The following is a 113,126-nucleotide window of genomic DNA, read 5'->3' as shown; positions in this document are numbered from 1 at the left end:
GCCGGATCTTCCAGGCTGGACTCCAGCACATAGAGACCGTCTTCCAGCGTCGCGACACCCTGGTCCTCGTATTTGAAGACGATCAGATCTTCTTCCGGGATGCCCGCATCGATCACCTGCCAGTATTCGTTATAGGTCATGGTGGAGATGCAGTCGGCCTGCTTCTGAAGCAGCGGATCGACGTTGAAGCCCTGCTTCAGCACGGTCACGCCATCATCACTGCCATCGGTGGGGATGCCGAGGTGTCCCATCCAGGACAGGAACGGATATTCGTTGCCGAAGAACCAGACTCCGAGGGTCCGGCCCTTGAAGTCTTCCGGAGACGTGATGCCGGAGTCCTTGAGGCAGGTGAGCATCATGCCGGACTTCTTGAACGGCTGGGCGATATTGACGAGCGGCACGCCCTTTTCGCGCGAGGCCAGGGCAGATGGCATCCAGTCGACGATGACATCGGCGCCGCCGCCGGCGATCACCTGCGGAGGCGCAATGTCCGGGCCGCCCGGCTTGATGGTCACATCGAGGTCTTCCTCGTCGTAGAAGCCCTTGTCCTCGGCGACGTAGTAGCCGGCGAACTGACCCTGCGTGACCCACTTGAGCTGAAGTGTCAGCTCGTCGGCGGCCTGCGCCGCGCCGGAGAGCAGACCCGCTCCAAAAACGGACGCAAGCGCCAGGTTTTTCAATACCTTCATTGTTATTCCCCTACTGTTTACAGGCGTGGCCAGGCGGCCCGCCTTCTCTGGAACTTATAAACCCCTTGCCGGTCCGGTCTTGCGGCGGTTCCCACCCGCCATGCCGACTTCGGCAATCCGACAGCGAAGAAGCGCCGGGCGTTTTGCCTCGCCGTCCCTTCCCTGACCAATTGGTCAAGAAAATCTAGGAAGCTGCCACCATGCTGGTCAAGGTTATTTTTTAATCAGCTCAATTTAGAGCATTTTGCGTCAAATTGAATGCAGGAAATCACCCGGACACATTTACGATGAAACCCCTGTCCCGGGCGCCTTCCCGCAGCCATGCCCCGCCTGAATGCAACAGGCTCCCGGCAAGACCGAGGGATCGCCTCACGCGGGCACATGCCGTGGTGCCGCCTTCACGTTGTCCCTGATTTTTTTCAGCAGATCCCTGCGGTCGTTGCTGCCGTCCGCCGCATAATTGAGGTTCCTGAACAGGGACGTCTGCTCGGTGAAGAACCGCCGGGCCGCATCCTTGCCGTCGAAGGAGAAGTCGGTCGTGGCGATTTCATAGACCAGGTCGAAGGTTTCCCGCTGGCGCGCCAGCGGCGCGGAGACATCCACATCGTCGAAGGCATCCTGCTGCAGATAGACCATGTCGAGAAACAGCGCCTTCTGCTGCAGGACAAAGTCCTCCGTCGAAACGCCTTCCTCCCCGGTCACCTGCATCATGCGGGTAATCTCGTCTCCCTTCGCCAGCAGGTCGATCATCTGCTCGACCCTGGGCACCCAGTCGGGGCCGATATTCTCCTGATACCAGTCGGCGAGCTGGGAATGGTAGCGCGACCAGGACAGCAAGGGATCCACGGCGGGATAGAAGCGCTTGTAGGCACGCTCGGAGGACAGCCCCAGGAAGGTCTTGACCGTGCCGAGCGTCGACTGGGTGACCGGCTCCTCGAAGTTGCCGCCCGCCGGCGACACGGTGCCGATCATGGTGAGGCTGCCGGTTTCCCCGCTTGCCGTCCTCAGGACCCCGGCGCGCTCGTAGACACCCTTGATGGCGGAATCGAGATAGGCGGGAAAGGCCTCCTCGCCCGGGATTTCCTCCAGGCGCCCGGAGGTCTCGCGCATCGCCTGCGCCCAGCGCGAGGTGCTGTCGGCGATCAGCAGAACGTCATAGCCCATCTGGCGATAGTATTCGCCGAGCGTGATGCCGGTATAGATCGACGCCTCGCGCGCGGCGACGGGCATGGACGACGTGTTGCAGATGATCACCGTGCGGTCCATCAGCGTGCCGTGGCCCGAGGGGTCCGGCTGCTGCGGGAATTCGGTGATGGTCTCGACCACCTCGCCGGCGCGCTCGCCGCAGGCCACGACAATGACGATATTGACCGCCGAAAACCGCGAGATCAGCGACTGGAGCACTGTCTTGCCTGCGCCGAACGGCCCCGGAATACAGCCCATGCCGCCGCGCGCGATCGGAAAGAAGGTATCGATCAGACGCAAGGTGGTGATCAGCGGTTCGCTCGGATAGAGCCGTTCGCATTGTCCTGCCCTGACCAGGGTCTCGGGGATGGCGCGACGCACGGGCCAGTGCTGCACCATGGTCAGGTCGCGGGTCTCGCCACGCTCGCCGCGCAAGGTGGCGACAACCTCGTTGACCGTGAAGGCGCCTTCGCGCACCCGTTCCACCGTCCAGCTTCCGGTAAAGGCAAAGGGCACCATGACCCTGTGCTCGAAGCGGCCCTCGGGAACCGTCCCCAGCGTGTCGCCCGCCCTGACCGTGTCGCCGGACTCGACCTTCGGCTCGAACCCCCATTTGCGGTTCTGGTCGAGGGCATTGGTGAGAACGCCGCGCGGCAGGAAAAACCCGTGTTCGGCGGCGATGTCCGCCAGCGGGTTCTGCAATCCGTCGAACACCGTGCTGAGCAGCCCCGGGCCGAGGGCCACGGAAAGCATCTCGCCGCTCTGGATCACCCGGTCACCGACACGCACGCCGGACGTGCTTTCAAAGACCTGGGCTTCCGCGGTGCTGCCGCGCACACGCAAGACTTCCGCCTTCAGGTATTCGCGCGGTTTCCCGTCCCGTTCCGGGCCATGGGGAATGATATACACCACTTCGTTCTTGATCAGCGGCGCGTCGTCGAGCGGCGCAAGTGTCACGAGGTCGTCCTGCACGGCGACGATCTGGGCGGTCGGTTCGGGAAGCTGCGCGTGGCTGGTCATGACATGGATCCCTGAGTGGCTGAGGAGCTGTCCGCGAAAAGGGGCTGGCGAGGAGGAGGCTCTGGCGGGGCGGTTTCGTCGAGAGCGGCGCTGACCAGGAGCTGCAGGCGCGCACGCGCCGCCTCTTCGCCGTAACGGGACCAGCGTTCGATGATGATCCAGCGCAGCACATAAATCACCACCGCCTCGAAATCGAATTCATGCCGCGTGCTGTAATGATCGAGCTGGAGGAAAACCTGGGTCAGACTGAGACGCTCCATGGCGATATGATCACCCGCCTGCATCAGCCCCTGCGCTTCGCCCACCCAGGGTATGAAATTGCCGAGACCGAAGCCCGGATCGCTCCAGTTGCCGGTGATCCGGGCGCACCAGCGGCCAAATCCCCAGTTTTCTATGTCCCCGGCGGTTTCCTGCCCGTCCCGGCGGCGGCGGAGGGCCGCGATCAGGGTCCGTGTCTCCATACGCGCGCCGACCAGATGCTGAAGGTCGGGGTAGTCCTTCAGGTCCGCAATCACTTCCCTGGCCCGGCCGATGACCTCACTGTCACGGTTGTAGCGGGCCACCCCCGCCCAGGCGGTCACATCCACAATGCCCCGCAGCAGGCGCAGATGATCCGGCTGAAGCAGCGACAGGCGCTGCTTCAGCCGGAATTCCGAGATCGGCACCTCTTTCCGGGTGAAGAGTTTTCCCAGATGCGGCAGGCTGGTAACCAGCATGGTGTATTGGTGCGACCGGGACATGCCTATCTCAACACCCCTTCCATGACGGCACGCAGCCGGGGCTGGAGATGCCGCTTCAGGAGAGCGGCGATCGCTTCGTCGGTCAGATCGATGGACACGTCCCGGTCCGTCAGCTTCACCTTGATGCCGTCGAAACCCGGCGCGGTGGAGAAGGTGACGCCGTCGCGCAGAACGTTTCCGGCAAGCGCGATGACAAAATGGGTCAGGGTGCCTGGCTCGACCGCTTCCGGCGACTGTTTCAGCTCGTCGAAGGAGACGATCCTCTCCGGCAGAAGGATTTCCATCGGCTCGGTGTCGCTGACGGATGCTTCCTCCCTGGCTTTGGCTGCCATGGCCAGAATAAGCTTGCGCAGGAAGGCTTCATCGGCAAGCGTCGTTGCCACCAGCCGACCCGCCTCCTGCTGGATCCGGTCGCCAAGCTCATTGCGCAGACTGAGAACCAGATCCCGGGACGCGACCTTCAGGCCGTCCTCCGTGGCCGCCTTCTCCCGTGCGGCCTCGGCGCGCGCTTCCGCCAGCAGTTTTTCCGCCCTGGCCTGCGCAGCAGAGACGATTTCCTCCGCCTTTGCCTTCGCCCGGGCAAGAATCTCCTCGCCCTCGGACTGACCGGCGGCCACCCCTTCGGCCTTGAGGCGTTCGATCAGCGCCTGAACGCCGGCACCGGCAGCATTTTCCAGGTTCTCCACCGCGTCGCGTTTGGACATTTCCGCCTCCTATGCCGGGATCGAGCCCGCCAGAACCAATGCGAACACCAGCGCGAACACCGAGAAGCCTTCCAGCACCGCGGCCGGCGCCATCGAGATCCCGAAGATCTCGGGTTTGGCCTTGGACGCGTTGATGGAGGAGGCCAGCACCTCGCCCTGGCGAAGCCCGGTCATCAGCATCGTGACACCGGAAAGAACCCCGATCCCGAACAGCGCCGCCCCGTTCGCCGCGTCGATAGCGGGCCGCTGCAGGGAGAACATGATGACGATGCCGTAGATCACCTGCGAGGACGGCATCAGGGAAACACCCACGAAACGGCCATAGCCGCCGTCGCTGTCCAGCATGGCGCCAATCGCGGCGCTGCCGGCAAGCGTACATCCCAGGGTGCTGCCGATCGCTCCCAGAGCGACAGGCGCGTAAAGCCCGAACCAGCCGAGAACCACAATGAATTCATTCACAGACGTGTCTCCTCTTTCCTGAAGGGACGGAAGGGGGTGCCTTCGTCTTTCAGACCCCAGTTGAAAAACTCGATGACGTTCAGCCGCAATCCATGCACGCAGCCGGCAATCAGTCCGAGTGCAATGTTGATCGCGTGCCCGACGGCCAGAACCAGAAGGGCGATCAGCAGGCCGACTCCGGGAACCGCATCGTTCAGATGTGCCGACAGGGAATTGATCGTCTCCCCGAGGGAGACCGCCGCCAGACCCAGCGCGAAAAGGCGCATGTAGCTGAGGACATCGGCAAACATGTTGACGAAACGGGCGAGAGACGTGAGCCCGTCGAACAGGCGCAGGAAACCCGCCTTCAGGGAGTTCACCTTGCGGTCGCTGCCGAAGCACCCCACGATCAGAAGCCCCGCGACCACAACGGCCGGGCCGGCCGTCTCCAGCCGCGTGTCCTGCCCCAGGAAGGTGGCCAGCCCGCCGAGCGCCACCAGACACCAGCCGAGCGGCTGAATCCGGCCGCTCAGGGTTGTCTCGTGCCAGGCCCGCATGAGATTGGCCAGGACCACATGGAGAACGCCGATGGCGAGGGTGATTTTCATCATCGCATCGACATTCTTCAAAGGCAGCACATCAAGGCGGGCGAGAACGCTTCCCGCGGGCGGCCCTACGCCGAAATAGCTGCCCGTCAGCACGCCGAAGACCGTGGTGGATACCGCCAGCCAGACGGACAGTCTCAACATTCGCCGGCCGAGGGCGGAGCCGGCGAAACGTCCGCGGAACAGGAACAGCAGCAGGAGCAGAAGCAGACCGTATCCGGCGTCGGTCATGATCATTCCGAAGAAGACGATGAACGAGACAAAGACGATGGGAGACGGATCCCAGTCGCGGTAGCCGGGCGTCTGGTAGAATTCGACCAGGTTCTCGCCGGCGGCGACGGACGGATCGTTTTCCAGAAGCGTCGGCGGCGTGTCCTTTTCCGTGACGTCCTCGATGAGGGCCGCCACGCCGAGCCGGTCGGCAAGATCCCGGATTTCCGCGACGCGGTCGCGCCGTGCCCAGGCCTGAAGCACGAACACACGGTCGGCGTCTGCGGTTTCCAGCGCCGCGCGCCGGCGGGCGGCGTGGTCCCGGGCCGCGGCCAAGTTCCGCGCCAGCACATAGCGCCATTTCGTCAGGACCTGCCGCTCGAGCTGAAGTTCCTCGAGCCTGATGGCCGCTTCCTCATGCGTGCGTTTCAGGACAGACAGGGTTTCGGAGCCCACATGCACCCGTGGCACCGGCATGGCGCTGACCGGCGGCTCTTCCGGCGCCAGAAGCACGACGTAGGCGCGGTAGCGGTCGCGATGGACGACCTCCAGAACCTTGTCCGACGGATCGATCCTGCCGAGCTTTTCCAGAGGAACCACATAGAACCACAGACGATTGTGGCCGATCTCCGCCAGATCGGTAAAGCTGAACTCCCCCCAGGGTTCGACATCCTGGATACGCCGTTCGAGCCTGGCGACAAGGTCCTCACAGTCCTTCATGGCGCTGCGGTTCTTCAGGGTCTGCTCGACAACGCCATCAAGATCGAAATGCTCCGGATCGGTGACCGGGCGCAGCTGAGAAGGGCAGGCCATCAGCCACCGCAGGGCTTCGACCGCCTCCCGCCCGCCGCCGGGCGGAACAACCTCCAGCTCCTTTTGCGCCGACGCGAGCGGAATGAGATGCAGTGCGCCGAATTTCTGGGCGGCTTCCAGAACCCTTTCCTTGTCGTCCAGAATGCCGATCAGACTGACCTTGACGAGGGGCACGATGCTCATAGCTCGGCCGTCCTTGCATCGGCCGCGCGCGCGGCTGTCTTGCGTTTGGAAATCTTCGCGCGCACCACCGCATCGCGTTCCGCATCGGCAAGGGCCATGCGGATTTTCCGGATATTGCGCGCTGCGCGCGGAATGAGCACCTTTTCAAACAGGTTGACCCGCCGCGAGATCACGGCTTCCGCCTCCAGCAAGCGGCTCACCCGTTCCCTGGCCACCTCGAGCTCAAGATTGAGCCGCAGCAACTCGCCGATCCCCTTCACGTAGGGATCGACCCAATGCGGGCGGGCCAGCATGGAATAGGATGCGGTTTCGAGCTCGACGTCTTCCAGGGTCGGCAGGATGGTTCCGGAAAGGTTCTGCCGGCCCCGGACCACCTTCCTGACCCGGACGAGCCCCTGGAGCGGCACAAGCTTGTTGGCGAGCATCGGCAGGGCCCCGGCGAGGTCGTCGAAGCGCTGCCGGTAGTCCTCCTCCAGCCGCTTCACCTTTTCCCGGGCCCTGGCGCGTTCGGAAACGATCTGCAGGCGCTTGAGTTCAAGGGACGGCAGAAAGCGGTTGTATTCCGCCAGCTGCGCGCTTTCCCTGGCCAGGGACGCCTTGTTGAGCGCAAGCCTCGCCATCAGGCCATCTCCCCGTCCGCCGTTTTCACCGGCGACGCGATGTCGGGAAGGTACTTGTCGATCAGCTCCTGCTTCATCAGCAGCTGATCGGGTTCGAAACATTCGGCCAGCGTCTGCCAGCACAGGTCCAGCGCTTCCTCCAGCGGCTTCGACACCTCGATGTCCATGAAGCGTTCCCGGAACAGGTTTCCGAACTTGAGCAGCTGGCGGTCATACGCCGAAAGCTCGAAGGCCATCGACTGTTTCTGTTCCGCATCCCGGGCGCCGGAATAAAACCGGATCATGGTGTTCATGATCTGGTTGTGATCCTCGCGGGTCACCTTGCCGATGACATGCTGCTTGAGGCGGGAGAGCGAACCGAACGGGTCGATGACACCGCTGTGCAGATAGAACTGACCTTCTGTGATGTAGCCGGTATTGTCGGGCACGGGATGAGTGACATCATTGCCGGGCATGGTCGTGACCGTCAGGATCGTCACGGACCCTGCCCCCTTGAAGTCACAGGCCTTTTCATATCGGCGGGCCAGCTGGGAATAGAGGTCGCCCGGATAGCCGCGGTTTGCCGGAACCCGCTCCATGGCGATGGAGACCTCCTTCAGCGCGTCGGCGAAGGCGGTCATGTCCGTCAGCAGAACCAGAACCCGCTTGCCTTCCTCGACCGCGAATTTCTCGGCGACCGCCAGCGCCATGTCCGGCACCTGCAGGCGTTCCACCACCGGGTCGGAGGCCTGGTTGATGAACATCACCGTGCGCGGAAAGACACCAGCATCCTCGAACTGTTTGCGGAAAAAGGCATAGTCGTCGAAGATCAGCCCAAGCCCCCCGAAAACAACGATATCGGCATCCGCCTGAATGCCGATGCGCGCCAGGAAGGGGTTGTAGGGCTCGCCGGAAACGGAAAAGATCGGGATCTTCTGGCTTTCCACCAGGCAGTTGAAGATGTCGATCATCGGCACGTCCGTGCGGATCATGCGTGAGGCGAGAACGCGCTTCATCGGATTGGCGGAGGGACCGCCGATCGGAACGGAGGGATCGCTCGACAGATCCGGTCCCCGGTCGATGGGATGACCGGCGCCGTCGAACACCCTGCCGAGAATGTTGCCGGAATAGGTAACCTTGGCCGGCTCGCCCAGAAACCGGACAGAGGCGTTGTTCGCCAAGCCCTTGGTGCCGGAATTCACCTGGAGGGATACCATTTCGCGGTCGATATTGATGACCTGCGCAAGAGAGGTCGTGCCGTTGCCCGCATCCACCAGCGCCAGATCGCCCAGGCAGGGCCGCCCTTCCGATCCGGGAGCGGAGGAAGACACCGCAATGCGGATGATATCGCCAACGATGTCGATAATTCGACTATGGGAAACCAGCATCGTTGCCCCCTGGGAATTGACCTCTTGAGTGCATGGAAAACCGGCGTTCGGGCACCTGAAACACCTCTGTTCGAAACGCTAGCCTGGGGTGTGAACCTGTAACGCGTGCGACACTCCACCCGATCAGGCGCTCCCGATCAGGCAAACCGTCACTGCCGCTCAGCCGGCAGCAGGTTAGCCGCAATGTCTTGCCGCGCGAATGACCTGCATCAATGCCGGAATCGTCGAAGACCACCGAAAGCAACATCGCGATGTAATCCTTGCGGGTTACAGGCACGCTCACCCGCTCCGGTCGGGTTGCGCCTTCATCGCAGGCGCAGACATGGCTTGAGAGGCAGACATACTACCCTTGCGGAAGGTTACGGCACCCGAATAACATCGTCACCTCAAATCAGATTGATTTTCCAATCCCGGGTGCGAAAACCACCCACTCGGTACTCATGGTCCGCATACCTGTTCGGAACTCAGCCAGATTTTATTCACATATTTCTCCGAAGGCTGCAGGACTATTGCCCCCTGCCATCCGGCAACAAGATTTTTATCCATTTCCATCCGAGAAATACTTAATTTTACCAATGAATTTTCCAGTCTACATCGCGACATCAGATCGCTCTCGTGCTATTCACGCATGCGCTCCAGCGCACGGATAGGTTTAAGGGTAGTTGCGCCGCATATTTATGCTTCACATTTATCTCAAAATGTTATTTTCTCGACTTAATCATTGACTTTCCCGGTAGTATATCCGCCACGATTCGCTGTTTTGACATGGGACGTGAATCAGCCGGATTAGGAGGACATGTTGACGGACCACGTGACCCACAATTCTCTCGATCTCACGGCTCCGCCACAATCGTCAGGAAAAGCCAGGTCGACGCAAGACAGCCGCGCGGCCGCCGGCAGGCCCCCGAAGGTCAAGGTGCCGATACGCAGCGATATCGGCACCATCCTGCTCCACTGGACGCTTTTCATTGCCATCCTTGTCAGCCTTCTGACCGGCCTCCGGCTGTCATCCGACGCGGAAGGTGCCTGGTTCTCCAAACTGTTCGAGCCGATCCTGCCCCAGGGCGAGATCTGGACCTGGCACTTCGTCTCCGCCGTCTTCGTGCTGGCGGTCATCTTCGCCTATGCCGCCTATATGTCGCTGGCGCGTCTGAAGCGACGGATCTCCTCGAAGAAGATCGTCGTGCTGACCCTGCCCGCGAGCAACAAGCTGCGCATCGCGGCGCTCAACGTCATCGCCTACTGGATCCTGTTCGCCGCCGTCATCGTCCTGTCGGCCACCGGCGTCCTGCTTTACCTGGGGCACGGCGACATCTGGGTCACCGTCCATTACATCGCCGCCCTGGTGGTGCTGACCTATATCGGCACGCATGTGATCCTGCATTACTGCTATGGCGGCGTGGAGCAGCTTCTGCGGCTGTTCCGTCCGCAAGCCTTGCGCCGGTTCCCGGGCATGGCGCGGCGCCCCCTCGCGGTCTCCGCCGCCCTGGGAGCGATCGTCATCGCACTCGCCCTGACGCTGGACTTCGGCACGAGGCCCGATCTCATCGTGGCCAGGGCAGACACATTGCCGACGCTTGACGGTATTCTCGACGATGCGCCCTGGCAGGCAGCAACTCCCGTATTCGTCCGGACCCAGCAGGGCTCGAACCTCGGCGGAACCGGCGAATCCACCGTCGAGCTGCGGGCCGTGCAGGTCGGAGACAAGATCGCTTTTGCTTTCCGGTGGGAGGATCCCACCCGTTCCCTGAAGCGGCACCCGCTCATCAAGACCGAAGACGGCTGGCGCATGCTGAACAACCGTGCGGATATCTCGGATGAAACGGCCTTTTACGAAGACAAGTTCTCGGTGGCCTTTTCGACCAGCGACGTGTTTGGCGGCGGCGGCGCGACCCATATGGGCCCGAGACCCCTGGGCGACAAACCGGCCCCCTTTCACGGGCGGGGACTGCACTATACCACCGACGGCAGCCTGATCGACGTGTGGCAGTGGAAAGCCACCCGGGGCGGGATGCTGGGCAAGGTCGACGACATGTGGTTCGGCACACCGATCGAGCCGACCGAAGCGCAGGCGGCCGGAAAGGCGCGCTACAGCGCCGGGTATACTTCGGACGACGGCAAGGCCTTCTATGTCTACAACTACATCGGCGACCCGGACACCCACTATCACGGCACCGTCGGCGTGAACCGTCTTCCCAGGGACCACGCCAGAACCACGGCCCTCATGGGGACAATCGACCTGTCGCCGGACGCCAGCGAGGACCAGGGGGCACAATGGTGGATGCTGGAGAACGAAAGCGTTCCCTATTCGGAAGAGAAGGATGCGGAAATTCCCGTCGGCACCGTCATCCCCGGCGTCCTGATCCAGGGCGAGTATTCGGGCAACCGGGCCGATCTGGAGGGCGCTTCGCAATGGCGGGACGGCTATTGGACCCTTGAAGTGATCCGCGATATGGATACGGGTCACGAGAAGGATCTGGCCATGAGAGACGGACTTTACATGTGGTTGTCGGTCTTCGATCACAACCAGACCCGCCACACACGGCATTCGCGTCCGGTGCGGTTGACCTTCAACTGAGCCGGATCTGCCACGCTTCACACGGACACGCCCAACATGTCAAAGAGCACATGCACCGTCACGATCAACGGGAAGAAGATCAAGGCCAATGTCGGAGACACCCTGATCGACGCGGGCCTCGGCGGACGTCTCGTCATCCCCCACGATTGCTGCTCGGGACAGTGCGAGACCTGCCGGGTGCGGGTGCTGAGCGGCGAGATCGATGACCTGGGAACGCGGGAAAAGGACACCGTTCTGGGCTGCATCTCGCTGCTCACGGGCGATGCGGAGATTTCCTATGATCCGGTACCACTGGTGAAAACGACAAGGGGCGTGGTGGAATCCATCCGCGAAGTCAGGAAAGACTACCTGGAAGTGCGCATCCGCGTGGCCCGGCCGGTCACCTGGCTTGCGGGCCAGTATCTGCGCGCCACATTCGCGGGCTACCCGCCCCGCGACTACAGCCCGACGACACCGCTCAACCTGGACGCGGAAAAGGACGTCATCGTCTTTCATATCAAGGTCTATCCGGGCAGTATCGTCTCCTCCAAACTGGGCACGGACATCCGGAAGGGACACAGCGTCAAGCTTCACGGGCCATTCGGCAACGCCTTCCTGCGCAGGCAGCCGGATCCCATCGTCCTGACCTCGACCGGCACCGGCTTTGCGCCGATCTGGTCGATTGCGGTTGCCGCAAGCATGGGTCAGCCGGGCCGGGAAATCCGGATCATCGCCGGGGCGCGGACACGGGACGGTCTTTACATGCGCGACGCGGTGCGCTGGCTGCGCAACCGCGGCATCGCCATTTCCCTGACCGCAAGCGACGGCGACGACGAGGCCGTCCTGACGGCCCGGCCGCATGAACTTGTCGGGGATCTGACGGCGAACCATGTGATCTATTCGGCCGGCGCCCCATCCCATGTGGAAGCCATGCGGGAGCTGGCCCGCGATGCCGGAGCCACCTTCTACGCCGATCCGTTTTACGTGGCCGAGGAAGACAAGGGCGTGCTGGCGCTTGCCAGTGCCCTGTTGCGCAAGGCAGCCACGCCGTTCACATCCGCAACGACGGGTTAGAACACGCAGCGCTGACTTCGGGAAACGGCCGTATGCATTTGCAATGCAGATGCTGCCCGGGACCTTTTCCCGGCCCGCTGCAAACGCAACACGCTGCCCGGGCGCTTAATTCATGTGTCCTGGCCTATTGGGCCGCCGTCGACATTTCCCGGTCAACCGAACGGATCAGCTCCCGGACGTCGGCCACGGGCATGGGGCGCCCGAGATAATAGCCCTGCGCCTCGGAGCAGCCGATATCCACCAGCATGTTCAGCAGTTCCTCGGTCTCGACGCCCTCGGCGGTGGTCGACATGTCCAGATCCCTGGCCAGCCCGATAATCGCCTTCACAATGGAAATGGAGTCGTCCGAGTAGGCCATGGACCGGACGAAGGACTGATCGATCTTGATCTTGTTGAACGGGAACCGGCGGAGATAGCTGAGCGAGGAATATCCCGTTCCGAAATCATCCATCGAGACCTTGACCCCCAGGGACTTGGCCTGATGCAGGGCGTTCAGGACGTCGTCGGAATCGGTAAGGAGAACCCCTTCCGTCACTTCCAGTTCCAGACGGTCCGCCCGAAGTCCCGACTTCATGAGGGCTTCGATCAGCACGGGACCGAATGCGTGGCCGCGCAGCTGGCGCGGCGACAGATTCACGGCCACCCGCAAATGCTGCGGCCAGTCCGCGGCGATACGGCAGGCCTCCTGCAGAACCCACTCCCCGAGCGGGTTGATCAGGCCGGTGTCCTCCGCAAGCGGGATAAAGTCCGCCGGCGACACGAGCCCGCGACCGGGATGGTTCCAGCGCACCAGGGCCTCGAACCCTGAAATCGTATCGCTCTTGAGGCAATATTGCGGCTGGAAATAGAGCTCGAGTTCGCCGTTTCCAACCGCGTTGCGAAGATCGGTGATCAGTTCACGGCGGTCCTTGACCGCCGTGCCCATATCCGCCTCGAAGAAGCGGTAGGTGTTGCGTCCGTCTTCCTTGGCCCTGTAGAGGGCGAGGTCGGCCTGTTTGAACAGTTCGTCCCCCGCCGTACCGTCTCCCGTGGCCAGCGCGATGCCGATGCTTACCCCGATGACGATCTCATGATCGGCGATCTGAAACGGCCGCGACAGCTCCCAGATGATCGTCTGGGCAAGTTCGGCGGTCTCCTGTTCCCCGGAGGGCAGTCCGGTCAGGATCGCGAATTCGTCGCCGCCGAGACGGACGACGATTTCCCTGTCGCTGACCAGCGTCTTCAGCCGCGCGGCCACCTGGCGCAGCAGTTCGTCGCCGATGGGGTGGCCGAGGGAATCGTTGATGGTCTTGAATTCATCCAGATCGAGGCAAAGGATCGCGAATTCCCCTCCCTCGACCTGCTGCCGCTTGAGAAGCGCCTGTTTCTGGTCGCGGAACTCTATCCTGTTCGGCAGTTGGGTCAGGATGTCGTGACGGGCCAGATAGGCCAACCGGTCGCGGGCCTCCTGGCGCTCGGTAATGTCTTCCGAGATGGCCACCCAGCCGCCGTCGGACAGCGGCTGGCGGGTGGTCAGCACGATCCGTCCGGACCGGATCCTGACCATCTCCGTGCTCTGCGTTTCCGAGAACGCCCGGGGCTGCGTGGAAGACATGCCCAGGGAACCGGGAACGTCCGGCTCGAGCCTCTCTGCTATCTGGAGAGCCGCCAGTTCGGCCGCCGTCATGCCGGGCCGGATGCTGTCCGGCTCCAGTTCGAAGAGTTCCGCATAGCGTTCGTTGGAGACGATCAGCTTTCCGGTCGCGTCGAACATGCACAGACCGTGAGACATGTTGCTGAGAGCGGCATCGAACAGGATGTTCTGCTCCCGCAACCGGGCTTCCTGCGATTTCAGGATGAGGTTCTTCTCGTTGACCCTGACCCGCAGCGCATCACGCTCCTTGACGGAACGCTGCAGGGAGACGACGGAGCGGGCGATATCGCCGACTTCGTCGCTGCGTTCGGTGCCGACCACCTTGTTTTCGAAATCGCCCTCGGCGATCCCGGACAGGACCCGGGTGATATTCGTCAGCGGCCGGGTCACGCGCCGGGCCAGGAGAAAGGCGACGGTCGCGAAGGCGACGAGGGTCAGCAGTCCGAACAGAAACAGCCACCGGAGCAGCTTGGCCTCTTCCTCGCTCCCGATCCGGATGAGTTCGTTCTGGGTTGCCGTAAGGGCTTCGATCGGCATCAGCGCACAGATCGTCAACGGCAGGACCGGCACGCCGCATTTTACGATCCGCCGGCCGTTGAGCGTTATGCCGGGCGAAGACGACGGGCTGCTGATATCGGATTCGTTGCCGGTGAAATTGGCCCTGGAGATAATCCGTTCATCATAGATTACCGCCAGTTCGAAGGCGTTGATTTCGGCCAATGCAGCAAGAAGCTTCTCTTCCTTCCGCAGCCAGCGCTGCGCCATCAAACCGCCGATCACATATCCGAAGTCGTCGAAGACGGGCACGAAAATGACTTGCGAAACGGCGTTGACCTTATCGTTCTCGACGAACACCTGCGTATCGGAGCTGGGCAGGATTCTGGAAATGGTGCGTTTTTCGCCGGGAAAGCTCTGTTTCAGCGACTGCACGATGCCGGGATAAAAGCTGAAGTCCTGGATCTTCGATCCCAGCTGCACGAGATCCGCCTTGTAGGACGACGCACCGATGACCCGGGCCTCTTCGTCCAGAACGACGATTCCATCAACATCCGCCAGCTCGGCGGCCGGTCCGAGCAGTTCGGACATGGCGACGACGTTCCGGGAGCCGACAGCCTTCGCGGTGTCCATGCGCTCGGCGATCGAATTCAACCGGCGGACCCGGTCCTGAAACAGAAACTCCAGGCGTGTTCCGGCGAGCTTCACATCCGCCGTGAGTTTTTCCTGCAGCCGGGACTGGGACAGTTGCTGAAGCTCGCTTTCCTGGCGAGCCATGCCGGTCTCGAGCTGATAGGCTACCAGCCCGATCAATCCGACAAACGCGCATAGCGCCGTGAAGACAGCGCCATAGGTGTAGTGCCAAAGGAGAGACGAGTGACGGATCATGTTCATTCGGGCGCTATTTCGGAACGGGAATGCCGCCAAAGCCCCGGACCAGATCGCGCGCCTGATCGGACCTGACGTACTCGATGAAGGCCTTCATCTGCGAGTCCATCGTGCCGTCCTTGTAGATGAGAGCCAGCGTCACCGCGCTCGGGTAGCCGTCTTCTGCCGGGTGATGTCCATCGATTTCAAGCACGTTGAGCCCATCTTCGAGAGGAAGGGCGTAGGGAGCGAAGGCAATGGCTCCTTCGACCTTGCGGGCACTTGCAATCGCTTCCTGCGTTGTCAGGGCCGTCTTGGAACGTGGTGAAAATTTCAGGTCTTTCCAGCCGGGCATGGTCGCACGCAGAACCTGTAGCGTGCTGTCGGCGTCTTCCCGCCGGACGAGACGCACCCGCAGATCCGCTCCTCCCAGTTCTGACCAATTCGTAATTTCACCACTATAAACTTTTACAAGATCTTCACTTGTCAGCCTTGTAATGCCGGTCGACGGATGGGTAATCACCGCACTCGGAATTCTGGCGAACGGGAGATATATCAGACCATATTCGACTTCGCTGTCCTTCAGGGGCCGGGCGACCCGGCCAAGTCGCTCGGCGCCGGAACTGACCGCGGCGATGCCGCCTCCGGATCCGATGCTCGGCGGGATGGACAAGTCGATATCGGGATGGGCGTCCGTAAAGCCCCTGCCGATCTCCTTGAGCATTTCCAGGCCATCACCGGTCCCGACAACCGTCAGTTCGGTGTCCGCCATGACGGCAGGTGCCATCTGCAGGAATGCGCCAAGAGAGAATATCAGGGCGAAGGTCGAAACTTTCATCTTTACCACCTAATCCGGTCATGCCCCGACAAACTAGTATATTCAAGTTAATCCGCCCTTAATTTAACGCTTAAATTTAATCTTAAAGCCAATTTTGCAGGAATACGTGAAATACAACCATGCCTTTTTTCCGGTTGTATCCTCTCCTCCCCGGATTGTTATTTACTTAACGGCAATAATGGCCAATATTTTTAACCTCATATGACATCTTGCAGACCATCTTATTCTTTAATTCTTGTGAAAAATAGCTAAATAGACCCGCAGATATCCGCTGTTTGTTGCAAATATTCCCGGGCGCATGAGCAGGTAATGTCGCGCTGAAGACAGTGGCTGAGCTACGGCAACATCCCGAACCCCGGAATACTTTCGATGCAACATGCTGATTTTATTGTTTTTTAGCTTTCCGGAGCCTTGGGGTGTGAGCGGTATTCGGACACGTGGCCGGCGCGCCCGCGGAGCCTCGGCAGCACAGCTTCCCGAAACGATGGCGCCGGCTTCAGTGGCCGGGTTTCGCCGCGCTTGCCCGGACAACCAGCTCGACATCGAGCATGACCGGTGCCGGCATCATGCAGGATCCGTCATTTTCGCGATCGATGCGCTCCAGCAGCAGCGTGGCCGCCTGGGCGCCCAGCGCCCGCCGATCCTGGCGGATGGTGGTCAACGCGGGGACGTAATATTCGGAAAGCTCGATATCGTCGAACCCGACGACGGACATGTCCTCCGGCACCCTGATCCCGTTCGCGGCCAGCGTGGAGATCAGACCGAAGGCCACCTGATCCGATGCGCAAAAGACAGCCGTCGGCCTTTCCTCCATCGCCAGGATCCTTTCCACGGCATGACGGCCGGAGTTCAGGGAGAAGTCGCCGCGAATGATCCACTCCTCGCGGAAAGGCAATCCGAGGCGCGCGCGTTCGGCAAGCATGCCTTCACGCCTGGCGTGGGTCAGCACGTTGTCCTCGGGACCCGTGACATGGGCAATCTTCCGGTGTCCCAGCTCATGGAGATGCCGCACGGCAAGCCGGGCGCCGCGAATGTTGTCGCTCCTGACCGAGGGAAGTTCGGAACCATGGACCCATTCGCAAGCAAAGACGATCTGCCCGGAAACGCCGTTATCCTCAAATTGCTTTAATTCGTGGGGCGAAATCGATCCGTCCAGACAGATCATCCCGTCGATCTGCGAGTCGAGAAAATAGTCGACCAGCAGCTTTCCCGTATTCGCATGATCCTTGGTGTCGACAATCAGAACGGAATAGTCCCGCTCGCCGATCGCTTCGCTGATGCCCGCCAGGATCTGCGAGAAAAACGGATTGCCGAGATTGGGGACAAGTACAAGCAGCGTGCGGGCCTGGCGGGTACGCAGGTTCCGCGCTGCCCTGTTCACACGATATCCGGTGGAGCGGATGGCCGCGAAAACGCTCTCGCGTGTCGCCTCCGTCAGGAGCTCCGGATTGCTCAGAGCACGACTGACCGTTGCAGTGGACACACCCGCCCGTCTGGCAACATCCAGAATTCTTGCGCTTTTTTGTACCAAACCCGTCTCCGGCGCTTCTTGTTTTTTCTTCGCTCACAATTTCGGGTTGACACCGGCCCGTTTCCTGAGAAAGATGAATGTAATCGATTACATAAAGAGAAACAACCAAGTGTAATCGATTTAAAATGCGGTGGAGGCCGCATCGTACGCAGACTCGAACAGGTTTGTTCGGTGGGAGGAAAATATGAGAGCATTACGCGCAGTTTTCGCCGCGACCACTGCCCTTTGCGCAGCAACCGCAGCCAATGCAACCGATCTGGAAGTCACCCACTGGTGGACATCCGGCGGTGAAGCGGCAGCCGTCGCTGAATTTGCCAAGGCCTTCAACGCCACCGGCAACAACTGGGTCGACGGCGCCATCGCCGGTTCCGGCGGTACCGCCCGCCCGATCATCATCAGCCGGATTACCGGCGGCGACCCGATGGGCGCAACGCAGTTCAACCATGGACGCCAGGCCGAAGAGCTTGTCGAAGCCGGCCTGATGCTCGATCTCACCGAGATCGCGGAAGAAGGCAAGTGGCGCGACATCATTCGTCCCAGCAGCCTGCTCGACAGCTGCACGGTGGACGGCCGGATCTACTGCGTGCCGGTCAACATCCATTCCCAGCAGTGGTTGTGGCTCAACAATTCCGTCTTCGAGAATGCCGGGGTCGCCGTCCCGACCAACTGGGACGAATTCTCCGCCGCCGCATCGAAGCTGCAGGAATCCGGCATCGTGCCCCTGGCGATGGGTCAACAGCCGTGGCAGACGACACTGGCTTTCCAGGTCATCCTGACCGCGCTTGCCGGACCTGACGCCTACACCAGGATCTTCGGCGAAAAGGACGCAGAGCTTGCCGGCGGTCCCGAGCTGGCCAAGGTCTTCCAGGCCGCCGACGCCGCCCGGAACATGGCCAGGGACTCCAACGTCCAGAACTGGAACGACGCCACCACCATGGTCATCACCGGCAAGGCCGGCGGCCAGATCATGGGCGACTGGGCCCAGGGCGAGTTTCAGGTGGCGGAAATGACCGCGGGCGAGGACTACACCTGCCTGCCGGGTCTTGGTGTCAACGAAGTGATCATGACGGGCGGGGATGCGTTCTACTTCCCGAAAGTGGACGATCCGGAGATCACCGCGGCTCAGCTCGAACTCGCCAAGGTGATGATTTCTCCCGAAACGCAGGTTGCCTTCAACCTGAAAAAGGGATCGCTGCCGGTGCGCGGCGACGTGGATCTGGCCGCGGCGAACGATTGCATGCGCAAGGGTCTGGACATTCTCGCCAAGGGCAATGTCATCCAGTCGCCGGACCAGCTCATGTCTGCCGACAGCCTGACCCAGGTGAACGACCTGTTCGTCGAGTTCTTCAACAACCCGGACATGTCTGCGGAAGACGCACAGACGCTCTTCGTCTCCATCGTCGGCAACGCCGACTGATCGACAGGCCTCCAGCCGGAACACCCGGCCGGGGGCCGGACCCTGGACCATGGCAAGGTGTCGGGGCATCCCGTCAGCGGTCAGCCGAAGGCAGGTTGATCCGGGTCCGCTACACGGCTCCGCCACCCCGGCGTCGGGGGCTTCGCCCGGGTGGCGTCCTCCAGCCCTGCGCGCATCCTGTGCGCGCAGGGACCGGACCGCATGCCCCGGACACCACCGCAGAAACGAGGAAGTGTGAAGAATGGCCGCAGCGACGGGCCCCGCAAGATGGCACCGTAATATCAGTGCCAAGATAGCCGCGATCCCCATGATCGCCACTGCTCTGGTGATCTTCATCGGAGGAACCGCCTGGACGGTCGTCTACTCCTTTACCAATTCCAAGCTTCTGCCGAGGGAGAAATTCGTCGGCCTTGCGCAATACGAGCGGCTGTGGACCAGCAACAAATGGCTGATCTCCATCGAGAACCTCGCGATCTACGGAATTCTGTCACTGATCTTCGCTCTGGTGATCGGCTTTTTCCTTGCCGCGCTTCTCGACCAGAAGATCCGTTTTGAAGACACGTTCCGGACAGTCCTCCTCTATCCTTTCGCCCTGAGCTTCATTGTCACCGGCCTTGCCTGGCAGTGGATCCTCAATCCGGATTTCGGCATTCAGCATGTGGTGCGCAGCCTCGGATTCGAGAATTTCGCCTTCGACCCGCTCTACAATCCGGACATCGTCATCTACGGGGTGCTGATCGCAGGCCTCTGGCATGAAACCGGGCTGATAATGTGCCTGATGCTGGCGGGCCTGCGCGGCATCGACGAAGACATCTGGAAGGCCTCGCGGATCGACGGCATCCCGATGTGGAAGACCTATCTCTTCATCGTCATTCCGATGATGCGCGGCATCTTCATCACCGCCATCGTTCTGGTCACCTCCGGCATCATCAAGGTCTACGACCTGATCGTCGCCCAGACCGGCGGCGGGCCCGGCATCTCCTCGGAGGTTCCGGCCAAATATGTCTATGACGCCATGTTCCTGTCGCAGAACCTCGGTCAGGGGTTTGCCGCCTCGACCATGATGCTGCTGACGGTGATCATCGTCGTCGTGCCCTGGGCCTACCTCGAATTCGGAGGCAAGCGCACATGAGCGACGCCCTTCAGATCCCGACCCCGCCGGCCGCCGGCCCGTCCGGGCGCAAACCGGGAAAGATTCTGTCCCGCCGCAACATCTTCATCTACGGGACACTGATCCTGGTTTCCCTCTACTATCTGCTGCCGCTCTACGTGATGGTCGTGACGTCGCTGAAAGGCATGCCGGAAATCCGGGTTGGCAACATCTTCGCCCCGCCCGTGGAGATCACCTTCCAGCCGTGGGTGAAAGCCTGGGCGGAGGCCTGCACCGGCCTGAACTGTGACGGTCTTTCGCGCGGGTTCTTCAATTCGGTGAAGATCCTCGTTCCCTCGGTGATCCTGTCCATCGCCATCGCGTCGGTCAACGGCTATGCCCTTGCCAACTGGCGCTTCAAGGGCTCCGAGACCTTCTTCGCCATCCTGATCGTCGGGGCGTTCATCCCCTATCAGGTGATGATCTATCCGATCGTCATCCTGCTGCGGGAAGCCGGTCTCTACGGCGGTCTCACGGGACTGGTGATCGTGCACACCATTTTCGGCATGCCGATCCTGACCCTGCTCTTCCGCAACTATTTCAGCTCGGTGCCGCAGGAACTGTTCAAGGCGGCACGGGTCGACGGCGCGGGCTTCTGGTCGATCTACTTCCGGATCATGGTTCCCATGAGCCTGCCGATCTTCGTGGTCGCGATGATCCTGCAGGTCACCGGCATCTGGAACGACTTCCTGTTCGGCGTGATCTACACCAAGCCCGACCTTTATCCGATGACGGTGCAGCTCAACAACATCGTCAACTCCACTCAGGGCGTGAAGGAATACAACGTCAACATGGCCGCAACGATCCTGACCGGCCTGGTTCCTCTCACCATCTATTTCCTCTCAGGAAAACTCTTCGTCCGCGGCATCGCCGCAGGCGCTGTGAAAGGCTGAAGACATTTCCCATGCAGGCTAGTATCTCCATCAAGAACCTTTCCCTGAGTTTCGGCGCCCTGAAGGTCCTGAAAGATCTGAACCTGGAAGTCGGACAGGGGGAGTTCCTCGTGCTTCTCGGCTCTTCCGGCTGCGGCAAGTCCACGCTGCTCAACTGCATCGCCGGTCTTCTCGACATCACCGAAGGCCAGATCTTCATCGGCGGGCGGAACGTCACCTGGGCGGAACCATCGAAACGCGGCATCGGCATGGTGTTCCAGAGCTATGCGCTCTATCCGCAGATGACCGTCGCCGGAAATCTGAGCTTCGGCCTGAAAAACGCCGGCCTGCCGAAAGCCGAAATCAAGGAACGGGTCGACCGGGCGGCCAAGGTCCTGCAGATCGAGCCGCTGCTCGACCGCAAGCCGGCCGCGCTTTCCGGCGGGCAGCGTCAACGGGCGGCGATCGGCCGAGCGCTGGTCCGCGACGCGGATGTGTTCCTGTTCGACGAACCCTTGTCCAATCTGGACGCGAAGCTGCGCGCCGATCTCAGGGTCGAGATCAAGCAGCTGCACCAGAAGCTCCGCAACACGATGATCTATGTCACCCACGACCAGATCGAGGCCATGACGCTCGCCGACCGCATTGCCATCATGCGCGGCGGCCAGATCCTGCAGCTCGACACGCCGCACGAGATCTACAACCGCCCGGCGAACAAATATGTCGCCGATTTCATCGGCTCTCCGACCATGAATTTCTTCGACGGCAAGATCGAAAGCGGCGAGGATCCCCGGTTTCACACGGAGGGGCATTCCTTTCCGCTGCATGGCTACAACTTCCGTTCCGGAGCCGCCGTGTCGGCTCCCGCATGGCTGGGCATCCGTCCCGAACACATGGTCAGCGGCGCGGAGGCGGAAAACGCCCCGATCCGGATGGATGGCGTGGTGGAACTCGTCGAACCGCTCGGCTCCGACACCTTGGCCCGCCTCACCTCGGGGAGCCACACGCTCTGGATCCGCATGGACGGCCAGGCGGAAGTTGCCAATGGCGACCGGATCACGGTCGGCTTCGATGCCGCCCGTGCGAATCTTTTCGAAAAGACCTCGGAAAACCGGCTTTGAGCCGTCCGTTCCGACGCATTCAGGACACGCAAGATGGATATCTCCTTCCAGCTCTATTCCGCACGTGAATTCACACCCTGGGGCCCCGTTCTCGAACGGCTCGCCGAACTCGGATACACGCAGGTCGAGGGCTTCGGCGGCAACTACGAGGACGCCGCCGGCTTCCGCAAGCTGCTCGACGCCAACGGCCTGACCATGCCGTCCGGGCACTTCTTTCCGATGGAGCAGTTCGAGACCGACTTCGGCAAGGTCATCGACACCGCCGGGGCGCTCGGCATGACCCGCCTGTTCGTTCCGGCCGTGCCGCCGGAACAGCGCGTGTCCGACGCCGCTCTGTGGCAATCGATCGGCGAACGCCTCGAGGCAATCGGCGCCAAGGTGCGGGACGCCGGATTGCGGTTCGGCTGGCACAATCACGATTTCGAATTTGCCGTCTGCGCGGACGGCCGCCTGCCGATGGACATTCTTCTCGAAGCGGCGCCGACCATTGAATGGGAGGCCGATATCGCCTGGATCGCGCGCGGCGGAGAAGATCCGCTGAAATGGGTCGCCAATCATGCGGACCGCATCACCACTGCCCATGTGAAGGACATCGCCCCGGAGGGCGCATGCCTGGACGAGGACGGCTGGGCGGATGTCGGCCAGGGAACGCTCGACTGGAAATCCCTCATGAGCGCGCTGCGCGGCGCCGGGGTCGACCTGTTCGTGATGGAACACGACAAGCCGTCCGATTACGACCGCTTCGCCCGCCGCTCCATCGAAGCTTTTCGCACTTTCTGAGGACAGACCATGAGCAAGACACTTGGGATCGGCATTCTGGGCTGCGGCAATATTTCCGCGGCCTATATGCGCCTTGCCCCCCTCTTCCGGGGGATCGAAGTGCGCGCCTGCGCGGATATCAACGAAGCGGCTGCAAAGGCCCGCGCCGAGGAATTCAACCTGCGCGCGGAAACCATCGCAGGGCTGCTGGCGGCCGACGATGTCGACATCGTCGTCAATCTGACCGTTCCGGCGGCGCATTTCGACGTTTCCAGGCAGGTTCTGGAGGCGGGCAAGCATGTCTATTCCGAAAAGCCCTTCGTCCTGAGCGTGGAACAGGGCAAGTCCCTGGCGGCCATCGCCGAGACAAAGGGACTTCGGGTCGGCTCCGCTCCGGATACCTTCATGGGCGGCGCCCATCAGCTCGCCCGGCACCTGATTGATGCGGATGCCATCGGCAAGGTCACTTCCGGCACCTGTTTCGTGCAGAGCCCGGGCATGGAAATGTGGCATCCGAATCCGGACTTCTTCTTCCAGGCCGGCGGCGGTCCGATCCTCGATCTCGGCCCCTACTATATCTCCAACCTGGTACAGCTTCTCGGCCCGGTGAAGCGGGTAACCGCCATGACTTCCTGCGGCTCCGATGAACGGACCATCACCTCCCAGCCGCGCTTCGGCGAAAAGATCAAGGTGGAGACGCCGACCACCATTCATGCGGTGATGGAATTCCGTTCCGGCGCGCAGATCACCTATTGCGCCTCCTGGGATGTCTGGCAGCATGGCCATTCCAACATGGAACTTTACGGTCGCGAGGGCACCCTGCATGTGCCGGATCCGAACTTCTTCGGCGGCGAGGTCCGCATGACCGAGAAGGACAGTTTCGTGAACATCGCCGAGAACTGGAAACACCCGTTCTCCCGTGCCAACGACCGCACCCATGCGAATTACCGCACGGCTGGACTCGCAGACATGGCACAGGCCATTCTGGACGACCGCCCGCACCGGTGCTCGCTGGAATTCGCCCTGCATGTGGTCGATGTGATGACATCGATCCTGGCTTCGGGGGAAAGCGGACGGTTCATCGATATCAAGACCACCTGCAGCCGGCCGGACGCTCTCGATCCGCAGGCTGCTCAGGACCTACTGGCCTGAACTGGAGCACATATGACCTGGACGGCTGCGCAAGACCGCTATGACACGATGGACTACCGCCGCTGCGGAAAATCGGGCCTGAAACTGCCCGCGATCTCGCTCGGCCTGTGGCACAATTTCGGCGACGACACGCCGCATGAACGCAAGCGGGAGATCGCGCGCACCGCGTTCGATCTGGGAATCACCCATTTCGACCTGGCCAACAATTACGGGCCGGAACCGGGCGCCGCGGAACGGGCCTTCGGCGAATTGCTGAGAACCGATTTCGCCCCTTATCGCGACGAGATGATCATTTCGTCCAAGGCCGGATACGGCATGTGGGCCGGCCCCTACGGCGAATGGGGCAGCCGCAAATATCTGATCGCCTCCTGCGACCAGTCCCTGAAGCGGATGGGGCTCGACTATGTGGACATCTTCTATTCCCACCGCTACGACCCGGACACGGCGCTGGAAGAAACCATGGGGGCGCTCGACCATATCGTGCGCTCCGGACGGGCGCTCTATGTGGGCATCTCGTCCTACAATTCCAGACGGACCCGGGAAGCGGTCGCCATCCTGAAGGACCTGGGCACGCCCTGCCTGATCCACCAGCCGAGCTATTCGATGATCAACCGCTGGGTGGAGGATGACGGCCTGCTCGACACGCTGGACGATCTGGGCATCGGTTCGATCGCCTTCTCGCCCCTCGCCCAGGGCATGCTGACGAACAAGTATCTGACCGGCATTCCGGAAGACAGCCGGGCCTCCCAGGGAAAGTCCCTCCAGACAGGCTTCCTGAGCGAGGAAAACCTGGCAACGATCCGGGCGCTGAACGACATCGCCGCAAACCGCGGCCAGACACTGGCCCAGATGGCCATTGCCTGGGTCCTGCGCAACGGGCGGGTCACCACGGCCCTGATCGGAGCCAGCCGCGCCGAGCAGGTCCGCGATTGCGTTGCCACCGTTGCCCGGCTGGACTTCACGGAGGCCGAACTCAAGGCGATCGAGGACACCACCCGCGAGGCGGATGTCAACCTGTGGGCCGCCTCCGCAGAACGCGAGGGACCCCGGCGTCAATGATCCGCAATCCCATCCTGCCGGGCTTCAACCCGGATCCGTCTATCTGCCGGGCGGGCGATGAATATTTCATCGCCACCTCGACCTTCGAATGGTATCCGGGGGTCCAGATCCACCGCTCCAGAGACCTGGTGAACTGGGATCTCGCCTGCCGCCCGCTCGACCGGGCGCGCCAGCTCGACATGCGCGGCAATCCGGACAGCGGCGGGATCTGGGCACCCTGCCTCAGCCATGCGGACGGCCGTTTCTGGCTGGTCTATACGGACGTGAAACGGCTGGACGGAAATTTCAAGGATGCGCATAACTACATCGTGACCGCGCCGTCGATCGAGGGCCCGTGGAGCGATCCGGTCCATGTGTGCTCCCACGGTTTCGATCCCTCGCTCTTCCATGACGACGACGGACGCAAGTGGTTCCTTGTCCTGCAGTGGAACCATATGTCCAACTCCATCGGCGGCCATCCGCGTCATCCGGCCTTCGACGGCATCCTGCTGCAGGAATGGTCGGAAAGCGGCGGCCTCGTGGGCACGCCGAAGAAGATCTTTTCCGGCAGCGCCCACGGGCTGACCGAGGGACCGCATCTTCACAAGCGCGAGGGCTGGCACTACCTGACCGTCGCCGAAGGCGGGACCGGTTACGGCCACGCGGTCACCATGGCCCGGTCCCGGTCCATCGACGGGCCTTACGAGATTCATCCCGATATCCATCTGATCACCGCCAAGGACGACCCCGACTGGCCCCTGCAGCGGGCAGGCCATGGCCAGATCGTGGAAACGCCGGACGGGCAGGTCTATCACACCCATCTGTGCTCCCGACCGCTTGCCGGTCGGTTTTCCCCTCTCGGGCGTGAGACGGCGATCCAGAAATGCGAATGGCGGGACGACGGCTGGCTGTATCTTTCCGGCGGCGGAACGCTGCCGCAAGTCGAGGTGCCCGGCCCGGTAGAGGCACGGCCACGGCCGCCGCGACGGATCGAGCGGGCGTTCACCGGCGATACGCTGCCGGAGGAATTCCAATGGCTGCGCACCCCCTGTCCGGAGCGGCTGTTCACCCTGACCGGGTCCGCGTTGCGCCTGACCGGCCGCGAAAGCGTCGGAAGCTGGTACGAGCAGGCGCTCGTCGCCCGGCGCCAGGAGCATCTGTCCTATCGCGCGGAAACGGTGCTGAGTGCCTTCGACCCGTCGACCTATCAGCAGGCGGCGGGCCTGACCACCTACTACAACCGGCACAAGTTCCATTTCCTCGCCGTGAGCTGGGCCGAACATCTCGGCCGCTGCCTGACCCTGCTGTCCTGCCCGGGAAACTGGCCGGACGGACAACTCGGTTTCCCTGCCGAGCCGGTCGCGATCGCCGACGGTCCGGTGGAGCTTGCCGTGGAGGTGGACAGGGCGAGCCAGCAGTTTTTCTGGAAACAGGGCGGCGACTGGCAACCCTTCGGCCCGGAACTCGATGCCAGCGTGATTTCCGACGAAGGCGGGCGTGGCGAACACGGATCCTTCACCGGTGCTTTTGTCGGCATGCTCGCCTTCGACATCACCGGTGCGGGCAAGACCGCCGATTTCAGCAGTTTCTCATATGCACCAGCGGGAACGTGACACCTGAGCATGCATCACCTTTTCCGGAGCTAACAAGGAGGCACTCATGGCTGGACTGATCAAGGGGCCTGCGATTTTCCTGGCCCAATTCGCCGGGGACGACGCCCCGTTCAACACACTGCCGGCAATCGCGAAATGGGCGGCGGACCTGGGATACAGGGGCATCCAGATCCCCACCTTCGACACCCGGCTTTTCGATCTCGACACGGCTGCGGAGAGCCGGGCCTATTGCGACGAGGTCAAGGGTATCTGCGCCGATGCGGGCGTGGAGATCACCGAGCTGTCCACCCATCTGCAGGGTCAGCTCGTGGCCGTACATCCGGCCTACGATCTCGCCTTCGATGCCTTCGCCCCTTCTCATCTTCACGGCAACCCGAAAGCCCGGCAGGAATGGGCCGTCGACCAGATGAAAAAGGCTGCCGTCGCCAGCCGGCATCTCGGCCTCGACACCTCCGTCAGCTTCACCGGCTCGCTGGCCTTCCCCTATCTCTACCCGTGGCCGCAGCGGCCGGCCGGACTTGTCGAGGAGGCCTTTTCCGAGCTGGCCAAACGCTGGAAGCCGATCCTCGATGTCTATGAGGATCATGGCGTCGATGTCGGCTACGAGATCCATCCCGGCGAGGATGTCTTCGACGGTGCCACCTTCGAGATGTTCCTGGAGGCGCTCGGCGGGCACAATCGCTGCCGGATCAACTATGACCCGTCGCATTTCCTGCTGCAGCAGATGGACTATCTGGCATTCATCGACATCTATCACGAACGCATCTGCGCCTATCACGTAAAGGATGCGGAATTCAATCCGGACGGCCGCCAGGGCGTCTATTCGGGCTATCAGAGCTGGGTCAACCGTGCCGGCCGGTTCCGCTCGCTCGGCGACGGCCACGTGGATTTTTCCGGCATTTTCTCCAAGCTGGCGCAATACGGCTATGACAGCTGGGCGGTGCTGGAATGGGAGTGCTGCCTGAAATCTCCCCAACAGGGCGCGGCGGAAGGGGCGCCCTTCATCGCGAACCACATCATCGAGGTCACGGACAAGGCCTTCGACGATTTCGCCGGCGGCGGAAGCGACCGGGAGCAGATCCGCAGCATGCTGGGGCTGTGATCGCGACCGGAGCGGTCTCCGGCCCTCAGAGCAGCAGGTGCGAAACCGAGGGAGCGTAAAGCGCATCCACTGCAGCGGCGGTTGCACCGAGCGCGACCGCCGTTGCCCCCGAGGTGCCGATCCTGATCCGCGCGTCGTCGGAACTGCGGGCATCGATACGTGACGGTAGCGGCGCGGCGCGCTCCAGCAGGGCGCGCAGAACTTCCGGCTTGACGATGCCCCCGAGGATGATCGCTTCCGGGTCGAGCATCATCTCGAGCATGTTGACGAGCTGGCGCACAAACGGGGCAACGTCGGACATCCAGTCGAGGACCTGCGGGTCGCCCCGGTCGAACAGCTCCTCTATCCGCGCAACGGAGGCGGGATCCGTCGGCTCCAGGGCAAGTCTCTCGCACAGGGCATTGAGCGACAGATATTTTTCCAGACAGCCCCTGTTGCCGCAGGCGCAGGGCGGCCCGGCCGGATCGACGATGACATGGCCGATCTCACCGGCGTTCTTCGTCGCACCGGGATAGAGCGCGCCGTTGAGCACGAAGCCCGCCCCCAGGCCCATGCCGAACTGGATGAAGGCGAAGCTGTTGAAATTCCGGCCGATGCCATAGACATGCTCTCCCAGAGCGGCGGCCGAGGCGTCGTTCTGCAGCACGAAAGGCAGCTGCAGGGCATGCTGCAGCAGGGCCAGGTTTTCCAGGGACCCGAATTCGGAAAAATTGGTCGCGTCGGTCCCCTGACCGGCGGCTCCGGCACTCCCGAACGGTCCCGGCGCGGCAAGGCCCACGCCGAACAGCCGCCGCGCCCTTGCGGGATCGTCCCGCCGGAAATCGCCGGCCAGGGACAATATCTGCTCATTGGCGGCCGCGACCGTGGCAGCGGACAGATGGCCGGCGGCCTGCCAAACGATAGTTCCGAGAAGATCGCTGACGATCGCCCGCACCGAGAGCCGGTCCACATGAAAACCCAGACTGTAGGCATGGTCCGGCCTGAGCTGCACCTTCATGCCCGGATGTCCGCGTCCGGAGGCCTTTCTGGCATGCATGACGACGATGCCGCCGCTTTCCAGCTCTGCAACGATGTTCTGCACGGTCTGCCGGGAAAGTGACGTGATTTCGGATATTTCCGTGCGTCCGATCGGGCCCCTCGTTCTGATGACCTCCAGGACGACACGGTGATTGTGGCTCTTGGCGCGCGTGAGATTCGTACCGCTCGTACGGAAGGAATTCGGAATCGGCGAGGTGTCGTTCATGGGGCCAATAGACCAGAAATTATTTTTTATATCAATTTGACAAAATAAAAATGCGTCATAGGATGATTTTGCTCAATATAAAAACCGGAGGGCATGATGAAAGCGATTAAGAAACTTGTTTTGGGGTCGGCGCTTGCCACCCTGGCCATGGCGTCAACTGCCCTGGCCGATACCACATTGAATGCACTTTTCATGAGCCAGGCGGCCTACAGCGAAGACGACATCAAGTCGATGACCGCCCAGTTCGAAGCCGCCAATCCCGGCGTCAAGGTGTCCCTGGAATTCGTTCCCTACGAGGCCCTGCACGACAAGATCATCGCCGCCGCCGGCGCCGGTGACGACGGCTATGACGTGGTCCTGTTCGACGTGATCTGGCCGGCGGAATTCGCCACGGGCGGTTTCCTGACCGATGTGAGCGACCGCATTCCCGCCGCATATACCGACGAGGTGTTCGAGGGGGCCTGGACGACGGTCGAGTATGAAGGCAAGCGTTACGGCATGCCCTGGATCCTCGATACGAAATATCTTTTCTACAACACGGAAATCCTGGCGGAAGCCGGCATCTCCGAGCCGCCGAAAACCTGGACCGAGCTCATGACCCAGGCCCGTCAGATCAAGGAAAAGGGGCTTGTCGAATATCCGCTCGTGTGGAGCTGGTCCCAGTCCGAGGCAATGATCTGCGACTTCACCACCCTGACGGCCGCAAACGACGGAAAGTTCTTCGATGCGGGCGAGCCCGCCTTCACCACCGGCGGCGCCAAGGATGCGGTCACCTTCATGAAGGCGACGCTGGACGAGGGCCTGACGAATCCGGCCTCGCGCGAATATTTCGAGGAAGATGTCCGCCGGGTTTTCTCGAACGGAGAAGCCGCCTTTGCCCTGAACTGGACCTACATGAACGCGCTGGCCAACGACCCGAAGGAAAGCAAGGTCGCCGGCAAGGTGAAGGTTGTCTCGGCACCAGGTGTCGAGGGCAAGTCCACCGCCTCCAGCGTCAACGGCTCCATGGGTCTCGGCATCCCCGCCAACAGCCCGCATGCGGACGAGGCATGGGCCTATATTTCCTTCCTGACACAGAAGGACATCCAGGACGATTATGCCAAGCTCAGCCTGCCGATCTGGAAGGCGTCCTACAGCGAGCCCAAGGTCATGGAAGGTCAGGAAGACCTGATCGCGGCGGCCAAGGAATCCATCGCCGTCATGTATCCGCGTCCGCTTGTTCCCTCCTATACTGAGGTCTCCGACATCCTTCAGAAGAACATCCACCAGGTTCTGCTTGACCAGGCCGGTGTGGATGAAGCCCTGGAAGCGGCTGCCGAGCGCGTGAAGCGCATCCGGTAAAACCCACAGGAGATCCGCCCATGCTTGGCCGACGCCAGAAACAGGAAAAATGGATGCTTCTGGCGCCGGCCATGTTCGTGCTCGCGCTGATCACGCTGGTCCCGCTGGCCAATACGCTCTGGCTGAGCTTCACCGACACCCGCATCACCGCGATTGCCACCCCGGTCCATTTCATCGGGCTGGAAAACTACGTCTATGCGCTCACGGACCCGGACTTTCAGGCCGCTCTCTACCGCACGCTCTACTTCACGATCGTGTCGGTGGGCCTTGAAGGCGTTCTGGGAATTGCCGTGGCCGTGCTTCTGAACCAGCCCTTCAGGGGACAGCTGGTGCTGCGGGCCCTCATCATCCTGCCCTGGGCCGTGCCGACAATCGTCAACGCGGTCGCCTGGCGCCTGATCTATCAGCCGGACTACGGCGCCCTGAATTCCCTGCTCTATCAGCTCGGCCTGATCAGTGATTACAGAAGCTGGATCGGCGATCCGTCGACGGCCATGAACATGGTCATCCTGGCCGATGTGTGGAAGAACTTCCCGCTGGTCGCCTATGTGGCCCTGGCCGCCCTGCAGACGGTGCCCGGCGATCTTCTCAAGGCCGCCGCCATCGAAGGCGCGGGCCCCTGGAAACGCTTTCGCTCGATCACGCTGCCGTGGATCGCCGGACCGCTGCTGGTCGTGATGGTGCTCAGAACCATCGAGGCCTTCCGGGTGTTCGACATCATCTATGTCATGACCAGCGGCGGGCCGGCGGACAGCACCAAGACGGCGAGTTTCTTCATCTATCAGGAATATTTCAACTATCTCAGAAGCGGCAGCGGCGCGTCCTACGCGGTGCTGGTGGCCGGCATCAGCGCCGTGCTGATCCTCGCCTACTACAGCGTGGCAAAACGCCAGGCCGCGGGAGGCACCGCATGAGACGATCCCTTCTCCAGTCGGCCCTTGTCTATCTGTGCGCGCTGGTGCTGGCGGTCTTCACGGCAGGTCCGCTGCTGTGGCTGGCGGTGATGAGCGTCAGCATGCCGACGGATCTCACCGAAGTGCCCCTGCACTGGATCCCCTCCGACCTGGACTTCAGCCGCTACGGCGCCCTGCTGGATGTCGCGGACGGCAGCGGCAGACGCTTTCTGAGCGCGCTCAGGAACTCGATCCTGACCGCCGGAGGCGCCACCGCCATCGCGTTGCTGGTCGCCATACCCGCCGCCTATTCCTTTTCCAGGCGCAAGGCGTCCATGGTGCTGCTCTTCGCATTTCTGGCAACAATCATGATGCCGCCGATCACCTATATCCTGCCGCTCTACTCGGCCTTCAGCAGCCTCGGGCTTCTCAACAAGACCATCACGCTGGTGATCGTCTACGCAGCCATGCTGCTGCCCTTCGCCATCTGGCTCATGAAGGCGAATATCGACGTGCTTCCGGTGGAGGTCGAGCAGGCGGCGCTGATGGAAGGCGCAAGTACCGCCTTCACGCTCCGCAAGGTGGTGCTGCCGCTCGCCCTGCCCGCGATCGCTGCAACCGCCATGCTTTCCTTTCTGGTCGCCTGGGACGAATTCTTTTACGCGCTGATCTTCACCAACGACCTCTCCGCCAAGACGCTGCCCGTCGCGATCGCGGATTTCGCCGCCGGCCGCGTCACCGATTACGGCGTCATCGCCTCGGTCGGGGTGATGGCCACCCTGCCGCCGGCCATCCTGGCAATCGCCTTTCAGAAATTCATCGTCTCCGGACTGGTGGCCGGGTCCGTCAAGGGCTGACCTGGCGCCCGAAAAACAAGGAACGAAAAGCCGTCATGCCGGAAAATCCCATCCTTTGCATAGACAAGCTGCAAAAGACCTACGGCGATGCCCCGATCCTGAAGGATATTGCCATCAGCATGGATCCGGGAGAATTCCTGGTACTGGTCGGGCCGTCCGGCTGCGGCAAGTCCACCTTGCTGAACTGTATCTCCGGACTGACCGACATTTCATCCGGTTCCATCACCATCGCGGGCCGGGACCGGACCCACGCGGAACCCGCGGACCGCGATATCGCCATGGTCTTCCAGTCCTATGCGCTCTTTCCCAACATGAGCGTCGAACGCAACATCGGCTTCGGACTGGAGGTGCGGAAGGTTCCGGAGCCCGAAAAGAAAAGCAAGGTTGCCGACGTCGCGAAGCTGTTGAAGATCGAACACCTGCTGCAGCGCAAGCCGGCCGAGCTTTCCGGCGGCCAGCGGCAGCGGGTCGCCATGGGCAGGGCCCTGGTCCGCGATCCCGAACTGTTTCTGTTCGACGAACCGCTCTCCAATCTCGATGCGAAGCTGCGCGTGAGCATGCGCACGGAAATCAAGCGCATTCACCAGACCACCGGCGCCTCGATCGTCTATGTCACCCACGACCAGATCGAGGCAATGACCCTGGCGACGCGGATCGTCGTCATGAAGGATGGTGTCATTCAGCAGATCGGCACGCCGAACGAGATCTACAACCGGCCGGTGAATGCCTTTGTCGCGGATTTCATGGGGGCCCCCTCCATGAACCTCATGAAGGGAACGGCGACCCGGCAGGCGGACGGCATCCGGCTGGAGATACCCGCGCCGCAAGGCTCCACGATCGAACTCACGGACCACGACACCGACCCGGACCGTCTCCCGGCGGGGCCGGCGGAGGTGCTGATCGGCCTGCGGCCGGAGGCCATGACGGACCGGGCCAGGGCGGACGGCCGAAGCGTCCAGGTGGCGGACTGCGTGCTCGACGTTGTCGAACCGGCGGGCGCGGACACCTATGCGGTCGTCCATCTGGGCGGCACCGAGGCCATCGTGCGCCTGTCGGCCGATGCGCCGGTCGCTGCCGGCCAGATGACCCCCATCGCCTTCGATCTTTCCAGGATCTCCTATTTCGATGTTTCGTCGGGAACCCGTCTATGAGCACGCTCCAAGGACTTGCCGCCGATATCGGCGGCACCAATACCCGTCTTGCCCTCGTTGACAACGGCCGGGTGCTCGAAGAAACGATCGTCCGTTTCCGGAATGCGGATTTCGATACCCCCGAGGAGGCGATCGGCAGCTATCTGTCCGGCACCGGACAGCCGGCCTGCGCTTCCGCCGTCATTGCCATTGCCGCTCCCGTCGACGGCACGACGGTCCGGATGACCAACCACCCGTGGACCTGCGATGCCGGCCGTATCGGCAAGGTCCTGGGCGGCGCGGAGGTCACCTTCCTCAACGACTTCGAGGCTCTTGCCTATTCCCTGGACAGCATCGACCCGGCCCGGCTGACCCCCATTCATACGCCGAAACGGCAATTGCGCAGCAATGGCACCCGGCTGGTGGTGGGCGCCGGAACCGGCTTCAATGCGGCTTCGCTGTTCCCGACCGCGAGCGGAATTCACGTGGGAACGGGAGAATGCGGACACGGCACGCTGGCGGTCGAAAGCGAGGCGGAACTGCGGCTGTGGTCCTATCTTGCCGTCAACCGCGGGAGGGCCTCCATCGAGCGGGCCCTGTCCGGCAGCGGTCTGCGCGAGATCTATGAATGGCACTGTCTCGAGCGGGGCCAGCCGATCGCGGCCCACAGCCCGGCGGGCATCGCCGATCTGGCCATTGCCGGAACGGACGCGGTCTGCCTGGCCGCCGCCCGGCAATGGGCCACCTTCCTCGGCCGGGTCGTCGGCGACCTGATCCTGTCGTTCATGTCGCTCGGCGGCGTCGTGCTGACCGGCGGCGTCACACGCAGCCTGTCGCGCTTCCTGAGCGAACCCGACTTCCTGACGGCCCTTTGTTCGAAAGGTCGCCAGAGCCAGCTCGTCTCGGGGGTTCCGGTCAGTCTGCTGGAAGACGATTTTGCGGCACTCACGGGCTGCGCGTCGAGAATGCCCCGGCGGGGCAGGGTTCAAAGGCTGCCTGAAGTCACGATTTGAGTCCGAGCTCGTCGATCACCGCCTGGACCGCGAGGCGGAACACCTGTTCCCCAGCTCCGGGCTGGCTGTCCGGCCGGGTCATCAGGCCGACCGGGCCCTTGGTGATGCTGGTATCGACCGGCAGACGCACCAGACGCCCGTCGGCCGTCTCGTTCTGAACCACCCCGGAAGAGATGATCCAGACCGCATCCGTCCGGCGCGTATAGACCCGGCCGAAGGCGCCGGAGACGGTCTCGATCTTGTTCGGAATGTCACCGACACCGCCGGCGATCATCAGCCGTTCGACGAGCGGCCGGATGGCGGCCCCTTCCGGCGGATAGATGACGGGCCAGTGGACGATCTCCTTGATATCGGCCGTTTCCAGAAGCGGATGGCCGGCACGAACCACGAGATCGACGGGTTCGGAATAGAGCTGGGTGAAGGACACTCCCTCCATGGCCGCCGGATGACCCAGCCGGCCGATGACCACATCCAGTTCTCCCAGCTTCAGCCGCTCGATCAGATAGCCGTGCGGGCCGTCCATGATCTGCAGCATGACATTGGGAGCCATTGCGGAGAATTCGCGCACGACCGGTGGCATGAAGCCGGCGGCGACACTCGGCAGGGCACCGACCTTGAGCTTGGGACGGGCGTGCTCGCCCTCCTTTTCGACACCGTCCAGCCCCTGCTGCAGGCTGGCCAGCGAGATCTGCGCGAAGTGCAGGAAGACCTTGCCCTGGTTCGTCAGGGCTATGCCCGCCCTGTTGCGTGTCATCAGGGTGGCGCCGATGATCTCCTCAAGTTCCTTGAGGGTTTTCGAGATGGCCGGCTGCGTCAGACTGAGCTTGTCCGCGGCCAGCTTCAGACTGCGTTCCCGGGCGATCTCGACGAAACACTGGACGTGGCGAAATTTGATGCGGCGATCTATCAAGGCGGATATTAGTTTCCTGTTTTAGAAACAAAAGAGCTCTAATTCTCATTTTACTTCTCTTTTTCGGACATTCAATATGATATCAACACAGGGAGGACCATATGCGCTCACAGGTTGTCATCGTGGGAGGGGGACCGTCCGGGCTGCTGCTCGGACAGCTGCTCCATCTCAAGGGCATCGACACCGTCGTTCTGGAGCGCAAGACACGCGATTACGTGCTGCGCCGTATCCGTGCGGGCATCCTGGAAACGGGTCTCGTCAACATGATGCGCGAGGCGGGTGTCGCCGGGCGGATGGAGAAGGAATGCTATGTCCATCACGGCACCTGTATCTCCTATGAAAACGAGCTGTTCGACATCAATTTCAGGGAGCTGATCGGACAGAATGTCGTCGTCTACGGGCAGACGGAACTCACCCACGATCTCTACGACGCCAGGGACGCCACGGGCGGCAGAACGATTTTCGAGGTCGAGGGCGTCGAGATCCACGACGCCGACAGCGATGCTCCCTATGTGACCTTCACGGCCGACGGCAGGAACCAGCGCATCGATTGCGACTTCGTGGCCGGTTGCGACGGCTTTCACGGGGTCAGCCGCCAGACGATTCCCGACTCCGTCCGCAAGGAATACGAGAAGGTCTTCCCCTTCGGCTGGCTCGGCATCCTGTCCGAGACGCCGCCGGTCCATGACGAGCTGATCTATGCGAATTCCAGCCGCGGTTTTGCACTCTGCTCCATGCGCAACGAGAATCTTTCGCGCTACTACGTGCAATGCGCCCTCACCGACAAGATCGAGGCGTGGAGCGACGAGGCGTTCTGGGACGAACTGAAACGGCGGATTCCCGAATCCGTTGCCGACAGACTGGTCACCGGCCCATCCATCGAGAAGTCGATCGCACCGTTGCGATCCTTCGTCAGCGAACCGATGCGCTGGGGCCGCCTGTTCCTGTGCGGCGACGCGGCCCACATCGTGCCGCCGACCGGCGCCAAGGGCCTGAATACCGCCGCCTCGGATGTTCACTATCTCAATGACGCGCTCGTCCGCTACTATCAGGACAAGGACAGCCACGGCATCGAGACCTATTCGGAAAAGGCGCTTTCCCGGGTCTGGAAAGCCGAACGCTTCAGCTGGGCGACCACCAATCTGCTGCACCGGTTCCCGGACCAGACGGACTTCGACCTGAAGATGCAGCGCGCGGAAATCCAGTCGCTCCATTACCACGAAACAGCGCAGACCTGGTTTGCGCAAAACTATGTCGGGCTGCCCTACTGATGAGAATCGCCAGACTTTCCTCCGTTGACCTGCACTGGCGCGAAGACGGCGATCCGGACGGGGTCCCCGTCGTCTTCGCCAACTCCCTGGGCACCGACCTGCGGCTCTGGGACAAGGTGATCGCGTTGCTGCCTGAACAGGGACTGCGGCTGATCCGTTTCGACAAGCGCGGCCACGGTCTCTCCTCCTGTCCGTCGGGATCCTGGTCCATGGACGATCTGGTGGCCGATACGCGGGAGTTCCTCGAGGCCGCCGGCGTTCACTCGTGTATTTTCGTCGGACTGTCCATCGGCGGCATGATCGGCCAGCTTCTGGCCAGCCGTCATCCGGCTCTTGTCCAGGGCTTGGTGCTGTCGAACTCGGCCGCGAAGATGGGCGAGGCCGCCACGTGGCAGGAGCGCATCGCACGTATCCGCACGGGCGGAATCAACGCCCTCGCCGACGCGATTCTCGAACGCTGGTTTTCGAAAGAGTTCCGGCAGGGCGACGAATGTCCGGGCTGGCGGAACATGCTCACGCGCACGCCGGTCGGGGGATATATCGGCTGCTGCGAGGCCATCGCCGCAGCGGACCTGACCGCCTCGACGTCTCGGCTCCGCCTGCCCGTCATAGGCATCGGCGGCAGCGACGATCTTGCCAGCCCGCCGGAGCTGGTAAAGGCAACCACGGATCTCGTTTCCGGCAGCCGCTATGTGGAAATTGCCAGGGCGGGTCATTTGCCCTGCGTCGAGCAGCCGCATGAATTCACCGGCCATCTCATGGCATTCTTCAAGGAGGACCTCCATGTCACAACGCTATGAAACCGGCATGGATGTCAGGCGCGCCGTTCTGGGAGACGACCACGTCGAGCGTGCGGAAGCCGCCAAGACACCGTTCGACGAACCCTTCCAGACGCTGATCACCGAAGGCGCGTGGGGGACCGTCTGGGCCTCGGACGGCATCGGGGCACGGGAGCGCTCCATGCTGACCCTCGCACTGCTCGCCGCGCTCGGGAACTTCGAGGAAATCCCGATGCATATCCGGGCGACGGTCCGCACCGGTGCCAGCAAGCAGGACGTGCTGGAAGCCTTTCAGCATGTAGCCGTCTACGCCGGCGTTCCGCGCGCCAATCAGGCGCTCAAGCTCGCCAAGGAAACCTATGCCGAGATGGAAGAGGCCGGCCAGGAGGCAGACCGGCCGAACGGGAGGACGTAAGATGAAACCAGGCCCCTTGTACCAGCGCGACCGGCAATGGCACCCGCCGGCCCTGACCCCGGACTACAAGACCAGCGTGTCGCGGTCGCCGCAATATTCGATGATCAGTCTGGAAACGACGGTCAGCGAGATCACCGGTCCGGTGTTCGGACACAATGACATCGACCCGATCGACAAGGATCTTCTGAGCAACTACGCCAAGCCGGGCGAAAGCCCCATCGGCGAACGGATCATCCTGCATGGCCGGGTGCTGGACGAAAACGCCAGGCCGATCCCCAATACGCTGGTGGAAATCTGGCAGGCGAATGCGGGCGGCCGGTACCGGCACAAGAAGGATACCTATCTCGCGCCCATCGATCCGAATTTCGGCGGCTGCGGCCGGACGATAAGCGACGCGGACGGCTATTATCATTTCCGCACCGTGAAACCCGGCGCCTATCCCTGGCGCAACTGGGTCAACAACTGGCGGCCCGCCCACATCCACATGTCGATCTTCGGCACGGCCTTCGCGCAGAGGCTGATCACCCAGTGCTATTTCGAGGGCGACCCGCTGATCGCAAAATGTCCGATCGTCAATTCGATCCCGGACCCGCAGGCCGTCGAGCAGCTGACCGCCCGGCTGGATCTGAATGCGACGATCCCGCTGGATACCATCGCCTACAAGTTCGACATCGTCGTGCGCGGCCGCAGATCCATCCTGTTCGAGAACCGTCCGGAGGGCAACTGACCATGCGCCAGGAACTCAATTACCTGAAAGAGACTCCGTCCCAGACAGCCGGTCCCTATGTGCATATCGGCCTGGCGCCGGGGGCTGCCGGTTTCGACATCTACCGGCAGGAACTGGGCTGGGACATTGCCGGCCCCAATGCCAGGGGCGAGCGTATCCGTGTCGAGGGCTGCGTCATCGACGGCATGGGCTCACCGATCAAGGACGTGCTTCTGGAAGCCTGGCAGGCGAATGCGGAGGGGATCTATGCCCATCCGGAACACGATGGCGAGGTCGAGGAGGGCTTCCGCGGCTGGGGCCGCGTGATCACTGATTTCGACACCGGCGAGTGGGGCTTCGACACGGTCAAGCCGGGACCGGTGACAAATGCGGACGGACGGGTCATGGCTCCGCATATCAGTCTGTGGATCGTGGCGCGCGGCATCAATGTCGGCCTGCAGACCCGGCTCTATTTCGAGGACGAGGCCGACGCCAATGCGGCAGACCCGGTGATCGGCCTGATCGAATGGGAACGCCGGCGCCAGACCCTGATCGCCCGCAGGAGCGAGCGTGACGGCAAGCCGGTCTACCGGTTCGACATCAAGCTCCAGGGGCAGGATGAAACCGTCTTTTTCGATATCTGACGAAAGATGAGGCCAAGCGGCCGCAGCGGGCCTGGACACGGCCGGCCGGCATCTCCGGATCATCGGACAGATCCGGCAAACAAGAGAATGACATGACAAAACCCTGCATCATCTGCGTCGCGATTACCGGATCCCTGCCGAAAAAGGAAAATAATCCGGCGGTGCCGATTTCCGTTTCCGAACAGGTGGAAAGCACTCAGGAGGCCTTCGAGGCGGGGGCCTCCATCGTTCACGCGCATGTGCGCAACGACGACGAGACCCCGTCCTCCGATCCGGAAAAATTCGCGCGGCTCAAGGAAGGCCTGGAGAAACACTGCCCCGGCATGATCATCCAGTTCTCCACCGGCGGCCGGTCCGGTGCGGGCCGGGAACGTGGCGGCATGCTGCCCCTGCAGCCGGACATGGCGTCGCTGTCCGTGGGCTCGAACAATTTCCCGACCCGGGTCTACGAGAATCCGCCGGATCTGGTCGACTGGCTTGCCGGAGAAATGCGCTGCCAACAGGTGAAGCCGGAGGTCGAAGCCTTCGACCTCAGCCATATTCACCAGGCCGCGGCCATGAACAGGGACGGGCGCATTCCGGGCAAGCTCTATGTGCAGTTCGTCATGGGCGTGAAGAATGCCATGCCGGTCGACCGGGACGTGTTCGACTACTATATCCGCACCGTGGAGCGTCTGGTTCCGGACGCCCAGTGGTGCGCGGCCGGTATCGGCCGGCATCAGCTGACGATCAACGAGTGGTGCATCGCCGCGGGCGGGCATACACGCACCGGCCTGGAAGACAATATCCGTCTCGACCAGAAAAACCTCGCTCCCTCCAACGCCGCGCTGGTGAAGCGCGCGGCGGATCTATGCGCCAAATACGAGCGGCCCGTGGCCACATGGCAGCAGGCACGCGAGATACTCGACCTTCCCGTGAAGACGGCTTGACCCTTCGCGGTTCCTGGCACTCAATGCGGGACGACAATCTGCGGCATCCTGCCTTCGGCTGAACGCCGGCAGGATGCCGCACCAGTTTCGACCCGATCCGCTTCCGGATGTCCCCTGCGGTCCGGCCGGACTTCCACCGATCCAACCGGGTGAGCCATGCCTGTTTCCCTGTTTTCCAGCACGATCTACTCCGGCCTGTTTTCCGATGCGGAGCTTGCGGAGCTTCTCGGCGACCGGAGCGATGTGGCCCATATGGTGCGCTTCGAGCGGTCGCTCGCGACGGTTCAGGGCCGGCTCGGCATCATCCCGCAGGACGCCGCGCGGCTGATCGCGGAGAGACTGGAGACTGCCGATCTCGATCCCGCCGGACTGACAAGCGGCACCCGCTCGACCGGTGTGCCCGTTCCCGCGCTTGTCGCCGCGCTGAGAACCCTCGTCGGCGAGGACGCCGGACACTGGCTCCACTGGGGCGCCACCAGCCAGGATGTCATGGACACGGCCGCGGTCCTGCAGGCCAAAGCGTGCCTGGACATCCTGCAAAGGCGCCTCGCCCGGCTGATCGACACGCTCGAGGCGCAAAGCCACCGCACCGCGGAGCGGCTGCTGGCAGGGCGCACACGCAGCCAGATCTCGACCCCAATCACCCTCGGCTACCGGATTGCCCAATGGGCGCATCCGCTGATCGATGCCGAAAACGCACTGGCCGGCCTTCGGGCCTCCGTCTTGCGGCTGCAGTTCGGCGGCGCCTCCGGCATCAACAGTGCGATCACCCCGGACGGGACGGCGGTCAGCGCCGCGCTGGCGAAAGAACTCGGACTTGAGGACAGCCCTTCCTGGCACGTCAACCGGGCACCGGTCCTGACGCTGGCCGGATGGCTGCAGCAGGTCTGCGCGGGACTTGCCAAGATGGCGAGCGACCTGGTTCTGCTCGGACGCAGCGACATCGCCGAGGTGGCGAGCGGCACGGGCGGAGGGTCGTCGACGATGCCGCAGAAGGCCAATCCGGTGCAGGCGGAAACCATTGTGGCCCTCAACCGGATCGCCCTGGCCGCCCAGGCCGGGCTGGCAGCCGCCGCCGATCCCGCGGAGGAACGGGACGGGACCAAATGGCCGCTTGAATGGATGTTCCTGCCGCAAATGCTGCTGGCAACCGGCACATCCCTCGGGCACGCCCAGGATCTGGCCGAAAGCCTGGAGCCAAAGGACGCCAATCTGGACGCATCAATCGACGCCAATCCGGAAATCATGGCGGAGACCGCGAGTTTTCTGCTTGCCGCGAGCGGCATGTCCCGGGCGCAGGCGAAAGATCTGGTCGCGGCGGCCGCCAAAAGCAGCGCCCCGTTCGCAGAGGCGCTGGCAGGGATCAGCCCGGACGGGATCGACTGGCGGCAGGCCCTCGACCCCCGTGGGGCGATCGCGCCGGCCCGGGACATGTCCGCCCGGATTTTCGCGCGGCGGCAGAGGACGCCGGACTAGGCGGCTCCTGTAACCGTCCGCACAGGCCCGGTCAGCCGCTCAGGAACTGCGGCAGCCAGAGGGTGATGGCCGGAAAGCTGACCAGAAGCACCACGCGGATGATCTCCGCGCCGAAAAACGGCATGACGCCCTTGAAGGTCTCGATCATCGGCGTGTCGCGGGCAAGAGACGAGATCACGAAGACATTCATGCCGACAGGCGGTGTGATCAGGCCCAGTTCCACGACAATCAGCGCCAGAACCCCGAACCAGATCTTCAGATCCTCGGTGCTCATGCCGTAGCCCGCCCCTTCCGCGCCCTGATAGATGCCGCCGTTGATTTCCACCAGCACCGGCCAGAAGAACGGAATCACCAGCAGGATCATGGACAGGCTGTCCATCAGGCAGCCGAGCAGGATCAGCGCGATCAGAAGCACGATGAGCACGGTCATCGGCTCCATGCCCGATCCGCCGATCCAGGCCGCCGTTTCCTGCGGCAGGCCGACACGGGACATGAAGATCTTCAGAAGCTCCGCTCCCAGGATGATCAGATAGATCATCCCGGAAGTGGAGGCTGTTTCCTTGAGCGCGGAGATGAAGTCCGGCCACACCAGCTTGCGCTGCAACAGTCCGAACAGCAGCACCAGAAACACGCCGATGGCCGCGGCCGGGGTCGGGTTGAAGAAGCCGAAATAGATGCCGCCGATCACCAGCCCGAAGATGATCAGCACCGGGATCATGCCCATGGTGGCTTCCATGAACTCGTGCCGGTCCGCGACACCGCCCTTCGGACCGGCCTCGGGCCTGATCGCCACATAGATGGCAATGGTGAGCAGAAAGAGGACGACCGCGAGAAGACCGGGCAGAAACGCCGCCATGAACATGGTGACGATATTCGCCTCCACGATGATGGCGTAAATGATGAGCACCACGGATGGCGGGATCAGAATGCCAAGAACGCCGCCGGCCGCAAGCGTCCCCGTCGCCAGCGCGCCGGAATAATTGTAGCGCCGCAGTTCGGGCAGGGCCACCTTGCCCATGGTGGAAGCCGTCGCCAGGGACGAGCCGCACACGGCGCCGAAGCCGGCGCATCCGGCGATGGCGGCCATCGCGGTGCCGCCGCGCAGCCATCCGAGCCAGGCATTCGCCCCGCGGAAGAGCGCCTGGCTCAACCCGGTCTTCGACGCGATCGCGCCCATCAGCACGAACATGGGCACAACGGACAGGTCGTAGATGGAAAACTGGCCGTAGGCCAAGGTCTTGAGCTGGCTGAGAACCAGCATCGGGCCGTTCAGCATCATGGTGCCGACACCGCCGACCAGTATCATCGCATAGGCAATCGGCATCCGGATCGCGATGAGCACGATCAGCACCGCCAGTCCGCCCAACCCCAGGAGAAGTGCGTCCGCCATGGTCTAGATTATCCTTTCGACAGCACTTTCAGGTCGCGGATCAGGGTAACAAAGGCCGCAAGTGCAAGCAGGGCAAGGGAGATCAGGATCGGAATGAAGGCCATCCAGTGCGGAATCTGGAGAATGGTCGTCGTGTAGTCATAGTTCTTCTGATCAAGCATGCCGTAATACATGCGCCAGATCAGCAGCACGGCGAAGCCGAGCGCGACAAGGGATGCGAGCAACGTGAAGAAGGCGATGGTCCTCCTGGAAGCTCCCGAGGTAAAGATATCGGCCGAGACATTCGCCCCGACCAGCTGGCAATAGGGCAGAAACGAGAAGACCGCCACCCCGACGCCGATTTCCGTCAGTTCGAAGTCGCCCGGAACCGGCATGCCGAACACCGAGCCGACGATGGACAGCGTGTTGGTCAGGACGACCACAAGCAGAAGCCCCCCGCCGAGAAGCGCCCAGACCGTGATAAGGCGGGAAGCAGCCCCGGTGAACCCGGAGCTGCTGTCTTTGCGATCGGCTGTCATCAGTCCGCAGCGTGGCTCGCGGCCGCAGCCTTTGCCTTTTCAACGAGCGCGGCTCCGTCGATGCCCTTGGAGGAGACTTCCTCGACCCACCGGTCGGTGACCGGCGCCAAAGCGTCGCGGAAAGCCTGGGTTTCCTCTTCCGTCAGCGTGACGTGAGTGTTGCCGGCCTTGACGGCAAGACCGATGCCGAAGTCGTCGGAACCGGCCCAGATCTCACCGACCTTCTCGATCCATTCATCCCCGGACGCATCCCGGAACGCTTTCTGAATGTCTTCCGGCAGCCCGTCCCAGCGTTCCTTGTTCATGGACACCTGGAAAACGGTCGTGCCGAAGCGCTCCTTGTCGACGCCTTCGATCTGGAATTCGGTCTGTTCCTGAATCTTCAGCGGCGGGATGATCTCCCACGGGATGAACGCTCCGTCGATCACGCCTTTCTGCAGCGCGGGCGGCAGCTCGGGAACCGGCATGCCGACGGGGATCGCCCCGAGGGATTCGATCACCCAGGCGCCGGTGCGCGTCGGAATGCGGATTTTCTTGCCGGCGAGATCGGCCGGGGAATGGACTTCCGTGTCGCGCATGTGGATCGCCTGACCCGCATGCACATGCAGGAACATGACCTCGACACCCTTGTATTCTTCCTTCAGGTCGCTTTCGAAGACGTCCTTCATGGCCTTGTTCGTGGCGGCCGGATCATTGGTATGGATGCCGGGCAGCTCGAACACTTCGGAGCGCGGAAAAAGACCCGGCGTATAGCCGTTGACGGTCCAGACCAGATCCACCACACCGTCACGCACCTGGCTGATCAGCTCCGGAGGCCGGCCGCCGAGCGTCATGGCCGGATAGATCTCGATGGCGACCTTGCCGCCGGAATTTTCCTCGACCTGTTTGGCCCAGGGCACGAGCATCTGGGTATGGGCCGGAGCCTTTTCACCCAGGAAGTGGTGCAGCTTGAATTCGTATTCCGCCGCCGATGCGGCACTCGCACCAGCAGCAAACAAAGCGGCCACAAGGACCGCGTTTCTGATCTTTTTCATATTTCCTCCTCCAAACGTCTTTAACTCCCAGGCGCGGAGACCTGACGTCTCACCTGCCCATCCGCCCTGGAAACCGGCTGCGCGCGCCTTGATAGGGATCGCAGCTGTGCACACACGTCTAAGCTCATCTTCACTAACAAATTTAGCAATGTAAATTGAGATAATAGCCGGTATAGTTTCCGATTATAGAAAGTAGCCTTTGTTTTACGCCCCAAAATGCCTGACGCGGCCAGTAATGTCCGAGCCGGACATGGAGACCGCCTCGACCGTGTGGCCCGGCTTCGATTTCCCTGCGCAAGCCCTCCTCCTCAAGCGACGCGGATGCCCGTCCGATAGGGATCGGCGGGATCGAACAGAAGGTCAGATTCGCATGTCACGAACGCCCGGCCGGTGATCGTGGGAATGACGCCGCCGTCCGGGCCTGGCCGGTAGCTCAGCCGGTAGGTGCTGCCGATCACGCTTTCCTGGACCCAGTCCTCCCCCGGCGCCAGCAGGCCATCGGCAGCAAGACAGGCCAGTTTCGCCGACGACCCGGTGCCGCAGGGGGAGCGATCGTAGGAGCCGCCCGGACACAGAACGAAGTTCCGGCTGTCGTTGGCCGGATCCTGTGGTGGACCGAACAGCTCGACATGATCGATCCAGGCCCCTTCGGTGCCGGTGATGCCGTCCCGTTCCAGGGCCGCCCTGATGCGCAGGGTCAGATCGGTCAGCGGCCGGATGTTCTCCGCCTTCAGCGCGATCGGGCTGTTCTTTGCCAGAAAGAACCAGTTGCCGCCCCAGGCAACGTCTCCGGTCACCGGCCCGTGGCCTTCGACCTCCACCGTCACGTCCTTGTGCAGCCGATGGCTTTCGATATTCACCACGGAGACCGTGTTGGCGTCGTGAAGGTCCACGTCCACGACCCCGACCGGCGTTTCAAATCTGTGACGACCCGGACTGACCCGGCCCATATGCGCCAGCGTGACGGCCAGGCCGATGGTGGCATGCCCGCACATGCCAAGGTTCTGCAGGGTGTTGAAATAGATCACTCCGGCGGAGCAATCCTGGCGGGACGGCGGAACGAGCAAGGCTCCGACCATTGCCTCATGGCCGCGCGGTTCCTGCACGACGGAGGCGCGGAACCCCGCATGACCTTCCGCGAACCGTGCCGCCTTTTCGGCGAGAGATCCCGGCCCGAGATCCGGGCCGCCCGTGACGACCACACGTGTGGGTTCGCCTTCGGTGTGGCTGTCTATCACATGCATTCGGCAATCACTCCGCCTTCGCGGATCCAGTCCGCGTACCAGGTTCCGAACAGATCGTATCGCGCCTTTGCAGAGTTGCGCTGTTCATCGGTCCAGTTGACATGCAGACCGTATTCGTCCGCGCCGTTCAGTGCCATCAGATATTCGCAAAAGAGCATCAGATCCGGTCCTTCGTCGCAAAGGGACAGCACGGCAAGGGCTTCTTCCGGTTTGCGTGCCCTTTGGCGGGCTTGCGGATGGCCGTCAGCCGCCCTCCCGCAAAGCGCGCCCGGAGAGGTTAGACCATCTTTTCAATGCATTGGAATGGCCGAGATGGCTCCGGGCAGGGTTTTCGCACAGAGAGGATCCGCCGAGGCGGATCGGCATCCCTTGTTGCTCCCTGGGCTCAATCGGACAAACGGCCAGGCGCGGGCGCGCTTTTCACGCCGGGGACCGTGCCGCCCAGCCCGTCGCGCAGTTTGTGGGCCAGATCGAAAAATGTCTCGGACTGGCTGCCAAGAACGGCCCGGATACTGTCATCCACCGAAGCCCAGACCTCCATGATCCCGGCAAGGAGCGTTCGTCCCTTGTCCGTCAATTCCAGAACGTTCTGCCGGCGCGATGCGGGATCCACCGTGCGCGTGATGTATCCGGCTGCCAGCAGGCGGTCCGTCATCGTGCTCATGCTGGCAGGAGTGACCCCGAACGCCGAGGCGAGATCGGTCTGGGAAACAGCCCCCATCCGGCCCATCGCCTCGAGGACCCGCGCCTGACGGGGCTGAAGCCCGAGCGGCGCCAGTCTTCGGCGCAATTCCGCTTCGACGAGGTCCGCACTGTGAAGGAGGCCGTGAAAATCATGTGAATAAGTTTGCATATTAACTGTTAGTATCCTATATTTACGACGCTCACAAGATTCAAACCATTATACCCATACGCGCAAGAGGCCACTCATGCACCTTCGAACTCCAGGACATGTCCTTGTGCCTCCGCTTTCAGCCGCCATTCCGTCAGCCGGTCCGTCCCTGGCGCGAACCGCCAACGGGGACACAAGTCCGTCTCGCCGATATCGCCGTTTTTTCCGGACCGTGGATGTCGTGAAGGGCCCCGACGCGGTCGAATGTACCTTGTCCGGCGGCAATCCGGCAGGAGGCGTTTCTTGCGCAACTCCCTGATCCCCTCCGGTCCGTCACCGCGCGGCGCAGTGGCAACCATCGAGTCGCGACGAGCCTCCCGAACCGCATTCAACTTCAGTGAACTCATGAGGAGCTGTTTTCCATGACCGACTTGACCGACCGTCCCGACCGTTACGGCCTCGTAAGCCGAACGCTCCACTGGGGCATGGCCGCGCTGTTCGCGGCGCAATTCCTGTCCGCGGCGGCACATTGGGGCCTTCCCCGTGAAAATGCGCTGCGCGAAGCGCTCTGGAGCTACCACGTGGCGCTGGGGACGACCCTTTTCCTGCTGGTCCTGCTGCGGGGTCTGTGGGGCCTGGCGAACATCCAGAAGCGGCCAGCCTATTCGGGCGCGACGGGACAGGCGGCGGTCGTCGGGCATGTGGTGATCTATGCCCTCATGGTGATCGTCCCGGCGGTCCGGCTTCTCGCCGCCGCGGGCGGGACCCGGGGGTTCAGCTATCTCGGCATCCCGGTTTTCTCGCCCCGTGAGACGGCAATCGCCTGGACGCAGGCTCCGGCGGAATGGCATGGGGAACTGGGCTGGATTCTCGGCCTTGTGATTCTCGGTCATATAGCCATGGCAATCGTCTGGCACCGCCTGATCCAGCGCGACCATGTCCTGGAACGCATGGCGTGACGGGGACAGCCCGATGGAACCGACCCAAGCCGCGACGCTCCGCACGCCCGGGACGCTGATGCAGGAGAAGCCCCGCTTCCACCACGGGACGGAACAGCATCGTGATGTCACCTGGTCAAACCGACACGTCCGGAGCCGTTGCGGCGATTTCCGGCGACGCCACAACGGGCCGTGTCATCCGTTTCACGCTGTCAGCGACCGCGTTCCGGGCGCGGCATCGCTGTCTTCATCTGCGTGTGTGCGGCCTGTTTCGCCGGACCATGGCCCGCATTGGGGGTTCTACGCGCTTGATGCAGCCCTCAGCCGCCTCATACTTGCGGCACCTGCGCACAACATTCCCGTCTCCACCTGCCCGTGACCAAGACTGGACCAGACAAATGACCATCAAGAGCATCAATGGCTGCATCGGCTGTGAAGAATGCGTCAAATCCTGTCCCTGCGACGTGATCCGCATCGATCCCGACAGCGGCAAGGCGGTGATCGCCTATCCGGCCGACTGCCAGATCTGCCATCTGTGCCGCATGTATTGCCCGGTCGATGCGATCGAAATGGCGCCGGAGAAATCCATTCCCGTCGTTGTTCCATGGGGATAGACATGAAACCCACCGCAAGAATGTCCGCGATCATCGCCGGGCTGGTCATTTTCCTTGGCTTGCCTCTGGTATTCTACGCTCTCGGAGAGGCACCGCGACGATCCATCCTGAAAGAAGCGTTCTCGATCCTGACGCTGCTGGCGTTTTCACTGATGATCGGCCAGTTCTTTCTGGCACGCAGCAACGAGGCACTGCTGAGCCTGTTCAAGCCGCCGCAGATCCAGAAGGTACACAAATACATCGCCTATTCCGCGGTGGCGGTGATCCTGCTGCACCCCGTGCTGATTGTCCTGCCGCGCGCCTTCGAAGGCGGCGTGACGCCCTGGGGCGCCTTTCTCACCATGATCACAACCCTCGACAGTCTCGGGATTTTGCTCGGCATTGCCGGGTGGATCCTGCTTCTGGTGCTGGTGGTGACCGCCTATTTCCGTACCCCGCTGATGAAGCGCTTCACGCAACGCTATCGCGGCTGGCGGTATTTCCACGGCGGGCTTGCGGTGGCGGTCACGTCCCTTGGGCTTTGGCATGCGATCGAACTGGGCCGCCATACCGATATCGCCATCTCCGCGTTCTATGTCTCGCTGACGCTGGTCGGCTTCGCATTGCTGGCAAGGCTTTACCTGCGCGCGCATCCGAACAAGCCACGCATGTCCCCTGTGTCCGAAGGAGCCGCATCATGACCACCCAAAATCATAGCGCCGGCCCGACCCGTCGGGCGTTCCTTGCGCTCTCGGCCGCAACCGCCGGACTGGCCTCTCTCGGTATGGAAGCCTGGGCGGAAAACCGTGTCGCAATCGACGTGGACGCCATGAGCAACAGCGATCTTTCCACGGACGTCCTTGTGATCGGCGGCGGAATGGCCGGGCTGTTCGCCGCGGTGAAGGCACATGACGCGGGAGCCGCCACCATGATCGTCTCGAAGGGACGGCTGGGATCCTCGGGCCTGACCCCCTTCGGCAAGGGCTTCTTCGTTTTCGATCCCGAGACAGAGACGGGCACCATCGACGATTTCGTCGAAACGGTTTCGCGCTCGGCCCTCGGCACCAACAATCCGGTCTACACCCGCCAGGTGGCCGAGCATTCACTCGACCGCGCCCGCGAATTGCGCGACTGGGGATTTTTCGATCAAACCCTTGCCAACCGCCCGTTCATGCGGCCCATCGATGAACGCGGCATCCCGCTGATGGAGCGGGTGGTCATCACCCATCTCATCAAGGAAGACGGGCGGATCGCCGGTGCGGCCGGTTTCCGGCTGGATGCCGGAGAAACGGTCACCGTCCGGGCCAGGTCGGTGATCCTGTGCACCGGAGCCGGGGGTTTCAAGCCCAACGGCTTTCCGGTCTGCGACCTGACACACGACGGCACGGTAATGGCCTATGAGATCGGGGCCAAGGTGACCGGCAAGGAATGGAACGACGGCCATTCCACCCGCAGCGTCAACCCGGCTGCCTGCTTTGATTCCTGGGGCGACATGTTCGAACGGGTGCCGGCAACCAATGGGGTCGACGTGCATCATGACCTGGGCGTGGACATCAACTACCGCGCCTATGTGACCGGCAACCCCGTAGAAGGCGGCCCAGGCGCACCGCAGCCGACGGAAGAAATCGAGGGCGGGCCTTATGTTCCGCAGGAGTTTCAGCACAGCGGGCCTCCTGGAGGTGGCGGAGCGCCCGGCAAGGGCGGTGCACCCGGCAAGGGCGGCGCGCCCGGCGGGCCGCCTCCCGGGTTTTCCGCAGGTTCGAATGTCGGTGGCGCCTCGGCGGGCATGGCGATCCACAAGTCCGAAGGGCTGGTGCCTATGGACGCGCGTTGCGCCTCGAACATTCCAGGCCTTTATGCTGCCGGGGATGCGCTCGGCAGTCATATGGCAGGCGGAATCTACACCCAGGTGGGCTCGTCCCTTGCCGGTTCCGCCGTTCAGGGAGCCATTGCGGGGGAAGCGGCGGCGGAATATGCGCGCTCGGTGGACGCCCCCACGATCCCGGAAGCGCGCATCGCCGGAATCCGGAATGAAATCCTTGCCCCCTTGCGGCGCGAGGCGGGATATGGCCCGGCCTGGGTCACCCAGACGCTGCAGGGCATCATGATTCCGAACTTCGTGCTCTACATCAAGAAGGGATCGATGATGCAGGCGGCACTGGCCTATATCGAGGAATTGCGCGACCATCACGCGCCGATGCTGCGGGCAGCAGACATGCACGAATTGCGGCTGGCGCATGAGACCCGCAACATGATCCTGAGCGCCGAGATGAAGCTGCGCGCCTCGCTGATGCGCACGGAAAGCCGCTGCAGTCATTATCGGCTGGACTATCCCGAGCCCGACGATGAAAACTGGCGGGCCTGGATCAATATCTACAAGGGCGCCGACGGGTCCATGCAGCTTGAAAAACAGCCCTTCGGCACCTGGCCCGCATAGGTCGGCAGACGCACCGGAGCCTTGACGCACGGCAGTCGGGCCAGCCATCCGGGTGAGTTTCGTCCCGTGGAGGAAGGCCGTGCCGGAAAACTGGCCGGCCACCCCCGCCTCTTCGTTTGACGGAAAACCGACCTATATTGGGCCCTGCCTCGACACGCCCCCCCCGGCGCTCCTCCGCGCCGGGCAAGAAAGCCGCCGTTTGCAATGACAAGTCTGAAAGCCATCAGCGATCTCCATCTGGCCAGTTCCGCCAACCGCGAAGCGCTGCATGAGCTGCCGGCCTTCGAGGACGACTGGCTGATCGTCGCGGGCGATGTCGCGGAGCGCTTCGATCATGTCCGGCTGGCCTTCGAGACCCTTGCGGGCAAATTCGCGAAGGTGTTCTGGGTTCCGGGCAATCACGACCTGTGGGCTCTGCCGGAGCCCGACGGCGGCCCGGCTCTGGCCGGCGAGGCGCGCTACCGCGCGCTTGTCGATTGCGCCCGGGACCACGGTATCGTCACGCCGGAGGATCCCTTCGTGACCTGGGAGGGACCGGACGGACCGCATGTCATCGCACCGCTGTTCCTGCTGTACGACTACAGTTTCCGGCCCGGGCACATCGCGCGGGAGGAGGTGGTCGGATGGGCGCGCCAGCAGGGAGCCGTCTGCGCGGATGAGCTCTATCTGAACCCGGCTCCCTGGGGCAGCCGCGACGACTGGTGTTCAAACCGCTGCGACGACGCGGAACGGCGCCTGGCGGAGCTTCCCGAAGGCACGCGCACGATCCTGATCAATCACTATCCCCTGCGCAGCGACCTGATCCATATTCCGCGTGCGCCCCGCTTCACCCCCTGGTGCGGCACCCGCCGGACGGAGAACTGGCACCAGCGCTTCAACGCAAGCGTGGTGATTTCCGGTCACCTGCACACGCGGCGCACGGACTGGCGCAACGGGTCCCGTTTCGAGGAAGTCTCCCTCGGCTATCCGCGCCAGTGGGACCAGAGCCGGGGAATGGCCTTCTATCTCCGGGATATCCTGCCGCAGTAGAATTGCCGGTATCAGGCTCCCTGAGCGAGCAGAAAGTCCAGCGGCGCGGCCATCGCATCGATGGACAGGCGGGCTGGGTCCGGGTGACGGATCGCCAGCGCCATCAGGTGTTCCGGCGCCGGTGCATAGCGTTCGAAACGCCATCTGGCCGGATCGTCGGCCTGACCGTCCTCGAAATGAATGCGCAGCGTGTCCAGATCGAAGGAGAATGCGTCCAGGGGCTGCGACAGGCCCTTGCCGATGGCCTTCACATAGGCTTCCTTCAGCGTCCAGAAAGACAGGAAGGTATCGAGCTTGCGGGCTTGCGGCGCGGCGGCGAGCGTCCTGCATTCACGCGCGGCGAAGACGCGTTTGGCCAGCTTGTCCGTCTCGGCGCTGCGCTGCAGCCATTCCACATCGACGCCGATATCGTGATCCAGCGTCAGGGCGACGGCCGCCAGACCGCGCGTGTGGGAGATGTTCACCCTCACCCGTGGGCCTTCCGGCGGACAAACCAGTTCCGGCTTGCCGTGATCCCCGACAGAAAACCGCCAGCTCTGCGGGGCTCCGCCCAGACAATAACTGAGAAGCCCGCGGCAGGTGGCATGGGCGGCAACATAGACCTGTCTGTCCCGGTCGAAATGAAAACGCTCCGACCGGATCCGTTCTTCCTCGCTCAGGATCGCTTCAAGGGTTTCCCAGTCATCGTCGGCGATCCGGTCCAGGGCAATCCACCACAGGGCCGCGCGGTCCGGCGTCATCAGGGACCCGCCGTCCGTGACCGGTCCGTGCAACAGAAACCTGTCCGTCACCGGTTTGTCCTCCAGTTTCATTCGCCTGCCTTCAGCTTCCGTCTCTCGCCAAGCTTTACCGTTTATCGGGCCAGAGCTGTAGCCGGAAATTATCCGATGATGGCGGGAGGGGAAAAGGCCGGCTCGCGGACAGTCACCGAACCGCGTCCCGAAGAGGGCGGAATCCGGCCAGTCAGTTCGACTTGCCAGGCTGCCCGGCCAGGCGGACGCGGAAGATGCCCTGCCCTTCCAGCAGCCTGTCGGTGACCGCGGCGGACAGCCAGATCCCGGAGAGGGTGATCCAGGCCGTCAGGGCGAATATCGAGGCGCCGGTGATGCCGGCCCCGACGGCGCAGCCACCGGCCAGCATGCCGCCGAATCCCATGAGCGTCGCACCGGTGAGATAGCGCGCCATCGACTTTCCACCCTCGAAGCCCTGCAGCGCCAGTTCACGCGTCAGGAAGGCGGCCAGGAACGAACCCAGGAAAACCCCGGGAACGAGACCAATATCGAAATCGAGAAGATTTCCCGGCGGGGACAGGACGAGCATCAGCGTGTCGGCGGACGGACCGGTGAAGGTCACCCCCTCCACCTGGACCGGGTCGAAGGCCTGCCGGGCCATGGCGGAGGTGAACCACCAGGCAAGCGGGACCGCCAGTCCCGCACCGCAGGCTGCGACAGGCTGCCAGACCGATTTGCGGGCCTTCCAGGCAAAGACCAGACCGGCGCAGAACCAGAGGCAGCCGAAGGCGAGCGTGACGCCCTGTGTCAGGCCAAGCTGGGCGGTCAGGTCGTTTCCGCCGATATCGACCGTCGTCCAGAGACCGGCAAGCCACTCGCGCAGGGGCTTGAGCAGGCCGCGCAGACTGGCCTGGGCGACGACAGCGAAAACCAGTCCCGAGAGAAGCGCGCGCAGGTTGCCCGTTGCCGACAGGACCAGCAGGCGGCTGGCACAGCCACGGGCCAGAACCATGCCGGAGCCGAACATCAGACCGCCCAGCAGGGCGCCCGACAGGCTCTGGGGCGAGGCCAGCTGACGGGCTTCGCTTGCCTGCACTTCGTCCAGATGAATCAGGATCTGAGTTGCGATGAGGGCGGAGGAAAAGGCAAGCAGCCAGACCGGCAGACGGTCGGCAGGCTTTCCACGGGAGAACTCCAGGGCGGCCGCCCGCAGGCAGAACCGGCTTTGCTGCGCGAAAGCACCGAAAGCCACGCCGACGAGAAGCCCGCCCAGCGCCAGAAGCGATGCTTCCGGGATCCAGTCCAGAAGATACGTCAGATCCATATTGGCCTCCCGGGTCAGATCCCGTTTCCCATGGGCCGTTTTTCACCTTGCAGCGGCAGGGTGCCTTGACCTTACGCAAGAACATATAGAAAAATTCATAAATATGAATGTTTGACTGCCCAGCCTTCGTCGTTCCGGGTACCGGCCGGGAAATGCCCTCAAGCCGGAATGTTGAAGCAAGAAAGGCCGCGCAATTTGCGCGGCCCTTTCTTTCCCTTGTCCCTCATGACCCATTACTGATGCGGGAAACCCGCCTTGGCCGTGCCGTTCCAGTCGCCCTGGAACCGCAGGATCGGCAGGGCGCGTGCATCGGCGCTCCTGTTGATCCGGACATTGGCGACCTGCTGCTGACGTATGGTCAGAGGGGTCTCTCCGTTGTAGCCGCCCTCGACCGGCAGGATCAGCAACCGGTTGCCGGAAGCGGCCTGCAGGGCCCTGTCGTTGAAGGTCTGCTGCTGGCGCGGCGACAGGGGCTTGTCGCCGGTCAGATCTCCGACAAGGTCATTGGGGTCGGCCTGAGCCCCGCCGATCGCAGCGGCAGAGATCATGGCCGTGGCCAGCAGAGAAAACAGGGGTTTCCGGTTCGAACGCATGTCCAATCTCCTTCAGATGTTTCGGGAACCGGAATCGGGTTCCCGGGCGGCGGAGCGCATTTTCCGGTGTGAACCGGGCTGTGCGTTCGCCGCTCCTTCCGAGATTGGTCTTCACGCCGATCACTACAAATAACATCCACTTAATCGGCCGGTGATACGGGCGTTTTCACGTCACGAAAGCCCTACCCTGACTTGAGACCACCCCGGCCTTTGCTTTTCATCGGCCTTCTAGCCATCTTTTCCCGACAATCCGCAGGGCGCTCGACAGACCGTGCCGGCCGCAGCGTTTGACTATTGACCCTGCGGGGGGACATATAGATAAATTCAAAAGTTTGCATGTATGGAGGATATCATGCCCGGTTCGAAGCACCTTGACATGACGCGGCGGGACATTCTGCTGAGCGGCCTTGCCTTGAGCGCCACTGTGGCCGCAGGCCCGGCCCGGGCGCTTGCGGAAGCGAATCTGACCGTCGGCGATCACGAGATCACGGTCTTTTCAGACGGGCATCTGTCCCTGCCGATGGATTTCGTCCTGCCGGAGCAGAGCGCGGAGGAGATTTCGGCACTGCTCACCCCCCACGGCATGGCGACCAACATGCTGACCCCGGACTGCAACATCACGCTGCTGCGCAGCGGCGACCGGCTCGTGCTGTTCGATGTGGGCGCCGGGCCGAATTTCCAGCCCGGTGCAGGCGAACTGCTGACACGGCTGGAAGGCGCCGGCATCGACCCGTCGGATATCACCGATGTGATCCTCACCCATGCGCATCCCGATCACCTGTGGGGCATTCTGGACGATTTCGACGACCTGCTCTATGCACAGGCGAGCATCCATGTTCCGCAGGGAGAATGGGATTTCTGGCGCGCGGAGGATACGCTGGCGAAGATGCCGGACGCGCGGAAGAGCTTCGTCGTCGGGGCGCAGACCCGGCTTGACGCCATCGAAGACCAGGTGTCCATGATCCTGCCGGGAGACGAAGTGTTGCCGGGTGTCGAGGCGGTGCCGACACATGGACATACGCCCGGACACATGTCCTACATGATCCACGGCGGCTCGGAGAGTGTCTTCGTGGTCGGCGATGCCATTTCGAACGCCGTGATTTCCTTCGAGAAGCCGGAATGGGCCTCCGGCACGGACCAGGACCGTGATCAGGGAATCGCCACGCGCAAGATGCTGCTGGACAGGCTTGCCCTCGATCAGTCGCGGGTCATCGGATTCCACTTTCCCCATCCGGGCAAGGGCCGGGTGGAAAAAGCCAGCCGGGGCTACCGGTTCGTCACGGGCTGAGGACCGGCCAGCCTATTCGGCAGGCGACCGGTGCTGTCCGCCGCCATGGCGGCGGAAAAGGGCGAACACCGAGCCTTCGAACAGCCAGGCAAGGCCGAGCCTCGCACCAAAGGCCATGGACAGCATGACGACCGGGGCAGACAGGGCCAGGGTGGAAAAGCCGGTCATGCCCTGTCCCACCGTGCAGCCCATGGCCATGACACCGCCGATGCCCATCAGCGTTCCGCCCAGAATGTGGCGTCCGAGTTCCCTGGCATCGTCACAGGCCTCCCAGCGGATATCGCGCTTCCACACGGCCGCAAGCACCGCGCCGAGGAAGGTTCCCACGATCAGGCCGATGCCGTAGTCAGGCCAGATACCGGTATAGGTGATGAGCTGCATGATCGTGTCGCCCACCGGCACCACGAAGGAACCGGCCTCGATCTGGATCGGGTAGAAGGAGCGGGCGGCGGTGAAGGTGGTAGCCCACCAGCCGAATGCGATCACCCCTCCGATGACGATTGCCGAGCCGATCTTGTCGAACTGGCGTCTGTAGGAAGCGGACCTGAAGATCCATGTCAGGCCGGCACCAGCGAACAGCACGGCAACGGCTTCCTGCAACCGCAGTCCGGTGAGGGCGGAGAGGATGTCGCCGACGGATTGGCTTCCGGCCCAGTCGAAGGAATAAGCCAGGTCGTCCACCAGCGGCACGCGCAGGACCGCGAGGATACCGCGCTGCGCGGCGAGCGCCGACAGTCCGATGACCGTCAGGACCACCAGCGCCCTGAGACTGCCGCCCCCAAGACGCAGGACCGCGCCGAAGCCGCAGGTGCCGACGAGAGCCATGCCGATCCCGAACATGACGCCGCCGGCAATGGCCCCGGTCCAGGCAAAATCCGCGGTGAGATAAAAGGATGCCGCGGGATCGGCCAGGCCGAAAGCCACGAGCAGCTGTGTGCCGATGAGGGCGCAGACGGAGGCCAGGACCCAGGTGCGCAGACCGCTGCTGTCGCCGGCATACCAGTGACGCTCAAGCGACGACAGGGTGCAGAAATGGGTCGCGCGCGCCGCGAAACCCAGAACACACCCCGCGAGAACACCGAGAACCGGCGTCAGTACCACAGGGTCCAGAATGGACATATGCCTCTTCCCATCATTGCCCGCGCCGGAGCGGGTCAACATCCGGCCTCCGGTCGGAACCGATTGCCGTGCGTTGCTCCTGCGGGCCTCCTCCCGGATCAGCCTGCGCCTGTCGGCGCCGCAGGCCCTCCTTGTCTTTCCGGTCAACCACCGGTTTTCATTCTTTCAGTCTACATCAAGGCGCATGCCTGCGCCGTGTTTCGGCGCGCTTCGTCCGCTTTTGCGTGAAACAGAAGCGTCCTGCCGATTTTCCCGAGGCTATCAGGCGGCGTATTGCGCGGCAATCGCGGACGATGCTGCAGGGCAACACCCGCCGGCCCCGGATCAGCCCTCCCCGGGGCGGGCATCCTTGCAGAACAGCTCATAAAGGCTCGAGATGATCGAACTCACCTCGTCATCCACCAGGCTGTAATAGATCAGGCGACCGTCGCGCCGGGACTGAACAAGCCCTTCAAGGCGCAGTCTGGCGAGCTGCTGGGAAACCGCCGCCTGCGGCATGGTGAGGATTTCCTCAAGTTCGGAAACCGACTTTTCGCCTTCCGACAGCAGGCACAGAATTACCAGACGCACTTCATGGGACAACGCTTTCAGCAGGTCGCTGGCCTTTCTCGCCTGCGTCATCAGCTGGTCGAGATCCTCCGCGGCCATGTCCTTGGTGAACACCGGTAAGTTCATGAAAGTTCGAAGTCTCCGTCCGATTTGCCTGTGCGGCACTTACCAGCTTATTACCCGGATAACCGCCCGATGTCACCGGGTCGATGTCACCGGGTCGATCAACTTAATCAGTTAATCTCTTCCGGAAGCTTTTCCAGCATGCCGTCGAGCAGCGGCCAGAAAAAATGTTCTCCCGGATAACCGCGCAACCGGGCGATTTCCACCCCGTTATCGACCAGCACGAAGGTCGGCGTCAGCCGCTCCCGGGCGATGCCGGACAGGTCCTGCGGCCAGCGGTCCGTTATGTCGACCCGGCGCAGGGGGGCGCGCTGGCCTTCCTGCGTATTGGGATAGGCAACGCCGATTTCCTCGTTCCAGCGTTTGCACCACACGCAGCCCGGCTGTTCCATCATGATCAGTTCCGCGGCATTGGACGGCGATGCCCAGATCAGACCCGTGACCAGGACCCCCGCCAGCACGCCAATTCGCGGTGCAATCGACATTAAAAAGCTCTCCTGCATTTCTTTGATTGCAATATATATGAATTTTTGAATACTTTAAAGAAGAACTGGTGCCGAGTTTCTCCGGGAGGACAGGAATGCTCGATGTTTCGCTAGGGGCCGCCTTTCTTGCAGGGCTGCTCTCCTTTATCTCACCCTGCGTGCTGCCGATCGTGCCGCCCTACCTGTGCTACCTGGCCGGAGTGAGCGTCGACGAACTGAAGGGCAACACGGCAACGGCAGAGACCGGGCGGCGGGTGATCTTCGCGGCCGTGGCCTTCGTGCTCGGATTCTCGGCCGTTTTCGTCGCGCTCGGAGCGACGGCGAGTGTCATCGGTCAGTCGATCGCCCGCTATTACGACATCCTTTCCTACATCGCCGGTGGCATCATCATCGTCATGGGCCTGCATTTCCTCGGCGTCTTCCGGATCGGGCTGCTGTTCCGCGAGGCCCGGATCCAGGTGGAGCGCAAACCGGCCGGACTGATTGGCGCCTTCATCATGGGGCTTGCCTTCGCCTTTGGCTGGACCCCCTGTGTCGGACCGGTCCTGGCCGCCATCCTGTTCGTCGCCGGGTCGTCCGATTCGACCTGGTACGGCGCGGCACTTCTGGCGGTCTATGCCCTCGGGATCGGCCTGCCCTTTATACTGGCCGCCGCCTTCGCCAGCCGCTTTCTTCACTTTGCCGGAAGATTCCGCAAGCACATGGGTACCGTGGAAAAGGTGATGGGCGGGCTTCTGGTGGTGACCGGCCTGCTGTTCATCACCGGCCAGATGTCGGCCATCGCCTTCTGGCTTCTGGAAACATTTCCGGTTTTCTCGCAAATCGGCTGACCACACCTGGGAGGATTAGAACAATGCGTGTCTGGAAATATCTGGTCCTGGCAATCGAACTGACCGCGGCACTGGGCACAACCGCCCTGGCCGCCACCATGGGCGACGACGGGCTGCACAAGCAGCCCTGGTTCACGGCGACGTTCCGCGACATCGCCGAGGACATCGAGACCGCCGCCGACGAGGGCAAGCGCCTGGCGATCATTTTCGAGCAGAGGGGCTGCATCTATTGCCGCCAGATGCACGAAAACATCCTCTCGGACCCGGAGGTCAGCGACTACATCAAAGAGAATTTCATGGTCGTCCAGTACAACATGTTCGGCGACGAGGAGGTGATCGATCTGGATGGCGAGGAACTGACGGAGAAGACCGCGGCCCGCAAATGGGGCTATGTGTTCACCCCGACAATCGTCTTCCTTCCGGAGGAAGTACCGGACACGGGCACGGTGCAGGATACCGCTGTCGCGACCATGCCGGGCGCTTTCGGCAAGTGGACCTTCCTGAACATGTTCCGCTGGGTGCGCGAAAAAGGTTATCAGGGCGACGAACACTTCCAGAAATATCACGCCCGTATAATCAACGAGTTGCGTGAGGAAGGCCGTCTGGGCGCGGAGTGACTGCAGGTTTACAAAAAGAGCTTGATCGGATTGGGTAAAAAGGCCTATTGCATAACATATGCAAAAAATCATATCTTTTAATGTGAGGAGGACAGGCGGACCGGCATTCGGGCCCGCCCCAGAGACGGCACCAGCCGTTTCGCACTGAGGAGGAAAGCCGACATCATGAGGACAGGCGCGACATCAACGAGCTTGCCGGCACTACTGGCCGGTCTGGCCGTCATGGCCGCATCGGCGGTAAACGCCGGAACGGTCGCCCCCGACAGCGTTCCGATCGAGGACATGGCGCTGACGCAGACGCTCACGGACACAGAAGGCAACCCGGCCGCCGGGCGCGAGGCATTCGCGGACCGCAAGAGGGGCAATTGTCTGGCCTGCCACGCCAATCAGGACCTGAAGGAACAGCTCTTTCACGGAGAAGTCGGGCCTGAACTTGACGGCGTCGCCGACCGCTGGAGCGAGGAGCAGCTGCGCGCGATCGTCGTGAACAGCAAGGACGTCTTTGGCGAACAGACCATCATGCCCGGTTTCTACACGCTGAAAGTCGGCGTGAACGTTGCCGAGGAATACGCCGGCCAGACCATTCTGACCGCTCAGGAGGTAGAAGACGTGGTCGCCTACCTCATGACACTCAAGGACAACTGATCTCGAGACTCAGGGAGCAAGAGATGACTTTCAATCGACGCCAAGTCTTCGGCCTGACGGCAGGCGCTGCCGCCTTTCTGGCCGTTGCACCGCGGATTTCATTCGCGGCGACAGAAGATACCGAAGCTGCCATCAAGGCCTTTACCGGCGGTGCGGAACCGGTGGAAGGCACGATCACCCTCGACACGCCGGAAATCGCCGAGAACGGCAACACCGTGCCGGTCGGCGTGTCTGTCGAAAGCCCGATGACTGCGGACAACTACGTTGAATCCGTCCTGATTCTGGCGGAAGGCAACCCCAGCCCGGCCGTTGCGACCTTCCACTTCACCGCACTGAGCGGTGCCGCGGAAGCCAAGACGCGGATCCGGCTGGCCAAGACGCAGAACGTGATCGCCGTCGCCAAGATGAATGATGGTTCCACCTTCATCGACCGCAAGGAAGTCAAGGTCACCATCGGCGGCTGCGGCGGCTGAGCGAGACGATCAGGACACAGAGGAACACATCATGGCAACTCCGAAACCCCGCGTGAAAGTGCCGAAGAAGGCATCCAAGGGCGAAGTCATCACCATCAAGACGCTTATCAGCCATCCGATGGAATCCGGTCAGCGCAAGGACAAAGAGGGCAACCTCATCCCGCGGCAGATCATCAACACATTCAAATGCGAATTCGACGGCCAGCTCGTCTTCGAATGCGACATGGACCCGGCCGTATCGGCGAACCCCTACATGGAGTTCAACGCAAAGGTCGAAAACAGCGGAACCTTCAAGTTCACCTGGGTGGATGACGATGGCAGCATCTACGAGTCAGAGAACAAGATCACGGTCGAATAGACCGTGACATCAGAAGGCCGGGACAATCGGGAGGAGACGATTTGGCCAGATCCTACAAACTATCCATAGCAGCGGGTGCCGCATTCGTACTGGGCGCGCAGTGCGCGGCGATCGCCGGCGGACCGTCGGATGACAAGCTCGTCATCGATGAAGAGATGGAAATCATGACCCGCGTGGCACCTCCGGAAGGTCATCCGCTCGACGAAGTGATTTCGGGGTGGCACTACCGCACCGAAGAAACACGTGACCTCGAAGCCGACAGCTTCCAGAATCCCGGCATGCTCTATGTGGAGCGCGGCGAGGAAATCTGGAACACCGTCGAGGGTGACGCCGGCAAGTCCTGCGCTTCCTGTCACGGAGACGGCGAGGAGTTCCTGAAGGGCATCGGTGCCAACTATCCGAAATGGAATGCCAAGGCAGGCAAACCCTTCAACATCGAGCTGCAGATCAACGCCTGCCGCGAAGAGAACATGCAGGCCAAGCCCTACAAGTTCGATGCAGCGGACCAGAAGGCCCTGACGACCTTCATCAAGCACCAGTCGTTCGGCATGCCCGTCGAGGTCGATCTGACCGAAGGCGACATGAAGGCCTGGTGGGACAAGGGTGAAGAGCTCTACTACACAAGGACCGGTCAGCTGAACCTGTCCTGCGCCACCTGTCACGAGGACTACAACGGCAACTATATCCGTGCCGACCACCTCAGCCAGGGCAATGTGAACGGGTTTCCGACCTACCGGCTCAAGCAAAGCGCCATGGTCTCGCTGCATAACCGTTTCCGCGGCTGCATCCGGGATACCAGGGCCGCGTTTCCACCGGCGTTCTCCGACGATCTCATGGCGCTTGAGGTCTATGTGACCTGGCGGGGCACGGGTCTCGCGGTGGAAACACCGGCGGTTCGCCAGTAGGCATCCTCCCGGGCGTCCGGTGCGGCGAACGTCGTCGCGCCGGATTGTCCCGCCGGACAGGGTGACCGGCCTTCACGCAAGATTGCGCAAAGGCCGGAAAGCAGACTGAATTCAAGGTGCCGGAGCGTCGGCGCTGCGATCCACCGGACGCAGGATGCTTCGAAGCCGAAAACACAACTCATCCGAAGATGCAGGGTGCGCGTGTCCGCGTGCGCCAGCGGAGATCTCATGCATGCGGCCAGGCAGGGTCTGGCCCGCGATTTTGGAGGCAAGACATGTTCTCGAGACGCGAATTCCTGATGGCGGCGACGGCAACAAGTGCGCTGCTCGGATCGGGGATGGCAGGTTCGTGGTCCCGGCTGATGGCTCAGCAGGCGCTTTCGGAAGACCAGCTCCTGCAGATGGATCCCAAGGGACAACTGACCCTGATCCATATCACCGACATTCATGCCCAGCTCAAGCCGATCTACTTCCGTGAACCGTCGATCAACCTTGGCATCGGCGATGTTGCCGGCAAGCCGCCGCATGTGACCGGCGCCGATTTCCTGAAACTCTACAACATCGAACCGGGCTCACCCGACGCCTATGCCCTGACCAGCGAGGATTACGTCGCGCTGGCGCAAAGCTACGGCAAAATGGGTGGCATGGACCGGGTGGCGACCGTGATCAAGCGCATCCGCGCCGAACGCGGAGCAGACAACGTGCTGCTGCTGGACGGCGGCGACACCTGGCAGGGCAGCTACACCTCCAACGTCACCCAGGGCCAGGACATGGTCACGGTGATGAATTCCCTGTCTCCGGACGCGATGACCGGCCACTGGGAATTCACCTATGGCACCGACCGGGTGCAGGAACTGATCGATGAGCTGCCCTTCGCGTTTCTGGGCTCGAATATCTACGACAGCGAATGGGACGAACCGGCGTTCGAAGCGTGGAAGATGTTCGAGCGGGGCGGCGCCAAAGTGGCTGTCATCGGTCAGGCCTTCCCCTATACGCCGATCGCCAATCCGCGCTGGATGATCCCCGGGTGGTCCTTCGGGATCCGAGAGGAGGACATCGCCAAACACGTGGGCGAGGCGCAGGACGCAGGTGCGGACCTGATCGTGCTGCTCTCCCACAACGGTTTCGACGTGGACCGCAAGCTGGCCTCCCGTGTCGACGGCATCGATGTGATCCTGACCGGACATACGCATGATGCCCTGCCCGAACCGGTGATCGTCAACGACACGCTGGTGATTGCCTCGGGGTCCAACGGCAAGTTCGTCTCGCGGCTGGACCTGGACATCCGCGACGGCAAGCTGGCCGGATATGCCTATCGCCTGATTCCGGTGTTCTCCGATGTCATCACCCCGGATGAAGACATGGCCACGCTGATCGACGAGGTTCGCGCGCCCTTTGAAAGCGACCTGTCCCGTGTGCTCGGCAAGACCGAAAGCCTTCTCTACCGGCGCGGCAATTTCAACGGCACCTTCGATGACCTGATCTGCCAGGCGCTTCTGGAAGAGCGGGACGCGGAGATCGCGCTGTCGCCGGGATTCCGCTGGGGCACCAGCCTGCTGCCGGGACAGGAGATCACCTTCGAGGACCTGCACAACGCCTGCGCCATGACCTATCCGGCGGCCTACCGTTCGGCGATGACCGGTCAGGTGCTGAAGGACATTCTGGAAGACGTCGGCGACAACCTGTTCAACAAGGATCCCTATTACCAGCAGGGCGGCGACATGGTCCGCGTCGGCGGCATGGGCTACACGATCGATCCGGACAAGGACATCGGCGAGCGCATTTCCGGCATGACACTGCTGGCCACGGGCGAAGCGATCGACCCGGCCAGGGAATATGTCGTCGCCGGCTGGGCTTCGGTCAATGAAGGTACCGAAGGTCCGCCGATCTGGGACGTCGTCGAAAACCACATCACCAAAAACCCTGTCGTCAAGCTGTCGGACAACCAGTCCGTGACGCTTGCCGGCTGATGTCTTTAAGCCAAGAGGACCAGTCATGAATGACGAGACCGTTTCTCAATCGCCGAACCTGTCCCGCCGGACACTTCTGAAGGCCGGGCTTGCCACCGGTGTGGCGGCAGGCGCGGCGGGAGCAGCGCACGCCGGCGGAGATCCGCTGATAACCGAGGTTCAGGACTGGAACCGCTATCTCGGCGAAGGGGTGCAGTCGCGTCCCTACGGCACACCATCGGAATTCGAGGCGCATGTGGTGCGCCGCGACGTGGAGTGGCTGACGGCCTCGACGGAAAGTTCGGTCAATTTCACGCCGCTGCAGGATCTTGACGGCATCATCACGCCGAACGGATTGTGCTTCGAGCGTCACCACGGCGGCATCGCGGAGATCAACCCGGCGGATCATCGGCTGATGATCAACGGGCTGGTCGACACGCCGCTGGTCTTCACCATGGAGGACCTGAAACGGTTCCCGCGGGAAAACCGGGTCTATTTCCTGGAATGCGCCGCCAATTCCGGCATGGAATGGCGCGGATCGCAGCTCAACGGCTGCCAGTATACGCACGGCATGGTCCATTGCGTGATGTATACGGGCGTGCCGCTGAAACTGATCCTGGAAGAGGCCGGCATCAAGACCAACGGCAAATGGGTGATGCCGGAAGGGGCCGATGCCTCGGCCATGACCCGGTCGATCCCGATGGAAAAGGCCCTGGACGACTGCCTCGTCGCCTTCAAGATGAACGGCGAGGCCCTGCGGCCGGAACAGGGCTATCCCTTGCGCCTCGTGGTGCCGGGCTGGGAAGGCAACATGTGGGTCAAGTGGCTGCGCCGCATCGAAGTCGGTGACGAGCCCTGGCACCAGCGTGAGGAAACCTCCAAGTACACCGACCTTCTGGAAAGCGGCAAGGCCCGCCGGTTCACCTGGGTGATGGACGCCAAGTCGGTTGTCACCAATCCGAGCCCGCAGGCCCCGATCACCCATGGCAAGGGGCCGCTGGTCATTTCCGGCGTCGCCTGGTCCGGCAACGGCCGGATCACCCGGGTCGACGTCTCCATCGATGGCGGACGCAACTGGAAGACCGCCCGGCTGGACGGGCCGAGCCTGTCCAAGGCGATGCACCGCTTCTATCTCGACATCGACTGGGACGGTTCCGATCTTCTGATCCAGTCCCGCGCCATGGACGAAAGCGGCTATTTCCAGCCCACAAAGACCGAATTGCGCGCCGCCCGCGGCGAGAATTCCATCTATCACAACAACGGTATCCAGACCTGGCATGTCAAAGCAGACGGGACGGTGGAAAATGTCGAAGTTTCTTAAAGTTCTCAGCCTTGGCGTTTCCCTCGCGGCCCTGCCGGTTCTCGCCGGTGGCGCCCTGGCCGGCGATCCCGACAAGGGTGCGAAGGTCTTCAAGAAATGCGCGGCCTGCCACGCGGTCGGCGAAAACGCGAAGAACAAGGTCGGCCCGCAGCTGAACGAGGTGTTCGGACGCGCCGCGGGAACCCTTGAGGACTACAAGTATTCCAAGGCCATGATCAGCGCAGGCGACGATGGGCTCGTGTGGGACGACGCCACGCTGACCACCTATCTGGAAAAGCCAAGGGCCATGATCAAGGGTACGAAGATGGCCTTTGCCGGGCTGAAGAAGGAAAAGGATCTGGAGAATGTGATTGCCTATCTGGCAACCTTCTCCAGCAGCGCTCCGGCAGCGGAAGAACAGCAGGGGTCGGCGGAACCGGAGCCGGCTGAGGGCGAGGTCCAGACCGCGGAAGCCGCCTCCGCTCCCGCACCGGTGTCCGCCACGCGGGACGGCGGGGTCTTCGGTCTCGGCAGGGTCGCGACGGAAGATGAGATCGCCGCCTGGGACATCGATGTCCGCCCGGACGGCATGGGTCTTCCCCAGGGATCGGGAACGGTTGCCGACGGGGAAGTGCTCTATACGGACAATTGCGCGGTCTGCCACGGCGACTTCGGCGAAGGCGTCGGCCGCTGGCCGGTTCTGGCCGGAGGTCAGGACACGCTGACCGACGAGCGCCCGGAAAAGACCATCGGCTCCTACTGGCCCTATCTGTCGACCGTCTACGACTACGTGCGGCGGGCAATGCCCTACGGCAACGCCCGGTCGTTGTCCGACGACGACGTTTATGCCATCACCGCGTATCTCCTTTATCTGAACGATATCGTCGAGGATGAGGATTTCGAACTCTCTAACGAGAATTTCACGGAAATCCGGCTGCCGAATGAAGAGAACTTCATTGCCGACGACCGGGCAGAGGAACCGCATTACGCCGACAAGGGCGACCCCTGCATGAGCGATTGCAAGGACAGTCCCGTCGAGATCACCATGCACGCCCAGATACTGGACGTGACACCGGGATCCGTCGACGACAACGATGCCGCCGGCATGGGCGGCGTGGACTAGGGTCGGGAACACATGACATCCCCCTGACCCGGGACCGTAACAGGGAGACCCGCAATGGGCGGAGCCGACACGTTGCGACGTGCCACAAGGCTCTCGGGCAGGAGAGTGACGCTGAAGCGCTTTGTGCTGCTTGCGGTGCTCCCTGCCCTTCTGTCCCATGCGCCGCCCGCCCGGGCGCAGGCGGGTGATCCGGCCCGGGGCGAGGTCCTGTTCAGGGCCTGCAAGGGCTGCCACCAGGTCGGTGCGGAAGCCCGGAACGGTGTCGGGCCACATCTGGACGGATTGTTCGGCCGTCAGGCGGGCGTGCTCGAGGGGTTCAAGTATTCCGGCGCCATGAAGACCCGCGGCACGGACGGGCTTGTCTGGGACGCCGTGACCCTCGATCGCTATCTTGAAAAACCGCGCGCCTATGTTCCCGGCACCCGCATGTCCTTTCTCGGCATGCGCGAAAGACAGGACCGGGTCGACCTCATCGCCTATCTGAAGGCGCTGTCCCGGGAAGCCCCGGCAGCGGACCCGCAGGCGGGCACACAGGTGCGCGCGGAAATCGGCGCGGCCGCGATGCGGCTGGAAGGCGATCCGGAATATGGCGAATATCTTTCCAGCGAATGCGTGACCTGCCACCAGATATCCGGCCGGGCGGACGGCATCCCGTCGATCGTCGGCTGGCCCGGCCAGGCCTTCATCCGGGCGCTGTTCGAATACAAGACGAATGTCCGCACGCATCAGGTCATGCAGAACATGACAACCAATCTCGGCAACGAGGAAATAGCAGCGCTTGCGGCCTATTTCGGAACACTCGATCCGCAATAGCCCCTTTGGCGAAAGAGGCCGCCGTCCGCTGCACATCTGGGGAGACTGAACATGTCAGATATTTCACGCCGGACGTTCGCGCTGATGATGGGGGCCGGAGCCACCACACTGGCCATGCCCCATTATGCCAGGGCGCAAGGCAAACCCAGGGCCGTCGTGATCGGCGGCGGCGCGGGCGGGGCCACCGCGGCGCGCTACATGGCCAAGGACGCCGGCGAGGATCTGGACGTCACGCTGATCGAGGCCAATCCGCGCTACACCACCTGTTTCTTTTCCAACCTCTATCTGGGCGGATACCGCAGTTTCGAGTCCCTCACCCACGGCTACGACACGCTTGCCGCCAACTACGGCATAACGGTCGTCAACGGGCGCGCCGACGCGATCGACCGCGAAGCCAGGGAGGTCGTGATGGCCGACGGGTCCAGGGTTCCCTACGACAGGCTGATCGTCGCGCCCGGCATCGATCTGATCTACGACAGCGTGCCCGGTTATTCGCAAGAGGCCGCCGGGATCATGCCGCATGCCTGGAAGGCCGGTCCGCAGACGAAGCTCCTGAAAGCCGGGCTGGACGCGATCGAAAACGGCCAGCAGGTGGTGATGGTCACCCCGCCCAACCCCTACCGCTGCCCGCCGGGCCCTTACGAGCGAGCCTCCATGATGGCGCATCTCTTCAAGGAAAAGGGCTACACCGACTGCAGGATCGTGATCATCGACCCGAAGCCGAAATTCTCCAAGCAGGCCCTGTTTGCCGAAGGGTGGGAGACATATTATCCGGGGATGATCGAGTGGTACGGACCGGACGTTCACGGTGGCATCACCGGTGTCAATCCGCAGACCGGAGAGGTGGAAACGGATCTCGACACCTTCCGGGGCGACCTGGTCAATGTCATTCCGGCCCAGAAGGCGGGCAGTATCGCCGCCAGCGCCGGGCTGACGAACGACAGCGGCTTCTGCCCGATCGATCCGGCGTCCATGCGCTCACAGGTCGACGGGAACATCTTCGTCATCGGAGATGCATCGATTGCCGGAGACATGCCCAAATCGGGATTTTCGGCCAACAGCCAGGCGAAGGTCGCGGCCATGGTCATCCGGGGAGAGCTGACCGGGTCGAAGGTCTTTCCGGCGAAATATTCCAACACCTGCTGGAGTCTGATCGAAACGAACGATGGCGTGAAGGTCGGCGCCCAATATGCCCCGACCGGGGAGAAGATCGCCTCGACCGGCAGCTTCATCAGCCAGACCGGGGAAGACGCAGCGCTACGCCAGGCGACCTATGAGGAATCCGTCGGCTGGTACAAGGGTATCACCGCCGATATCTTCGGCGCCTGATCTTTCCCGCGGCCGCCGGTGACGGCCGCGGGAAACGGATCCTAAAAGCCTTCCAGAACGATCTTGCCTTTCGCCTTGCCGCTTTCGATCAGGGCATGGGCACGTTTGAGGTTTTCAGCGTTGATGCTGCCGTAGGTCTCGGTGGCGGTCGAGCGGATCTTTCCCGCATCGATCAGACCGGCCACCTTGTCCAGAATCTCGCCCTGGCGCGCGATGTCCGGCGTGGAGAACAGGGAGCGGGTGAACATCAGTTCCCAATGTATGGAAACCGCCTTTGCCTTGAACGGCATGATGCTGAGGTCTTCCGGATCGTCGATCAGGCCGAAGCGGCCCTGAGGGGCGATGAATTCGGCGATCTGCGGCACATAGGTGTCCGAGTAGTTGGTCGAGAACACGAAGGCCGGCGCGCCGATCCCCAGCGCGGCGATCTGTTCGGGCAGCGGCCTGGAATGGTCGACGACGTGGTGTGCGCCCAGGCCCTTCACCCACTCCCGGGTCTCGGGACGGGAGGCGGTCGCGATGACGGTCAGATCCGTCTGGGCGCGCAGGAGCTGGATCGCGATGGAGCCAACGCCGCCCGCACCGCCGATAATGACGATGGCATTGGCCGCGCCAGGCACCGGATCGGTAACCCGCAGGCGGTCGAAGATCATTTCCTGCGCGGTCAGTGTCGTCAGCGGCAGGGCTGCTGCGGAAGCTGTCGAAATGGACTTCGGCGCATGGCCGACGATGCGTTCGTCGACGAGGTGGAATTCGGCGTTTGTGCCGGGACGGTTGATCGCACCCGCATACCAGACCTTGTCGCCCACCTGGAACCGGCCGGCCTTGTCACCGACCCCGGCCACTTCGCCAACGGCATCCCAGCCGAGAATTGCCGGTGTGTCGCCGTCTGCCGGGCGGTTCGTGCGTATTTTGGTATCGACCGGATTCACGGAAACGGCTTCGACCCTGACGAGAATATCATGGCCGGTGGCAGCGGGTTTGTCGATTTCCAGATCCAGCAAGGCATCTTCGCGGGTGATGGGGCCGGGCGCCAGATATCCTACGGCTTTCATGGGTTTTATCCTCTTTTGATTTCAGTGCAGCCGCGCCTTGGCGGCACCGGCATATGCTCCGGGCGCCTGATCGGCTGAGGTGCTCTGCCTGCCTGTTGTCAGTCGATCTGAGTCATTTCGTTGAGTGTGAACTCGGCAATGGCTCCGTCGGTTGCAGCCATATACGCCGCCAGATGCGGAGCATTCATGTGTTCCTGCCAGATTTCACGGCTTTCCCAGTTTTCGTAAAACATGAAATGCGCCGGATCTTCGTTGTCCTGATGCAGGTCGTAGCCGATGCAGCCTTTTTCGGCCCGCGTGATCGGGATCAGCTTCAGAAGCTCGGCTTTCACCAGCTCGATCTGATCCGGCCTGGCGTGGATGTTGGCGACGACGGTGAGTTTCGACATGGGTGTGTTCCTTTGAAGGGCTAGTCCGATGACCCGGATATACAGGCAAGGCTTTTCCGGATAAACACGCTCCACTCGCAATGATAATCCGGAATTTCCGTACAATGTTGATCGACAACATCCGCCTGTTTCTGATCATCGCCGAAAAAGGCAGCCTTGTCGCGGCGGGACGGGAGGCCGGCCTGTCCGCAACGACGGTGTCCGAACGGCTTGCCGCTCTCGAAGCCCATTACGGCGTCGTTCTCTTCAACCGGACGACGCGCTCCCTGAGCCTGACAGACGAAGGGCGCACGCTGCTCGCCGGGGCCAAGGTCGTGCTGGGCGAAATGGATGACCTCGAGGCGCGCATCCGTCACGGAGCGGAGACCCTGTCCGGGCCGATCCGGGTCAGTGCGCCGGTCGATCTTGGCCGCAGCACCGTCTCGGACGTGATTTCAGCCTTCACAAAACAGCATCCGGCAATCTCGATAGAGTTGTCCCTGTCCGACGGCTATGTCGACATCGTCGGTCAGGGCTTCGATCTGGCCTTGCGCTTCGGCACGGTCACGGACAGCACCCTGCGGATCCGCAATCTGGGGCACTTCCGCCGGATCGTCTGCGCCGCGCCGTCCTATATCGATGCTCATGGCGCGCCGCAGCAGCCCGCCGACCTGGCGCGGCACAATTGCCTCGTCATGCGGTTCGGCACGACCCTGGACAATGTCTGGCGTTTCGGGTCGGGGAAAAAGACCCGCACGGTCACCGTGCGCGGCAACAAGATCGTGAATGACGGCTCCCTGGTGCGGCAATGGGCCGTGGAGGGGCACGGGATCATCCTGAAATCGGAACTGGACGTGGCGCCCGACCTGAAATCCGGAAAGCTTGTCGCCCTGCTCGAGGCGCATGCGGCACCGCCCAATCCTCTCCAGATGATGTTCCCGCCCGGCCGCGCCCAGCCTCGTCGCGTGCGCGCACTGGCCGATGCATTGAGCACCGCGATGACCAGGGTCGGGACCGGGGCCTGAAACACCGGCCGCGCGGGCGGGGGCAGGCGGCCTCAGCTGCTGAACAGGCCGCGCGACCCGAAACGGGCCGAGACTTCCTCATCGGGCAGATCATGATAGGCGACCACCCGGTCGACCTTGTCGGCGGAGCCGAAGACGAAGGGGATGCGGACATGAAGACTGCGGGCGCTCTGGTCGAGAATCCGCTCGGTTCCCGTGGTTGCATGGCCGCCGGCCTGTTCCACCAGAAAAGCGATCGGCGCGCATTCGTAGACCATGCGCAGACGGCCGTGTTCATAGCCGGGCCGCCCGTCACCCGGATACAGGAAGATCCCGCCCCGGTTGAGAATGCGGTGTGTTTCGGCAACGAGAGAGGCGACCCAGCGCATGTTGAAGTTCTTGTCGCGCGGCCCTTCCACCCCTGCCAGACAATCGTCGATATAGGCGCGGATGGGCTTCGACCAGTGCCGGTAGTTGGAGGCGTTGATGGCGAATTCGCTGGCTTGGGAGGAAATGGAGAAATGGTCGTTCACCAGCGTGTAGATCTGCTCCACCGGATCGAGAACATAGTGCAGCACGCCTGAGCCGAAGGTCACGATCAATGCGGTCTGGGGCCCGAAGATGAAATAGCCGGCGGCAATCTGCTCCGAGGCCGGGCGCAGGAATGACGCCTCGGCATCGGGTTTTGTCTCGAAGACCGAAAAGATCGTGCCGATGGACACATTCACATCGATGTTGGAGGAGCCGTCGAGCGGGTCTATCGCCAGCGCCAGCGTGCCATCGGCGTCGATCTCCACGGGATCGTCCTGCTCTTCCGACGCATACCAGCGGATGCCGGTGCGTTCCAGCGCGGCGGCGAATGCATCGTCGGCCTCGACATCGAGGGCCTTTTGCGTGTCGCCTCCGAGGTTGCTGCCGACGCTCGCGCCGAGCGCTCCGGCCAGAGGCCCCATGGCAATGGTCCGCGACAGGTCACGGGCGACCCGGCACATCGCGGCTATGGCGGGGTAGAGAGGCGCCGGAACACGGTCGGGCGATATGATTTCTGTTTTCCGGGTCATCAAGGCCTCTGATCGGTGTGAAGTCGGCTTGATTCTCTCATGTTTGGGCATTAATGAAATTTAATAATTCAGAAAATAAATTAGATTTTGTTGAATGACGATCCTGAACGCGATCACGCTCAAGCAATTGCGGGCCCTGGATGCCATCGTCGGGACCGGCAGTATCAGCCAGTCCGCCGATCTGCTCGGCCTGACGCCGCCCGCGGTCCACTCCCAGCTCAGGGTTCTGGAAGAACAGTTCGGATGCGCCCTGGTCAACCGGTCACGGGGCGAACGCTTCGAAGCGACGCCTGCCGGCGCAGCGCTCCTGGAGGCCTTCGAAACCACGCAATCCTCCCTGGCCAAGGCTGTCGACCGGATCGAGGCCATGAAGAACGGCATGGCCGGGCGGGTCGTTCTGGGCGTCATCGGCACCGGCAAATATTTCGCGCCCTCGATCGTCGCCGGCCTGAAGAAGACGTACCCGGACATAGAAGTCGTGCTGCAATTCGGCAATCGCGACCGGACCATTGCCGACCTTGCCGCCGGCAAGACCGATCTGGCGATCATGGGGCGGCCGCCCCGCCAGCCGGAGGTCACCGCCTACAGCATGGGCGATCACCCGCATGTGCTGATCGCTCCGCCGGACCATCCCCTGGCGCAAGGATCCCGCGCGCTGCCTGCCGAGCTCTTCGCCGAACACTTCATCCTGCGCGAACCGGGCTCGGGCACACGCCTGCTGACAATCCGTTTCCTGGAGCAGCTCGGCGAAGGCCAGCCGTTCCGCTTTACGGAAATGGAGTCGAATGAATCCGTGAAGCAGGCCGTGATTGCCGGGCTCGGCATCGCGCTCATTTCGATCAACACTGTCCTGGAGGAGCTGAAATCGGGGCGGCTCCGCCTGGTCAAGGCGGACAACATGCCGATCATCCGCCACTGGTTCGTGCTGCACCGCGCCGACCTGCGGCCGAATCCGGCCCTGGACACGGTTCTCGATTTCATTCGCGGCAACGGTCCGCAGTTTCTTGCCCAAAGGGACATCCGTGCGCTGCTGAAAGACCAGGGGTGAGGACAGACCGGTTCTTGCGAAAGAGCGGCTTTCCGGGGCCGGCAGACCAGTTCCCGGTCACTCCCCGCCCATTGTTTCTTCCGCGAATTGACGAAGTCACGCGGGTACCCGATGATCTTGCAAATACTCCGGTCCGGATGGCCGTGGTCAATTCTTCCTGCTGCCGGGCTCGGCGAGGCCGACTGCCATCCATGCATGAAACGCATTAATACATAGTCTCAAAATGCATTGGACAGCATAAGGATGCGCTGTTTTCATTTAGTAGAGCCACGCAAAACCGCGCAACACAGGAGCTGACAATGATCAGATCAATTCCCAAGACACTCGCCCAGGCCAGCCTGGCGCTCGCCATCCTGGCGAGCCCCGCAGCAGCCGAGTTCCCGGAGAAGGAAGTCACCATCACCGTTGGCTTCGGCCCCGGCGGCGGCGTCGACACCATCACCCGCGCCGCTTCCGACGCCCTGTCGGCAGCCCTCGGCGAGCCGGTCGTCGTCGAGAACCAGCCCGGTGCCGGTGGCGGTCTGGCCCTGACCGCCCTGAAGGCGAAGCCGGCAGACGGCTACAATCTCGCGGCAGCCATTTCCACGACCATTTCCTTCGATCCGCATACGTCCAACGTCAGCTTCGGCATCGACGATTTCGAGTTTATCGGTGCCTTCGGTGTGTTCCCCGAGGCGCTTGTGGCGCTGCCGTCCCGCGGCTGGACGGATTTCTCGGATGTTGTTGCGGCGGCCAAGGATGCTCCCGACGGATTGACCTACGCATCGACAACCTCCCTCGACCGGGTGGTGATGAAAGCCATTTCCGAGAAGGAAGGCGTTGTTCTGAAACCGGTTCCGACCAAAGGCGGTGCCGAAGCCGTGGCCGAGGTTCTCGGCGGGCATGTGGATTTCGCCTACAGCTCGGGCACCTATTATCCGCAGGCCAAGGCCGGCGAACTGATGGTGCTTGCAGGCCTGGGCACGGATCCGGTTCCCGGTTTCGAAGACGCACCGACGCTCAAAAGTCTCGGATATGACATGTCCAGCGTGAACATGGTGGTTTACCTGGCTCCGCTCGGCATTCCCGCAGAAGCGAAAGCCAAGCTCGTAGCCGCCTTCGAGGAAGCCGCCAAGTCGCAGCCGCTTCTCGATGTTCTCGCCAAGCGCAACATGGGCAGCTTCATTCTCACGGGCGACGACTTCGCAACGCAGATCCGTGCACAGAGCGACCAGTTCAAGGCGGCAATGGAGTAAATGAACCGGCCCTCCCCCAGCCGACAGGGGCCGCATCTTCGGATGCGGCCTCTTGCCGAATTCGCGATCGTGTTCGGCGCCAGCCTTCTGCTGCTCTTCGTCATCGTTCCAGCGGGCACTGTCGAAACAGACAATTTCGGACTTTCGCCGCGCATGCTGCCGATGGTCTGCGTCACGGTGATCGCCCTGATGTCCCTGGTCACGCTGTTGTTCGGCCTGATGCGCCCCGGTCCCGGGGACGCAGCTCCACGGGCCGGTCTTCGCGGTGTGATCCAGCTCGGCGCTGCGGCCCTTGCGGGGGTCATTCTGGTCGATCTCACCGGACTTGTGATCGGCGGCACCGCACTTGTGCTCCTGGCCAGCCTGGCCGTCGGAGAGCGGCGCCTCTCCACGCTTGCCGGGACAGGCGCAGGCGGATTGCTCATTCTTCTTCTCGTCGACTGGTCGGGGCTCTAGCCGCATGGACATTTTTCTGCAAGGAGCAGCCGATGCGCTGACCCTGGCCTCGATCGTCTCGGTGATCGGCGGCATTCTGCTCGGATACCTCGTCGGGGTCCTGCCCGGGCTGAGCCGTCCGGCCGCCCTTTCGGTGGCCGTTCCGCTGACCTATTCCATGTCCCCGATTGCTGCCATCGCCTTTCTTGTGGGTGTCACCAAGGCCAGCGCCGCGGGCGGCGCAACGGGCGCCATTCTTCTGAACACGCCGGGTGAGCCCAGTTCGACCGCAACCACCTTCGACGGCTATCCGCTGGCGAAGAAAGGCGAAGGAACACGGGCGCTGAAGACCGCCCTCTACGCGTCCGTCTTCGGCGACCTGGCGGCCACTTTCGTGCTCATTCTGCTTGCCGCCTCGCTGGCGCGCTTCGCCCTCAAGATGGGGCCGGTGGAAATGACCGCCGTGATGATATTCGCCCTGAGTTTCATCGCCGCCCTTTCGGGGAGCTCCCTGTCGCGCGGGATTATCTCGGGCGTCCTCGGCCTGTTCCTGTCGACGGTGGGACTGGACCCGGAAAGTGCCACACCGCGCATGACCTTCGGGTTCATCGAGCTTTTCGACGGGATCCCGCTTATCGCCGCCACGGTGGGCATGCTGGCCTTCACGGAAATGCTGGTGCAGGTACAGGCGCTCTTCGCGGCGAAGGACTCGATGGCGGCGAAATCGGGTTTCGCGCCCGAAAAGGACAAGAGCCTGCGTTTCTCCGATATCAAAAGGGTCTTTCCGGTCACCCTGCGCGGCACCGGCATCGGTATCGCCGCCGGCATCATTCCCGGCCTCGGACCGACCATCGGGGCGCTGCTGTCCTATGCCATCAACAAGCGGCTGGCCAGACCGGGCGATAGCTACGGCGAGGGCGATCTGAAGGGCGTGGCCGCCTCGGAATCGGCGGACAATGCCGTTCTGCCGGCCAGCCTCATACCGCTGTTCGCCATCGGTCTTCCCGGCAGCGTCTCGGCCGCCATTCTCGTGTCCGCCTTCATGCTGCACGGCGTCCAGCCGGGTCCGCTGGTTTTCGAACAGCACCCGCGTCTGATCTACGGCATCTATGTATCGATGATCGTTGCCAGCCTGGCCATGCTCGTGGTGGGACGGCTCGGCCTTACCCTCTTCGCGCGTGTCACCCTCGTGCCGCCACGGCTGATCATCCCCTTCGTGGTGCTGTTCTGCGTGATCGGGACCTATCTGGAGCGCGACACGGCGTTCTCCGTGTTCGCCATGCTGGCTCTCGGGTTTCTGGGCTACCTCATGCAGCGCTTCGGATATTCCGTGGTGACATTCCTGATCGGCTTCGTGATCGGACCGCTGTTCGAACTGTCCCTGCGCCAGGCGCTGATTGTCACCAACCACTCGCCGCTTGCGGTGATCGATCACCCGATCGCCATGGGCTTCCTGCTCGCCGCCGTGGCAGCCATCGTCCTGTTTCTCAAGCCGGGCCGCAAGGGAACGGACCGATAAGGGTCAACCCGCTCCCTGCTGCCCGGCCGCGACTTCATTGAGGACCTCAAGGAAGCCGGTGATATTCATCGGCCGGTAGCGGTTGGGGTTCCAGAGCGCCGAAACCTCCGCCGAAGTCTGGCAGGTGTCCGAGACGATCGGGACCGCGTTGCGGATCGCTGACAGATCCCGCGCCGAGGAGGAGACAATGGCAACGCCGTGGCCGTCCTGGGCAAGCGCCGCCAGGGTCTGGGTGCTGTCGCTTTCAAGCAGAATCCGCGGGCGCACCCCATGGGCCAGCGTCACCTGTTCGAACAGGTGACGGGTCAGGAAACCGCGTTTCATGACCATCATGGGCTCATTGGCAATGGCGTCCATGGTGATGGACTTCTTCTTCCTGCCCGGATGATCCGGCGGCAGGACCGCCAGAAGGCGGGCGCTGAACAGGGGGTGTCCGACCAGGATGTTGCTGATCCCCAGATTGGCGATCACCATATGGACGGCGCCATGCTCGACCATCTCGATCAGCGCATCATTGTGACCTTCGCTGACGATCATGCTCACCCTAGGGTAGGACGCCCGGAAGCGCGCCATGGCCGGAGACAGCAGCCAGGTGATCGTCTGGGGTGAGGCGCCGATGCGCAGCGTGCCGCTGTGCTCGTGCTCGCTGCGGCCCGTATGCTGCATCATGTCCTGGGCGCGTTCGATCAGTTCCGCCGCCTGGGCGGCGAGATCCGCCCCCTCTGTTGTCAGCACGAGCCGCTTGCCGACCCGGTCGAAGAGATCAACACCGAGCTTGCGCTCCAGGGCCTGTATCTGGCGTGACAGTGCCGGCTGGCTGAGATTGACGGCAACTGCCGCGCTGGAAATATTCAGCCGCTCCGCCACGACCAGAAAATTGCGCAATTCTCTCAGTTCCAGCATCCATTCACCTCATATGCAATTCATGCATGAACACTGTCTGCATAAATGCATTGGACACACAACAGCATTCTGCAGACGATGCCTCCAAAATGGTCACGGCAATGAAAATTTCGATAAATGCGGACATGGGTGAAAGCTTCGGCGCCTATAAACTGGGCGACGACGGAAGCGTCATGCCTCATATCAGCTCAGCGAATATCGCCTGCGGCATGCATGCGGGGGATCCGGCGGTCATGTACCGGACCGTGGGCCTCGCCCTGGAACACGGGGTCAGCATCGGCGCCCATCCCGGATACAATGATCTTCAGGGATTCGGCCGGCGGCAGATCGCCATGGATCCGCGCGAGATCGAATATCTGGTCACCTACCAGATCGGCGCGCTGCAGGCGCTTTCGGCGAGCCATGGCGCCCGCGTGGACTTCGTGAAACCGCATGGCGCGCTCAACAACATCGCCCATCATACCGGCGAGATCGCCGATGCCATTGCCAGGGGAATCCGCGCGGCCGGGCGCGACCTCATCTTCGTCGCCAACTGCCTTTCGGAAATGACGCGGGCGGCAGTCAGGGCCGGCCTGCCCGTCGCCCATGAAGCCTATGCGGACCGCCACTATTTCCCGGACGGCAGGCTCATGTCGCGCGGCATATCCTCCGCCGTCATCCGGGATCCGGAACTCGCGGCGCAGCGCGCCCTTGTGATGGCGCAGGAGCAATGTCTTCTGGCCCATGACGGGACCCGGCTGCCCACGCCCGTCGACACCTTCTGCATCCATGCGGACGAGCCTTCCGCAGCGGCCGTGGCTGGACGGGTCCGCACCGTTCTGGAAGATGCAGGTCTGGCGGTGGCTCCGGTCAGCGGACACCGCTGAGGGGGCCTGCGGCTGCTTCGGCATTATCAGTGAGCGGTCAGTGCTTTCCTTGGCCCGGGACGTTCAATCGACCGGACGGATCTTCGGCGCGGCTTCCAGGACCAGGGGATCCAGCCCGTCCACGGCCCGGTCCAGCATGTCGAAAAGCTGGGCGCGCATGCGCGGTTCCCAGAACTTGCTGATATGGTCCGCGACGCCGGCCACGGCTTCCTCGTGGGGCTTGCTGCGGAAAAAGCCTGCGATCTGGTTGGCCATATAGGTCAGTTTCTCAGGCGACATCTTGCAGGTTTCTCCCGATGATCCGATGCGGATGCGTGAACAGTTCGAAGCTGTCGCCGCGTGCGCAGGCGACCAGCGTGATATTGGCTCCATGGGCCTCGGAGACGGCCAGTGCGGTCGGGGCGGAGACCGCTATGAGAATCCCGCAGCCGGCGGCGGCGGTCTTCTGGATCAGTTCGATCGACAACCGGCTGGTCATCACGAAGGCGCCGCCGGAAACATCCGTGCCGGAGCGGCTCATTGCGCCGATCAGCTTGTCCAGAGCGTTGTGCCGGCCGACATCCTCGCGGATTGCCGTAAGGCCCTTTTCGGGATGGTACCAGCCAGCGGCGTGAACGGAGCGGGTCTGAAGGTTGAGCGCCTGGGCCTTGCCCATGGCGCGGACCGCGTCGCCGACGTCTTCGGCCCTGAGGCGGGTTTCGGCGGCAACCGGACGGATCTCGCGCATGGCCGCGTCCAGACTCTCGATGCCGCACAATCCGCAGCCGACGGGACCGGCGATGGACCGGCGCCTTTCCCGCAGCCGCTCCGTCGCATCCGTGGCCAGGCGGACCTGAACATCGATGCCGTTGTCGAGTTCGACCACCGCGATGTCCTCGATCTCCCCGGGCACAGTCACGATCGCTTCCGACAGGGAAAAACCGACCGCCATGTCCTCAAGGTCGGACGGGGTCGCCATCAGCACCGCATGGGTCGAGCCGTTATAGCTGACCGCGACCGGCACCTCGTCGGCCAGCTTCAGGCTGGACGGCGAGAAGCGGCCGTCGCGATAGGAAACAGCCGAGGACGTGCTGTGGGTCTTCATGACTATTCGGCTGCCTCGATCCTGCGCGCCCGCGCAGCGAATTGCTCATAGTGTTCCTGCCATTCCGTCGGCCCGTTGGAGGGCGACACCTGAACGGCGGTCACCTTGTATTCCGGACAGTTGGTCGCCCAGTCGGAATAGTCGGTGGTGATGACATTCGCCTGGGTGGCCGGGTGGTGGAAGGTCGTATAGACAACCCCCGGCGACACCCGATCCGTGATCCGCGCCCGCAGAGCGGTCTCGCCGGAGCGGCTGGCCAGCTTGATCCAGTCGCCATCCTTGATGCCGCGGTTTTCCGCGTCATGGGGGTGGATCTCCAGAACATCCTCGTCGTGCCAGACCACATTCTCCGTCCGCCGCGTCTGGGCGCCGACATTGTACTGGCTGAGGATGCGGCCGGTGGTGAGCAGCAGCGGGAAGCGCGGTCCGGTCTTCTCGTCGGTGGCGATGTAATCGGTGCGGATGAAGCGCCCCTTGCCGCGCACGAACCCGTCCACATGCATGATCGGCGATCCCTCGGGGGTGCTGTCGTTGCAAGGCCACTGGACCGAGCCCTTTTCCTCCAGCAGCGCGTAGCTGACATTGGCGAAGCTGGGCGTCGTCGCGGCGATCTCGTCCATGATCTGCGAGGGGTGGGTGTAGGTCCAGCCCGCCCCCATGGCGTTGGCGAGAAGCTGGGTCACCTCCCAGTCCGCATAGCCGTTTTTCGGCGCCATCACCTTGCGTACCCGGTTGATGCGGCGCTCCGCGTTGGTGAAGGTTCCGTCCTTTTCCAGGAAGGTCGACCCCGGCAGGAAGACATGGGCGTAGTGGGAGGTCTCGTTCAGGAACAGGTCATGCACGATGACGCAGTCCATCGCCGCCAGACCGGCGGATACGTGTTTCGTGTCCGGATCCGACTGCAGGATGTCCTCGCCCTGGCAGTAGAGCCCCCTGAAGGTGCCGTCGACGGCCGCGTCGAGCATGTTGGTGATGCGCAGGCCGGGTTCGTCGGAGATGCTGACGCCCCAGGCCTGTTCGAAGATGTCGCGCACATCGGCGTTGTTGACATGGCGGTAGCCCGGCAGCTCGTGCGGGAAGGAGCCCATGTCGCAGGAGCCCTGCACGTTGTTCTGGCCGCGCAGCGGATTCACCCCGACGCCCGGCCGGCCGATATTGCCGGTGAGCATGGCCAGATTGGCGATGCCGATAACTGCAGTGGAGCCCTGACTGTGCTCGGTCACGCCGAGGCCGTAATAGATGGCCGCGTTGCCGCCGCGGGCATACAGGCGCGCCGCCGCCCGGACCTCTTCGGCCGGCACGCCGGTCAGGGTTTCGACCGACTCCGGGCTGTTGGCGGGATCGGCGACAAATTCGGCATAGTCCTGGAACTCGTCCCAGTCGCAGCGCGTACGGATGAACTCCTCGTCGAAGAGACCTTCGGTCACGATCACATGGGCCAGCGCCGTGACCATGGCGACATTCGTGCCCGGCCTGAGGGCCAGATGATGGGCGGCGCTCACATGCGGCGTGCGGACGAGATCGATGCGGCGCGGATCGATGACGATCAGCTTCGCTCCCTCGCGCAGGCGCTTTTTCAGGCGGGAGCCGAAGACGGGATGGCCGTCGGTCGGATTGGCGCCGATCACCAGAACCACGTCGGCCTGTTCGACACTGTCGAAATCCTGGGTCCCGGCGGAGGTGCCGAAGGTCTGGCCGAGGCCATAACCGGTCGGCGAATGGCAGACCCGGGCGCAGGTGTCGGTGTTGTTGTTGAGGAAAACAGCCCGCGCCAGTTTCTGGACCAGATAGGTTTCCTCGTTCGTGCAGCGCGACGAGGTGATGACGCCGATGGACTCCTTGCCGTGCTCATACTGGATCGCCCGCAGTTTCGAGGCGGCGAAGCCGAGAGCCTCCTCCCAGGAAACCTCGCGCCACGGGTCGGAGATCTTTTCGCGGATCATCGGATTGAGGATCCGGTCCTGGTGGGTGGCATAGCCATAGGCGAAGCGGCCCTTGACGCAGGAGTGGCCGTGATTGGCCTTGCCGTCCTTGTAAGGCACCATGCGGACCAGTTCCTGGCCACGCATTTCCGCCTTGAAGGAACAGCCGACACCGCAATAGGCGCAGGTGGTGACGAGTGAATGTTCGGGCTGACCGATCTCGATCACCGATTTTTCCTGCAGGGTCGCCGTAGGACAGGCCTGGACACAGGCGCCGCAGGAGACGCATTCGGACTCCAGAAAGCTCTCATGCATGCCCGGGGAGACCCGGGATCCGAAACCGCGTCCCTCGATGGTCAGTGCGAAGGTGCCCTGCACTTCCTCGCAGGCGCGCACGCAGCGGGAGCAGACGATGCATTTCGACGGGTCGTAGGTGAAATAGGGGTTGCTTTCGTCCTTCGCCATGAAACGGGCGTTGACCTCGCCGCCGCCGTCGCGCTGCTTCACGTGGTTGTCGCCGTCATAGCCGTAGCGCACGTCACGCAGGCCGACCGCACCGGCCATGTCCTGCAGTTCGCAGTCGCCGTTGGCGGCGCAGGTCAGGCAGTCGAGCGGATGATCGGAAATATAGAGTTCCATCACGCCGCGGCGGATGTCCTTGAGCCGGCCGGTCTGGGTCTGGACCACCATGCCGTCTTCCACCGGCGTGGTGCAGGAGGAGGGCGTTCCCCGCCGGCCCTCGATTTCCACCAGGCACAGACGGCAGGAGCCGAAGGCGTCGACCATGTCGGTGGCGCAGAGCTTGGGGATCTTGATCCCCGTTTCCATGGCCGCCCGCATCACGGAGGTGCCTTCGGGAACGCTCACCTCGAAGCCGTCGATGGTCAGCGTGACCTGGTTCTCCGACGTTGCGGCCGGTGTTCCGTAATCGGTTTCCTTGATCAGGGACATGTCGCTACTCCGCCGCCTCGGCTATGGGGTTGGGATTGAAGTCCTGCGGGAAATGGGTCAGTGCGCTCAGGACCGGATAGGGCGTGAACCCGCCGAGCGCGCAAAGCGACCCCAGTTTCATCGTGTTGCAGAGATCCTTGAGAAGATCGATCTGGTCTTCCGGTGCGTCCCCGTTCGCGATCCTGTCGACCACCTCGACGCCGCGCACGGACCCGATGCGGCAGGGTGTGCACTTGCCGCAGCTTTCCACGGCACAGAACTCCATGGCGAACCGTGCCTGCTTGAGCATGTCGGCGGTATCGTCGAAGACGACGATGCCCGCATGGCCGATCAGACCGTCCTGCGCAGCGAACGCCTCGTAGTCGAAGGGGATGTCGAACAGTTCCGGCGGGAAATAGGCGCCGAGAGGCCCGCCCACCTGTACCGCCTTGACGGGACGCCCGCTCAAGGTACCGCCGCCGATATCGTTGACGAGTTCACCGAGCGTGATGCCGAAGGCCGTCTCGTAAAGGCCGCCATGGCGGATGTTGCCCGCCAGCTGGATCGGCATGGTGCCGCGCGAGCGGCCGATGCCGAAATCGCGGTAGAAGGCCGCGCCCTTTTCGAGGACCACCGGAACCGAGGCAAGCGACAGGACGTTGTTGACCACTGTCGGGCGACCGAAGAGGCCTTCAAGGGCCGGGAGCGGCGGTTTGGCGCGCACGACGGCGCGCTTGCCTTCCAGGCTGTTGAGCAGCGAGGTTTCCTCGCCGCAGACATAGGCTCCGGCGCCGACGCGCACTTCCATGTCGAACGCATGGGGCGACCCCATGACCGACGGTCCGAGAAGGCCGGTCTTGCGGGCGATCCCGATCGCCGCCCGCATGGCCTCGATCGCGTGCGGATATTCGGAGCGGGTGTAGAGATATCCCTTCGTGGCACCGGTCGCGATGCCGGCGATCGTCATGCCCTCGACGAGCACGAAGGGATCGCCTTCCATGATCATCCGGTCGGCAAAGGTGCCGCTGTCGCCCTCATCGGCATTGCAGACGATATATTTCTGCGCGCCCGGGGCCTTCAGCACCGTGTTCCATTTGATACCGGTCGGAAACCCCGCGCCGCCGCGTCCCCGCAGACCACTGTCGGTGACCTGCTGCACGATCTCGGCCGGCTGCAGTGCAAGCGCGTTCTGCAGCCCGGTCAGACCGCCGTTGCGGCGGTAATCGTCGAGGGACAGGGGATCGGTGAGACCGCAGCGGGCGAACGTAAGCCGGGTCTGCTTCTTCAGAAACGGAATCTCTTCGGTTTCACCGTGAAACAGCGGATGCGCACCGCCTTCCAGGAAACCGGCATCGAACAGGCCGGCCACGTCGGCGGGCTTCACGGGACCGTAGGCCACCCGGTGCGCGCCGAAACTCACCTCGACCAGCGGTTCCAGCCAATGCAGGCCGCGAGACCCGTTGCGCACGAGCTTCGCTTCGAGTCCACGGGCCGAGAGTTCGGCGGCGACCGCGTCGGCAACCCGGTCGGCTCCCACCGCGATGGCGGCGGCGTCGCGCGGGACATGGATCACCGGCGTCATCGCTCCGCCCCCTCCACAATCGCTTCCAGGGCGGAGGCATCCAGCCGACCGTGAATCTCGTCATCCAGCATGGCGGCCGGTGCGCAGGAACACAGGCCGAGACAATAGACCGGCTCCAGCGTCACCCGGCCGTCGGCCGTTGTTTCATGCCAGTCGATCCCCAGCGCCTTGCGCATGCCATCGGCCAGGTCCTCCCCGCCCAGAGACTGGCAGGCTTCGGCACGGCAGATCTTCAGCACATGCCGGCCCGCCGGCGCCTGCCGGAAATCGTGGTAGAAGCTCATGACGCCATGCACTTCGGCCCGGCCGAGGTTCAATTTGTCCGCAATGACGCGCAGCGCGGCCTCCGGCACGCAGCCGAATTCCGTCTGTACGTCATGCAATATCGGCAGAAGCGGCCCCTCCAGCTGCAAATTCTCATCTGCAATCGCGGCGGTCCGTTCTGCGACGTCCTGCACCGGCATTTGCAAAGCCATGCTGTTCTCCCTCAGTCGCGCTTGACCCTACCGTGCCACAGTGCACGAAACAGGTTCAATATCCTCTTGCCGTTGTGCGATTGCACATTCCTATCGAAACCCCTTCGGCGGCCCGTTTCAACGCCGCGCCGGCCTGCCCCGCCTGACGGGAATGGGCCGCAATCCGTGACGCCAGAGGCTTTCCTCGTCTTTATTTCCAGGTCCACATCCTAGCACGGAAATGAGGCTTTCGCCGGGCCGGCTGCGCCCGCCACTGGCCTGATAGCGACAGACCGCCGGACGGATGCCGGACCAGGTGCAACAGGCCCGGGAGGAGGCGTCAGGCTGATTTGTCCGTTTGATCAATTTTTTGGAATTCACTGCTTGCATAACTTGTGAGCATGCGCATTTTGTGATCATCTACCGCCGTAAAAAAATATCTTCCAGGGGATCCAGATGCTCACATCAAAACCATTTTCCAGGGCCCGCCGGGCCTTGTTGTCGGCCGGTCTGGCCGTTTCAGTCACCGTGGGGCTTCCGCTGTCTTCGGCCCTGGCCGCAGACCCGGTCAAGGTCGCTGCCATCTACACCGTTCCGGTCGAACAGCAATGGGTGAGCCGCATCGACAAGGCGCTCAAGGCCGCCCAGGAGCGCGGGGAAATCACCTATACATTCTCCGAAAACGTCGCCAACACCGACTATGAGCGGGTGATGCGCGAATATGCCGAACAGGGCATGGACCTGGTTGTCGGCGAAGCCTTTGCCGTGGAGCGGGCGGCCCGCAAGGTTGCCGCGGAATATCCCGAAACCGCCTTCCTGATGGGCTCGTCCTTCGGTCCGGCGCAGCCGAATTTCGCCGTCTTCGACAACTGGATCCACGAGCCGAGCTATCTGTCCGGCATGATCGCGGGCGCCACGACCAAGTCCAACATCATCGGCATGGTCGGCGGCTACGCCATTCCGGAAGTGAACCGGCTCATGAATGCCTTCATGGAAGGCGCGACGGCCGTCAATCCGGACGTCAAGTTCCTCGTGACCTTCATCAACTCCTGGTACGATCCGCCGAAAGCCAAGGAATCCGCCTTCGCCATGATCGACAAGGGCGCGGACATTCTCTACGCCGAACGCTTCGGCGTTTCGGATGCGGCGAAGGAAAAGGGCATACTGGCCATCGGCAACGTGATCGACACGTCCGGCGACTATCCGGGCACGATCCTGTCGTCGGCCCTGTGGCACATGGAGCCGACGATCGACCGGGCCATCGAAGCGGTGAAGTCGGACGCATTCGAACCGGCCGACTACGGCCCCTTCAGCTTCATGTCCTATGGCGGCGGCAGCTTCGTCGTCGATGAGAGCCTGGCTCCGGCGGAAGCCGTGGCGGCGGCGAAAGCCAAGGAAGAGGAAATCAAGGGCGGCCTGTTCCGTGTCAATGTGAACGACACCGAACCGAAATCGACCATGTAAGCGGTCGAACCGGTTTGCACCGGCGGCCGTTCGCCGCCGGTGCTCCTTTTCCTCACCGGGGTATCCCCGGGCCTGGCCCTATCCTTCCGGAGGTTACATGGCGCTCCCTGCAAAGGACGCCCCGGTCCTGCTGAGACTGGACGGCATCACCAAGCGCTTCGGCGCGCTGACGGCCAACGACGCTGTCTGTCTCGACCTGAAGCAGGGCGAGATCCTCGCGCTTCTGGGGGAAAACGGCGCCGGCAAAACCACGCTCATGAACATTCTCTTCGGCCATTATGTCGCCGACGAGGGATCCGTGCTGGTGTCGCGCGGCGATGGCGATCTGAGCCCTCTGGAGCCGGGATCGCCACATGCTGCTCTGGAGGCCGGGGTCGGCATGGTGCACCAGCATTTCACCCTGGCCGAGAATCTCAGCGTGCTCGACAACATCCTGCTCGGCACCGAAAAACTCTCGACGCTGAAATCCCGGCGCGCGCCGGCACGGCGCAAGCTGGAAGACCTGATGACGCGCTCCGGACTGGCGGTGAGCCTGGACATGCGCGTCTCGCAGCTTTCGGTCGGTGAAAAGCAGCGCGTCGAGATCCTGAAAGCCCTTTACCGCAATGCCAAAGTTCTGGTGCTGGACGAGCCCACGGCGGTCCTGACCCCGCAGGAATCGGACACGCTGTTCGCGATCCTGAAAAAGCTCGCGGACGCCGGACTGGGGATCATCTTCATTTCCCACAAGCTGGCCGAAGTCATGGCCGCCTCCCACCGTATCGCGGTGCTGCGGGGCGGCGCCAAAGTGGCCGACCTGCCCACATCCGAATGCGATCAGCGCCAGCTGGCGGAACTGATGGTCGGGCACGAAGTGAGCGAGACCGTACGGGGCACCGGGGCGCCGGGAGATACGCTGTTCATCCTGACGGGCGTGTCGGCCGGCGAGAGCCGAGAATCGATCCGGGACGTCAATCTGGACCTCAGGTCCGGCGAGATCCTCGGCATCGCCGGCGTGTCGGGCAACGGCCAGACCATGCTGGCGCGGGTGATTTCCGGCCTTGAAACGCCCTTTGCCGGCAGCATGAGACTGGGGGAGCGGACGCTGACGCAGGCCAATGCCCGCACGATGATCGATGCGGGTCTGGCGCGGATCCCGGAGGACCGGCACCGGGACGGCATCGTCGGCGCCATGACCGTGTCCGAAAACCTGGCGATCGAGGCCATCCGCAAGCCGGATTGCCAGCGCTTCGGCCTGCTGCGTTTCGCCGCCATGCGCGAAAAGGCGCGGGCGATGATCGATGCCTATGACATCCGCTGCCAGGGAGAGGACAGTCCGGCCCGGCTCCTTTCGGGCGGAAACATCCAGAAAATCGTTCTGGCACGCACCCTGGAGACCGAGCCGAAGGTCGTCCTGGCCGCGCAGCCTTCCAGGGGGCTTGACGTCGGGGCGACATCCGAAGTCTACAGACGCCTGCTGGCCGCGCGCGCGCGCGGCGCCGGTGTTCTCCTCATTTCCGAGGACCTGGACGAACTCATGCGCCTTTCCGACCGTATCGCCGTGATTCACCGGGGACATCTGTCCGACGCCGAGCCGACCGAAACCCTCGACAGGGGCACCCTCGGCCTGCGCATGGCCGGACACACCATGGAAGCTGCCGAATGATCCGTTTCGAACCCAGAGGCCCGGTCGCCGTTTCCAGAACGATCGGCGTTTCGGTCACCGCCGCCGTTGCCGCCCTCGTTCTGGCGGCCATCCCGATGCTGTTTGCCGGGCTCTCGGTTCTCGACGCCTACGTCCTGATGATCAAGGGCGCCTGGGGATCGATGTTCGCCTTTACCGAAATGCTGACCCGGGCCTCGCCGCTCATATTGACCGGGCTGGCCGCCGCGGTCGCCTTCCGCGCCAAGCTCTGGAACATCGGTGCGGAGGGGCAGCTCTACGCGGGCGCCCTGGCGGCGGTGGCCGTCGGAACGGGTCTGATTTCCGGTCCGTCCTTCGTTCTGGTTCCGGCGGTCATCGTCGCCGGCGCCCTTGCCGGCGGCCTGGTGATGCTGGTGCCGACGCTGCTGAAAACCCGCCTCGGCGTGGATGAGGTGGTGACGACGCTGCTGCTGAATTTCGTCATCCTGCTCTTCGTGCAGATGATGCTCGAAGGGCCGATGCAGGATCCGATGGGCATGGGCTGGCCCCAGTCCGAACCGATCCTCGACGAAGCGGCCCTGCCGAAACTGATGGACCGGATGCGGATCCACTGGGGTCTCGTCATCGCGCTTGCGGCCTCGCTCGGCGTGTATTTCCTGCTGAAGCGCACCGTCTGGGGATTTGAAATCCGTGCGGTGGGCGAAAATGCCGCTGCCGCGCGGCATGCGGGCATTCCGGTGACCGCCACCTTCATCCGTGTCGGCCTCCTGTCCGGTGCCCTTGCCGGGCTGGCCGGCGTGGGCGAGGTGGCCGGCCTGAAAGGCTATCTCACCGCGGATCTGTCGCCCGGCTTCGGATATTCGGGCATCGTGGTCGCCATGCTGGCCGGCCTGTCCCCCATCGGCGTCGTTTTCGCCGCTCTCTTCATCGCCAGCATCTTCGTCGGAGCCGATTCCATGTCGCGGGCCACAGGCGTTTCCAACTATCTGGCCGACCTGATCGTCGCCATATCGCTGCTCAGCGTGCTCGTCTCCGGCCTGTTCCTGAGATTCAGGATCCGCCTTGCCGGCACCAGACCCGCCCGGGAGTCCGCGAAATGAGTGACATTCTGGAAATCTTCATGTCGGCCAGCTTCTGGGCCGCCGCGATCCGGATCGCCACGCCGCTGATCTTCGGCGTCGTCGGCGCCCTGATCTGCGAGCGCTCCGGCGTGCTCAACCTCGGCATCGAGGGCATTTTCACAGCAGGCGCCATGGCTGGCTGGATGGCCGTCTGGCTCGGTGCCGGTCTGTGGGGCGGCGTTCTGGTGGCCGCCCTGGCGGGCGGATTCTTCGGTCTCATTCACGCGGTGCTGACCGTGCCGCTCGGCCTGTCCCAGCATGTGTCGGGCATCGGCGTGACCCTGTTCGCGACCTCGCTGAGCTATTTCATCTATCGCACGGCCCTGCCGGACGTGTCCTCGCCGCCGCGCATCGAGGCCTTCCAGCCGCTCGACATTCCCGTCCTGTCCGACCTGCCGTTTCTGGGACCGGCCCTCTTTCAGCAGACCCCGCTGACCTTCCTGGCGCTGTTCCTGGTCGCCGCAACGGCCTATGTGCTCTACCGGACCCCGCTGGGGCTCGCCATTCAGGCGGTCGGGGACAACCCGGCGGCGGTCGAGTCCCAGGGCCTGTCGGTCTATGGTCTGCGGATGGGCACGGTCGTTGCCGGCTCGGCGATCATGGCGCTCGGCGGCGCCTTCCTGACCATGTCTGCCTTCGACGCCTTTTTCTTCGGCATGGTCAATGGCCGGGGCTGGATCTGCATCGCGCTGACGGTTTTCGCCTCCTGGCGGCCCGGCAAGGCACTGCTCGGCGCGCTGCTCTTCGGAGCCTTCGATGCCTTTCAGGTGCGCCTCCAGACGGAGGTCGGCAGCTTCATCCCCGGACAGGTTTTCCTGATGATGCCCTATCTCCTGTCCATTGCGGCGCTGATTGTCGTTGCCCGGCGCGCCGACTATCCTCGCGCGCTGCTTGTTCCCTATTTCCGTGGCCAACGCTGACAGGACCGCCGCCCATGAGCTTTGATCTTCTCGTCAAGAACGCCAATCTGCCGGATGGACGCACCGGGATCGACATCGCCTGCCGGGGCGGCCGCATCGTGGCCGTCGAAGCCGCGATCGGCGCCGAGGCGGGAACGGTAATCGACGCCGGCGGCCAGCTGGTCTCGCCGCCTTTCGTCGACAGCCATTTCCACATGGACGCGACCCTGTCCCTCGGCCTGCCACGAATGAACCGCAGCGGCACCCTGCTGGAAGGCATTGCGCTCTGGGGCGAGCTGAAGGAGATCCTGACGGTCGAGGCGGTGGTCGAACGGGCGCTGAAATATTGCGACCTGGCGGTCTCCCAGGGCCTGCTGGCAATCCGCACCCATGTGGATGTCTGCGATGACCGGCTGACCGGCGTCAAGGGCCTGCTCGAGGTCCGCGACAGGGTCCGGGACTATATCGACCTGCAGCTGGTGGCCTTTCCGCAGGACGGGTTCTACCGCTCTGCCAACGCGGAAAAGAACCTTCTGGCGGCTCTGGACATGGGTGTCGACATCGTTGGCGGTATCCCGCATTTCGAGCGCACGATGGACGACGGCGCCAGATCCGTCGCCCGGCTGTGCGCCATCGCGGCGGAGCGCGGACTCATGGTGGACATGCATTGCGACGAGACCGACGACCCCATGTCGCGGCACATCGAGACACTTGCCTTCGAGACACAGCGCCTCGGGCTGCAGGGGCGGGTTGCCGGATCACATCTGACCTCGATGCATTCCATGGACAACTACTATGTCTCCAAGCTGCTGCCGCTGATCGCGGAAGCGGAGATCCATGCGATTGCCAATCCGCTGATCAACATCACGCTGCAGGGCCGGCACGACAGCTATCCCAAACGCCGCGGCCAGACCCGCGTGCCGGAATTGCGGTCCCACGGCGTCAATGTGGCCTTCGGCCATGATTGCGTGATGGACCCCTGGTATTCCATGGGCTCCGGCGACATGCTGGAAGTGGCCAGCATGGGGCTGCATGTGGCCCAGATGACCAGCCGGGACGACATCCGCTACTGCTTCGAATGCGTCACCAGCCACCCCGCGAAGGCGATGGGGCTGGAAGGCTACGGGCTGGAGACCGGCTGCAGGGCGGATTTCGTGCTGCTGCAGGCCCGCGACACCATTGAGGCAATCCGCCTGAAAGCGACGCGCCTCAAGGTCGTCAAGGGCGGCAGGGTAATCGCCTCGACACCTGCACGCACGGCAGCGCTGGAGCTTCCCGGTCGCCCGGCGACCGTCAATTCCTCCGAGTATGCCCCGATCGAGTCCTGAACGGAAATCCGGTCCACCGGAAAGCGGGAGAAGACCGAGGAGGCGCCATCCCGGATCAGCCCTCGGTCACTTCCGGTTCCGCAGGTTTCACCCCGGCAGCTCCCAGACCCGGCCATTGCGCGCGGATTGTTCGATGGCATGGATCAGCCGATGCGCGGCCAGGGCTTCACGCCCCGTTATCGCCGGCGAAACACCACGGCGAACCGCATCGGCGAAGTTTTCGAGAACGGACTGATGCCATTCATGGGTGAAGGCCATCGGATCGGCCCCACCACCGGTGGCGCTGCCCGCTCCGAAGGTTTCGGTGTTTCCGTCCCGCCAGCGGACGGTGAGAATGCCGCCGGCCAGATGCAGGCCGGCCTTCTCGAAATGCAGGGAGAGAGATTCGGGCGAGCCGGGAAAGCTGCAGGTGCTCGCGGTGAAGGATCCGATCGCGCCATTGGTGAACTTGAGTCCGGCTACGGCGAAATCCTCCGCCTCCATCTTGTGGAAGAGGCTCGTCCCCGTGAGCGCCTGCACCCGGCTCACCGCGCCGGTCAGCGACAGCATGAGATCGATGGTGTGAATGGCCTGGCTGATCAGCACGCCGCCGCCATCACGTTCGTAGGTCCCGCGCCCCGGTTCGTCGTAATAGGACTGGTCGCGCCACCAGGGCACGGCAACCTCGACCGCACCGAGCCGGCCCAACCCGCCGTCTTCGATCAGGCGCCTGGCGCTCAGGGAGGCTTCCCGGAAGCGGTGCTGGAAGACAATGCCAAGGTGGATGCCGGCATTCTCGCACAGGTCGACAACGGCTTCCGCCTCCGCCAGAGTGCGCGCCACCGGCTTTTCCAGAAGGATATGCCTGCCGCTGGCGGCGATCGGGCCGATCAGGTCCAGCCGCACATTCGCCGGGGTCAGGACGACCACGGCATCCACCGTGTCATCGGCGATCAACTGGTCCAGATCCCGGTAGACCCGCGGTGCGCAGGGATAGTTATCCGGCACCCCCTCCAGCAGCGTCTCTGCCCGCTCCGCCCTTCTGGAGAGAACGCCGCGCAGGATCACATGGTCACGCGCGTGGTCGATGGCCGCCAGATGGGTTCCCGCGACCATTCCGGCACCAATCAACGCCACCCCCAGTGGCGGCGAACCGCGTTTTCCGGCAACGTCCATCTGTTCCCCCCAGGCCAGATCCAGCTATCGGATACCGGTATACCGGCAAGTCACCCGGAGGACCAGCAGACATGTATCAGCCTGACGAGCGGCGGAAAACCGGCTTGCAGGACAGCTCCGCCACGGCAATCAGGCTTCAACGATCCGCCCTCTCAAACCAGCAAACCGCCCAACAGGGGCGGCTTGCCGAGGGAGGAACCATGAAAGACAGGACACTCCGGACGCGTTGAGGGCAGCCGGTGCCGGACGGATCAGAGGGTCAGCAGGGCACGGGCATTTTCGTGACAGACCTTCGCGCGCGTGCTGTCGTCAAGAGGAGCCCGCTCGATCCAGTCACCGGCCTCGGCCGCCTGCTCGAACGGATAGTCGACCGAAAACAGCACCCGGTCCTCGCCCATCATGTCGAGGGCGCAGCGCAGGGGCGCGTCGGCGCACATGCCCGAGGTGGTCACCCAGATATTGTTCCTGAAATACGCGGACGGATCCTTTTCCAGACGCATGGATCCCCGATTGGAAATCTCCCAGCGGCTGTCGAGCCGCCACATCAGGTAGGGCAGGCATTCACCGAGATGGCCCAACACCAGCTTCGCACCGGGATAACGGTCGAAGGTGCCGGAAAAGACCAGCCTCAGCGCATGGGTCGCCGTTTCCACCGTCCAGGACCAGACCGGGCCCCAGAGCTCGGGATGGCCGGCGTACATATGCACCTGCTCGGGCGGGTTGTTCGGGTGAATATAGACCGGCACCTGCAGGTGCGAGACCCGCTCCCAGAAGGGTGCGTAGCGGTCGTCGTCCAGATAGGTGCCACCGGTCTGACCGTTGATCATCGCGCCCTGCATGCCAAGCTGGGTCACGCAACGGTCCAGTTCGTCGGCCGCCGCGGCGGGATCCTGCATCGCAAGATGGGCGAAACCGCCGTAACGGTCGGGCTGTTTCGCCATTTCCGCAGCCAGAAAGTCATTCACCTGACGTGCCAGACGCACAGCCGTTTCGGTGCGCTTTTCCGCCTGGACACCAGGTCCTGCGAGGGACAGGACGGCTTTTTCCGCGCCGATGCCGTCCATGGCGTCAAGACGCATCCCGCCGAAATCCTCAAGCGCGGTCCGCGCCTTGCCGAACAGGTCCGGGCTGATATTCGGCGCGGTCGTCGCCCAGTAGTCGACGAAATCCGGGTGCATGAAGTGTTCTTCGAGGAGGATCTTCGGAGTCAGGGTCATCGCGGGGTCTTTCACAGTTCGAAAATCTTCTTGTCAGTCTTGTGCAGGCAATCGCTGACACCGTCCGCGGTGATCAGGTAATTGTCGCAGATCACCGCGAAGACCCGACCGTCGTCGTATCCGGGGTGAACGGCCAGGCACATGTTTTCCACAAGCGGCATGGTTTCGTCGCGGCGGATCAGCGGCCGCTCCACCATCTCGCAGCCCTGGCCATGGGCATAGAGCCGGATCTCCGGCGGCAGTCCGCGCGCCTCCATCCAGGCATCATGCGCCGCAGCGATCGAAGCCGGGGCCGCGCCCGGTTTCATCAGCGAAAGCGTGTGCTCCTGGGCCTCCTTCACGTTCGCGAAGGCCTGCAGCAGATGATCGTCGGCCCTGCCCAGCACCATGGTGCGGGCAATCTCCAGATAGAGACCGCCGGGACCGTTGATCTCGATCAGCAACGACATGTGATCGCCGGGCTGGATCTCGCGGGTCTGGAAGGGCCGGTTCATGAATCTCGACGGCTGGCCGAGGGGCGCGGAGAGGCCCAGATAGATGCCCTGATCGGATCCGAGCCGGCGACCGACGGCTTCCGCATGGGCTGCCACGTCGCGGTCGGTCAGACCCGGCCGGATGAAGTCGCAGACTTCCTCGAAGACCTTGTCCTGCAGCGCGGCAACCTGGCGGACAAGCGCGACTTCCTCCGCGCTCTTGACCGCCTTCACCCGGTCGAGCGCATCGGTGGCGTCAACCGGCTCGAACACGGCTTCCAGCGCGCGCATCAGACCGTGCGGCAGTGCCGCCGGGCAGAGCGTGCCTACCCGGCTCGCGCCGGCCTCCATGAGCGCGGCCACCACCAGTTCGCTGTCGTAATCGATGGTGTAGTCGACCGTATGGAAGGACGGCGTTCCCAGCACCCGGCCGACACCCCGTGTCGGCATGGCAAGCGGATCCGTTTTCCGGTCGGTGTCGAAAGCCCCCATCTCGACCACGGTCATCGGCCGGTCCGCGAAAAGGATCACCGTGCGCGGATAGCCGTTGTTGGCGGGAACATCGGTCAGCCAGCGGACATAGCCGCCCATCCAGTCCTCGCGGGCCTGGCAGACCAGAGCGTCCAGTTCCAGATCTTCCATGACGCCGCGCGCCAGCGCCTGGCGCCGGTCGAGTTCGCGCGCCGAAATCGGTGAATTGGTCATCGGTCCAGCCTTCCTTTCAGGGCTGCCACGCCGCCTTTTGCGTAGTCGGCCATGTTCGCCACGAGGATCGGCAGCGCCTGCTCGCGGTAGACGTCGGAGAATCCTCCGATATGCGGCGTGACGATCAGGTTCGGCAGGTCCCACAGGGGATCGTCCGGCGACAGCGGCGATCCGGAGAAAACGTCCAGCGCAGCCCCGGCGATGCGCCCGGCACGCAAGGCCTGCGCCAGGGCCTCCTCGTCGAGACAGCCACCGCGGGAAATGTTGACCAGGATGCCGGTGGGCTTCATGGCGGCAATCACCGCCGCATCGACGATGTGATGAGTCTGTGCGCTGTAGGGTGTCAGCAGGATGAGGAAATCCGCTTCGCCGGCCGCTTCGGCAAGCCTGTCGCGCGGGAAGACCTTCGCAAAGCCCGGCGCTTCGCTGCGCCCGCCGGACACGCCGGTGACGGTCATGCCGAAGGCGGCAAGAATACCGGCGAGATGCTCCGCAATAGCCCCCAGGCCAACGATGCAGGCCGTACGCCCGCTCAGGATCGGCTGCGGCCAGCGCTCCCATACATGGGCTTTCTGGTTGGCCAGCATCTTCGGGAAATTGCGTAGTGCGGCGAGCATCGTCATCACGGCCAGCTCCGACATCTGCGGACCGTGAATGCCGTGGCAGTTGGTGATTGCGACGTTTTTCAGCCCCTTGAGATTGTCCACCCCCGTGGTCAGCGCCTGGATCCATTCCAGTTTTTCGCAAGCGGAGATGAGCTTCGGGCTGAGATAGGGCGCGAGCCCGACCAGAACCGTGGCATCGCCGGCGAGCGATAGCGCCTCGTCTTCGGAGGTGGCGGACTTGAAGTCCAGATCCGGCACGGCTTCGGCCAGTCTGGAGGCATAGAAATCGGCATTCGATTCCAGGATCAGGATCGACATCGGGTCCTCAATACAAGATGGATGGCAGCCAGAGCGCCAGTGACGGGATGGCAAACAGGATGGCGATCAGAATAACCGGCGCGAGCAGGAACGGCAGGATCGCCCGGTAGAGTTCCTGCATGCGCACCTCTGGCATCTGGGCGCGAATGATGAAGAGATTCATGCCCACAGGTGGCGTGATCAGACCGAGTTCGACCAGCAGCGCTACCAGCACGCCGAACCAGACCGGATCGAAACCGAAACCGGCGACGATCGGCAGGAACACGGGCACGGTGATCAGCACCATGCCGATGCCTTCCAGGAAGCAGCCGAGCACGATGTAGATGACGACGATGATCGCCATCACCTGCCAGGCCGCCAGGTCCGCGGACTGGGCCAGCGCCAGCAAGGTGTCCGGCAGCCGGGTCTGGACCACGAAATTGGCAAAAAGCGTCGCACCGATGATGATCATGAAGAGCGCGCAGGACACCAGAACGCTGGCCCTCACCGCGTCGAAGAGACCCGTTATCGTGAGAGATCTGCGCATGAAACCCAGAACGGCCGCCCCAAAGGCTCCGACGGAGGCAGCCTCCGTCGGGCTGAACAACCCGGCATAAATCCCTCCGATCGTGAGAACGAAGAGCACCACGAACTGCCACGGCCCCTTGAGCGCCCTGACCCGTTCGCGAAAGGAAGCAGCGGCTTCGTCGGGCACGGCGGAGCCGCGATGGGCCACGACAAGCGCCACGGCGACATACAGAAGGAGCAGGACAAGACCCGGCAACATGGAAGCGGCAAACAGGCGCGCCACCGAGGTTTCGGTGATCGAGCCGTAGATGACGAGAATGATGGATGGCGGGATCAGGATCCCGAGCGACCCGCCCGCGGCGACGGAAGCGGCGGCGTAGCCTTCCTGGTAGCCCGCGCGCTTCATTTCCGGCATGGCGATCCGGGTCATGCTGGCAGCGGTGGCGACGGAGCTGCCGCAGATCGCACCGAACGCTCCCGATGCCGCCAGGGTGGCAAGACCGAGGCCGCCGCGCACACCGGACAGAACCACACGCGCGGCATTGAAGAGTTCCGCCGACATGCGCGACCCCGTGGCGATTTCGCCCATGAGGATGAACAGGGGCACGACGGAGAGATTGTAGCTGGAGGCAACGTCGAACATCGTGGTGCCGGCGATGAATTTCGCCGACATCAGGCTGTTGAGGATCCAGTTGCCGGCAAGCCCGATGACCCCCAGCGCCAGCCAGACCGGCTGCCGCAGGAACAGCAGGACCAGCATCAGGCCAATGCCGCCGAGACCGAGGACAAAACTGCTCACAGCCCGCCCTCTTCATCCGGAGCGGGGGGCGCCTTGCGAAGCGACTGGCGGAGCTGCAGCAGGTAGGCCCAGAAAATGCCGACCAGACCTGTGAAGGCGATGAGCCACAACGGCCATTTCGGAAGGCCCAGCTCAAGCGAACGTTCGCCCCAGCGCCAGGCATCCATTGCCGGCGCGAACATCGCCCAGCCGAAAAAGGCAAACAGGAAAACGCCCGTCAGAGCCGCGATGACCGCGAGCAGCCGAAGAACCGCCTGAGGCAAAAAGGCATCGGCCAGATCGATGACGATCTCTCCCCGGCGGGCGACCACCGGCGCGATGCCGAACATGGTCATGACCAGCAGCGCGATGCCCACCACGTCATAGGCCCCCTGGATCGGAAGGTTGAAAACGGCACGCAACACGATGTCGCCGACCACGACAAGCATCATCACGACCAGTGCGATCCCTGCAATCAGATGCATGATGCGGGTCACGAGGTCAGTCTTTTCAGAATTTTCAAGCATCAGACGCGCCTTTCAGCCGATGTCGCGGCCCGCCACCGGGCGGACCGCGAGGTCATCATTTCGTGTAGGCCTCGAGGAAGGCCGCCGCCTTGTCGCCCGCACTTTCCTTGCCGCGTTCGACAATGGAGGCGAAGGTCTCGTGCAGGCTTTCGATCTGCCCGTCATTCAGCTTGACGATATCGACACCGGCATCGACCATATACTTGCGCCCGTGATCCTCGCCCTCATCCCAAAGGGCGCCGAACCATGCGGCCCGGTCCGGACCGGTCGTCTCGTCGATCAGCTTCTGCATCTCGGGGGACAGGCGGTCATAGGCCGCATCGCTCATCACGACGGCGAAGGTCGCCGATGCCAGGCCCGGTTCCATCGAGTATTTGACCACCGGCCCCAGGTCGAACGCCATGGTCGCCTCGAAGGGGAAGGTGGCACCGTCAACAATGCCCTTCGAAATGGCTTCCCCGGTTTCGGCCGGTGGAACCGGCACGGGCGACGCGCCCAGCGCTTCCACGATCTGCTGCCAGGTGGAGCCGGCATAGCGCAGACGAAGCCCCTTCAGGTTGCCGAGATCACTCGGATCGGCATTGGCCAGATTGACCTTGAGCGGCGGGGTCACCGCCACCCAGAGAATGCGCGTTCCCTCATGCTCGGCGGCAAGATATTCGGGCGCGAGTTCCGTCAGCCGGCGCGAGGTGATCGCGCTTGAATCCCCTGCGGAGGGATGCGTCAGGGGCAGTCCGGCCAGTTCCGTCATCGGAAAACGTCCCGGCGTGACCGCGTGCAGGAAAATCGCGATATCCGCAACGCCGGAGCGGACGATGTCGAACTGGCGGGGTGCCGGTCCGAGCTGGCTGGCCGGAAACACTTCCAGTTCCAGTTCGCCGCCGGACTTGTCCGCAAGCTCCTCACCCCAGGTATTGATCGCCTTGACGAAAGTATGCACCGGCGGCAGGAACGTGGTCACCTTGAGCGTTTCGGCCATGGCCGGACCGGTGAACATTCCCGCCATGAGCACCCCGGCGGCTGCTATCGGTTTCAGATTTCTCATAATAGTTCTCCTCCCAATTCACCGCGGGCATGGCCCGCCGTTCTTCCGCCCGGGCCGGGCGGAAAATTCTTACTGCGTTTCGTCGGCAAGCGCCTTCCAGCGTCGCGCCAGTTCGGGCCAATGCGCAGCTCCACCGGACCGCATGGTCTCGGCGGTGCCTGGCGGCACGTGATCGGCGATACCGCTGGCATAGGCCGGAAGAGCCTTCCAGGTGTCGAGCCAGGGACCGACCCGGGCAAACTCCTCCTCCCAGAAGCCGCCGAATCCCAGCCTGTCCAGACGGTCGACATAGGCGACAAGCGCGACGTCGGCGATGCCGACCCGGTTGCCACCCAACCACGGGCCTTCTTCAAGCTCGGCCTGCATGTCGACAAACAGGCGCCGCAGATGCACCAGGGCTTGCCCCACATAGGCGGAAGCGAGCCCGTTCAGGATCAGGTCCTTGCGCTTTTGCCCCATGATCGGGTCGGGAAATTTCGCGGCCAGGGCGTCGATCTCGTCAGGGGTCTTTTCGGCAAGGAGCTTCTTGCGCATCGCCGTCGAGAAACTGAGGGTGTTGATCGCCGCATGAATGGCCAGGCAGCGCAGCAGCCAGTGCTCCGCGCGCACCCTTCCCGCCGGTTCGGAGGGCATCAGCTGTGCGCCGAAATGCTCCCGGTCGAGATAGGCAAGGATCAGGCTCGATTCGACGACGACGAGATCGCCATCGACCAGCGTCGGCACCACCGCATCGGGGTTCAGTTTCAGATAATCAGGTTCAAACTGGTCGCCCGCCTGAAGGTTCAGCATGCGGCTTTCATAACGAAGCCCCATGAGGGCAAGGCCGACCCGGACCTTCTGGGAACAGACGCTGGTCGGTGCGTGGTAAAGCGTGAGCATGGCTAGCCTTTCAGAAATTTACCTTGTCACCACCCTTGAGGCCGAGCAATTCGCGCGCCTCTTCGGGTGTTGCCACTTCGCTGCCGAGTTCCTCCACGATCCGGAGTATCTTGGCAACCTGCTGGGCATTGGAATCGGCGAGCTTGCCGCGGCTGATGAGCAGACTGTCCTCGAGACCGACACGGACATGCCCGCCCATCTGACTGGCGGTGGTGGCCATCGGGATCTGGGCAACCCCCGCCGCCAGAACGGACCAGCGATAGTCGTCGCCGAACAGCTTGTCGGCAGTCTTCTTCATGAAGACCAGATTGTCGATATCCGCACCGATGCCGCCGAGAATGCCCATGACGAACTGGATGAAGATCGGCGCCTTGAAGAGCCCTGCATCCATGCAGAATTTCAGGTTGTAGAGATGGCCGACATCGTAGCATTCATGTTCGAACTTGATGTCATGCGGAGCCAGGGTCTCGGCGGCCTCGCGAATGTCCTTGAAGGTATTGCGGAAGATATTGCCGTCGGAGTTGGCGACATAATCGCGCTCCCAGTCGAACTTCCAGCTGTCATACCGGCCGGCGAGCGGATGGAACGAGAAGTTCATGCTGCCCATGTTCATCGAGCACATTTCCGCACTGAAGGTGGCGGCGGGCCTGATCCGGTCCTGAATGGAGAGCGTGAGCGATCCGCCGGTCGAGATGTTGACGACCGCATCGGTCGCCTGCTTGATGCGTGACAGGAACGGCGCGAAATCGGCCGGGTCGACGGAGGGCGCCCCGGTCTCGTTGTTGCGCGCATGCAGATGCAGGATGGACGCCCCCGCTTCCGCGGCATCGATCGCCTGCCGGGCGATGTCGTCGTAGGTGTAGGGCAGCGCATCGGACATGGTCGGGGTATGGATTGCCCCGGTGACCGCGCAGGTTATGATGGTCTTGTTGCGTTTGCGAGCCAATGCCGCCTCCCTTTTCAAGTCTTGTCTTTCACCACTCGCCGCGACAGCGGGAACAGTTCCAGGCCGGTGTGCTCCTTGAGCATTCCCCAGAGCCCTTTCGGGGCCTTGAGCATCACCACGATCGCCACGGCCCCGAGGATCAGCAGATAGGTGGAGCCGAGATCGGCCAGGGTTTCACGAAGCAGAAAGAACACGATCACGCCGAGGATCGGTCCCTCCAGCGTACCGATGCCGCCAATCACCACGATGAAGATCACGAAGGCCGTCCAGTCGTTGACGCTGAAGGCGGCATCCGGCGAGATCCGCAGCTTTTGCAGGAAGATCAGGGCGCCGGTCATCGCCGTCAGACCGGCCGTGATGAGATAGACGGCAAACTTGTGCCGCCAAATGTCGATGCCGAAACTCTGCGAGGCCAGTTCGCTGTCGCGGATGGCGGTCAGGGCCAGTCCGTTGCGCGAACGCAGCAGTGCATAGATCACCACCAGCACCAGCACGGCCATGCCCAGAGCCATCCAGTATGTGGTCGCCTCGCGCATGGACCGGCTGGAGGCGATCGATTTCACCAGGGCAACCGGCAGGCTGGTTCCCGAGCCGCCTCCGAGCGCGGAGATCTGGGCAAACGACAGGCGGAAGACCTCGGCAATCACCCAGGTGCCTATGGCAAAATACGCCCCGCGCAGACGGAAGATCAGCAGGGCGACCGGAACAGCCACCAGCGCGCCCAGAAGGCCGGCCAGCGGAATGGCCGCAAGCGGCGACATGCCGGCAAAGATCGCCAGGGCGAACAGCATGTAGCCGCCGAAGCCGACGAACGCCTGCTGGCCGACCGAGACCAGTCCCGCATAGCCGGCGAGCAGATTCCACAGGCACGCCAGGGACAGATAGAGGAACACCTCGCTGAGAAGGCGCATGTCGGCGCGTCCGGCCCACAGGGGCGCCGCGGCCAGACCGACCAGAACCAGCAGCCCGACAACCGCCGCGACCAGGCTGGTTTTCGAGGATCGTGAAATCGAATATGTGCGTTCGGTTGTCATCAGTCGATCCTGGGAAACAGGCCACGCGGGCGGACAGCGAGCACGAAGAGAAAGGCGATGTGACCGGCAAGCAGCTGCCAGCCCGGATTGATCTGGGCGCCGATATTCTGGCTGACGCCGAGAATGATGCCGCCGATCAGCGTGCCCCACAGGTTGCCGAGGCCGCCGATGATCACCGCCTCGAAGCCGAAGATCAGCCGGCCGGGGCCGATCGACGGGTCGAAACTGGTGCGGATGCCGAGAAACACGCCGGCAATGCCGACAACCGCCAGGGACAGGGCCATGGCGAGCCCGAAGATATGGGCCTTGTTGAGCCCCATGAGCTGGGCGATGTCCTGCTTGTCGGACACCGCCCGGAAGGCCCGCCCGAGCGACGAGTGGTAGAAGATCCACTGCAGACCGGCGATGACGGCCACCGCCACGGCGAACATCAGGATCGGCAGAACGCCGACATTGAGACCGCCGGGCAGCGACAGGCTTGCGGTTTCAAGGGCTCCGGCACTCATTTTCTGCGGATCGGCGCTGTAGATTTCCAAAAGGCCGTTCTGGATGATCACCGACAGGCCGAAGGTCACCATGAGCGGCGGCAGGATGTCGTCCCCCAGGGTGCGATTGAGGATGCCGCGCTGAAGCACGTAGCCGATGGCCGCCATCACCGGGACGACCAGCGCCAATGCCACCAGGGGCGACAGGCCAAGCGTGGTGGTGATTGTCAGCCCGAGAAACGCGGCCAGCACGATGAAATCGCCATGGGCGATGTTGACCAGCCGCATCACGCCGAAAATCAGCGACAGGCCGGCTGCGAACAGCGCGTATAACCCGCCGAGCAGAACTCCCTGGACAATGGCGTTGACCCAATCCATCTCAAACTCCGAAATAGGCGGCGCTGATGGCGTCGCGAGTCAGGTCCTGCGGCCGACCCTCGAGCGAAACCCGGCCTTCCTGCAGGCAGTAGACCCGGCTCGACACGCTCACCGCCTTGGCGATGTCCTGTTCCACGATGATCGCGCTCATGCCCTCGCCGATGATGGTCGGCAGCGCTTCGTAGATCGACTTGATGATGATGGGCGCAAGGCCGAGACTGATCTCGTCGAACAGCAGAATGTCCGGATTGGACATCAGCGCCCGTCCGATCGAGACCATCTGCTGCTGACCGCCGGACAGCGAGGTCGCCGGGACATTCCGGCGCTCCTTGAGGACTGGAAACAGGTCGTAGACCTTCTCCAGGGACCAGGCTCCGCTGCGCCCCACCTGGCCACCGATGATCAGGTTTTCCTCGACGGACAGGGACTGGAACAGCTGGCGGCCTTCCGGAACCATCGCGATCCCCAGGCGGGCGATCTGGTCCGCCCTCAGGGCGCCGATGGACCGGCCCTTCCAGGTCACCATCTGCGGCTGGTTGGTCAGAAGACCCGTGATCGAGCGCATCAGGGTGGTCTTGCCGGCCCCGTTGGCGCCGATGATGGCGATGACCTCTTCGGGATAGACGTCGATCGACACCCCGAAGAGCGCCTGAAAGTCGCCGTAGCAGGCCTCGAGGGACCGGGTGGAGAGAACCGCGTCAGCCATCGGCAATCACTCCCATGTAGATTTCCTGGACCGCCTGACTGGACATGGTTTCCTTCGGATCGCCATCGGCGATCTTCCTGCCGAAATCGATGACGATCAGCCGGTCGACGACGGACAGCAGTGCATGGACGATATGTTCGATCCAGATGAGCGACAGGCCGGTCCCGCGGATTGTGTTGATGGTCGCGACCAGGTCGTGACACTCCTTTTCCGTCAGGCCGCCGGCGATTTCATCGAGCAGAAGCACCTGGGGGCGCGCGCAAAGGGCCCGGGCCAGCTCAAGCCGCTTGCGCCCGAGCAGGGTCAGGCTGCCGGCCGGCTCATTGGCCTTGTCGATGAGGCCGGTGAGCTCGAGCACTTCAAGACAATGGGCATTGGCGGAGGCGAGCGTGTTCCGGGTTCCGTGGGTGGCCGCCACCAGGGTGTTTTCAAACACCGACATCGCCGAAAACGGCTGCGGAATCTGAAACGACCTGGCAATGCCGGCACGGCAGCGCCGCGCCACGCTCTGCCGGGTGACATCACGGTCCTTCAGCAGGATCTGCCCCCGGTCGGCGGGAATCGTGCCGGTGATCAGGTTGAACATGGATGTCTTGCCCGCCCCATTCGGCCCGATCACGCCGATGGCCTCGCCATGGCCGAGTTGAAAGCTCAGCTCATCGGCGACGGTGATGGCGCCATAGGCCTTGGAAACGCCCTTGAGTTCCAGAACAGCAGTCATTCAAATCCGCGCCTTGTTGTCTGACCTGGAGACGCACGGCAACAGGCCGTGCGTCTTGTCCGGTTAGCCGAGGAGCTTCAACGTGCCCGTCGTGGGAATTTCCGGCGCGCTGTGATTGGATGTAATCACCAGCTCCATGCCATTGGCTCCCTTCTGCCACTGGCCGGCGACCAGAGGTGTCTTGGAGACATTCTTGACCGGACCGAAGTTCCAGTTGACGTGGCCGACGACCGTCGCCAGATCCGTGGCCGAAACCGCTTCCAGAATGGCGTTCGGATCATCGAGATCGGCACTGCGGCGGATCACGTCGGTGGTCACCTCGAACAGCGCGTGCTTGAAGCCGATCGGCTGGGTCCACGGACGTCCGGAGGCAGCCGTGTATCCGTCGGCCAGCTGTTTCGCCGTCATTCCGGTCAGGGACGAGGAGAACGGATGATCCGGCGTCCACCAGATTTCCGAGGTCAAGCCGTCACCGCGGTCGCCCAGGGACTCGATGAACGAGGGGAACAGCAGCGCCTTGCCGAGCGTGGCGACCTTGGGCGCGAAGCCCTGTTGGGCCGCCTGCGACCAGAAGGTGGCGAAGTCCGGCGAGATCATGTTGCCGGTGACGATCTCGCAACCGGCAGCCTTGAAGGCCGAAATCTGCGACGAGAAGTCATCGGTGAGCGGCTGATAGCGGCCCGGATCGGTCAGTTCGAAGCCGCTGCCGATCAGGGCAGGCGGGAAGCCGTGGATCTCATCGCCCCAGGCATTGCCGTCGGCATCGTTGGGGAACAGGCCGCCGACCTTGCGCTCGACACCGCTTTCCTCCCACATGCCGAGGAATGCCTTGATGACGTCCTCGAGCCCCCAGAAGAAGTGGTAGGTAAAGTCGAAGCCGGTCGCCGGGTCGCCGTTGCGGCCGAAGAAATAGGGCTGCCAGGGGCAGTCGGTGGTGATGCAGGGCACCTCGTTCAGTTCCGCCTGGTCCGACACCGGATTGGTCGTGTCCGGGGTCGAGGCGGCGACGATGATGTCCACCTCGTCGCCGAGGATCAGCTCCGAGGCCACTTCCGCCGCGCGGTTGGGGTTCGACTGGCTGTCCTTGGAGATGATCTCGACCTGATAGGTCCTGCCGTTGTTTTCAATCCCGCCGGCCAGCGCCTTGCGGACACCTTCAAGGACGTAGTCATCGGCCTCGGCGAAACCGGCCAGCGGTCCGGTGCGCGGACTCACGTGACCGATCCTGATCACCGGGTCGGCCGCATAGGCGCGTGTGCGTGTCAGAATGGCGGGCGCCGCCAGTCCGACCGAAGCTCCGGCCAGGAACGTGCGGCGATTGATACCTTCAGTCTTCCAAAATAGCGTCATGGTCTTCCTCCCAGATGCGCTTGGTACGGCAGGCTGTCAGTCGGGTAGAATCGTCTCGAGCCTCCGCAGATGAGTGGCTACACGCTGGCGGACGTCCTCCATCGCCTCCGGCGTCCAGCTCATGAAACCCTCGCCACTCTTCATGCCAAGCTTCCCTGTTTTCACGAGGTCGCGCAAATAGGGCGAGGGGGTTGGCCGGTTATCCAGGTCGGCCAGCACGTTTTCATGGATATCGAGTGTCAGATCGGTGCCGACGAGATCGGCATTGGCCAGCGGCCCGAGCACCGACAGACGGCGCCCGAAACTGGCATTGACCACCTGATCGACGGCTTCCGCGGTGCAGACCCCGCTCTCGACCAGATAGATGGCTTCCCGCCACATGGCATGCTGAAGGCGGTTGCCGATGAAGCCGGCCACGTCCTTCTCGACACGAACCGGCGTTTTTCCGACGGACGACAGCAGGGCGACCGTCGCTTCGATCGCGGCTTCCGCGGTCCATTCGGTGCGGATGACCTCAACCAGGGGAATCATGTGCGGCGGATTCCACCAGTGCGTTCCCAGCGCCCGTGTCCTGTCTTCCAGATCGGACACGATGGTCGTGATCGGAATGACGGATGTATTCGACGCAAGGATCGCGTCTGACGGTGCGAACCGTTCGACTTCCCGGAAGAGGCCCCGCTTCAGATCGGGCTTTTCCGGAGCCGCCTCGAACACGAAACCCGCGTCGGCGACACAGGTTGCGATCTCCGGATCCGGCGCGATACGCGACAGGGTTTCATCGATCTCCCGGGATTCGGCCCCCATCGCCCCGAGACTGGCCGACACCCGTGCGTGCAGGGCGTCCAGACCGGCCGAAGACGGGTCATAGACCCGCACGCCGTGCCCGGCCCGGGCAAAGGTCAGGGCGATACCGTGCCCCATGAGACCGGCTCCCAGAACAGCGATGTTGGGTGTTCCTGCCATCTTCAGCCCGCCGTGTATCCGCCATCGGCATAAAGGATATGCCCGGTGTAGAAATCGGAAGCGCGCGAGGCGAGGAACAGCAGGGGACCGATCAGGTCTTCCGGCTCGCCGAGACGCCCCTTGGGCACACGGGCGAGAAATCCGTCCCGGAAGCCCCTGGCCTTTTCGTTGTCCTCGAACATCCAGGCGGTCAGCGGCGAGCGGAACACGGTCGGCGCGATGGCGTTGACCGTGATGTTGTCTTCACCGAGCTCGCAGCCCAGCGCCTTGGTGATGCCGTCGACCGCCGCCTTGGAGGCGCAATAGGCGGTATAGCCTGCCGGATGTCCCAGCAGCCCGCGCGCGGAAGAGACCAGCACGATCTTGCCGCCGTCCGACTGCGTCTTCATCTGCCGTGCGGCAGCCCGCGCCAGAAGCCATGACTGGGTCACATTGGCATTCATGACGTTTTCGAAATCGGCCGGGGTCAGGTCTTCGATCTTGGCAACCTTGTTCATGCCGGATGCCACGACCAGCACGTCGAGCGCGCCGAAACGCTCAACCGCGAGGGCGACCAATTGATCGCATGCGGCCTCGTCGGACGGGCGTATGCTCATCGAGGCGACCTCGGCGCCAAGAGCCTCGCAATCGGTCACGACCGCCTTGAGAGCCGCCTCATTGCCAGCCGCAAGCACCAGCTTGCAGCCAGCCCCGGCGAGCGCCCTGGCGGCGACCGCGCCGAGTGCGCCGGAAGCGCCCGTGATCAGGGCCACCTTGCCCGACACGTCGAAGAGACCGAGGGGATTGGTCCAGCTGTCCGTCATCAGATTGCCTCCGGCGGGTAGGGTACGACGACCAGCATCTTGCAGACGTGGTTCGACCTGTTCTCGATCCGCCGCACCACCCCGGGCGGGATGGTGCAACTGTCCATGGCGCGCAGCACTTCGCACCCGCCGTCCCACTCGATGGTCATTTCGCCATCGAGCACGACATAGACTTTTTCAAAGGGTGTTGAATCGGGCCCGGCACCTCCGCCCGGCAGGAACTGGGAGAAGCCGACCCACTGATTGGTCGGTCCTCCCTCTTCGAAACCCTGCAAGCGGAGCCCGTGGACGCCCCAGTGATTGGGGGCCTCATAGGCCTGCGCTTCCTCGAAACGCTTGATATGCATTGCGCTCCCCTCCCGTGGATCGCAAGTTCATGGAAAGCCGCCGCTTCGGGCGGCAGCGGCTCAGAAGTTCTCGCCGGCCTCGATCCGGTATTTCTGTCCCTTGTCGATCATGGCGACAAGACGGATGATACAGCCGTCGCCGCGGTCCCAGTTCCAGGGAAAGAATGCAAAGGTGCAGCGCTTGCCGGTGACCGCATCGAGATCGCCGCCGACATTCTCGATTCCGAGAATTCCGTTGGAAAACAGCTTGTTGTGCACCGGCTCCCACTCCGGGAAGGCCTCGTCCCAGGCAATGCCGCCGGACCATTCCTTGTACTCGTCCGCCAGATGCGGCAGCAGCGGGCCGTTGCGATGCGGACCGATGGCGGTTGCCAGCGGGTGATCGTTGGCCTGCGTGTCGTGACCGACGACCTTCACGCCCTTTTCGACAATCCAGTCGGCTGCCGAAGGCACCAGACCGGGGCAGTAGGGGAAATAGTCGCCGTCGTCATAGACCTTGTGCCAGCCGGTATTGATGATCAGGACGTCGTTCTTCCTGATCGCATGGCCGCAGGCCTTTTCAAGGTCGTCAGCAGTGATCTGCTCCCATTTCTTCTTGGGGACGGACACAACGAGACCCGAGCCGAAGAAATGCGGCAGCGGCACTTCGTCGATGAACGGCGTTCCCTGCACCACATGCGCGGGCGCGTCGATGTGGGTGGTCACATGCATCGTCGTGGTGATCGTCTGGCTCAGAACACCGGACTTGGCCATGTAGTGCATGCGCTCGATCTGAACGTCCCGGAAATAAGGCCAGTTTGGGCACTGGTACCCGAAGCGGTGGCTGAGGTTGTAGAACTCCAGCCCCATGTCGTTTTCGGTATTCGACTGGAACTCGATGCCGCGGATTTCAACCATTTCGCAATACTCCTCCCTGCACCGCCGAAGCGGTGTTGCGATACTGATGACTATGTTTCCTAGTGACAGATATCAATGACACTGTTTCGCATGATGGTACATATGCACCGCATGGCAGTCAATAATTATTTGCATCCCAGGCCACTTGTACCGTATGGTGGGACATTCCCATCTCCACAAACCAAAAAAGAACCGGCTGTCACATCATGAGCGCAGAAGAAACCTCCCTCGGCACCGAGCCAGATCGGGGCCGTAACGGCATTCAGGTCATTGAACGGGCCGCCAAGATCCTGAGATCCCTGAAGGAGGACCAGTCGGGCATGAGCCTCGGCCAGATCGCCGAGGCGGTCAGCCTGCCGCGCTCGACCGTGCAGCGCATTGTCGGCGCGCTGCAGAAGGAGCGGCTGGTGATTTCCGGCGCCAATGGCGGCAAGCTCCGGCTGGGCCCGGAGCTGAGCGCTCTGGCCGAGGCCGCCCGCTACAACATTGTCGAATGCTGCCGGCTCCACCTTACGGAACTCTCCCAGGCGACCGGAGAAACGGCCGACCTTTCCGTTCTGCGCGGACCGGCCATGATCTTTCTCGACCAGGTGCCCGGAACCCACCGGCTGCGGACCGTTTCCTCGGTCGGAGAAGCCTTTCCCCTGACGAGCACCGCCAACGGCCTCTCCTGCCTTGCCCTGCTCGACGACACGACAGCCCGGGATCTGGCGCTCACGGAATGGAGCCGCCAGGGTATCAAGCGTGACCTGTCCACGTTCATGGAGACCCTGGCCGAAGTCAGGAAGAACGGTCTTGCCTATGACCTGGATGAACACACCCGCGGCATCTCGGCCATCGGTTTCGCCTTCCGGGACTGGTCCGGCGACATTCATTCGATCTCCGTTCCCGTGCCCTCGACCCGCTTCAAGGAGATCCGTCCCAAGGTGGAAGCGACCCTGCGGCTGACGGCAAAGCATGTGGAGCGCATGATGGAACAGGATCGTCCGGACACGACGCCGTAGCAGGCACCAATCCATATTGGGGCGATTTTCTGCGCCGTTAAAAATATCGATATTAATTATTGTAAGATAAAAATGTCGTTGTTATGGTTCCCTCATAGGGAGGATCCATACAATGTCACTCAATCTGAAAACCATCGCGGCCGCCGCTCTGTTCAGCGCGGCCGCCATGACCGCACAGGCGGAAGAATACCGCATCGGAACCGCCAGTGTCGGCGGCGCCTTTTTCCCGATCGGGCAAAGCATCTCCAATCTGGTCAACGAATATGCCGGGGACGACCTGAGCATGGTGCCCATCGTCACCCAGGGATCGGTGCAGAACCCGCGTCTCGTTTCCGCCGGAGAGGTGGAACTGGGCATCACCTCCGCCAACCTGGCGGCCGACGCAGTTGCCGGTCGCGGTGCCTATGACGGAAACCCGATGGACCTGCGCGCGCTCGGCCCGCTTCATCCCAGCGTGCTCCACATGGTCGTGCCGGCCGGATCGGATATTCAAAGCTTCGGAGACCTGCGCGGCAAGCGTGTCGCTGTCGGGCCGGCCGGAGGCGGGACGCTCGGCTTCCTGAACAATATCATGCCGATTCACGACATGACGCTTGACGACATCACCCCCAGCTTCCTGAGCTACGGGGACGGCTTCAGCCAGTTGTCCGACGGCGCGGTGGATGCCGCACTCGCCCTGTCCGGCTATCCGGCCGCCGCGGTCATGCAGGCCGCTGCCTCGGGAAAGCTCCGCATGATCACTTTCGAGGCGGACAAGCTGAAAGAGATCCTGGAACAGAACCCGGCCTACAGCACCTATGACATTCCTGCGGATGTCTACGGCATGGACGCCGATTCCGGCGTGCTCGGCGTGACCAACATGCTCATCGTCAGTGCGGACATGCCGCCGGAAAAGGCCGAAGCGATCACCGCCGCGATCTACGACCATCTCGACGAATTCGCAGCGGAGAACGCCAACGCCAGGCAGATCGACAAGAGCCGGGCCAGCAGCCTGTCCATCGACCTGCACGAGGGCGCCGCCGCCTATTTCGGCGACTGATCGCTCCCGGCACGGGGACAGGCTCCCCGTGCCCTTTTTCCCCTGAAGACCCAAGCGCCAGAGTCCCTCATGAGCCAGCCAGCCCGGCACTTCCGGAAACCCTCGATCCTGACCGCTGTCGCCTTCCTGTTCGGCGCCTACCAGCTGCTTGTGGTTTCGGGATTCGTGTCGATCTCGACGATGGAATTGCGCCTGACCCACCTGATGTTCGCCCTGACGATCCTCTTCGCCCGCCAGCCGGCGGCAACGCGCCTGGCGCACAGCCGGATCGCGCGCGGGATCGACATGGTGCTGATCGGCGCCGGCATTCTGGCGAGCCTCTGGCTGCTGTCACGCTGGAAGGCCATTGCCTTCAGCGGCGGCATGACAACCGCAAACGACTATTACGCGGGCATCGTCATCGTTGTCCTGGTCTTCGAGGCGGCGCGGCGCGGCGTGGGAACGGTGCTTGCCGTCATCGCCGGACTGTTTTTCGCCTATCCCTTCTTCAGCCCCTATCTTCCTGGTATCCTGCAGGGACGCGGCTACGGGTTCGAGCGGGTTGTCGCCTTCCTGACGACGGATACCCAGGGCATTTACGGAATTCCGGTGGGGGTCGCGGCCACCTATATCGTCACCTTCACCATATTCGGAGCGCTGCTCTCGCGGCTGGGGGCCGGAGAGTTCTTCTTCGAAATCGCCAGCCGGCTGACCCGCGGGCTGCGGGCCGCAAGCGCCAAGTCCGCCGTTCTCTTCTCGGCGCTGATCGGCATGGTGTCGGGCTCCGCCGCCGGCAATGTCGCCGTCACCGGCACCTTGACGATCCCCCTGATGAAACGCGAGGGCTACCAGCCGCATCAGGCCGCGGCCATCGAGGCGGTGGCCTCGACCGGCGGCCAGATCATGCCGCCTGTGATGGGCGCCGCGGCATTCATCATGGCCGAGGTCGTGGGCGTCTCCTATCCGCAGGTCATGGCGGCAGGCCTGCTTCCGGCGATCCTCTTCTTCGCCACGGTCCTGTTCGTCGTTCATCTGCGCGCGGTCAAAAGCGGAATCACGGCAGCACCGGCGGACCAGACCGACGACCGCCCCATGGCCAAGGTTCTCTGGAACGGTCTGCCCTTCATCCTGGCCTTCGCCCTGCTGATCGGGCTGATGCTGTGGGGATATTCGCCCTTCAAGGCCTCCCTGTGGGCAATGGTGGTGCTGATCGCCGCCACGGCCCTGACCCGGCGCATGGGCGGGGCCGATCTCCTGCGCCAGATCGCCGGTGCGATCGTGGACGGGGCGAACGGGGTCGTGACCATTTCGGCGGCCTGCGCCGCGGCCGGCATCATCGCCGGTATCCTGGGCATGACGGGCCTGGGCTCCAAGATCGCCGTGCTGATCGACATGGGCGCCGGCGGCAACCAGATCATCGCCCTGATGCTGACCATGGGGGCCTCGATCATACTCGGCATGGGCCTGCCGACGACGGCTGCCTATCTGATCCTGGCAACGGTGGTTGCGCCCGCGCTGGTAAAGATGGGCATTCCGCTGCTGACCTCCCATTTCTTCGTCTTCTATTTCGGCTGCATCTCCACCATCACGCCGCCGGTCGCCCTGGCGGCCTATGTTGCCGGAGGCATCGCGGGAGCGGATATCAACCGCTCGGGATGGACAGCCGCCGCCTATGCGGCTCCGAGCTTCATCCTGCCCTTTGCCTTCTGTTTCGGTCCGGGGCTGCTGCTTCAGGGAACGCTCCCGGAAAATCTCATGGCCGTGATCACGGGCATGCTTGGTGTCGGAGCGATCGCTGTTGCCGTCATCGGTGTCATTCAGGACAGGATTTCCCCTGTGGCGCGTGGGGCGGCAGCCCTGGCCGGCGTGCTGTTGCTGCTGCAGCATCCGCTGAGCGCCGGTCTGGGTCTTTGTCTGCTGGCCGCGCTCTGGGCCGTCTCCCACTTCCAGCTTCGCAAAAAACGCGACTTATTCAGAAGGAACGAAACATGAGAGAATTTCGGCGGGTCGTCACTGGACATGATGCCGGCGGCAAGGCGATCATCGAGAGCGATACGGTCGCGGCCCAATATCTCGAACGACCGAACCGGCCGGGCGTACGGCTGACGAATTTCTGGCTCTCGGACGGAACTCCGGCGGAATATGACGGACCGACCGAGACCTGCACCGGCGACTTCATCCTTCATCCGCCCACCAATGGCAGCGTTTTCCGCTGCGTGGAATTCAAGCCGGAAGATCCCGAGGTCCTGGCGGGCCTCGACGGCCGTGCCGCATTTGCCGAAATGGGCGCAGCCGCCAATATCGTCGAGGACGCGCGCCATCCCTTCATGCATCGCACCGACAGCCTCGACTACGCGATCATTCTGACAGGGGAGATCTGGATGCTGATGGACGCGCCCGAAGACGACGTGCTGCTCAAGGCCGGCGACGTGGTCATCCAGCGCGGCACCAATCATGCCTGGTCGAACCGGGGCAGCGAAACATGCATCATCGCCTTCGTTCTTGTCGACGCTGTCACGCGCCGGGACGCCGCCGAAGACGACCGGCGGGGAATTCCGTCCCGCAACCGGTCCTGACTGTGGGCAACTCCGGGGCAGCCCCCCTCGTTCCGGGCTGTCGCTTGCGAACACCCGACCCGGTGAATATGGTGCGCCCGGGCTTCCAGCCTCAGGATTTTTCAGGATAATTTCAAAATGGATACAGTTGCCCAGTCATCGATCATCTCGGCCACGCAAACGGCCTATTCCGCGCTTCGCCAGATGATCGTGACCGGGGAACTGCGCCCGGGCGAGAAACTCAAGATCGAGAATCTCAAGGAACGTCTTGAAACCGGCGCCTCCCCCATTCGCGAAGCGCTGAGCCTTCTGGTTTCGGACCAGCTTGTCGAACGGCTCGACCAGCGCGGCTTTCGCGCCGCGCCCGTCAGCCATCAGAACTTCAGCGAGATCCTGATGCTGCGCTGCGCGCTGGAGGACATGGCCCTCAGGCAGAGCATTGCCCATGCGGATGACGCCTGGGAGGAAACCATCGTCCTGGCCCATCATCGCATGGCCCGGGTCGATCCGGCCGACATTCCGGTCTTCGAGGAGCTGCACAAGACCTTCCACATGGCCATGCTCGCGAACTGCGCTTCACCGATCCTGCTGCGCTACTGCAGCCAGCTTTACGACCTGAACGTCCGCTACCGGTATCTTGCGGGCCGCTCGCAGAATTACGGCACCCGCGACGTTCCCGGGGAACACCGCGAAATTCTGGAAGCCGCGGTGGCGCGCGATGCCGACCTGGCCTCCAGCCGGCTGCGCAGTCACTACCAGCAGACAGGAGAATTCCTGCGCCAGTCCTCCGAGGTTCCGGGGGCCTGATACCAATCGCGGTGATCAAGGCTTTGCTGGTTTCCGCTCCCCTGCGCTTCCCGGGAGTCGGGCCGGGCATCCGCTGGTCAATGGAACTCAGATTTTTCCGGGATGAATTGTACAGTTCCGAACCAATTCGGAAAACAGATCTGATGGCAGGCTGGAACCGCGAAAGGGTCTTGAAAATTCTCGCGCGGCATATCTCCACAGATAGGCATCATCTCCCTTGATCTTTGCAACCCGTGGAGAATGTTCGCCAATGAAAAAGCCAAGGTTCAATTCGGAGAACGAGTAAATACGATCGAACTTGATGCCGCCCACATCAGGTTGCTCAATGCGGTACATGCAGGTTGATTCGGGGTCGATGTCTGCGAATTCCCTTTCCAGAGGAGAGGTCAACGCAACATATGTGCCCAACGTCACGGCGGGAAACGCCCCGCCCAGAACAGTAAACGCAATCGTCCATTGCTCGTGTAAAATCAGACTCATTGCCAGGTAGTTGAGCAATCCGATCCCCGCCGAGATATCAGCCCATTGGTTGCCGTACCGCCCTCCGGTCCCGGGAAAAGCATCTATCAAGCCGAAAACCGCGCACACCAGCATCAATAGCAGGAAGAAAATATTCAGGCCAAAGAGCCGAAACTGCCCGGAACTCAGAATAAGAACAAATGCAAATAGATTGATCAGATAGCCGGCGTTTCTAGCTGTGGATGCTGCCTGTGCCGCCCAGGTTTTGTCGTCCACACAGAAGAAAATATAAATTATCAGGGACGCCGCGACGGCCATAGCAAGCCAAACCACTGTGCGCAACAGAAAAATTTTTGACACCATTCGCGTTGTTCCCGCACAGTCCTGCGTTTGGCCCAGTGTGGTTTCCAAAGAGGTTGATCATTGATTTTGGTGCAAACGGCTGATCGGAAGTTTCCCAATTTGAACGCGATTACCGCGCTGAAATAGCGTTAAGCAACAAAAACCTATACACTCCACCCTCTTGCCAAAACAATTCACGCAGAACAAAATTATTCTAGACGGACAAGATG

The 113,126-nt window shown here is 62.9% G+C and carries 109 protein-coding genes (1 of these 109 running past the window's edge); 56 read left to right on the top strand and 53 right to left on the bottom strand.

Annotated features, from left to right (window positions below):
• The 8 genes from DCO57_RS07990 to DCO57_RS07955 form a co-directional block, all read right to left on the bottom strand.
• Positions 1-689, bottom strand: the 5' portion of a protein-coding gene (locus DCO57_RS07990) for an ABC transporter substrate-binding protein (RefSeq protein WP_116698355.1). 301 nt of this gene lie to the left of the window's left edge; only the first 689 of its 990 coding nucleotides appear in the window; the start codon lies at positions 687-689; the stop codon falls past the left edge of the window.
• A 369-nt stretch (positions 690-1,058) separates the two neighbouring features.
• A complete protein-coding gene (locus DCO57_RS07985) occupies positions 1,059-2,894 on the bottom strand; it encodes a V-type ATP synthase subunit A (RefSeq protein WP_116698354.1) in 1,836 nt (611 codons plus the stop codon).
• Positions 2,891-3,634: a hypothetical protein gene (locus DCO57_RS07980; RefSeq protein ID WP_116698353.1), complete on the bottom strand. Its 744-nt coding sequence runs from the start codon at positions 3,632-3,634 to the stop codon at positions 2,891-2,893. Before DCO57_RS07980 ends, DCO57_RS07985 begins: the two co-directional genes overlap by 4 nt.
• Positions 3,635-3,636: 2 nt before the next feature.
• A complete protein-coding gene (locus tag DCO57_RS07975) occupies positions 3,637-4,338 on the bottom strand; it encodes a hypothetical protein (RefSeq protein ID WP_116698352.1) in 702 nt (233 codons plus the stop codon).
• Positions 4,339-4,347: 9 nt separating this feature from the next.
• On the bottom strand, positions 4,348-4,797 hold the full coding sequence (locus DCO57_RS07970; protein WP_116698351.1) for an ATP synthase subunit C: 450 nt from the start codon (positions 4,795-4,797) through the stop codon (positions 4,348-4,350).
• Positions 4,794-6,587 carry a V-type ATPase 116kDa subunit family protein gene (locus tag DCO57_RS07965; RefSeq protein WP_116698350.1) on the bottom strand — a complete coding sequence of 598 codons (1,794 nt, stop codon included), beginning with the start codon at positions 6,585-6,587 and terminating at the stop codon, positions 4,794-4,796. The genes DCO57_RS07970 and DCO57_RS07965 overlap by 4 nt, the downstream gene beginning before the upstream one ends.
• On the bottom strand, positions 6,584-7,207 hold the full coding sequence (locus DCO57_RS07960) for a V-type ATP synthase subunit D (RefSeq protein WP_116698349.1): 624 nt from the start codon (positions 7,205-7,207) through the stop codon (positions 6,584-6,586). Before DCO57_RS07960 ends, DCO57_RS07965 begins: the two co-directional genes overlap by 4 nt.
• The gene (locus tag DCO57_RS07955; RefSeq protein ID WP_116698348.1) at positions 7,207-8,574 is read right to left on the bottom strand and encodes a V-type ATP synthase subunit B; all 1,368 of its coding nucleotides are present in this window, start codon (positions 8,572-8,574) and stop codon (positions 7,207-7,209) included. The genes DCO57_RS07960 and DCO57_RS07955 overlap by 1 nt, the downstream gene beginning before the upstream one ends.
• A 796-nt stretch (positions 8,575-9,370) precedes the next feature.
• Here DCO57_RS07955 and DCO57_RS07950 point away from each other — a divergent pair.
• A complete protein-coding gene (locus tag DCO57_RS07950) occupies positions 9,371-11,152 on the top strand; it encodes an ethylbenzene dehydrogenase-related protein (protein ID WP_116698347.1) in 1,782 nt (593 codons plus the stop codon).
• Between the two features lie 36 nt (positions 11,153-11,188).
• Entirely contained in the window at positions 11,189-12,205 is a 1,017-nt protein-coding gene (locus tag DCO57_RS07945) for a 2Fe-2S iron-sulfur cluster-binding protein (protein ID WP_116698346.1), read from the top strand.
• 124 nt (positions 12,206-12,329) lie between these two features.
• Here DCO57_RS07945 and DCO57_RS07940 read toward each other — a convergent pair whose 3' ends face one another.
• The 3 genes from DCO57_RS07940 to DCO57_RS07930 form a co-directional block, all read right to left on the bottom strand.
• Complete coding sequence (locus DCO57_RS07940; protein WP_208977851.1) at positions 12,330-15,227, bottom strand: EAL domain-containing protein; 2,898 nt, start codon at positions 15,225-15,227, stop codon at positions 12,330-12,332.
• Between the two features lie 7 nt (positions 15,228-15,234).
• Positions 15,235-16,038, bottom strand: a complete 804-nt coding sequence (locus DCO57_RS07935) for a substrate-binding domain-containing protein (RefSeq protein WP_116698463.1) — start codon at positions 16,036-16,038, stop codon at positions 15,235-15,237.
• Positions 16,039-16,534: 496 nt separating this feature from the next.
• On the bottom strand, positions 16,535-17,569 hold the full coding sequence (locus tag DCO57_RS07930) for a LacI family DNA-binding transcriptional regulator (protein ID WP_116698345.1): 1,035 nt from the start codon (positions 17,567-17,569) through the stop codon (positions 16,535-16,537).
• Positions 17,570-17,753: 184 nt separating this feature from the next.
• On the opposite strand from DCO57_RS07930, the gene DCO57_RS07925 reads away from it, so the two are divergent.
• The 9 genes from DCO57_RS07925 to DCO57_RS07885 all read left to right on the top strand — a co-directional run bounded on the left by DCO57_RS07925 (position 17,754) and on the right by DCO57_RS07885 (position 27,793).
• Positions 17,754-18,986 (top strand): ABC transporter substrate-binding protein, encoded by a 1,233-nt coding sequence (locus tag DCO57_RS07925; RefSeq protein WP_116698344.1) that lies wholly within the window; start codon positions 17,754-17,756, stop codon positions 18,984-18,986.
• Between the two features lie 241 nt (positions 18,987-19,227).
• Positions 19,228-20,118, top strand: coding sequence for a sugar ABC transporter permease (locus tag DCO57_RS07920; RefSeq protein WP_116698343.1), 891 nt, complete (start codon positions 19,228-19,230; stop codon positions 20,116-20,118).
• On the top strand, positions 20,115-21,029 hold the full coding sequence (locus tag DCO57_RS07915; protein ID WP_116698342.1) for a carbohydrate ABC transporter permease: 915 nt from the start codon (positions 20,115-20,117) through the stop codon (positions 21,027-21,029). The genes DCO57_RS07920 and DCO57_RS07915 overlap by 4 nt, the downstream gene beginning before the upstream one ends.
• Positions 21,030-21,040: 11 nt before the next feature.
• The gene (locus tag DCO57_RS07910; protein ID WP_116698341.1) at positions 21,041-22,129 is read left to right on the top strand and encodes an ABC transporter ATP-binding protein; all 1,089 of its coding nucleotides are present in this window, start codon (positions 21,041-21,043) and stop codon (positions 22,127-22,129) included.
• 33 nt (positions 22,130-22,162) lie between these two features.
• Positions 22,163-22,909: a sugar phosphate isomerase/epimerase gene (locus tag DCO57_RS07905; RefSeq protein ID WP_116698340.1), complete on the top strand. Its 747-nt coding sequence runs from the start codon at positions 22,163-22,165 to the stop codon at positions 22,907-22,909.
• 9 nt (positions 22,910-22,918) lie between these two features.
• Complete coding sequence (locus DCO57_RS07900; protein ID WP_116698339.1) at positions 22,919-24,040, top strand: Gfo/Idh/MocA family oxidoreductase; 1,122 nt, start codon at positions 22,919-22,921, stop codon at positions 24,038-24,040.
• Between the two features lie 12 nt (positions 24,041-24,052).
• Positions 24,053-25,099, top strand: coding sequence for an L-glyceraldehyde 3-phosphate reductase (gene mgrA / locus DCO57_RS07895; RefSeq protein WP_116698338.1), 1,047 nt, complete (start codon positions 24,053-24,055; stop codon positions 25,097-25,099).
• Positions 25,096-26,691 carry a glycoside hydrolase family 43 protein gene (locus tag DCO57_RS07890; RefSeq protein WP_116698337.1) on the top strand — a complete coding sequence of 532 codons (1,596 nt, stop codon included), beginning with the start codon at positions 25,096-25,098 and terminating at the stop codon, positions 26,689-26,691. The genes mgrA and DCO57_RS07890 overlap by 4 nt, the downstream gene beginning before the upstream one ends.
• A gap of 46 nt (positions 26,692-26,737) precedes the next feature.
• Complete coding sequence (locus DCO57_RS07885) at positions 26,738-27,793, top strand: sugar phosphate isomerase/epimerase (protein ID WP_116698336.1); 1,056 nt, start codon at positions 26,738-26,740, stop codon at positions 27,791-27,793.
• 25 nt (positions 27,794-27,818) lie between these two features.
• Here the strand turns inward: DCO57_RS07885 and DCO57_RS07880 are convergent, their stop codons facing one another.
• A complete protein-coding gene (locus DCO57_RS07880) occupies positions 27,819-29,036 on the bottom strand; it encodes an ROK family protein (RefSeq protein WP_116698335.1) in 1,218 nt (405 codons plus the stop codon).
• 93 nt (positions 29,037-29,129) lie between these two features.
• Between DCO57_RS07880 and DCO57_RS07875 the strand changes: the two genes are divergently transcribed.
• The 5 genes from DCO57_RS07875 to DCO57_RS07855 are packed head-to-tail and all read left to right on the top strand — an operon-like array spanning position 29,130 to position 34,270.
• On the top strand, positions 29,130-30,377 hold the full coding sequence (locus DCO57_RS07875; RefSeq protein WP_116698334.1) for an extracellular solute-binding protein: 1,248 nt from the start codon (positions 29,130-29,132) through the stop codon (positions 30,375-30,377).
• Positions 30,378-30,397: 20 nt separating this feature from the next.
• Positions 30,398-31,291: a sugar ABC transporter permease gene (locus DCO57_RS07870; protein ID WP_116698333.1), complete on the top strand. Its 894-nt coding sequence runs from the start codon at positions 30,398-30,400 to the stop codon at positions 31,289-31,291.
• Entirely contained in the window at positions 31,288-32,127 is an 840-nt protein-coding gene (locus DCO57_RS07865; protein ID WP_116698332.1) for a carbohydrate ABC transporter permease, read from the top strand. The genes DCO57_RS07870 and DCO57_RS07865 overlap by 4 nt, the downstream gene beginning before the upstream one ends.
• A 35-nt stretch (positions 32,128-32,162) precedes the next feature.
• Complete coding sequence (locus tag DCO57_RS07860; RefSeq protein ID WP_116698331.1) at positions 32,163-33,278, top strand: ATP-binding cassette domain-containing protein; 1,116 nt, start codon at positions 32,163-32,165, stop codon at positions 33,276-33,278.
• Complete coding sequence (locus DCO57_RS07855; protein WP_116698330.1) at positions 33,275-34,270, top strand: glucokinase; 996 nt, start codon at positions 33,275-33,277, stop codon at positions 34,268-34,270. The genes DCO57_RS07860 and DCO57_RS07855 overlap by 4 nt, the downstream gene beginning before the upstream one ends.
• On the opposite strand, the gene pcaQ is transcribed toward DCO57_RS07855, so the two are convergent.
• On the bottom strand, positions 34,260-35,180 hold the full coding sequence (pcaQ, locus tag DCO57_RS07850) for a pca operon transcription factor PcaQ (RefSeq protein ID WP_116698329.1): 921 nt from the start codon (positions 35,178-35,180) through the stop codon (positions 34,260-34,262). The genes DCO57_RS07855 and pcaQ overlap by 11 nt on opposite strands.
• Before the next feature lie 101 nt (positions 35,181-35,281).
• On the opposite strand from pcaQ, the gene pobA reads away from it, so the two are divergent.
• From pobA to DCO57_RS07815, 7 genes are all read left to right on the top strand, one after another.
• Positions 35,282-36,451 carry a 4-hydroxybenzoate 3-monooxygenase gene (gene pobA / locus DCO57_RS07845; protein WP_116698328.1) on the top strand — a complete coding sequence of 390 codons (1,170 nt, stop codon included), beginning with the start codon at positions 35,282-35,284 and terminating at the stop codon, positions 36,449-36,451.
• Positions 36,451-37,251 carry a 3-oxoadipate enol-lactonase gene (pcaD, locus tag DCO57_RS07840; RefSeq protein WP_116698327.1) on the top strand — a complete coding sequence of 267 codons (801 nt, stop codon included), beginning with the start codon at positions 36,451-36,453 and terminating at the stop codon, positions 37,249-37,251. The genes pobA and pcaD overlap by 1 nt, the downstream gene beginning before the upstream one ends.
• Entirely contained in the window at positions 37,235-37,645 is a 411-nt protein-coding gene (gene pcaC, locus DCO57_RS07835; RefSeq protein WP_116698326.1) for a 4-carboxymuconolactone decarboxylase, read from the top strand. Before pcaD ends, pcaC begins: the two co-directional genes overlap by 17 nt.
• Before the next feature lies 1 nt (position 37,646).
• Positions 37,647-38,372 carry a protocatechuate 3,4-dioxygenase subunit beta gene (pcaH, locus tag DCO57_RS07830; protein WP_116698325.1) on the top strand — a complete coding sequence of 242 codons (726 nt, stop codon included), beginning with the start codon at positions 37,647-37,649 and terminating at the stop codon, positions 38,370-38,372.
• Between the two features lie 2 nt (positions 38,373-38,374).
• A complete protein-coding gene (gene pcaG / locus DCO57_RS07825) occupies positions 38,375-38,995 on the top strand; it encodes a protocatechuate 3,4-dioxygenase subunit alpha (protein WP_116698324.1) in 621 nt (206 codons plus the stop codon).
• 92 nt (positions 38,996-39,087) lie between these two features.
• Complete coding sequence (locus tag DCO57_RS07820) at positions 39,088-39,924, top strand: 3-keto-5-aminohexanoate cleavage protein (RefSeq protein WP_116698323.1); 837 nt, start codon at positions 39,088-39,090, stop codon at positions 39,922-39,924.
• A gap of 156 nt (positions 39,925-40,080) precedes the next feature.
• Positions 40,081-41,400, top strand: coding sequence for a lyase family protein (locus DCO57_RS07815; protein WP_116698322.1), 1,320 nt, complete (start codon positions 40,081-40,083; stop codon positions 41,398-41,400).
• 31 nt (positions 41,401-41,431) lie between these two features.
• Here the strand turns inward: DCO57_RS07815 and DCO57_RS07810 are convergent, their stop codons facing one another.
• The 6 genes from DCO57_RS07810 to DCO57_RS07785 form a co-directional block, all read right to left on the bottom strand.
• Positions 41,432-42,790: a TRAP transporter large permease subunit gene (locus DCO57_RS07810; RefSeq protein WP_116698321.1), complete on the bottom strand. Its 1,359-nt coding sequence runs from the start codon at positions 42,788-42,790 to the stop codon at positions 41,432-41,434.
• A gap of 8 nt (positions 42,791-42,798) precedes the next feature.
• Positions 42,799-43,308: a TRAP transporter small permease gene (locus DCO57_RS07805; RefSeq protein ID WP_116698320.1), complete on the bottom strand. Its 510-nt coding sequence runs from the start codon at positions 43,306-43,308 to the stop codon at positions 42,799-42,801.
• Complete coding sequence (locus tag DCO57_RS07800; protein WP_116698319.1) at positions 43,308-44,342, bottom strand: TRAP transporter substrate-binding protein; 1,035 nt, start codon at positions 44,340-44,342, stop codon at positions 43,308-43,310. The genes DCO57_RS07805 and DCO57_RS07800 overlap by 1 nt, the downstream gene beginning before the upstream one ends.
• Before the next feature lie 308 nt (positions 44,343-44,650).
• Complete coding sequence (locus DCO57_RS07795) at positions 44,651-45,586, bottom strand: proline racemase family protein (RefSeq protein WP_116698318.1); 936 nt, start codon at positions 45,584-45,586, stop codon at positions 44,651-44,653.
• Positions 45,577-45,777: a hypothetical protein gene (locus tag DCO57_RS07790; RefSeq protein WP_116698317.1), complete on the bottom strand. Its 201-nt coding sequence runs from the start codon at positions 45,775-45,777 to the stop codon at positions 45,577-45,579. Before DCO57_RS07790 ends, DCO57_RS07795 begins: the two co-directional genes overlap by 10 nt.
• A 194-nt stretch (positions 45,778-45,971) precedes the next feature.
• Positions 45,972-46,439 (bottom strand): MarR family winged helix-turn-helix transcriptional regulator, encoded by a 468-nt coding sequence (locus DCO57_RS07785; protein WP_116698316.1) that lies wholly within the window; start codon positions 46,437-46,439, stop codon positions 45,972-45,974.
• A gap of 401 nt (positions 46,440-46,840) precedes the next feature.
• On the opposite strand from DCO57_RS07785, the gene DCO57_RS07780 reads away from it, so the two are divergent.
• The 5 genes from DCO57_RS07780 (at position 46,841) to DCO57_RS07760 (ending at position 51,415) form a co-directional block, all read left to right on the top strand.
• Positions 46,841-47,377, top strand: a complete 537-nt coding sequence (locus DCO57_RS07780; RefSeq protein WP_116698315.1) for a cytochrome b/b6 domain-containing protein — start codon at positions 46,841-46,843, stop codon at positions 47,375-47,377.
• Between the two features lie 377 nt (positions 47,378-47,754).
• Complete coding sequence (locus tag DCO57_RS07775) at positions 47,755-47,970, top strand: 4Fe-4S dicluster domain-containing protein (protein ID WP_116698314.1); 216 nt, start codon at positions 47,755-47,757, stop codon at positions 47,968-47,970.
• 2 nt (positions 47,971-47,972) lie between these two features.
• Entirely contained in the window at positions 47,973-48,650 is a 678-nt protein-coding gene (locus DCO57_RS07770) for a ferric reductase-like transmembrane domain-containing protein (protein ID WP_165814682.1), read from the top strand.
• Complete coding sequence (locus tag DCO57_RS07765) at positions 48,647-50,386, top strand: FAD-binding protein (protein ID WP_116698312.1); 1,740 nt, start codon at positions 48,647-48,649, stop codon at positions 50,384-50,386. Before DCO57_RS07770 ends, DCO57_RS07765 begins: the two co-directional genes overlap by 4 nt.
• Positions 50,387-50,590: 204 nt before the next feature.
• Positions 50,591-51,415: a metallophosphoesterase gene (locus tag DCO57_RS07760; protein WP_116698311.1), complete on the top strand. Its 825-nt coding sequence runs from the start codon at positions 50,591-50,593 to the stop codon at positions 51,413-51,415.
• 11 nt (positions 51,416-51,426) lie between these two features.
• Here the strand turns inward: DCO57_RS07760 and DCO57_RS07755 are convergent, their stop codons facing one another.
• The 3 genes from DCO57_RS07755 to DCO57_RS07745 form a co-directional block, all read right to left on the bottom strand.
• Positions 51,427-52,227: a 4'-phosphopantetheinyl transferase superfamily protein gene (locus tag DCO57_RS07755; RefSeq protein WP_116698310.1), complete on the bottom strand. Its 801-nt coding sequence runs from the start codon at positions 52,225-52,227 to the stop codon at positions 51,427-51,429.
• Positions 52,228-52,378: 151 nt separating this feature from the next.
• Complete coding sequence (locus DCO57_RS07750; RefSeq protein WP_116698309.1) at positions 52,379-53,470, bottom strand: YeeE/YedE family protein; 1,092 nt, start codon at positions 53,468-53,470, stop codon at positions 52,379-52,381.
• Positions 53,471-53,703: 233 nt separating this feature from the next.
• Positions 53,704-54,063, bottom strand: a complete 360-nt coding sequence (locus tag DCO57_RS07745; protein ID WP_133192639.1) for a hypothetical protein — start codon at positions 54,061-54,063, stop codon at positions 53,704-53,706.
• A gap of 352 nt (positions 54,064-54,415) precedes the next feature.
• Between DCO57_RS07745 and DCO57_RS07735 the strand changes: the two genes are divergently transcribed.
• On the top strand, positions 54,416-55,351 hold the full coding sequence (locus tag DCO57_RS07735; RefSeq protein ID WP_116698462.1) for an MBL fold metallo-hydrolase: 936 nt from the start codon (positions 54,416-54,418) through the stop codon (positions 55,349-55,351).
• Between the two features lie 12 nt (positions 55,352-55,363).
• On the opposite strand, the gene DCO57_RS07730 is transcribed toward DCO57_RS07735, so the two are convergent.
• From DCO57_RS07730 to DCO57_RS07720, 3 genes are all read right to left on the bottom strand, one after another.
• Positions 55,364-56,470 (bottom strand): YeeE/YedE family protein, encoded by a 1,107-nt coding sequence (locus DCO57_RS07730; protein ID WP_116698461.1) that lies wholly within the window; start codon positions 56,468-56,470, stop codon positions 55,364-55,366.
• Between the two features lie 324 nt (positions 56,471-56,794).
• Complete coding sequence (locus tag DCO57_RS07725) at positions 56,795-57,145, bottom strand: metalloregulator ArsR/SmtB family transcription factor (RefSeq protein ID WP_116698306.1); 351 nt, start codon at positions 57,143-57,145, stop codon at positions 56,795-56,797.
• A 107-nt stretch (positions 57,146-57,252) separates the two neighbouring features.
• Positions 57,253-57,627, bottom strand: coding sequence for a transcriptional regulator (locus tag DCO57_RS07720; protein ID WP_116698305.1), 375 nt, complete (start codon positions 57,625-57,627; stop codon positions 57,253-57,255).
• Between the two features lie 95 nt (positions 57,628-57,722).
• Here DCO57_RS07720 and DCO57_RS07715 point away from each other — a divergent pair, with 95 nt between their 5' ends.
• From DCO57_RS07715 to DCO57_RS07665, 11 genes are all read left to right on the top strand, one after another.
• Positions 57,723-58,457 (top strand): cytochrome c biogenesis protein CcdA, encoded by a 735-nt coding sequence (locus tag DCO57_RS07715; RefSeq protein WP_116698304.1) that lies wholly within the window; start codon positions 57,723-57,725, stop codon positions 58,455-58,457.
• 23 nt (positions 58,458-58,480) lie between these two features.
• Positions 58,481-59,074, top strand: a complete 594-nt coding sequence (locus tag DCO57_RS07710; RefSeq protein WP_116698303.1) for a thioredoxin family protein — start codon at positions 58,481-58,483, stop codon at positions 59,072-59,074.
• Positions 59,075-59,239: 165 nt separating this feature from the next.
• Positions 59,240-59,719 (top strand): sulfur oxidation c-type cytochrome SoxX, encoded by a 480-nt coding sequence (soxX, locus tag DCO57_RS07705; protein ID WP_116698302.1) that lies wholly within the window; start codon positions 59,240-59,242, stop codon positions 59,717-59,719.
• 23 nt (positions 59,720-59,742) lie between these two features.
• Positions 59,743-60,192 carry a thiosulfate oxidation carrier protein SoxY gene (gene soxY, locus DCO57_RS07700; protein WP_116698301.1) on the top strand — a complete coding sequence of 150 codons (450 nt, stop codon included), beginning with the start codon at positions 59,743-59,745 and terminating at the stop codon, positions 60,190-60,192.
• 31 nt (positions 60,193-60,223) lie between these two features.
• Positions 60,224-60,550: a thiosulfate oxidation carrier complex protein SoxZ gene (soxZ, locus tag DCO57_RS07695; RefSeq protein ID WP_116698300.1), complete on the top strand. Its 327-nt coding sequence runs from the start codon at positions 60,224-60,226 to the stop codon at positions 60,548-60,550.
• A 65-nt stretch (positions 60,551-60,615) separates the two neighbouring features.
• Positions 60,616-61,455 carry a sulfur oxidation c-type cytochrome SoxA gene (soxA, locus tag DCO57_RS07690; RefSeq protein ID WP_244287906.1) on the top strand — a complete coding sequence of 280 codons (840 nt, stop codon included), beginning with the start codon at positions 60,616-60,618 and terminating at the stop codon, positions 61,453-61,455.
• A 275-nt stretch (positions 61,456-61,730) separates the two neighbouring features.
• Entirely contained in the window at positions 61,731-63,425 is a 1,695-nt protein-coding gene (gene soxB, locus DCO57_RS07685; RefSeq protein WP_116698299.1) for a thiosulfohydrolase SoxB, read from the top strand.
• 25 nt (positions 63,426-63,450) lie between these two features.
• Positions 63,451-64,725 carry a sulfite dehydrogenase gene (gene soxC / locus DCO57_RS07680; RefSeq protein ID WP_116698298.1) on the top strand — a complete coding sequence of 425 codons (1,275 nt, stop codon included), beginning with the start codon at positions 63,451-63,453 and terminating at the stop codon, positions 64,723-64,725.
• Positions 64,709-65,827 (top strand): c-type cytochrome, encoded by a 1,119-nt coding sequence (locus tag DCO57_RS07675; protein ID WP_116698297.1) that lies wholly within the window; start codon positions 64,709-64,711, stop codon positions 65,825-65,827. Before soxC ends, DCO57_RS07675 begins: the two co-directional genes overlap by 17 nt.
• Positions 65,828-65,881: 54 nt before the next feature.
• Entirely contained in the window at positions 65,882-66,640 is a 759-nt protein-coding gene (locus DCO57_RS07670) for a c-type cytochrome (protein WP_116698296.1), read from the top strand.
• 51 nt (positions 66,641-66,691) lie between these two features.
• Positions 66,692-67,969, top strand: coding sequence for an NAD(P)/FAD-dependent oxidoreductase (locus tag DCO57_RS07665; RefSeq protein ID WP_116698295.1), 1,278 nt, complete (start codon positions 66,692-66,694; stop codon positions 67,967-67,969).
• Between the two features lie 41 nt (positions 67,970-68,010).
• On the opposite strand, the gene DCO57_RS07660 is transcribed toward DCO57_RS07665, so the two are convergent.
• A complete protein-coding gene (locus DCO57_RS07660; RefSeq protein WP_116698294.1) occupies positions 68,011-69,024 on the bottom strand; it encodes a zinc-binding alcohol dehydrogenase family protein in 1,014 nt (337 codons plus the stop codon).
• Between the two features lie 98 nt (positions 69,025-69,122).
• Entirely contained in the window at positions 69,123-69,413 is a 291-nt protein-coding gene (locus DCO57_RS07655) for a putative quinol monooxygenase (RefSeq protein ID WP_116698293.1), read from the bottom strand.
• Between the two features lie 104 nt (positions 69,414-69,517).
• On the opposite strand from DCO57_RS07655, the gene DCO57_RS07650 reads away from it, so the two are divergent.
• Positions 69,518-70,417, top strand: a complete 900-nt coding sequence (locus tag DCO57_RS07650) for a LysR family transcriptional regulator (protein ID WP_116698292.1) — start codon at positions 69,518-69,520, stop codon at positions 70,415-70,417.
• Positions 70,418-70,449: 32 nt separating this feature from the next.
• On the opposite strand, the gene DCO57_RS07645 is transcribed toward DCO57_RS07650, so the two are convergent.
• Positions 70,450-71,457 (bottom strand): class 1 fructose-bisphosphatase, encoded by a 1,008-nt coding sequence (locus tag DCO57_RS07645; RefSeq protein WP_116698291.1) that lies wholly within the window; start codon positions 71,455-71,457, stop codon positions 70,450-70,452.
• Positions 71,458-71,551: 94 nt separating this feature from the next.
• On the opposite strand from DCO57_RS07645, the gene DCO57_RS07640 reads away from it, so the two are divergent.
• The 4 genes from DCO57_RS07640 to DCO57_RS07625 all read left to right on the top strand — a co-directional run bounded on the left by DCO57_RS07640 (position 71,552) and on the right by DCO57_RS07625 (position 75,694).
• Positions 71,552-72,505: a LysR family transcriptional regulator gene (locus tag DCO57_RS07640; protein ID WP_116698290.1), complete on the top strand. Its 954-nt coding sequence runs from the start codon at positions 71,552-71,554 to the stop codon at positions 72,503-72,505.
• Between the two features lie 299 nt (positions 72,506-72,804).
• The gene (locus tag DCO57_RS07635) at positions 72,805-73,740 is read left to right on the top strand and encodes a tripartite tricarboxylate transporter substrate binding protein (RefSeq protein WP_116698289.1); all 936 of its coding nucleotides are present in this window, start codon (positions 72,805-72,807) and stop codon (positions 73,738-73,740) included.
• Positions 73,741-73,782: 42 nt separating this feature from the next.
• Positions 73,783-74,196, top strand: a complete 414-nt coding sequence (locus tag DCO57_RS07630) for a hypothetical protein (RefSeq protein WP_133192638.1) — start codon at positions 73,783-73,785, stop codon at positions 74,194-74,196.
• A gap of 4 nt (positions 74,197-74,200) precedes the next feature.
• Positions 74,201-75,694, top strand: coding sequence for a tripartite tricarboxylate transporter permease (locus tag DCO57_RS07625; RefSeq protein WP_116698287.1), 1,494 nt, complete (start codon positions 74,201-74,203; stop codon positions 75,692-75,694).
• Between the two features lie 3 nt (positions 75,695-75,697).
• On the opposite strand, the gene DCO57_RS07620 is transcribed toward DCO57_RS07625, so the two are convergent.
• A complete protein-coding gene (locus DCO57_RS07620) occupies positions 75,698-76,597 on the bottom strand; it encodes a LysR family transcriptional regulator (protein WP_116698286.1) in 900 nt (299 codons plus the stop codon).
• A 101-nt stretch (positions 76,598-76,698) separates the two neighbouring features.
• Here DCO57_RS07620 and DCO57_RS07615 point away from each other — a divergent pair, with 101 nt between their 5' ends.
• Positions 76,699-77,463, top strand: a complete 765-nt coding sequence (locus DCO57_RS07615; RefSeq protein WP_116698459.1) for a 5-oxoprolinase subunit PxpA — start codon at positions 76,699-76,701, stop codon at positions 77,461-77,463.
• A 63-nt stretch (positions 77,464-77,526) separates the two neighbouring features.
• On the opposite strand, the gene DCO57_RS07610 is transcribed toward DCO57_RS07615, so the two are convergent.
• Genes DCO57_RS07610 through DCO57_RS07590 form a run of 5 tightly spaced genes read right to left on the bottom strand, consistent with a single transcriptional unit; the run spans position 77,527 to position 83,457 of the window.
• The gene (locus DCO57_RS07610) at positions 77,527-77,742 is read right to left on the bottom strand and encodes a formate dehydrogenase subunit delta (RefSeq protein ID WP_116698285.1); all 216 of its coding nucleotides are present in this window, start codon (positions 77,740-77,742) and stop codon (positions 77,527-77,529) included.
• Complete coding sequence (gene fdhD / locus DCO57_RS07605; protein WP_116698284.1) at positions 77,732-78,547, bottom strand: formate dehydrogenase accessory sulfurtransferase FdhD; 816 nt, start codon at positions 78,545-78,547, stop codon at positions 77,732-77,734. Before fdhD ends, DCO57_RS07610 begins: the two co-directional genes overlap by 11 nt.
• A 2-nt stretch (positions 78,548-78,549) precedes the next feature.
• Positions 78,550-81,420 carry a formate dehydrogenase subunit alpha gene (gene fdhF / locus DCO57_RS07600; protein WP_116698283.1) on the bottom strand — a complete coding sequence of 957 codons (2,871 nt, stop codon included), beginning with the start codon at positions 81,418-81,420 and terminating at the stop codon, positions 78,550-78,552.
• A 4-nt stretch (positions 81,421-81,424) separates the two neighbouring features.
• Positions 81,425-82,981 carry an NADH-quinone oxidoreductase subunit NuoF gene (locus DCO57_RS07595; RefSeq protein WP_116698282.1) on the bottom strand — a complete coding sequence of 519 codons (1,557 nt, stop codon included), beginning with the start codon at positions 82,979-82,981 and terminating at the stop codon, positions 81,425-81,427.
• The gene (locus DCO57_RS07590; RefSeq protein ID WP_116698281.1) at positions 82,978-83,457 is read right to left on the bottom strand and encodes a formate dehydrogenase subunit gamma; all 480 of its coding nucleotides are present in this window, start codon (positions 83,455-83,457) and stop codon (positions 82,978-82,980) included. The genes DCO57_RS07595 and DCO57_RS07590 overlap by 4 nt, the downstream gene beginning before the upstream one ends.
• A 435-nt stretch (positions 83,458-83,892) precedes the next feature.
• Here DCO57_RS07590 and DCO57_RS07585 point away from each other — a divergent pair, with 435 nt between their 5' ends.
• The 5 genes from DCO57_RS07585 to DCO57_RS07565 all read left to right on the top strand — a co-directional run bounded on the left by DCO57_RS07585 (position 83,893) and on the right by DCO57_RS07565 (position 89,872).
• A complete protein-coding gene (locus tag DCO57_RS07585) occupies positions 83,893-84,900 on the top strand; it encodes a BMP family protein (RefSeq protein WP_116698280.1) in 1,008 nt (335 codons plus the stop codon).
• A gap of 97 nt (positions 84,901-84,997) precedes the next feature.
• Positions 84,998-86,545, top strand: coding sequence for an ABC transporter ATP-binding protein (locus DCO57_RS07580; protein WP_116698279.1), 1,548 nt, complete (start codon positions 84,998-85,000; stop codon positions 86,543-86,545).
• Entirely contained in the window at positions 86,542-87,624 is a 1,083-nt protein-coding gene (locus DCO57_RS07575) for an ABC transporter permease (protein ID WP_116698278.1), read from the top strand. The genes DCO57_RS07580 and DCO57_RS07575 overlap by 4 nt, the downstream gene beginning before the upstream one ends.
• Positions 87,621-88,565 (top strand): ABC transporter permease, encoded by a 945-nt coding sequence (locus tag DCO57_RS07570; RefSeq protein ID WP_116698277.1) that lies wholly within the window; start codon positions 87,621-87,623, stop codon positions 88,563-88,565. Before DCO57_RS07575 ends, DCO57_RS07570 begins: the two co-directional genes overlap by 4 nt.
• Positions 88,566-88,579: 14 nt before the next feature.
• Positions 88,580-89,872, top strand: a complete 1,293-nt coding sequence (locus DCO57_RS07565; RefSeq protein ID WP_116698276.1) for an amidohydrolase family protein — start codon at positions 88,580-88,582, stop codon at positions 89,870-89,872.
• Positions 89,873-89,959: 87 nt separating this feature from the next.
• Here DCO57_RS07565 and DCO57_RS07560 read toward each other — a convergent pair whose 3' ends face one another.
• From DCO57_RS07560 to DCO57_RS07475, 18 genes are all read right to left on the bottom strand, one after another.
• Positions 89,960-91,027 (bottom strand): Gfo/Idh/MocA family oxidoreductase, encoded by a 1,068-nt coding sequence (locus DCO57_RS07560; protein WP_116698275.1) that lies wholly within the window; start codon positions 91,025-91,027, stop codon positions 89,960-89,962.
• A gap of 251 nt (positions 91,028-91,278) precedes the next feature.
• Complete coding sequence (locus DCO57_RS07555; protein ID WP_116698274.1) at positions 91,279-92,244, bottom strand: amidohydrolase family protein; 966 nt, start codon at positions 92,242-92,244, stop codon at positions 91,279-91,281.
• Positions 92,245-92,255: 11 nt separating this feature from the next.
• Positions 92,256-93,422: a M24 family metallopeptidase gene (locus tag DCO57_RS07550; RefSeq protein WP_116698273.1), complete on the bottom strand. Its 1,167-nt coding sequence runs from the start codon at positions 93,420-93,422 to the stop codon at positions 92,256-92,258.
• A complete protein-coding gene (locus tag DCO57_RS07545) occupies positions 93,419-94,345 on the bottom strand; it encodes a D-2-hydroxyacid dehydrogenase (RefSeq protein WP_116698272.1) in 927 nt (308 codons plus the stop codon). Before DCO57_RS07545 ends, DCO57_RS07550 begins: the two co-directional genes overlap by 4 nt.
• A 7-nt stretch (positions 94,346-94,352) precedes the next feature.
• The gene (locus tag DCO57_RS07540; protein ID WP_205756104.1) at positions 94,353-95,651 is read right to left on the bottom strand and encodes a TRAP transporter large permease; all 1,299 of its coding nucleotides are present in this window, start codon (positions 95,649-95,651) and stop codon (positions 94,353-94,355) included.
• Positions 95,648-96,157 carry a TRAP transporter small permease gene (locus DCO57_RS07535; RefSeq protein ID WP_116698271.1) on the bottom strand — a complete coding sequence of 170 codons (510 nt, stop codon included), beginning with the start codon at positions 96,155-96,157 and terminating at the stop codon, positions 95,648-95,650. Before DCO57_RS07535 ends, DCO57_RS07540 begins: the two co-directional genes overlap by 4 nt.
• A gap of 55 nt (positions 96,158-96,212) precedes the next feature.
• The gene (locus DCO57_RS07530) at positions 96,213-97,202 is read right to left on the bottom strand and encodes a TRAP transporter substrate-binding protein (protein WP_116698270.1); all 990 of its coding nucleotides are present in this window, start codon (positions 97,200-97,202) and stop codon (positions 96,213-96,215) included.
• Positions 97,203-97,271: 69 nt separating this feature from the next.
• Positions 97,272-98,081: a glutathione S-transferase family protein gene (locus tag DCO57_RS07525; protein ID WP_116698269.1), complete on the bottom strand. Its 810-nt coding sequence runs from the start codon at positions 98,079-98,081 to the stop codon at positions 97,272-97,274.
• 10 nt (positions 98,082-98,091) lie between these two features.
• Positions 98,092-99,027: a 3-keto-5-aminohexanoate cleavage protein gene (locus DCO57_RS07520; protein WP_116698268.1), complete on the bottom strand. Its 936-nt coding sequence runs from the start codon at positions 99,025-99,027 to the stop codon at positions 98,092-98,094.
• A 14-nt stretch (positions 99,028-99,041) separates the two neighbouring features.
• A complete protein-coding gene (locus DCO57_RS07515; RefSeq protein WP_116698267.1) occupies positions 99,042-100,061 on the bottom strand; it encodes a branched-chain amino acid ABC transporter permease in 1,020 nt (339 codons plus the stop codon).
• Positions 100,061-100,924 carry a branched-chain amino acid ABC transporter permease gene (locus DCO57_RS07510; protein ID WP_116698266.1) on the bottom strand — a complete coding sequence of 288 codons (864 nt, stop codon included), beginning with the start codon at positions 100,922-100,924 and terminating at the stop codon, positions 100,061-100,063. Before DCO57_RS07510 ends, DCO57_RS07515 begins: the two co-directional genes overlap by 1 nt.
• 1 nt (position 100,925) lies before the next feature.
• The gene (locus DCO57_RS07505) at positions 100,926-101,630 is read right to left on the bottom strand and encodes an ABC transporter ATP-binding protein (RefSeq protein WP_165814681.1); all 705 of its coding nucleotides are present in this window, start codon (positions 101,628-101,630) and stop codon (positions 100,926-100,928) included.
• A complete protein-coding gene (locus tag DCO57_RS07500; protein WP_116698264.1) occupies positions 101,623-102,351 on the bottom strand; it encodes an ABC transporter ATP-binding protein in 729 nt (242 codons plus the stop codon). The genes DCO57_RS07505 and DCO57_RS07500 overlap by 8 nt, the downstream gene beginning before the upstream one ends.
• 63 nt (positions 102,352-102,414) lie before the next feature.
• Positions 102,415-103,701: an ABC transporter substrate-binding protein gene (locus DCO57_RS07495; protein ID WP_116698263.1), complete on the bottom strand. Its 1,287-nt coding sequence runs from the start codon at positions 103,699-103,701 to the stop codon at positions 102,415-102,417.
• 36 nt (positions 103,702-103,737) lie between these two features.
• The gene (locus DCO57_RS07490) at positions 103,738-104,664 is read right to left on the bottom strand and encodes a 3-hydroxyacyl-CoA dehydrogenase family protein (protein WP_116698262.1); all 927 of its coding nucleotides are present in this window, start codon (positions 104,662-104,664) and stop codon (positions 103,738-103,740) included.
• A 2-nt stretch (positions 104,665-104,666) separates the two neighbouring features.
• Entirely contained in the window at positions 104,667-105,467 is an 801-nt protein-coding gene (locus DCO57_RS07485; protein ID WP_116698261.1) for an SDR family oxidoreductase, read from the bottom strand.
• Positions 105,467-105,814, bottom strand: coding sequence for a cupin domain-containing protein (locus DCO57_RS07480; protein ID WP_116698260.1), 348 nt, complete (start codon positions 105,812-105,814; stop codon positions 105,467-105,469). The genes DCO57_RS07485 and DCO57_RS07480 overlap by 1 nt, the downstream gene beginning before the upstream one ends.
• Before the next feature lie 60 nt (positions 105,815-105,874).
• Complete coding sequence (locus DCO57_RS07475; RefSeq protein ID WP_116698259.1) at positions 105,875-106,711, bottom strand: cyclase family protein; 837 nt, start codon at positions 106,709-106,711, stop codon at positions 105,875-105,877.
• A 206-nt stretch (positions 106,712-106,917) separates the two neighbouring features.
• Between DCO57_RS07475 and DCO57_RS07470 the strand changes: the two genes are divergently transcribed.
• The 5 genes from DCO57_RS07470 (at position 106,918) to DCO57_RS07450 (ending at position 112,095) form a co-directional block, all read left to right on the top strand.
• Entirely contained in the window at positions 106,918-107,715 is a 798-nt protein-coding gene (locus tag DCO57_RS07470; RefSeq protein WP_116698258.1) for an IclR family transcriptional regulator, read from the top strand.
• Between the two features lie 112 nt (positions 107,716-107,827).
• Positions 107,828-108,754 (top strand): TAXI family TRAP transporter solute-binding subunit, encoded by a 927-nt coding sequence (locus DCO57_RS07465; RefSeq protein ID WP_116698257.1) that lies wholly within the window; start codon positions 107,828-107,830, stop codon positions 108,752-108,754.
• 69 nt (positions 108,755-108,823) lie between these two features.
• Positions 108,824-110,725 (top strand): TRAP transporter fused permease subunit, encoded by a 1,902-nt coding sequence (locus tag DCO57_RS07460; RefSeq protein ID WP_116698256.1) that lies wholly within the window; start codon positions 108,824-108,826, stop codon positions 110,723-110,725.
• Positions 110,722-111,309 (top strand): cupin domain-containing protein, encoded by a 588-nt coding sequence (locus DCO57_RS07455; protein ID WP_116698255.1) that lies wholly within the window; start codon positions 110,722-110,724, stop codon positions 111,307-111,309. Before DCO57_RS07460 ends, DCO57_RS07455 begins: the two co-directional genes overlap by 4 nt.
• Positions 111,310-111,426: 117 nt before the next feature.
• Positions 111,427-112,095 (top strand): GntR family transcriptional regulator, encoded by a 669-nt coding sequence (locus DCO57_RS07450; protein ID WP_116698254.1) that lies wholly within the window; start codon positions 111,427-111,429, stop codon positions 112,093-112,095.
• 87 nt (positions 112,096-112,182) lie between these two features.
• On the opposite strand, the gene DCO57_RS07445 is transcribed toward DCO57_RS07450, so the two are convergent.
• Complete coding sequence (locus DCO57_RS07445; RefSeq protein ID WP_116698253.1) at positions 112,183-112,917, bottom strand: hypothetical protein; 735 nt, start codon at positions 112,915-112,917, stop codon at positions 112,183-112,185.
• Between the last annotated feature and the right edge of the window lie 209 nt (positions 112,918-113,126).

Origin of the sequence: Labrenzia sp. 011 (genome assembly GCF_003075075.1) — a bacterium.
Lineage (GTDB): Bacteria > Pseudomonadota > Alphaproteobacteria > Rhizobiales > Stappiaceae > Roseibium.
This window is presented reverse-complemented; position numbering and strand designations above follow the sequence as displayed.

What these genes read in the sequence shown, in the direction of transcription:
- DCO57_RS07985 (WP_116698354.1), bottom strand. Translation starts at nt 2,894, where the DNA reads ATGACCAGCCACGCGCAGCTTCCCGAACCGACCGCCCAGATCGTCGCC.
- DCO57_RS07980 (WP_116698353.1), bottom strand. Translation starts at nt 3,634, where the DNA reads ATGTCCCGGTCGCACCAATACACCATGCTGGTTACCAGCCTGCCGCAT.
- DCO57_RS07975 (WP_116698352.1), bottom strand. Translation starts at nt 4,338, where the DNA reads ATGTCCAAACGCGACGCGGTGGAGAACCTGGAAAATGCTGCCGGTGCC.
- DCO57_RS07965 (WP_116698350.1), bottom strand. Translation starts at nt 6,587, where the DNA reads ATGAGCATCGTGCCCCTCGTCAAGGTCAGTCTGATCGGCATTCTGGAC.
- DCO57_RS07960 (WP_116698349.1), bottom strand. Translation starts at nt 7,207, where the DNA reads ATGGCGAGGCTTGCGCTCAACAAGGCGTCCCTGGCCAGGGAAAGCGCG.
- DCO57_RS07955 (WP_116698348.1), bottom strand. Translation starts at nt 8,574, where the DNA reads ATGCTGGTTTCCCATAGTCGAATTATCGACATCGTTGGCGATATCATC.
- DCO57_RS07950 (WP_116698347.1), top strand. Translation starts at nt 9,371, where the DNA reads ATGTTGACGGACCACGTGACCCACAATTCTCTCGATCTCACGGCTCCG.
- DCO57_RS07945 (WP_116698346.1), top strand. Translation starts at nt 11,189, where the DNA reads ATGTCAAAGAGCACATGCACCGTCACGATCAACGGGAAGAAGATCAAG.
- DCO57_RS07940 (WP_208977851.1), bottom strand. Translation starts at nt 15,227, where the DNA reads ATGAACATGATCCGTCACTCGTCTCTCCTTTGGCACTACACCTATGGC.
- DCO57_RS07935 (WP_116698463.1), bottom strand. Translation starts at nt 16,038, where the DNA reads ATGAAAGTTTCGACCTTCGCCCTGATATTCTCTCTTGGCGCATTCCTG.
- DCO57_RS07925 (WP_116698344.1), top strand. Translation starts at nt 17,754, where the DNA reads ATGAGAGCATTACGCGCAGTTTTCGCCGCGACCACTGCCCTTTGCGCA.
- DCO57_RS07920 (WP_116698343.1), top strand. Translation starts at nt 19,228, where the DNA reads ATGGCCGCAGCGACGGGCCCCGCAAGATGGCACCGTAATATCAGTGCC.
- DCO57_RS07915 (WP_116698342.1), top strand. Translation starts at nt 20,115, where the DNA reads ATGAGCGACGCCCTTCAGATCCCGACCCCGCCGGCCGCCGGCCCGTCC.
- DCO57_RS07910 (WP_116698341.1), top strand. Translation starts at nt 21,041, where the DNA reads ATGCAGGCTAGTATCTCCATCAAGAACCTTTCCCTGAGTTTCGGCGCC.
- DCO57_RS07905 (WP_116698340.1), top strand. Translation starts at nt 22,163, where the DNA reads ATGGATATCTCCTTCCAGCTCTATTCCGCACGTGAATTCACACCCTGG.
- DCO57_RS07900 (WP_116698339.1), top strand. Translation starts at nt 22,919, where the DNA reads ATGAGCAAGACACTTGGGATCGGCATTCTGGGCTGCGGCAATATTTCC.
- mgrA (WP_116698338.1), top strand. Translation starts at nt 24,053, where the DNA reads ATGACCTGGACGGCTGCGCAAGACCGCTATGACACGATGGACTACCGC.
- DCO57_RS07890 (WP_116698337.1), top strand. Translation starts at nt 25,096, where the DNA reads ATGATCCGCAATCCCATCCTGCCGGGCTTCAACCCGGATCCGTCTATC.
- DCO57_RS07885 (WP_116698336.1), top strand. Translation starts at nt 26,738, where the DNA reads ATGGCTGGACTGATCAAGGGGCCTGCGATTTTCCTGGCCCAATTCGCC.
- DCO57_RS07880 (WP_116698335.1), bottom strand. Translation starts at nt 29,036, where the DNA reads ATGAACGACACCTCGCCGATTCCGAATTCCTTCCGTACGAGCGGTACG.
- DCO57_RS07875 (WP_116698334.1), top strand. Translation starts at nt 29,130, where the DNA reads ATGATGAAAGCGATTAAGAAACTTGTTTTGGGGTCGGCGCTTGCCACC.
- DCO57_RS07870 (WP_116698333.1), top strand. Translation starts at nt 30,398, where the DNA reads ATGCTTGGCCGACGCCAGAAACAGGAAAAATGGATGCTTCTGGCGCCG.
- DCO57_RS07865 (WP_116698332.1), top strand. Translation starts at nt 31,288, where the DNA reads ATGAGACGATCCCTTCTCCAGTCGGCCCTTGTCTATCTGTGCGCGCTG.
- DCO57_RS07860 (WP_116698331.1), top strand. Translation starts at nt 32,163, where the DNA reads ATGCCGGAAAATCCCATCCTTTGCATAGACAAGCTGCAAAAGACCTAC.
- DCO57_RS07855 (WP_116698330.1), top strand. Translation starts at nt 33,275, where the DNA reads ATGAGCACGCTCCAAGGACTTGCCGCCGATATCGGCGGCACCAATACC.
- pobA (WP_116698328.1), top strand. Translation starts at nt 35,282, where the DNA reads ATGCGCTCACAGGTTGTCATCGTGGGAGGGGGACCGTCCGGGCTGCTG.
- pcaD (WP_116698327.1), top strand. Translation starts at nt 36,451, where the DNA reads ATGAGAATCGCCAGACTTTCCTCCGTTGACCTGCACTGGCGCGAAGAC.
- pcaC (WP_116698326.1), top strand. Translation starts at nt 37,235, where the DNA reads ATGTCACAACGCTATGAAACCGGCATGGATGTCAGGCGCGCCGTTCTG.
- pcaH (WP_116698325.1), top strand. Translation starts at nt 37,647, where the DNA reads ATGAAACCAGGCCCCTTGTACCAGCGCGACCGGCAATGGCACCCGCCG.
- pcaG (WP_116698324.1), top strand. Translation starts at nt 38,375, where the DNA reads ATGCGCCAGGAACTCAATTACCTGAAAGAGACTCCGTCCCAGACAGCC.
- DCO57_RS07820 (WP_116698323.1), top strand. Translation starts at nt 39,088, where the DNA reads ATGACAAAACCCTGCATCATCTGCGTCGCGATTACCGGATCCCTGCCG.
- DCO57_RS07815 (WP_116698322.1), top strand. Translation starts at nt 40,081, where the DNA reads ATGCCTGTTTCCCTGTTTTCCAGCACGATCTACTCCGGCCTGTTTTCC.
- DCO57_RS07810 (WP_116698321.1), bottom strand. Translation starts at nt 42,790, where the DNA reads ATGGCGGACGCACTTCTCCTGGGGTTGGGCGGACTGGCGGTGCTGATC.
- DCO57_RS07805 (WP_116698320.1), bottom strand. Translation starts at nt 43,308, where the DNA reads ATGACAGCCGATCGCAAAGACAGCAGCTCCGGGTTCACCGGGGCTGCT.
- DCO57_RS07800 (WP_116698319.1), bottom strand. Translation starts at nt 44,342, where the DNA reads ATGAAAAAGATCAGAAACGCGGTCCTTGTGGCCGCTTTGTTTGCTGCT.
- DCO57_RS07795 (WP_116698318.1), bottom strand. Translation starts at nt 45,586, where the DNA reads ATGCATGTGATAGACAGCCACACCGAAGGCGAACCCACACGTGTGGTC.
- DCO57_RS07785 (WP_116698316.1), bottom strand. Translation starts at nt 46,439, where the DNA reads ATGCAAACTTATTCACATGATTTTCACGGCCTCCTTCACAGTGCGGAC.
- DCO57_RS07780 (WP_116698315.1), top strand. Translation starts at nt 46,841, where the DNA reads ATGACCGACTTGACCGACCGTCCCGACCGTTACGGCCTCGTAAGCCGA.
- DCO57_RS07775 (WP_116698314.1), top strand. Translation starts at nt 47,755, where the DNA reads ATGACCATCAAGAGCATCAATGGCTGCATCGGCTGTGAAGAATGCGTC.
- DCO57_RS07770 (WP_165814682.1), top strand. Translation starts at nt 47,973, where the DNA reads ATGAAACCCACCGCAAGAATGTCCGCGATCATCGCCGGGCTGGTCATT.
- DCO57_RS07765 (WP_116698312.1), top strand. Translation starts at nt 48,647, where the DNA reads ATGACCACCCAAAATCATAGCGCCGGCCCGACCCGTCGGGCGTTCCTT.
- DCO57_RS07760 (WP_116698311.1), top strand. Translation starts at nt 50,591, where the DNA reads ATGACAAGTCTGAAAGCCATCAGCGATCTCCATCTGGCCAGTTCCGCC.
- DCO57_RS07755 (WP_116698310.1), bottom strand. Translation starts at nt 52,227, where the DNA reads ATGAAACTGGAGGACAAACCGGTGACGGACAGGTTTCTGTTGCACGGA.
- DCO57_RS07750 (WP_116698309.1), bottom strand. Translation starts at nt 53,470, where the DNA reads ATGGATCTGACGTATCTTCTGGACTGGATCCCGGAAGCATCGCTTCTG.
- DCO57_RS07745 (WP_133192639.1), bottom strand. Translation starts at nt 54,063, where the DNA reads ATGCGTTCGAACCGGAAACCCCTGTTTTCTCTGCTGGCCACGGCCATG.
- DCO57_RS07735 (WP_116698462.1), top strand. Translation starts at nt 54,416, where the DNA reads ATGCCCGGTTCGAAGCACCTTGACATGACGCGGCGGGACATTCTGCTG.
- DCO57_RS07730 (WP_116698461.1), bottom strand. Translation starts at nt 56,470, where the DNA reads ATGTCCATTCTGGACCCTGTGGTACTGACGCCGGTTCTCGGTGTTCTC.
- DCO57_RS07725 (WP_116698306.1), bottom strand. Translation starts at nt 57,145, where the DNA reads ATGAACTTACCGGTGTTCACCAAGGACATGGCCGCGGAGGATCTCGAC.
- DCO57_RS07720 (WP_116698305.1), bottom strand. Translation starts at nt 57,627, where the DNA reads ATGTCGATTGCACCGCGAATTGGCGTGCTGGCGGGGGTCCTGGTCACG.
- DCO57_RS07715 (WP_116698304.1), top strand. Translation starts at nt 57,723, where the DNA reads ATGCTCGATGTTTCGCTAGGGGCCGCCTTTCTTGCAGGGCTGCTCTCC.
- DCO57_RS07710 (WP_116698303.1), top strand. Translation starts at nt 58,481, where the DNA reads ATGCGTGTCTGGAAATATCTGGTCCTGGCAATCGAACTGACCGCGGCA.
- soxX (WP_116698302.1), top strand. Translation starts at nt 59,240, where the DNA reads ATGAGGACAGGCGCGACATCAACGAGCTTGCCGGCACTACTGGCCGGT.
- soxY (WP_116698301.1), top strand. Translation starts at nt 59,743, where the DNA reads ATGACTTTCAATCGACGCCAAGTCTTCGGCCTGACGGCAGGCGCTGCC.
- soxZ (WP_116698300.1), top strand. Translation starts at nt 60,224, where the DNA reads ATGGCAACTCCGAAACCCCGCGTGAAAGTGCCGAAGAAGGCATCCAAG.
- soxB (WP_116698299.1), top strand. Translation starts at nt 61,731, where the DNA reads ATGTTCTCGAGACGCGAATTCCTGATGGCGGCGACGGCAACAAGTGCG.
- soxC (WP_116698298.1), top strand. Translation starts at nt 63,451, where the DNA reads ATGAATGACGAGACCGTTTCTCAATCGCCGAACCTGTCCCGCCGGACA.
- DCO57_RS07675 (WP_116698297.1), top strand. Translation starts at nt 64,709, where the DNA reads ATGTCGAAGTTTCTTAAAGTTCTCAGCCTTGGCGTTTCCCTCGCGGCC.
- DCO57_RS07670 (WP_116698296.1), top strand. Translation starts at nt 65,882, where the DNA reads ATGGGCGGAGCCGACACGTTGCGACGTGCCACAAGGCTCTCGGGCAGG.
- DCO57_RS07665 (WP_116698295.1), top strand. Translation starts at nt 66,692, where the DNA reads ATGTCAGATATTTCACGCCGGACGTTCGCGCTGATGATGGGGGCCGGA.
- DCO57_RS07660 (WP_116698294.1), bottom strand. Translation starts at nt 69,024, where the DNA reads ATGAAAGCCGTAGGATATCTGGCGCCCGGCCCCATCACCCGCGAAGAT.
- DCO57_RS07655 (WP_116698293.1), bottom strand. Translation starts at nt 69,413, where the DNA reads ATGTCGAAACTCACCGTCGTCGCCAACATCCACGCCAGGCCGGATCAG.
- DCO57_RS07650 (WP_116698292.1), top strand. Translation starts at nt 69,518, where the DNA reads ATGTTGATCGACAACATCCGCCTGTTTCTGATCATCGCCGAAAAAGGC.
- DCO57_RS07645 (WP_116698291.1), bottom strand. Translation starts at nt 71,457, where the DNA reads ATGACCCGGAAAACAGAAATCATATCGCCCGACCGTGTTCCGGCGCCT.
- DCO57_RS07640 (WP_116698290.1), top strand. Translation starts at nt 71,552, where the DNA reads ATGACGATCCTGAACGCGATCACGCTCAAGCAATTGCGGGCCCTGGAT.
- DCO57_RS07635 (WP_116698289.1), top strand. Translation starts at nt 72,805, where the DNA reads ATGATCAGATCAATTCCCAAGACACTCGCCCAGGCCAGCCTGGCGCTC.
- DCO57_RS07630 (WP_133192638.1), top strand. Translation starts at nt 73,783, where the DNA reads ATGCGGCCTCTTGCCGAATTCGCGATCGTGTTCGGCGCCAGCCTTCTG.
- DCO57_RS07625 (WP_116698287.1), top strand. Translation starts at nt 74,201, where the DNA reads ATGGACATTTTTCTGCAAGGAGCAGCCGATGCGCTGACCCTGGCCTCG.
- DCO57_RS07620 (WP_116698286.1), bottom strand. Translation starts at nt 76,597, where the DNA reads ATGCTGGAACTGAGAGAATTGCGCAATTTTCTGGTCGTGGCGGAGCGG.
- DCO57_RS07615 (WP_116698459.1), top strand. Translation starts at nt 76,699, where the DNA reads ATGAAAATTTCGATAAATGCGGACATGGGTGAAAGCTTCGGCGCCTAT.
- DCO57_RS07610 (WP_116698285.1), bottom strand. Translation starts at nt 77,742, where the DNA reads ATGTCGCCTGAGAAACTGACCTATATGGCCAACCAGATCGCAGGCTTT.
- fdhD (WP_116698284.1), bottom strand. Translation starts at nt 78,547, where the DNA reads ATGAAGACCCACAGCACGTCCTCGGCTGTTTCCTATCGCGACGGCCGC.
- fdhF (WP_116698283.1), bottom strand. Translation starts at nt 81,420, where the DNA reads ATGTCCCTGATCAAGGAAACCGATTACGGAACACCGGCCGCAACGTCG.
- DCO57_RS07595 (WP_116698282.1), bottom strand. Translation starts at nt 82,981, where the DNA reads ATGACGCCGGTGATCCATGTCCCGCGCGACGCCGCCGCCATCGCGGTG.
- DCO57_RS07590 (WP_116698281.1), bottom strand. Translation starts at nt 83,457, where the DNA reads ATGGCTTTGCAAATGCCGGTGCAGGACGTCGCAGAACGGACCGCCGCG.
- DCO57_RS07585 (WP_116698280.1), top strand. Translation starts at nt 83,893, where the DNA reads ATGCTCACATCAAAACCATTTTCCAGGGCCCGCCGGGCCTTGTTGTCG.
- DCO57_RS07580 (WP_116698279.1), top strand. Translation starts at nt 84,998, where the DNA reads ATGGCGCTCCCTGCAAAGGACGCCCCGGTCCTGCTGAGACTGGACGGC.
- DCO57_RS07575 (WP_116698278.1), top strand. Translation starts at nt 86,542, where the DNA reads ATGATCCGTTTCGAACCCAGAGGCCCGGTCGCCGTTTCCAGAACGATC.
- DCO57_RS07570 (WP_116698277.1), top strand. Translation starts at nt 87,621, where the DNA reads ATGAGTGACATTCTGGAAATCTTCATGTCGGCCAGCTTCTGGGCCGCC.
- DCO57_RS07565 (WP_116698276.1), top strand. Translation starts at nt 88,580, where the DNA reads ATGAGCTTTGATCTTCTCGTCAAGAACGCCAATCTGCCGGATGGACGC.
- DCO57_RS07560 (WP_116698275.1), bottom strand. Translation starts at nt 91,027, where the DNA reads ATGGACGTTGCCGGAAAACGCGGTTCGCCGCCACTGGGGGTGGCGTTG.
- DCO57_RS07555 (WP_116698274.1), bottom strand. Translation starts at nt 92,244, where the DNA reads ATGACCCTGACTCCGAAGATCCTCCTCGAAGAACACTTCATGCACCCG.
- DCO57_RS07550 (WP_116698273.1), bottom strand. Translation starts at nt 93,422, where the DNA reads ATGACCAATTCACCGATTTCGGCGCGCGAACTCGACCGGCGCCAGGCG.
- DCO57_RS07545 (WP_116698272.1), bottom strand. Translation starts at nt 94,345, where the DNA reads ATGTCGATCCTGATCCTGGAATCGAATGCCGATTTCTATGCCTCCAGA.
- DCO57_RS07535 (WP_116698271.1), bottom strand. Translation starts at nt 96,157, where the DNA reads ATGCTTGAAAATTCTGAAAAGACTGACCTCGTGACCCGCATCATGCAT.
- DCO57_RS07530 (WP_116698270.1), bottom strand. Translation starts at nt 97,202, where the DNA reads ATGAGAAATCTGAAACCGATAGCAGCCGCCGGGGTGCTCATGGCGGGA.
- DCO57_RS07525 (WP_116698269.1), bottom strand. Translation starts at nt 98,081, where the DNA reads ATGCTCACGCTTTACCACGCACCGACCAGCGTCTGTTCCCAGAAGGTC.
- DCO57_RS07515 (WP_116698267.1), bottom strand. Translation starts at nt 100,061, where the DNA reads ATGACAACCGAACGCACATATTCGATTTCACGATCCTCGAAAACCAGC.
- DCO57_RS07510 (WP_116698266.1), bottom strand. Translation starts at nt 100,924, where the DNA reads ATGGATTGGGTCAACGCCATTGTCCAGGGAGTTCTGCTCGGCGGGTTA.
- DCO57_RS07505 (WP_165814681.1), bottom strand. Translation starts at nt 101,630, where the DNA reads ATGGCTGACGCGGTTCTCTCCACCCGGTCCCTCGAGGCCTGCTACGGC.
- DCO57_RS07500 (WP_116698264.1), bottom strand. Translation starts at nt 102,351, where the DNA reads ATGACTGCTGTTCTGGAACTCAAGGGCGTTTCCAAGGCCTATGGCGCC.
- DCO57_RS07495 (WP_116698263.1), bottom strand. Translation starts at nt 103,701, where the DNA reads ATGACGCTATTTTGGAAGACTGAAGGTATCAATCGCCGCACGTTCCTG.
- DCO57_RS07490 (WP_116698262.1), bottom strand. Translation starts at nt 104,664, where the DNA reads ATGGCAGGAACACCCAACATCGCTGTTCTGGGAGCCGGTCTCATGGGG.
- DCO57_RS07485 (WP_116698261.1), bottom strand. Translation starts at nt 105,467, where the DNA reads ATGACGGACAGCTGGACCAATCCCCTCGGTCTCTTCGACGTGTCGGGC.
- DCO57_RS07480 (WP_116698260.1), bottom strand. Translation starts at nt 105,814, where the DNA reads ATGCATATCAAGCGTTTCGAGGAAGCGCAGGCCTATGAGGCCCCCAAT.
- DCO57_RS07475 (WP_116698259.1), bottom strand. Translation starts at nt 106,711, where the DNA reads ATGGTTGAAATCCGCGGCATCGAGTTCCAGTCGAATACCGAAAACGAC.
- DCO57_RS07470 (WP_116698258.1), top strand. Translation starts at nt 106,918, where the DNA reads ATGAGCGCAGAAGAAACCTCCCTCGGCACCGAGCCAGATCGGGGCCGT.
- DCO57_RS07465 (WP_116698257.1), top strand. Translation starts at nt 107,828, where the DNA reads ATGTCACTCAATCTGAAAACCATCGCGGCCGCCGCTCTGTTCAGCGCG.
- DCO57_RS07460 (WP_116698256.1), top strand. Translation starts at nt 108,824, where the DNA reads ATGAGCCAGCCAGCCCGGCACTTCCGGAAACCCTCGATCCTGACCGCT.
- DCO57_RS07455 (WP_116698255.1), top strand. Translation starts at nt 110,722, where the DNA reads ATGAGAGAATTTCGGCGGGTCGTCACTGGACATGATGCCGGCGGCAAG.
- DCO57_RS07450 (WP_116698254.1), top strand. Translation starts at nt 111,427, where the DNA reads ATGGATACAGTTGCCCAGTCATCGATCATCTCGGCCACGCAAACGGCC.
- DCO57_RS07445 (WP_116698253.1), bottom strand. Translation starts at nt 112,917, where the DNA reads ATGGTGTCAAAAATTTTTCTGTTGCGCACAGTGGTTTGGCTTGCTATG.